Annotated in this window: 100 protein-coding genes (1 of these 100 only partly in view); 56 read left to right on the top strand and 44 right to left on the bottom strand. The window is 70.8% G+C overall.

Translation table 11 applies throughout. The annotated features are described in order from the left end of the window. Positions 1-245 precede the first annotated feature (245 nt). Genes rfaE2 through NYP07_RS16235 form a run of 3 tightly spaced genes read left to right on the top strand, consistent with a single transcriptional unit; the run spans position 246 to position 2,099 of the window. Positions 246-740 (top strand): D-glycero-beta-D-manno-heptose 1-phosphate adenylyltransferase, encoded by a 495-nt coding sequence (gene rfaE2, locus NYP07_RS16225; RefSeq protein ID WP_268152239.1) that lies wholly within the window; start codon positions 246-248, stop codon positions 738-740. Further along, the gene (gmhB, locus tag NYP07_RS16230; protein WP_268152241.1) at positions 740-1,285 is read left to right on the top strand and encodes a D-glycero-beta-D-manno-heptose 1,7-bisphosphate 7-phosphatase; all 546 of its coding nucleotides are present in this window, start codon (positions 740-742) and stop codon (positions 1,283-1,285) included. Before rfaE2 ends, gmhB begins: the two co-directional genes overlap by 1 nt. Next, positions 1,278-2,099: a DUF5672 family protein gene (locus NYP07_RS16235; protein ID WP_268152243.1), complete on the top strand. Its 822-nt coding sequence runs from the start codon at positions 1,278-1,280 to the stop codon at positions 2,097-2,099. The genes gmhB and NYP07_RS16235 overlap by 8 nt, the downstream gene beginning before the upstream one ends. On the opposite strand, the gene NYP07_RS16240 is transcribed toward NYP07_RS16235, so the two are convergent. Both NYP07_RS16240 and NYP07_RS16245 read right to left on the bottom strand, forming a co-directional pair. Continuing rightward, a complete protein-coding gene (locus tag NYP07_RS16240; protein ID WP_268152245.1) occupies positions 2,096-3,103 on the bottom strand; it encodes a glycosyltransferase family 9 protein in 1,008 nt (335 codons plus the stop codon). The genes NYP07_RS16235 and NYP07_RS16240 overlap by 4 nt on opposite strands. Before the next feature lie 2 nt (positions 3,104-3,105). Beyond that, entirely contained in the window at positions 3,106-4,128 is a 1,023-nt protein-coding gene (locus NYP07_RS16245) for a glycosyltransferase family 9 protein (RefSeq protein ID WP_268152247.1), read from the bottom strand. A 138-nt stretch (positions 4,129-4,266) separates the two neighbouring features. Here NYP07_RS16245 and NYP07_RS16250 point away from each other — a divergent pair, with 138 nt between their 5' ends. Both NYP07_RS16250 and NYP07_RS16255 read left to right on the top strand, forming a co-directional pair. Further along, positions 4,267-6,000, top strand: a complete 1,734-nt coding sequence (locus NYP07_RS16250; protein WP_268152249.1) for an ABC transporter transmembrane domain-containing protein — start codon at positions 4,267-4,269, stop codon at positions 5,998-6,000. Continuing rightward, entirely contained in the window at positions 6,000-6,275 is a 276-nt protein-coding gene (locus NYP07_RS16255; protein ID WP_268152251.1) for a ComEA family DNA-binding protein, read from the top strand. Before NYP07_RS16250 ends, NYP07_RS16255 begins: the two co-directional genes overlap by 1 nt. Here NYP07_RS16255 and NYP07_RS16260 read toward each other — a convergent pair. Beyond that, the gene (locus NYP07_RS16260; RefSeq protein ID WP_268152253.1) at positions 6,249-7,550 is read right to left on the bottom strand and encodes a patatin-like phospholipase family protein; all 1,302 of its coding nucleotides are present in this window, start codon (positions 7,548-7,550) and stop codon (positions 6,249-6,251) included. The genes NYP07_RS16255 and NYP07_RS16260 overlap by 27 nt on opposite strands. Before the next feature lie 27 nt (positions 7,551-7,577). Next, the gene (dnaE, locus tag NYP07_RS16265) at positions 7,578-11,138 is read right to left on the bottom strand and encodes a DNA polymerase III subunit alpha (protein ID WP_268152255.1); all 3,561 of its coding nucleotides are present in this window, start codon (positions 11,136-11,138) and stop codon (positions 7,578-7,580) included. A gap of 36 nt (positions 11,139-11,174) precedes the next feature. On the opposite strand from dnaE, the gene NYP07_RS16270 reads away from it, so the two are divergent. After that, a complete protein-coding gene (locus NYP07_RS16270) occupies positions 11,175-12,083 on the top strand; it encodes a peptidylprolyl isomerase (RefSeq protein WP_268152257.1) in 909 nt (302 codons plus the stop codon). Positions 12,084-12,326: 243 nt separating this feature from the next. Here NYP07_RS16270 and feoB read toward each other — a convergent pair whose 3' ends face one another. Next, positions 12,327-14,195 carry a ferrous iron transporter B gene (gene feoB, locus NYP07_RS16275; protein WP_268152259.1) on the bottom strand — a complete coding sequence of 623 codons (1,869 nt, stop codon included), beginning with the start codon at positions 14,193-14,195 and terminating at the stop codon, positions 12,327-12,329. Beyond that, the gene (locus tag NYP07_RS16280; protein WP_268152261.1) at positions 14,188-14,448 is read right to left on the bottom strand and encodes a FeoA family protein; all 261 of its coding nucleotides are present in this window, start codon (positions 14,446-14,448) and stop codon (positions 14,188-14,190) included. The genes feoB and NYP07_RS16280 overlap by 8 nt, the downstream gene beginning before the upstream one ends. 208 nt (positions 14,449-14,656) lie before the next feature. On the opposite strand from NYP07_RS16280, the gene NYP07_RS16285 reads away from it, so the two are divergent. The 5 genes from NYP07_RS16285 to NYP07_RS16305 are packed head-to-tail and all read left to right on the top strand — an operon-like array spanning position 14,657 to position 19,415. Then, positions 14,657-15,859, top strand: a complete 1,203-nt coding sequence (locus NYP07_RS16285; RefSeq protein WP_268152263.1) for a cytochrome-c peroxidase — start codon at positions 14,657-14,659, stop codon at positions 15,857-15,859. Positions 15,860-15,893: 34 nt separating this feature from the next. Then, positions 15,894-17,219 (top strand): porin family protein, encoded by a 1,326-nt coding sequence (locus NYP07_RS16290; RefSeq protein ID WP_268152265.1) that lies wholly within the window; start codon positions 15,894-15,896, stop codon positions 17,217-17,219. Next, positions 17,219-17,758 (top strand): FMN-binding protein, encoded by a 540-nt coding sequence (locus NYP07_RS16295; RefSeq protein ID WP_268152267.1) that lies wholly within the window; start codon positions 17,219-17,221, stop codon positions 17,756-17,758. The genes NYP07_RS16290 and NYP07_RS16295 overlap by 1 nt, the downstream gene beginning before the upstream one ends. Further along, complete coding sequence (locus tag NYP07_RS16300; protein ID WP_268152269.1) at positions 17,759-18,871, top strand: FAD:protein FMN transferase; 1,113 nt, start codon at positions 17,759-17,761, stop codon at positions 18,869-18,871. A 10-nt stretch (positions 18,872-18,881) separates the two neighbouring features. After that, positions 18,882-19,415: a DUF4405 domain-containing protein gene (locus NYP07_RS16305; RefSeq protein WP_268152271.1), complete on the top strand. Its 534-nt coding sequence runs from the start codon at positions 18,882-18,884 to the stop codon at positions 19,413-19,415. Here the strand turns inward: NYP07_RS16305 and NYP07_RS16310 are convergent. From NYP07_RS16310 to NYP07_RS16320, 3 genes are read right to left on the bottom strand one after another with little or no spacing between them, the layout of a single operon-like run. Continuing rightward, complete coding sequence (locus tag NYP07_RS16310) at positions 19,402-23,178, bottom strand: response regulator (protein WP_268152273.1); 3,777 nt, start codon at positions 23,176-23,178, stop codon at positions 19,402-19,404. The genes NYP07_RS16305 and NYP07_RS16310 overlap by 14 nt on opposite strands. Beyond that, a complete protein-coding gene (locus tag NYP07_RS16315; RefSeq protein WP_268152275.1) occupies positions 23,165-24,391 on the bottom strand; it encodes an urea ABC transporter substrate-binding protein in 1,227 nt (408 codons plus the stop codon). The genes NYP07_RS16310 and NYP07_RS16315 overlap by 14 nt, the downstream gene beginning before the upstream one ends. A gap of 5 nt (positions 24,392-24,396) precedes the next feature. Further along, positions 24,397-25,566, bottom strand: a complete 1,170-nt coding sequence (locus NYP07_RS16320) for an ATP-binding response regulator (RefSeq protein WP_268152276.1) — start codon at positions 25,564-25,566, stop codon at positions 24,397-24,399. A gap of 138 nt (positions 25,567-25,704) precedes the next feature. Between NYP07_RS16320 and NYP07_RS16325 the strand changes: the two genes are divergently transcribed. The 11 genes from NYP07_RS16325 to NYP07_RS16375 all read left to right on the top strand — a co-directional run bounded on the left by NYP07_RS16325 (position 25,705) and on the right by NYP07_RS16375 (position 37,779). Next, positions 25,705-27,969 carry a hybrid sensor histidine kinase/response regulator gene (locus tag NYP07_RS16325; RefSeq protein WP_268152277.1) on the top strand — a complete coding sequence of 755 codons (2,265 nt, stop codon included), beginning with the start codon at positions 25,705-25,707 and terminating at the stop codon, positions 27,967-27,969. Next, positions 27,969-29,984, top strand: coding sequence for an ATP-binding response regulator (locus NYP07_RS16330; protein WP_268152279.1), 2,016 nt, complete (start codon positions 27,969-27,971; stop codon positions 29,982-29,984). Before NYP07_RS16325 ends, NYP07_RS16330 begins: the two co-directional genes overlap by 1 nt. After that, positions 29,981-31,084, top strand: coding sequence for an HD-GYP domain-containing protein (locus NYP07_RS16335; RefSeq protein ID WP_268152281.1), 1,104 nt, complete (start codon positions 29,981-29,983; stop codon positions 31,082-31,084). Before NYP07_RS16330 ends, NYP07_RS16335 begins: the two co-directional genes overlap by 4 nt. Positions 31,085-31,108: 24 nt before the next feature. Then, positions 31,109-31,849 (top strand): sulfurtransferase, encoded by a 741-nt coding sequence (locus NYP07_RS16340; RefSeq protein ID WP_268152283.1) that lies wholly within the window; start codon positions 31,109-31,111, stop codon positions 31,847-31,849. Beyond that, positions 31,846-32,802 carry an alpha/beta fold hydrolase gene (locus tag NYP07_RS16345; protein ID WP_268152285.1) on the top strand — a complete coding sequence of 319 codons (957 nt, stop codon included), beginning with the start codon at positions 31,846-31,848 and terminating at the stop codon, positions 32,800-32,802. Before NYP07_RS16340 ends, NYP07_RS16345 begins: the two co-directional genes overlap by 4 nt. A gap of 23 nt (positions 32,803-32,825) precedes the next feature. Further along, the gene (locus tag NYP07_RS16350) at positions 32,826-33,614 is read left to right on the top strand and encodes an ABC transporter substrate-binding protein (protein ID WP_268152287.1); all 789 of its coding nucleotides are present in this window, start codon (positions 32,826-32,828) and stop codon (positions 33,612-33,614) included. Continuing rightward, a complete protein-coding gene (locus NYP07_RS16355) occupies positions 33,614-34,390 on the top strand; it encodes a transporter substrate-binding domain-containing protein (RefSeq protein ID WP_268152289.1) in 777 nt (258 codons plus the stop codon). Before NYP07_RS16350 ends, NYP07_RS16355 begins: the two co-directional genes overlap by 1 nt. A gap of 15 nt (positions 34,391-34,405) precedes the next feature. Further along, a complete protein-coding gene (locus NYP07_RS16360) occupies positions 34,406-35,098 on the top strand; it encodes an ABC transporter permease (protein WP_276597426.1) in 693 nt (230 codons plus the stop codon). Continuing rightward, positions 35,095-35,781 (top strand): ABC transporter permease, encoded by a 687-nt coding sequence (locus tag NYP07_RS16365; RefSeq protein WP_268152291.1) that lies wholly within the window; start codon positions 35,095-35,097, stop codon positions 35,779-35,781. The genes NYP07_RS16360 and NYP07_RS16365 overlap by 4 nt, the downstream gene beginning before the upstream one ends. Before the next feature lie 106 nt (positions 35,782-35,887). Next, the gene (locus NYP07_RS16370; protein WP_268152293.1) at positions 35,888-37,003 is read left to right on the top strand and encodes a succinylglutamate desuccinylase/aspartoacylase family protein; all 1,116 of its coding nucleotides are present in this window, start codon (positions 35,888-35,890) and stop codon (positions 37,001-37,003) included. Continuing rightward, positions 37,000-37,779 (top strand): ABC transporter ATP-binding protein, encoded by a 780-nt coding sequence (locus NYP07_RS16375; RefSeq protein ID WP_276597428.1) that lies wholly within the window; start codon positions 37,000-37,002, stop codon positions 37,777-37,779. The genes NYP07_RS16370 and NYP07_RS16375 overlap by 4 nt, the downstream gene beginning before the upstream one ends. Here NYP07_RS16375 and NYP07_RS16380 read toward each other — a convergent pair. From NYP07_RS16380 to NYP07_RS16390, 3 genes are all read right to left on the bottom strand, one after another. Beyond that, on the bottom strand, positions 37,772-38,170 hold the full coding sequence (locus tag NYP07_RS16380; RefSeq protein WP_268152450.1) for a VOC family protein: 399 nt from the start codon (positions 38,168-38,170) through the stop codon (positions 37,772-37,774). The two genes, NYP07_RS16375 and NYP07_RS16380, sit on opposite strands and share 8 nt — an antisense overlap. A 2-nt stretch (positions 38,171-38,172) precedes the next feature. Then, positions 38,173-40,230 (bottom strand): M3 family metallopeptidase, encoded by a 2,058-nt coding sequence (locus NYP07_RS16385; protein ID WP_268152296.1) that lies wholly within the window; start codon positions 40,228-40,230, stop codon positions 38,173-38,175. Between the two features lie 77 nt (positions 40,231-40,307). Further along, positions 40,308-40,970 (bottom strand): hypothetical protein, encoded by a 663-nt coding sequence (locus NYP07_RS16390; protein WP_268152298.1) that lies wholly within the window; start codon positions 40,968-40,970, stop codon positions 40,308-40,310. 105 nt (positions 40,971-41,075) lie between these two features. On the opposite strand from NYP07_RS16390, the gene NYP07_RS16395 reads away from it, so the two are divergent. The 3 genes from NYP07_RS16395 (at position 41,076) to argG (ending at position 43,295) form a co-directional block, all read left to right on the top strand. Next, positions 41,076-41,636, top strand: a complete 561-nt coding sequence (locus tag NYP07_RS16395; protein ID WP_268152300.1) for a YaeQ family protein — start codon at positions 41,076-41,078, stop codon at positions 41,634-41,636. A gap of 71 nt (positions 41,637-41,707) precedes the next feature. After that, the gene (locus tag NYP07_RS16400; RefSeq protein ID WP_268152302.1) at positions 41,708-41,971 is read left to right on the top strand and encodes a GNAT family N-acetyltransferase; all 264 of its coding nucleotides are present in this window, start codon (positions 41,708-41,710) and stop codon (positions 41,969-41,971) included. Positions 41,972-41,978: 7 nt separating this feature from the next. After that, entirely contained in the window at positions 41,979-43,295 is a 1,317-nt protein-coding gene (gene argG, locus NYP07_RS16405) for an argininosuccinate synthase (protein WP_268152304.1), read from the top strand. A 157-nt stretch (positions 43,296-43,452) separates the two neighbouring features. On the opposite strand, the gene murB is transcribed toward argG, so the two are convergent. Beyond that, positions 43,453-44,526, bottom strand: coding sequence for a UDP-N-acetylmuramate dehydrogenase (murB, locus tag NYP07_RS16410; RefSeq protein WP_268152306.1), 1,074 nt, complete (start codon positions 44,524-44,526; stop codon positions 43,453-43,455). A gap of 74 nt (positions 44,527-44,600) precedes the next feature. Here murB and NYP07_RS16415 point away from each other — a divergent pair, with 74 nt between their 5' ends. The 10 genes from NYP07_RS16415 to ileS all read left to right on the top strand — a co-directional run bounded on the left by NYP07_RS16415 (position 44,601) and on the right by ileS (position 57,477). Next, positions 44,601-45,089 carry a YajQ family cyclic di-GMP-binding protein gene (locus NYP07_RS16415; protein WP_268152308.1) on the top strand — a complete coding sequence of 163 codons (489 nt, stop codon included), beginning with the start codon at positions 44,601-44,603 and terminating at the stop codon, positions 45,087-45,089. A 2-nt stretch (positions 45,090-45,091) separates the two neighbouring features. Continuing rightward, entirely contained in the window at positions 45,092-45,742 is a 651-nt protein-coding gene (locus tag NYP07_RS16420; RefSeq protein ID WP_268152310.1) for a retropepsin-like aspartic protease family protein, read from the top strand. A gap of 54 nt (positions 45,743-45,796) precedes the next feature. Further along, on the top strand, positions 45,797-48,604 hold the full coding sequence (gene prsT / locus NYP07_RS16425; RefSeq protein ID WP_268152312.1) for an XrtA/PEP-CTERM system TPR-repeat protein PrsT: 2,808 nt from the start codon (positions 45,797-45,799) through the stop codon (positions 48,602-48,604). Positions 48,605-48,770: 166 nt separating this feature from the next. Continuing rightward, positions 48,771-49,730: a PEP-CTERM sorting domain-containing protein gene (locus NYP07_RS16430; RefSeq protein WP_268152314.1), complete on the top strand. Its 960-nt coding sequence runs from the start codon at positions 48,771-48,773 to the stop codon at positions 49,728-49,730. Between the two features lie 158 nt (positions 49,731-49,888). Beyond that, a complete protein-coding gene (locus NYP07_RS16435; RefSeq protein WP_268152316.1) occupies positions 49,889-51,088 on the top strand; it encodes an acyl-CoA dehydrogenase family protein in 1,200 nt (399 codons plus the stop codon). Between the two features lie 18 nt (positions 51,089-51,106). After that, positions 51,107-52,234, top strand: coding sequence for an acyl-CoA dehydrogenase family protein (locus NYP07_RS16440; protein ID WP_268152318.1), 1,128 nt, complete (start codon positions 51,107-51,109; stop codon positions 52,232-52,234). Between the two features lie 50 nt (positions 52,235-52,284). Beyond that, positions 52,285-52,827: a DUF3617 domain-containing protein gene (locus tag NYP07_RS16445; RefSeq protein WP_268152320.1), complete on the top strand. Its 543-nt coding sequence runs from the start codon at positions 52,285-52,287 to the stop codon at positions 52,825-52,827. After that, positions 52,824-53,549, top strand: coding sequence for a pseudouridine synthase (locus tag NYP07_RS16450; RefSeq protein WP_268152322.1), 726 nt, complete (start codon positions 52,824-52,826; stop codon positions 53,547-53,549). The genes NYP07_RS16445 and NYP07_RS16450 overlap by 4 nt, the downstream gene beginning before the upstream one ends. A 5-nt stretch (positions 53,550-53,554) precedes the next feature. After that, positions 53,555-54,580, top strand: a complete 1,026-nt coding sequence (locus tag NYP07_RS16455; RefSeq protein ID WP_268152324.1) for a bifunctional riboflavin kinase/FAD synthetase — start codon at positions 53,555-53,557, stop codon at positions 54,578-54,580. 74 nt (positions 54,581-54,654) lie between these two features. Then, on the top strand, positions 54,655-57,477 hold the full coding sequence (ileS, locus tag NYP07_RS16460) for an isoleucine--tRNA ligase (protein ID WP_268152326.1): 2,823 nt from the start codon (positions 54,655-54,657) through the stop codon (positions 57,475-57,477). Positions 57,478-57,634: 157 nt separating this feature from the next. Here ileS and NYP07_RS16465 read toward each other — a convergent pair whose 3' ends face one another. After that, a complete protein-coding gene (locus tag NYP07_RS16465; RefSeq protein ID WP_268152328.1) occupies positions 57,635-58,141 on the bottom strand; it encodes a DUF1269 domain-containing protein in 507 nt (168 codons plus the stop codon). Between the two features lie 113 nt (positions 58,142-58,254). Here NYP07_RS16465 and lspA point away from each other — a divergent pair, with 113 nt between their 5' ends. The 3 genes from lspA (at position 58,255) to NYP07_RS16480 (ending at position 61,069) form a co-directional block, all read left to right on the top strand. Further along, positions 58,255-58,749: a signal peptidase II gene (gene lspA, locus NYP07_RS16470; protein WP_268152330.1), complete on the top strand. Its 495-nt coding sequence runs from the start codon at positions 58,255-58,257 to the stop codon at positions 58,747-58,749. Continuing rightward, entirely contained in the window at positions 58,733-59,536 is an 804-nt protein-coding gene (locus NYP07_RS16475; protein ID WP_268152332.1) for a DUF2189 domain-containing protein, read from the top strand. The genes lspA and NYP07_RS16475 overlap by 17 nt, the downstream gene beginning before the upstream one ends. Before the next feature lie 63 nt (positions 59,537-59,599). After that, positions 59,600-61,069, top strand: coding sequence for a hybrid sensor histidine kinase/response regulator (locus NYP07_RS16480; protein WP_268152334.1), 1,470 nt, complete (start codon positions 59,600-59,602; stop codon positions 61,067-61,069). A gap of 6 nt (positions 61,070-61,075) precedes the next feature. On the opposite strand, the gene NYP07_RS16485 is transcribed toward NYP07_RS16480, so the two are convergent. Continuing rightward, positions 61,076-62,065, bottom strand: a complete 990-nt coding sequence (locus tag NYP07_RS16485) for a quinone oxidoreductase family protein (RefSeq protein ID WP_268152336.1) — start codon at positions 62,063-62,065, stop codon at positions 61,076-61,078. 62 nt (positions 62,066-62,127) lie between these two features. On the opposite strand from NYP07_RS16485, the gene NYP07_RS16490 reads away from it, so the two are divergent. From NYP07_RS16490 to NYP07_RS16510, 5 genes are all read left to right on the top strand, one after another. Next, a complete protein-coding gene (locus NYP07_RS16490) occupies positions 62,128-63,030 on the top strand; it encodes a DMT family transporter (RefSeq protein ID WP_268152338.1) in 903 nt (300 codons plus the stop codon). Next, the gene (locus tag NYP07_RS16495; RefSeq protein ID WP_268152340.1) at positions 63,027-63,620 is read left to right on the top strand and encodes an RluA family pseudouridine synthase; all 594 of its coding nucleotides are present in this window, start codon (positions 63,027-63,029) and stop codon (positions 63,618-63,620) included. The genes NYP07_RS16490 and NYP07_RS16495 overlap by 4 nt, the downstream gene beginning before the upstream one ends. Continuing rightward, positions 63,621-64,325, top strand: coding sequence for an SDR family NAD(P)-dependent oxidoreductase (locus NYP07_RS16500; RefSeq protein ID WP_268152341.1), 705 nt, complete (start codon positions 63,621-63,623; stop codon positions 64,323-64,325). 58 nt (positions 64,326-64,383) lie between these two features. Next, a complete protein-coding gene (locus tag NYP07_RS16505; RefSeq protein ID WP_268152342.1) occupies positions 64,384-65,238 on the top strand; it encodes a Tim44 domain-containing protein in 855 nt (284 codons plus the stop codon). An 84-nt stretch (positions 65,239-65,322) separates the two neighbouring features. Beyond that, a complete protein-coding gene (locus NYP07_RS16510) occupies positions 65,323-67,317 on the top strand; it encodes a S9 family peptidase (protein ID WP_268152343.1) in 1,995 nt (664 codons plus the stop codon). Here the strand turns inward: NYP07_RS16510 and NYP07_RS16515 are convergent. The 9 genes from NYP07_RS16515 to rpsP form a co-directional block, all read right to left on the bottom strand. Further along, the gene (locus tag NYP07_RS16515) at positions 67,292-67,819 is read right to left on the bottom strand and encodes a histidine phosphatase family protein (protein WP_268152344.1); all 528 of its coding nucleotides are present in this window, start codon (positions 67,817-67,819) and stop codon (positions 67,292-67,294) included. The genes NYP07_RS16510 and NYP07_RS16515 overlap by 26 nt on opposite strands. Continuing rightward, entirely contained in the window at positions 67,819-68,580 is a 762-nt protein-coding gene (gene cobS / locus NYP07_RS16520) for an adenosylcobinamide-GDP ribazoletransferase (RefSeq protein WP_268152346.1), read from the bottom strand. Before cobS ends, NYP07_RS16515 begins: the two co-directional genes overlap by 1 nt. A 5-nt stretch (positions 68,581-68,585) precedes the next feature. Beyond that, entirely contained in the window at positions 68,586-69,611 is a 1,026-nt protein-coding gene (gene cobT / locus NYP07_RS16525; protein ID WP_268152348.1) for a nicotinate-nucleotide--dimethylbenzimidazole phosphoribosyltransferase, read from the bottom strand. Positions 69,612-69,632: 21 nt separating this feature from the next. Further along, positions 69,633-70,622: a CobD/CbiB family protein gene (locus NYP07_RS16530; RefSeq protein ID WP_268152350.1), complete on the bottom strand. Its 990-nt coding sequence runs from the start codon at positions 70,620-70,622 to the stop codon at positions 69,633-69,635. Between the two features lie 23 nt (positions 70,623-70,645). Next, complete coding sequence (locus NYP07_RS16535) at positions 70,646-71,329, bottom strand: CoA pyrophosphatase (protein WP_268152352.1); 684 nt, start codon at positions 71,327-71,329, stop codon at positions 70,646-70,648. A gap of 65 nt (positions 71,330-71,394) precedes the next feature. Next, a complete protein-coding gene (rplS, locus tag NYP07_RS16540) occupies positions 71,395-71,748 on the bottom strand; it encodes a 50S ribosomal protein L19 (RefSeq protein ID WP_268152354.1) in 354 nt (117 codons plus the stop codon). Positions 71,749-71,872: 124 nt separating this feature from the next. Beyond that, positions 71,873-72,622, bottom strand: coding sequence for a tRNA (guanosine(37)-N1)-methyltransferase TrmD (trmD, locus tag NYP07_RS16545; RefSeq protein WP_268152356.1), 750 nt, complete (start codon positions 72,620-72,622; stop codon positions 71,873-71,875). Between the two features lie 4 nt (positions 72,623-72,626). Then, positions 72,627-73,142, bottom strand: coding sequence for a ribosome maturation factor RimM (gene rimM, locus NYP07_RS16550; protein ID WP_268152358.1), 516 nt, complete (start codon positions 73,140-73,142; stop codon positions 72,627-72,629). Positions 73,143-73,223: 81 nt separating this feature from the next. After that, positions 73,224-73,493, bottom strand: coding sequence for a 30S ribosomal protein S16 (rpsP, locus tag NYP07_RS16555; protein WP_268152360.1), 270 nt, complete (start codon positions 73,491-73,493; stop codon positions 73,224-73,226). A 181-nt stretch (positions 73,494-73,674) separates the two neighbouring features. Here rpsP and NYP07_RS16560 point away from each other — a divergent pair, with 181 nt between their 5' ends. Then, complete coding sequence (locus NYP07_RS16560; protein WP_268152362.1) at positions 73,675-74,223, top strand: GNAT family N-acetyltransferase; 549 nt, start codon at positions 73,675-73,677, stop codon at positions 74,221-74,223. Further along, positions 74,220-74,654 (top strand): TM2 domain-containing protein, encoded by a 435-nt coding sequence (locus NYP07_RS16565; protein ID WP_268152364.1) that lies wholly within the window; start codon positions 74,220-74,222, stop codon positions 74,652-74,654. Before NYP07_RS16560 ends, NYP07_RS16565 begins: the two co-directional genes overlap by 4 nt. 114 nt (positions 74,655-74,768) lie before the next feature. On the opposite strand, the gene NYP07_RS16570 is transcribed toward NYP07_RS16565, so the two are convergent. The 9 genes from NYP07_RS16570 to murJ all read right to left on the bottom strand — a co-directional run bounded on the left by NYP07_RS16570 (position 74,769) and on the right by murJ (position 83,414). After that, a complete protein-coding gene (locus NYP07_RS16570; protein ID WP_268152366.1) occupies positions 74,769-75,779 on the bottom strand; it encodes an inorganic phosphate transporter in 1,011 nt (336 codons plus the stop codon). Positions 75,780-75,792: 13 nt separating this feature from the next. After that, the gene (locus tag NYP07_RS16575) at positions 75,793-76,440 is read right to left on the bottom strand and encodes a DUF47 domain-containing protein (RefSeq protein WP_268152452.1); all 648 of its coding nucleotides are present in this window, start codon (positions 76,438-76,440) and stop codon (positions 75,793-75,795) included. Between the two features lie 81 nt (positions 76,441-76,521). Then, positions 76,522-76,998, bottom strand: a complete 477-nt coding sequence (folK, locus tag NYP07_RS16580; RefSeq protein ID WP_268152368.1) for a 2-amino-4-hydroxy-6-hydroxymethyldihydropteridine diphosphokinase — start codon at positions 76,996-76,998, stop codon at positions 76,522-76,524. Further along, positions 76,995-78,548 carry a polynucleotide adenylyltransferase PcnB gene (gene pcnB, locus NYP07_RS16585; protein ID WP_268152370.1) on the bottom strand — a complete coding sequence of 518 codons (1,554 nt, stop codon included), beginning with the start codon at positions 78,546-78,548 and terminating at the stop codon, positions 76,995-76,997. Before pcnB ends, folK begins: the two co-directional genes overlap by 4 nt. Then, positions 78,545-79,213 (bottom strand): histidinol-phosphatase, encoded by a 669-nt coding sequence (locus NYP07_RS16590; RefSeq protein WP_268152372.1) that lies wholly within the window; start codon positions 79,211-79,213, stop codon positions 78,545-78,547. Before NYP07_RS16590 ends, pcnB begins: the two co-directional genes overlap by 4 nt. Next, positions 79,210-79,908 carry an HdaA/DnaA family protein gene (locus NYP07_RS16595; protein ID WP_268152374.1) on the bottom strand — a complete coding sequence of 233 codons (699 nt, stop codon included), beginning with the start codon at positions 79,906-79,908 and terminating at the stop codon, positions 79,210-79,212. The genes NYP07_RS16590 and NYP07_RS16595 overlap by 4 nt, the downstream gene beginning before the upstream one ends. Further along, positions 79,908-80,969 (bottom strand): AI-2E family transporter, encoded by a 1,062-nt coding sequence (locus NYP07_RS16600; RefSeq protein ID WP_338091316.1) that lies wholly within the window; start codon positions 80,967-80,969, stop codon positions 79,908-79,910. The genes NYP07_RS16595 and NYP07_RS16600 overlap by 1 nt, the downstream gene beginning before the upstream one ends. Positions 80,970-80,994: 25 nt before the next feature. Beyond that, the gene (locus tag NYP07_RS16605) at positions 80,995-81,852 is read right to left on the bottom strand and encodes a transglutaminase-like and tetratricopeptide repeat-containing protein (protein ID WP_268152376.1); all 858 of its coding nucleotides are present in this window, start codon (positions 81,850-81,852) and stop codon (positions 80,995-80,997) included. Then, a complete protein-coding gene (gene murJ, locus NYP07_RS16610) occupies positions 81,852-83,414 on the bottom strand; it encodes a murein biosynthesis integral membrane protein MurJ (protein WP_268152378.1) in 1,563 nt (520 codons plus the stop codon). The genes NYP07_RS16605 and murJ overlap by 1 nt, the downstream gene beginning before the upstream one ends. 120 nt (positions 83,415-83,534) lie before the next feature. On the opposite strand from murJ, the gene rpsT reads away from it, so the two are divergent. Beyond that, positions 83,535-83,831 (top strand): 30S ribosomal protein S20, encoded by a 297-nt coding sequence (rpsT, locus tag NYP07_RS16615; RefSeq protein ID WP_268152380.1) that lies wholly within the window; start codon positions 83,535-83,537, stop codon positions 83,829-83,831. 69 nt (positions 83,832-83,900) lie between these two features. On the opposite strand, the gene NYP07_RS16620 is transcribed toward rpsT, so the two are convergent. Then, positions 83,901-84,806: an alpha/beta fold hydrolase gene (locus tag NYP07_RS16620; RefSeq protein ID WP_268152382.1), complete on the bottom strand. Its 906-nt coding sequence runs from the start codon at positions 84,804-84,806 to the stop codon at positions 83,901-83,903. A 42-nt stretch (positions 84,807-84,848) separates the two neighbouring features. Further along, the gene (locus NYP07_RS16625) at positions 84,849-85,178 is read right to left on the bottom strand and encodes a DUF3579 domain-containing protein (protein ID WP_268152384.1); all 330 of its coding nucleotides are present in this window, start codon (positions 85,176-85,178) and stop codon (positions 84,849-84,851) included. Positions 85,179-85,329: 151 nt separating this feature from the next. Between NYP07_RS16625 and NYP07_RS16630 the strand changes: the two genes are divergently transcribed. Both NYP07_RS16630 and argF read left to right on the top strand, forming a co-directional pair. Further along, positions 85,330-86,544, top strand: coding sequence for an aspartate aminotransferase family protein (locus tag NYP07_RS16630; RefSeq protein ID WP_268152386.1), 1,215 nt, complete (start codon positions 85,330-85,332; stop codon positions 86,542-86,544). A 17-nt stretch (positions 86,545-86,561) separates the two neighbouring features. After that, on the top strand, positions 86,562-87,503 hold the full coding sequence (gene argF / locus NYP07_RS16635; RefSeq protein ID WP_268152388.1) for an ornithine carbamoyltransferase: 942 nt from the start codon (positions 86,562-86,564) through the stop codon (positions 87,501-87,503). A 171-nt stretch (positions 87,504-87,674) separates the two neighbouring features. Here the strand turns inward: argF and NYP07_RS16640 are convergent, their stop codons facing one another. The 4 genes from NYP07_RS16640 to NYP07_RS16655 all read right to left on the bottom strand — a co-directional run bounded on the left by NYP07_RS16640 (position 87,675) and on the right by NYP07_RS16655 (position 92,393). After that, positions 87,675-88,625 (bottom strand): HupE/UreJ family protein, encoded by a 951-nt coding sequence (locus tag NYP07_RS16640; protein WP_268152390.1) that lies wholly within the window; start codon positions 88,623-88,625, stop codon positions 87,675-87,677. Continuing rightward, positions 88,613-89,479 carry a peptidylprolyl isomerase gene (locus NYP07_RS16645; protein WP_268152392.1) on the bottom strand — a complete coding sequence of 289 codons (867 nt, stop codon included), beginning with the start codon at positions 89,477-89,479 and terminating at the stop codon, positions 88,613-88,615. The genes NYP07_RS16640 and NYP07_RS16645 overlap by 13 nt, the downstream gene beginning before the upstream one ends. Positions 89,480-89,581: 102 nt before the next feature. Then, positions 89,582-90,061: a copper chaperone PCu(A)C gene (locus NYP07_RS16650; protein ID WP_268152394.1), complete on the bottom strand. Its 480-nt coding sequence runs from the start codon at positions 90,059-90,061 to the stop codon at positions 89,582-89,584. A 31-nt stretch (positions 90,062-90,092) separates the two neighbouring features. Then, complete coding sequence (locus tag NYP07_RS16655; protein WP_268152395.1) at positions 90,093-92,393, bottom strand: CehA/McbA family metallohydrolase domain-containing protein; 2,301 nt, start codon at positions 92,391-92,393, stop codon at positions 90,093-90,095. A 330-nt stretch (positions 92,394-92,723) separates the two neighbouring features. Between NYP07_RS16655 and NYP07_RS16660 the strand changes: the two genes are divergently transcribed. From NYP07_RS16660 to NYP07_RS16680, 5 genes are all read left to right on the top strand, one after another. After that, positions 92,724-93,407: a PEP-CTERM sorting domain-containing protein gene (locus NYP07_RS16660; protein ID WP_268152396.1), complete on the top strand. Its 684-nt coding sequence runs from the start codon at positions 92,724-92,726 to the stop codon at positions 93,405-93,407. 58 nt (positions 93,408-93,465) lie between these two features. Continuing rightward, positions 93,466-94,089 carry a putative 2OG-Fe(II) oxygenase gene (locus NYP07_RS16665; RefSeq protein WP_268152397.1) on the top strand — a complete coding sequence of 208 codons (624 nt, stop codon included), beginning with the start codon at positions 93,466-93,468 and terminating at the stop codon, positions 94,087-94,089. Between the two features lie 2 nt (positions 94,090-94,091). Next, entirely contained in the window at positions 94,092-96,542 is a 2,451-nt protein-coding gene (locus NYP07_RS16670; RefSeq protein WP_268152399.1) for a spermine/spermidine synthase domain-containing protein, read from the top strand. Positions 96,543-96,604: 62 nt separating this feature from the next. Beyond that, a complete protein-coding gene (locus NYP07_RS16675) occupies positions 96,605-97,381 on the top strand; it encodes a metallophosphoesterase family protein (RefSeq protein ID WP_268152401.1) in 777 nt (258 codons plus the stop codon). Between the two features lie 2 nt (positions 97,382-97,383). Further along, entirely contained in the window at positions 97,384-98,883 is a 1,500-nt protein-coding gene (locus NYP07_RS16680) for a serine/threonine protein kinase (protein WP_268152403.1), read from the top strand. On the opposite strand, the gene NYP07_RS16685 is transcribed toward NYP07_RS16680, so the two are convergent. Beyond that, complete coding sequence (locus NYP07_RS16685) at positions 98,822-99,985, bottom strand: chromate transporter (protein ID WP_268152405.1); 1,164 nt, start codon at positions 99,983-99,985, stop codon at positions 98,822-98,824. The genes NYP07_RS16680 and NYP07_RS16685 overlap by 62 nt on opposite strands. Further along, positions 99,982-100,914, bottom strand: a complete 933-nt coding sequence (locus tag NYP07_RS16690; protein WP_268152406.1) for a chromate resistance protein ChrB domain-containing protein — start codon at positions 100,912-100,914, stop codon at positions 99,982-99,984. Before NYP07_RS16690 ends, NYP07_RS16685 begins: the two co-directional genes overlap by 4 nt. 75 nt (positions 100,915-100,989) lie before the next feature. On the opposite strand from NYP07_RS16690, the gene NYP07_RS16695 reads away from it, so the two are divergent. Then, the gene (locus NYP07_RS16695; RefSeq protein WP_268152408.1) at positions 100,990-101,316 is read left to right on the top strand and encodes a YkgJ family cysteine cluster protein; all 327 of its coding nucleotides are present in this window, start codon (positions 100,990-100,992) and stop codon (positions 101,314-101,316) included. Between the two features lie 13 nt (positions 101,317-101,329). Here NYP07_RS16695 and NYP07_RS16700 read toward each other — a convergent pair whose 3' ends face one another. The 3 genes from NYP07_RS16700 to pulA all read right to left on the bottom strand — a co-directional run bounded on the left by NYP07_RS16700 (position 101,330) and on the right by pulA (position 109,071). Beyond that, positions 101,330-102,541, bottom strand: a complete 1,212-nt coding sequence (locus NYP07_RS16700) for a tetratricopeptide repeat protein (protein WP_268152410.1) — start codon at positions 102,539-102,541, stop codon at positions 101,330-101,332. A 124-nt stretch (positions 102,542-102,665) separates the two neighbouring features. Then, positions 102,666-106,196, bottom strand: a complete 3,531-nt coding sequence (locus NYP07_RS16705; protein WP_268152412.1) for an alpha-1,6-glucosidase domain-containing protein — start codon at positions 106,194-106,196, stop codon at positions 102,666-102,668. Between the two features lie 187 nt (positions 106,197-106,383). Continuing rightward, a complete protein-coding gene (gene pulA / locus NYP07_RS16710) occupies positions 106,384-109,071 on the bottom strand; it encodes a pullulanase-type alpha-1,6-glucosidase (RefSeq protein ID WP_268152414.1) in 2,688 nt (895 codons plus the stop codon). Positions 109,072-109,189: 118 nt separating this feature from the next. Here pulA and NYP07_RS16715 point away from each other — a divergent pair, with 118 nt between their 5' ends. Beyond that, on the top strand, positions 109,190-110,797 hold the full coding sequence (locus tag NYP07_RS16715; protein WP_268152416.1) for an alpha-amylase family glycosyl hydrolase: 1,608 nt from the start codon (positions 109,190-109,192) through the stop codon (positions 110,795-110,797). 35 nt (positions 110,798-110,832) lie between these two features. Further along, positions 110,833-112,176, top strand: partial view of a glycoside hydrolase family 13 protein gene (locus tag NYP07_RS16720; protein ID WP_268152418.1) — the 5' portion only. It continues 450 nt past the right edge of the window; 1,344 of the gene's 1,794 nt are visible here — the first part of the coding sequence; it begins with the start codon at positions 110,833-110,835; its stop codon lies off the right edge, out of view.

Genomic DNA, 112,176 nt, shown 5'->3' on the forward strand with positions numbered 1-112,176 from the left:
AGGCCAGCGCCGCAGGCAGTCACCATGGGGGCACGGAAGTCAGTTCCTACCCTCGGTCCACCTCCTCGTCGATGTCAACAAGCAGGAGGTTGCCCAATGAGCGCCGCGCAGGGCCGCCCCAAGCAGGCTCGCTCCCGCTCGGCGGGAGTGAGCCCGGACACGGGATGCCCAGTGGGCATCCCGTGCCTGGCGAACGCCTGGTCGCACCGTCGGCCAGGCAAGGCCGCAGGCCGAAGGGTGCATCAATGACTCCGTTGGAGAACAAGCTCGTCGGCGCGGCCGCACTGGACGATGCGGCGCTGGCTGAGCGACTGGCCACGCTGGGCCGGCCGATGGTGTTCACCAACGGCGTGTTCGACGTGCTGCACCGCGGCCATGTGGCCTATCTGCACGCCGCGCGCGAGCTGGGCGCCAGCCTCGTCGTGGCCGTCAATTCCGACGCGTCGGCCCGCGGCCTCGGCAAGGGGCCGGACCGGCCGCTGAACCGCGACGCCGACCGCGCGCTGGTGCTGGCCGGCCTGGCCTCGGTCGATGCCGTGCTGTTCTTCGACGAACCTACGCCTTGCGAGCTGCTGAAGCGGGTGAGGCCGCAGCTCTACGTGAAGGGCGGCGACTACGACATGGAAACGCTGGAAGAGACCCGCCTCGTGCGCTCCTGGGGCGGCGACGCGCTGGCCATCCCCTTCGTCGACGGCTACTCGACGACGGCCCTCGTCAACCGCATCCGCGCCCACAGCTGATGCGCCCGGCCGCCTTCCTCGACCGCGACGGCGTCATCAACATCGACCGCGGCTACGTCTGCCGCTGGGAAGACTTCGCCTTCGTGCCTGGCGCGGTGGACGCGCTGCGGCGCCTGCAGGCCGCCGGCTACGCACTGATCGTCGTGACCAACCAGTCCGGCATCGCACGCGGCTACTACGACGAAGCCGCGCTGCAGGGCCTGCATGAGGCGCTGCGCGGGCATCTGGCCGGACAGGGCGTGATGCTGGATGCCATCGAATACTGCCCTCACCTGCCCGGCGGTTCCGTGCCCCGCTACGCCATCGACTGCGACTGCCGCAAGCCGGCCCCCGGCATGATCCTGCGCACCGCCGCAGCGCTGGGCATCGACCTGGCCGCCTCGTTGATGTTCGGCGACAAGCCGTCCGACATCGAGGCCGCACGACGCGCCGGCGTGGGCCGTGCGGTGCTGGTCGCCACGGACGCGAACCCCGCCGCCGCCAAGGGCGAGCACCCCGAGTTCGCCAGCCTTGCCGACGCGGTCGACGCGCTGATCGATGCCTGAAAAAACACTCATCGCCGACCTGCGCGGCCGCGTCGCCCTCGTCTGCCTGGAGACGCGCCACCTCGGGCTGGCGCTGAACGCCATCCGCCGCTGCACCGAGCGCTTCCGCTTCGACGAGATCCTGCTGTTCACCGACCAGGACTGGGTCGTGGACGGCGTGACGGTCGTGCGCTGCGAGCCCATCCGCTCGGCGCAGGAATACTCGAAGTTCATGCTGGGCGACTTCCACCGGCACATCCGCGCGCCGCACTTCCTCGTCGCACAGTGGGACGGCTTCGTCATCCATCCCGAAAAATGGCGCGAGGACTTCCTCGCCTGGGACTACATCGGCGCGCCCTGGCCGCACCGCGACGACGCGGTCGGCAATGGCGGCTTCTCGCTGCGATCCGTGCGGCTGCACCAGGCCGTGTCGACGCTGCCGCAGCCCGAATGCCACCCCGAGGATTCGTTCATCTGCCTGTGGAACCGCCCGCAGCTGGAGGCGCTGGGCATGCGCTTCGCGCCGCTGGCGCTGGCGCGCGAGTTCTCGGCGGAGACCGACGGCTACGAATACCAGCCCTTCGGCTTTCATCGCTTCGGCAACTTCAACGAGGCCTATGACGAGGCCGGGCTGCTGGACTTCCTGCGCGCCGCGCCGGACGACATCCTGCTCTCCACCGAGGGCCGCGTGCTGTTGAAGAAGTCGCTGCTGCTGGGGCGCCGGGCCGTCACGCGGGAGCTCATGGCGCGGCGCCTGGCCGGGCCGCTGCGCATGCGCATCGACACGCTGTGGATCAGGCTGCGCTACGGCCTGCGGCGCGTCTTCTCGCGCTAACCCAGCTCGGCCAGCACACGCGACTCGACGTCCGCCGGGCCGATGTCCGCCAGCCGAGCCGCCTGCAGCATGTGCACATGCTCGGGGTCGTGCTCCAGCGGCGGCCGCGGGCCCAGCACGACGAAGGCATGCGTGCCGACGCCGGCCGCGAACTGCACGGCGCCCGTGTCGTTGCCGATGCAGGACTGCACCAGCGACAGCGCCGCCACGCTCTCGGCCACCGTGCCGTCGGTCATCGTCGTGACGAGGCCGCGCAGCGCCGGCTCGACGCGCGCCTGGATGTCCTTCGCCAGTTGGCTCTCCGCCGGCCCGCCCAGCAACAGCACGCCGTGGCCGCGCGCGGCCAGCCGGTTGGCCAGCTCGACGAAGTTGCGCTCGCCCCACTGCTTGTAGGGCTCCGACGCGCCGATGGCCAACGCATGCAGCGGCCGCTGCAGCGGCGCCAGGCGCTCGCGCATGCGGGCCAGCGCGTCGGGCCGCACGCTGATGCGCGGCACGATGGGCGCGCGGCAGAAGCCCTGGGCGATGGAAAAGGCCGTCGCGTCCTTGTAGCCGGCCACGGCCGGGCCGCGGTAGCGCTGGATCCACGGCGTCTTCGTCAGCAGCAGCCGCTGCAGCCGGGTCTCGCCGAAGCCGAGGATGGTGCGGATGCCGGCACGCCAGCAGACGAGGATGGCGCGGCCCGGATGATCCGAGAACAGCACCATGCGGTCGAAACGCCTGGGCGCCAGCTCGGCGCCAAAACGCAGCAGCCCGGCCCAGCCGCTGTGGCGGCCCTTGCGGCGCTCGCTCCGGCGCGGGCGGCGGTCGAAGTCGATGACCTCGCGTACCCAGGGTTCGTGGCCGACCAGCTCGCGCGCCATCGTCGTCGGCGCCGCGATGAGGCTGATCTGGCCGCCCTGGCTCTGCTCGGCCACGCAGCGGAAATACTGCGCATGCCAGACCAGGTCGCCCATGCCGTTGAGCTGCAGCTGCACCGCGGTGCGCGGGCGGGTGTCGTCCATGCTCATGCCGCCAACGCGATGCGGGCCACGTCGGCCGGCTTGATGTCGGCCAGGTTGCGGGCGGTCAGGTTGTGCAGCGTCCGCGGGTCGTGGTTGAGCACCGGCCGCGATCCCAGCATGACCCAGGTCGGCGTGCCGACCGCGGCGGCGATCTGCACGCCGCCGGTGTCGTTGCCCAGGCAGGTCTTCATCAGCGACATCGCCGCCACCGTCTCAGCCACGGTGCCGTCGGTGACGGCCAGGATGCGCGGGCGCAGCGCCGGCTCGACGCGCTGCAGGATGGCCTGCGCCATGTCGCGCTCCGCCGGCCCGGCGATCAGCAGCACGCCGTGGCCGGCACTGGCGATCGCGGTGGCCAGCGCCGCGAAGTTGTCGCTGCCCCACTGCTTGTACGGCTCCGACGAACCGATGCACAACGCGTGCATGGGCTGCGGCAGGCCCTGCAGGCGCTGCTTCACGCGCTGCAGCGCCTCGGGGCGCACGACCAGGCTGGGCGCGATGGGCGCGTCGCACCAGCCCTGCGCGATGGCGAACATCGTCGCGTCTTCATAGGCGCCCACGGCCGGTCCGGCGTAGCGCCGTATCCACGGCCCATGCGACAGCAGACGGCGCTGCAGCCAGGTCGTGCCATAGCCCAGCCGTTCGGGAATCCTGGCGCCCAGGGCCACCAGCGAGCGGTTCGTGTGGTTGGTGAACAGCACGATGCGGTCGAAACGCCGCTCGCGCAGCTCGACACCCATGCGCCACAGCCCCAGCACACCGCGATGCCGCCCCTGGCGGCCCTCGTGGCGGCGCGGGTGGCGGTCGAAGTCGATGATCTCCTGCACCCAGGGCTCGTGGCCCACCAGCTGCCGCGCAAACACGGTCGGCGACGCGATCAGCGCCACCCGGCCGCCGCGGCTGGTCTCGGCAACCCGCCGGAAGTAGGACACATGCCAGACCAGGTCTCCCATGCCGACCCACTGCAGCAGCACCGCGGTGCGGGGGCGATTGTCGATAGCGGCAGGCAGGGGTGTGGAAGGCATCAGGAACAGCGGCGCCAAGGAGGCCGAAGGCGCGGCATTCTAGGTGGCCGCGTCCGCGGCCCCGCCTGCTCGCGGCCGGCCCGAAAGCAATGTTTCGTGAAGCAGGCGGTGCCCCGGCAGCGACGACAATCGCGCCCCATGTCTCCCGACAACGTCTCTCCCGCCCGGCGCCTCGGCCAGTTCGTCTACCCACACCGCTGGGGCGCCGTGTGGACGGTGCTGGCCTACATCGGCCTGGCCACCACCGAACCCGCCATCCCCAAGCTCATCAAGTACGCGTTTGGCGAGGGCTTCGCGAAGAACGCCTTCGAGCTGTGGATGGTGCCGGTCGTGCTCATCGGGCTGTACGTCATCCGCGGCGCATTCGGCTTCGCGGGCCAGTACCTCTTCAACTGGACCGTCACGCGCTGCGTGATGGACTTCCGCGCCGCGCTGGTCAACGCACTGCTGCGGCTGGACGCCCAGGTCTACACGCGCATGCAGCCCGGCACCGCGGTCAGCAAGGTCGTCAACGATCCGCAGCAGATCCTGCAGCTGGTCGGCGAGGTCGGCATCAACGTGCTGCGCGACGGCCTGCCCGCCCTCGCGATGCTGATCTATCTGTTCTACGTGAACTGGCAGCTGACCCTGCTCAGCCTCGTCGTCACGCCGCTGATGGCCTTCGTGATGAAGAAGGTCAACCAGCGCGTGCGGCTGATGGCCTCGCGCTCCTACGACACCCAGCTCGCACTGGTGAACCGCGTCGACGACATCACGCGCGCCTGGCGCGTCGTGCGGCAGTTCGGCGCGGCACCGCACGAGCTGGAGCGCTTCACCGCCGTGTCGCAGGAGGTGCGCCGTACCAACCTGAAGACGGTGACGGCCGGTGCGCTGTCGCAGCCGATGTCGCAACTGGTCGCGTCGGTGGGGCTGTCGGCCATCATCTGCATTGCGCTCTGGCAGGCCCGCCACGCGGGCACCGGCGTGGGCGATTTCGCCGAGTTCGTCGCCGCGCTGCTGCTGCTGACCTCGCGGCTGCGCCATCTGTCCGACCTGGCCGCACCGGTCACGCGGGCACTGGTCATCGCGCGCGGCTGCTTCGAGCTGATGGATGCACCCAAGGAGGCCGACGCCGGCACGCGCGAGCTGCCCGGCCCGGCACGCGGCGCAATCGCGCTGCACGACGTGCGGCTGACCTACCCCGGATCGGCCCAGCCGGCCCTGGACGGGTTGAGCCTCGCCTTCCCCGCCGGCAGGACCTCGGCCCTGGTCGGCGCCTCGGGCGCCGGCAAGAGTTCCATCGTCCACCTGCTGCTGGGCTTCGACCAGCCGGACGCCGGCCGCATCACGCTGGACGGCGAGGACGTCGAGACGCTGACCCGCGCATCCCTGCGCCGCCAGTTCGCCGTCGTGTCGCAGGACATCGTGCTGTTCGACGACTCCGTCGCCAACAACATCGCCTACGCGCAACCTCGTGACGACGCGCGGCTGGAGGCTGCGCTGCGGGCCGCCCACCTGTGGGACTTCGTGCAGGGCCTGCCCGAGGGCGTCGAGACCCCCGTGGGCGCCAACGGCAGCAAGCTCTCCGGCGGCCAGCGCCAGCGCCTGGCCATCGCGCGCGCCCTCTACAAGGACGCGCCGATCTGGATCTTCGACGAGGCCACGTCGGCCCTCGACACCGAAAGCGAGCGCGCCGTGCAGCAGGCCCTGGCGCAATGGTCAGGCCGCAAGACGCTGATCGTCATCGCGCACCGCCTCTCCACCATCCGCGACGCCGACGCCATCCATGTGCTGGGCGGCGGCCGGCTGGTCGAGACCGGCACGCATGCCGAGCTGATCGCGCGCGACGGCGCCTACGCGGCCATGGTGCGGGCGCAGGCCGGCGAGCCCTGATGAAGCGCCGCAGCCTGCTGCTGTGGGCCGTGCTGCCCGCCATCGCGCAGGCCGAGGTCGAGGCCAACACGGCCAGCCGCGCCCAGCTCGAATCCCTGCCCGGCCTCGGCCCGGCGCTGGTGCAGCGCCTGCTGGCCGCGCGGCCGTTCAAGGACTGGGCCGACCTGACGCGGCGCGTGTCGGGCATCAAGGCCGCCACGGCCCGCAAGCTTTCGGCGGCGGGGCTGCGCGTGGCCGGCGAGGCCTTCTCAGGCGCCGGCCGCGAACCCGGCTGAGCGGCCGCGCCGCAGCGATGCCGGGTCGATCTGCGGCGCCCGCGCCGGCCAGCCGAAGAAGCGCTGCACCTCGGCCCGCTTGGCCAGCGTGTCGCTCATGCCCAGGTTGATGAGTTCACCGACGAAGCTGGGCTCGAACAGCAGATAGCTGACCAGGGCCGAGCCGCTCATCGCCTTGCCCTTGCCGCTGGCGCCGAAGGCTCGCAGCAGCGCGCGCACCGACGGCGGCAGGCTGGCCTGGTGCTCGCCGGCCAGGTCGTCCAGCCGCCGGCTGGGCGCGATGACGAGCAGCTCGATGGGCCGCAGCGCGGTGGCCGAGCGGTTCTCGCGCGGCAGCAGGGCCAGCGTGCGGTTGATGCGGCGCAGGCGCTCCACGTCCACGGCCAGCGCGTCCAGGAAGATGTTGGACAGCGCATGGCCGGCGATCTGGGCCATGCTGGGATGGTCGTCCGTCGTGCCGACGCGCCGGCCCTCGGGCTCCTTCATGCGGCCCGCGCCGATGACGAGCACGCGCTCGGCACCCAGGTGCACGGCCGGCGAGATCGGCGCGCTCTGGCGCATCGAGCCGTCGCCGAACCACTCGGCCATGCCGTCCAGCTCCACCGACTCGGCCGGGAAGATGAAGGGGATGGCCGACGAGGCCATCAGATGGCTCAGCGTCAGCCGCGCCTGCACGGCCATGCGCTGCTCGCGCAGCCAGGGCACGATGTGGTGGTGGGTCTGGAAGAAGGTGACGTGCTGGCCGGTGGTGTAGCTGGAGCCGGTCAGCGCCAGCGCGCGCAGGTGGCCGCCAGCCAGCATGGGCTCGATGCGGTCCATGGGCAGGTAGCGGCCCAGCAGCTCGCGCAGCGGCTGGTTGTCGAGCAGGCTGCGCGGGTGGCTGCGCGTCCAGCGCGCGATGGCCCAGCCCAGGCTCAGCATGCTGAGCCAGCGCGCGCCGCTCTTCACCGCCTCGAAGGCGTCGGCGCGGTAGATGTTCTCGACGTGCAGGCCCTGCCAGAGGTGAACGAGGCCATCGACCGCGGCGTCGAAGTCATCGGCATGGCAGGCCAGCGTGGACGCGTTGATCGCGCCGGCCGAGGTGCCGCTGATGATGGGAAAGGGATTGCCTCGCGTCGCGCCGGCATCGCGGCGCAGCTGGGCGATGGCGGCCAGCACGCCCACCTGGTAGGCCGCACGCGCGCCGCCGCCGGTCAGGATCAGGCCCGTGACCGGCTGCGGACGGGTCAGCCCCTCCGTCGACCGGTCTGCGGGCTTGGGCACGGCATGCAGCATCGGCGAAATCATCGCCGATGCCGGCGCTCATCCAAGCTCGTAAATGACCTCGGCCGCCGTGCCCAATTTGGCAAGCGCCTCGTCCGCGGGCCAGAAGCGGCTGGTCTCGCCGAGGTCCACGGCCCAGCGCGCGCCCACGCGCTCGCCCTCGGGCTCGGCCCGCAGGGCCACGCGCACGGACAGGCCCTGCTGGCGCGTCTGGCCTTCCTCGGTCTCGACCAGGCGCGGCGGGAAGCGCTCCACCAGGTCCTTGACCAGGCCGGCCGCGCCGGCATTGCCCAGCAGCAGATGGCGGCCGAACCTGGCACGCGCCGCGGCCAGGCTCCAGACCGCCTGCACATTCATGCGCAGGCCGCCGGAGAAGCGGTCGTTCTGCACCTTGCCCTGGGCGATGACGAGCTCGTCCTCGGCCAGCAATTCCTTGTTGGCGTTCAGCATCTCCTCGTTGGCGACGGCCTCGATGGCGTCGCTCTTGTCGTCGAGCTTGAAGATGCCCACGCGCCCCCGCTGGCCGTTGATGACGCGCATGCCGCTGACGATGCCAGCCACCAGCACCGGGTCGCGGCTGTCCACGAGGTCGGCGATCTGGCGCTTGACGACGCGCCTGACCTCCGCGCCGCTCTGGTCGAACAGATGGCCCGACAGGTAGAAGCCGATGGCCGTCTTCTCCAGCGACAGGCGCTCCTTGATGCTCCACGGCGGCGCGTCGACGAGGTCGGGCTCGGCGGTGGACGAGGCGTGCCAATCATGGTCATCCGGGCCGAAATCGAACAGGCCACCCTGGTCGGCGTTGGCCTCGGTCGTCTCGGCATGCGTGTAGCCGCGCGCGACGCTGGCCAGCAGCTTGGACCGCTCAGGGTTGATGCTGTCGAACGCGCCGGCCTTGATGAGGGCCTCCACCACGCGCTTGTTGACCGACTTGCGATCCACGCGCAGGCAGAAGTCGTAGAAGCTCAGGAAGGGCCCGCCGGCCTCGCGCGCCGCGATGATGGCCTCGATGGCGCCGCGGCCCGTGCCCTTGATGGCGCCGAGGCCGTAGTTCACCAGCCGGTTGGACAGCGGCTCGAAGCGATACATGCCCTTGTTGACGCAGGGCGGCTGGAACTCGACGCCGAAGATCTTGGCATCGTTGAGCAACACCTTGAGCTTGTCGGTGTCGTCCATTTCGATGGTCATGTTCGCGGCGTAGAACTCGGCCGTGTAATGCGTCTTCAGCCAGGCCGTGTGGTAGCTCAGCAGCGCATAGGCGGCGGCGTGCGACTTGTTGAAGCCGTAGCCCGCGAACTTCTCCATCAGGTCGAAGACCTCGTCGGCCTTGGCCTGGTCGATGCCCTTCTCCGCGGCTCCCTTGCGGAAGATCTCGCGGTGCATGGCCATCTCCTCGGCCTTCTTCTTGCCCATGGCTCGGCGCAGCATGTCGGCGCCGCCGAGGCTGTAGCCGCCCAGCACCTGGGCCGCCTGCATCACCTGCTCCTGGTAGACGAAGACGCCATAGGTCTCCTCCAGCACCTGGCCCAGCAGCGGATGCGGGTACTCGATGACCTCCTTGCCATGCTTGCGGGCCACGAACGACGGGATCAGGTCCATCGGCCCCGGGCGATAGAGCGACACCAGCGCGATCAGATCCTCGAAGCGCGAGGGCTTGGCGTCCTTCAAGAGGCGCTGCATGCCGGGCGATTCAAACTGGAACACGCTCTCCGAGTAACCGTCGCCGAAGAGCTTGAAGGTCTTGCGGTCGTCCAGCGCGACATTGGCCCAGTCGAAGTCCGCACGATCCGGGTGGCGGGCGACGATGAAGTTCTTGGCCAGCTCCAGGATGGTCAGCGTGGCCAGGCCCAGGAAGTCGAACTTCACGAGGCCGATGGCCTCCACGTCGTCCTTGTCGAACTGGCTGACGGCGCTGGTGGAGCCGGGCTGCTGGTACTGCGGGCAGAAGTCGGTGATCTTGCCCGGCGCGATCAGCACGCCGCCGGCGTGCATGCCGATGGAACGCACCGTCCCCTCCACGCGGGCCGCCATCTCCAGCAGGCCGGCCACTTCCTCGTCGGACTTCTCGCGCTCCTCGATCTCGGGCGATTCGTGGCGGGCGTAGACCATCTTGGCCTTGTCTGGGTCGAAGCCGGGCGGCAGCTTGGCCAGCGTGACGGTCTTGCCGGGCGGGGCCGGCACCAGCTTGGCGATGGAGTCCACATGGCCGAAACCCATGCCCAGCACGCGGCCGATGTCGCGCAGCGCGCCCTTGGCGGCCATGGTGCCGAAGGTCGCGATCTGGCTGACAGCCGGCCGGCCGTACTTGTCCTTCACGTACTCGATGACGCGGTCGCGGTTGCCCTGGCAGAAGTCGATGTCGAAGTCGGGCATCGAGACCCGCTCGGGGTTCAGGAAGCGCTCGAACAGCAGGTTGTAGCGCAGCGGATCCAGGTCCGTGATGAGCAGCGCATAGGCCACCAGCGAGCCCGCACCCGAGCCCCGGCCCGGGCCCACTGGGCAGCCGTTTTCCTTGGCCCAGCGGATGAAGTCCGACACGATGAGGAAGTAGCCCGGGAAGCCCATCTTGATGATGGTGTTCAGCTCGAACTCCAGGCGCTCCACATAGCGCGGGCGCTCCTTGTCACGCTCGGCATCAACGGGGAAGAGGTGGACGAGGCGGTCCTTCAGGCCGGCATGGCTGAGCTCGCGGAAGTAGCGCTCCATCGGCATCGGCGTGCCGTCGTCCAGCAGCGGCGTCGGGAAATTGGGCAGCTGCGGCTTGCCCAGCACCAGCGTCAGCGAGCAGCGGCGCGCGATCTCGACAGTGTTCCGAATGGCGCTGGGCACGTCCTTGAACAGCTCCCGCATCTGCGCCTGGGTCTTGAAATACTGGCTGGGCAGGAAGCGCTTGATGCGCTTGGGGTTGGCCAGCGTCTCGCCCTCGGCCACGCAGACGCGCGCCTCGTGGGCCTCGAAGTCGTCCTCGGCGAGGAACTGGATGGGGTGGGTGGCCACCACCGGCAGGCCCAGCTCGGCCGCGAAGGGCACGCTGGCCTGCACCAGCGCCTCCTGGCCGGGCAGGCCGGCGCGCTGCAGCTCGATGTAGAAGCGGCCCGGGAAGGCCTCCGCGCAGCGCAGCGCGGCCTCGCGCGCGCGGGCCTTGTCGCCCTGCATCAGCGCCATGCCCACCGCGCCGTGCTGCGCGCCGGACAGGCAGATCAGCCCCTCGCCCAGTTCGGCCAGCCAGGCCCACTTCAGGCAGGCCTGGTTGCGCTGCACGTTGTCGATCCAGGCGCGCGACAGCAACTCGCTGAGGTTGAGATAGCCCTGCTTGTTCTGCGCCAGCAGCAGCAGCCGCGTGGGCGGTTTGTCGGTGGCATCGGCCTCCAGCCAGCAGTCGGCGCCGAGGATGGGCTGCACCCCCTTCTTGCGCGCCGCCGAGTAGAACTTGATGCCGCCGAACAGGTTGGCCAGGTCGGTGATGGCCGCCGCCACCTGCCCGTCCTTGGCCGCGGCGGCGGCGGCGTCATCGGTGCGCAGCGTGCCGTCCACGACCGAGAACTCGGTGTGCATGCGCAGGTGGACGAAGGGCAGATCGGTATCGGGGGAGACAGGCATCGCGGCATTTTAGGAAGGCCGCTAAGCTGCGCCGCCATGAAAAAGACCGCCCTCGCCCTCACCGCCGCCGTCCTCGCCTGCGCGGCCCATGCCGCCAAGCCGGCCAAGTCCGCCGCCGACGTGCTCAAGGACAGCCCGGCCGCCGACTGGCGCGGCCTGGACCCCGACAACACGCTGCTGATGGATCTCGCCGCCGGCCAGGTCATCATCGAGCTGGCGCCGCGCTTTGCGCCGGCCCACGCGGCCAATATCCGCGCCCTCGCCCACGGCGGCTACTGGGACGGGCTGGCCATCGTGCGCGTGCAGGACAACTTCGTCACCCAATGGGGCGACCCGGACGGCGATGACGCGGCCAAGGCCAGGCAGCTGCCGGCCGGCGCTATGCCCAAGCTGCCGGCCGAGTTCTCCGTGCCCCTCGACCGCGTCGGCAAGGCCGCCGGCTTCACGAAGCTGGCCGACGTGGACGGCTGGGCGCCGCGTGCCGGCCATGCGGAGGGCTTCCCCGTCGCGGCCGACCCCAAGAGCGGCCGGGCCTGGCTGGCGCATTGCTATGGCATGGTCGGCGCCGGCCGCGGCGACACCGTCGATTCCAGCAACGGCACCGAGCTCTACGTCGTCATCGGCCATGCGCCGCGCGGGCTGGACCTGAACATCACCGTCGTCGGCCGCGTGCTCAAGGGCATGGAGCTGCTGTCCGCCCTGCCCCGCGGCACCGGCGCGATGGGCTTCTACGACAAGCCCGAGCAGCGCACCGGCATCCAGCGCGTGCGCCTGCTGGCCGACGTGCCCGCCGCCGAGCGCCCGGCCCTGCAAGTGCTGAAGACCGACTCGGCGACCTGGCAGCAGCTGCTCGACGCCCGGCGCTTCCGTGGCGGCTGGTATGTGCACAGCCCGGGCCACGTCGACATCTGCAGCGCCGGCGTGCCGACGCGGCCGATACCGTAAAGCCCCTTGCCCGGTCTCGCCGCGCTGAACGCGGGCGAGTCCGATCGGTCCCCCGCGGGGACGAGGCCGTTTGCGGCGTTAAGCCGCAATCAGCCTCAGCCGGGCCGGCTCGGGAACTGGAGTCGGACACAAGCAGTCCCTGCGGACTGCTTGCGCCTACGGAAGGTCATTGGCCTCTGGCCAATGGCAGGCCCAGCGCTCGGCCCGGAATACGTTGCCTTCATGCGCAGTGGACAGGAAAGGTCACGCGCCCAGCCAGGTCGCCACGCGGTAGGTGACGAAGGCGGCCAGATAGGCCAGGCCGAAGAGATAGCCCGTCATGATCAGCGGCAGCCTGAGGCCGCCGGTCTCGCGGCGCACCGCGGCCATCGTCGCAATGCACTGCGGCGCGAACACATACCAGGCCAGCAGCGACAGCGCCGTGGCCAGGCTCCAGCTCTGGGCGACCAGCGGCGCCAGGGCCTGGGCGGCCTCGTCGCCGGTGGCGGACAGCGCATAGACGGTTCCCAAGGCACCGATCACGACCTCGCGCGCGGCCAGCCCCGGCACCAGGGCCAGGCTGATCTGCCAGTTGAAGCCGATGGGCGCGAAGACCTTAGCCAGGCCGGCGCCCAGCCAGCCGGCCACGCTGTACTGGATGGGCGCGCCCGTGGCGCCCTCCGGCGGGCCGGGGAAGCTGGCCAGCAGCCACAGCGCGAGGGTCAGCACGAGGATGATGCCGCCGACGCGCTTCACGAAGATCATTGCGCGCTGCCACAGGCCGATCGCGATGCTGCGCGGATGCGGCCAGTGGTAGGCCGGCAGTTCCATCATCAGCGGCCGCACCAGGCGGCCGGCGCTGGTGAAGCGCTTCATCAGCCAGGCGATGAACAAAGCACCGAGGATGCCGGCGAGATAAAGGCCGAACAGCACCAGGCCCCGCAGCTCGAAGCCCGCCAGGTTGCGATGCGGCACGAAGGCGCCGATCAGCAGCGCATAGACGGGCAGCCGCGCCGAGCAGGTCATCAGCGGCGCGATCATGATGGTCACGAGCCGGTCGCGCGGGTTGGAGATGGAGCGCGTGGCCATGATGCCGGGGATGGCGCAGGCGAAACTCGACAGCAGCGGGATGAAGCTGCGTCCCGACAGGCCGACGCTGCCCATCAGCCGGTCCAGCAGCAGCGCGGCGCGCGGCAGATAGCCCGACTCCTCCAGCACGAGGATGAAGAAGAACAGGATCAGGATCTGCGGCAGAAAGGCCAGCACGCTGCCGGCGCCGGCGATGACGCCGTCGACGACGAGGCTGCGGAACCAGCCCTCGGGCAGCCCATGGCCCACCTGCTGGCCGAGCCAGGCCATGCCGCCCTCGATCGCGCTCTTGGGCGGCTCGGCCCAGGAGAACACGGCCTGGAACAGCAGGAAGAGCAGCACGGCCAGCACGACCGAGCCGGCCACCGGATGCAGCAGCACGCGGTCGACGCGGTCGCTGGGCAGTTGGGGCAGTTCGTGGTCGAGGTTGAGCGAGTTCAGCAGCGCCTTGACGGCGACGTGGTCGTCCACAGGGTCGGCCTGCGCGGGCGCCGCAGCAGCGGCCCAGACCTCGGGCCGGTCCAGCAGCGCACGCAGCTCGTCCAGGCCTTCGCGGTGGATGGCGACGGTGCGCACGACCGGCAGGCCGAGCTGGGCGCTCAGCGCCGCCGGGTCGACATGGATGCCGCGCCGGGCCGCGAGGTCGGCCATGTTGAGCGCGACGACGATGGGCAGGCCCATGCGCCGCACGGCCAGCACCAGGCGCAGGTTGCGGCGCAGATTGGTCGCGTCGAGCACGCAGATGACGAGGTCGGGCCGCTTCTCGCCCTTGGCGCGGCCGGCCAGCACGTCGCAGGTCACGCGTTCGTCCGGCGAGCGCGGGTGCAGGCTGTAGGTGCCGGGCAGGTCCAGCAGGCGCAGCGCCTTGCCGGCGGCCGTGACGAGGCGGCCCTCCTTGCGCTCGACGGTGACGCCGGCGTAGTTGGCCACCTTCTGGTGGCTGCCGGTCAGGCCGTTGAACAGCGCGGTCTTGCCGCAGTTGGGGTTGCCGACCAGCGCGACCAGCTTGCCGCCGCGGTGGACATGGACGATGGCCTCAGCCATGGCGCGGGGTCACGGCGATGCATTCGGCCTCGGCATGGCGCAGCGCGAACGTCGACTGGCCGACGCGCACGACCAGGTTGCCCGTGCGCTGCGCGCCGCGGCGCAGGATGCGCACCGCCTCGCCCGGCAGAAAGCCCAGGTCGGACAGCCAGGCGGCCCATTCCGGCGAATGCCCGGGCGCGCTGACCTGCTGGACGGTCAGCGCCTGGCCCGTGGGGGCGGCGGCGAGGCTGGAGGGCAGCGGCTCGGGCATGTGAGGAGCCCGCCGAAGCGAGCGATTCGAATGAGAATGATTCGCATTGTAGGCGCTTCTGGATTGCCGAGGGCCTTCATTGGCCGTCCAGGCCATGCAGGTCTCGCGGACCACACGAGCCGGCTGCAAGCCTCCCGACAGCTTGGCAATCCCGCCGCTTCGTTAACATTAATGCGAATTACTCGCATTTGCAAACGCAACCAAAATCATGCAGAAGAAGAAACTCCAGGCCATGCGCAGTTGGTGCCGGGCCCTGGCCGGGGTGGCGGTGGCCGCCGCGCTGGCGGGCTGCGGCGGAGGCGGCACATCCGCGCCGGCCGCGCCCGGCCTCTCCCCGGCCGCGGCCCTGGGCGAAAAAATCTTCAAGGACGCCTCGCTGTCGGCCTCGGGCCGGATGAGCTGCGCCACTTGCCACGCCCCGGCCGCCGCCCACGCACAGACCAGCGACCTCGCCGTGCAGCTTGGTGGCCCGGCGCTGGACGTGGCGGGCTTGCGCGCCGTGCCCTCGCTGCGCTACCTGGCCACCGCGCCGGCCTTCTTCTTCGCCAAGAACGGCACGCCCACCGGCGGCTTCAACCACGACGGCAGCGCCGACAGCCTGCTCGCCCAGGCGGTGCGGCCCTTCCTGGCCGCGCACGAAATGGCCAATGGCGACGCGAAGACGGTCGTCGCCAAGCTCGCCCGCGCCAGCTATGCGGCGGACTTCCGCAAGGCCTTCGGCGACAACGTGCTGGCCGACCCCGACGCCGCCTTCCTGGCGATGCGGCATGCGCTGCAGCGCTACCAGCTCGAAGACACGGCCGAGTTCGCGCCCTTCACGAGCAAGTACGACGCCTTCCTGGCCGGCCAGCTCAAGCTCGGCGACCAGGAACTGCGCGGTCTGGCGCTGTTCAACAACCCGACCAAGGGCAACTGCGCGGCCTGCCACCCGAGCGCGCGGGGCAGCGACGGCTCGCCGCCGCTGTTCACCGACTTCACCTTCGACAACCTCGGCGTGCCGCGCAACACGGACATCCCGGCCACGGCCGACCCGGGCTATTTCGACCTCGGCCTGTGCCAGGCCACCCGCCCCGGGCTCGAGTCGCGCGGCGACCTCTGCGGCGCGTTCAAGGTGCCGACGCTGCGCAACGTCGCGACGCGCCGGGCCTTCTTCCACAACGGCCGCTTCAAGACGCTGCGCGAGGCGCTGCGCTTCTACGTCATGCGCGACACCAACCCCGAGCTCTGGTACCCGGTCGTCAACGGCACGACCGACAAGTTCAACGACCTGCCCCCGGCCTACCGCGCCAACGTGAACACCAAGGAAGTTCCCTACAACCGCAAGCCCGGCGACGCGCCCGCGCTCAGCGACGCCGAGATCGAAGACGTGCTCGCCTTCCTCGCGACGCTCAACGACGGCTACACGCCCTGACCTCAAGACCACCCGTAATCCCCAGGAGCCCCCCATGTCCCGCCATCTCCCCGCAGCGCCACTGTCGCGCCTCGCCCTCGCCGCCGCGCTGACGCTCGGCGCCGCCACCGCCTTCGCCCAGACCCAGCCGCCCAACCAGGAGGCACTGCTGCAGCGCGTGGAGCTGCTGGCCCGCGAACTCGAGCGCGTGAAGGCCGAGCTGCAGCAGCTCAGGCAGGCCCAGCAGGCCGCACCGGCTCCGGCCCCCGCTGCCGTGCAGGCCGCCGCTCCGGTCGCCCTGGCGCCCGCTGCGCCGGCCCAGCCCGCCACCGTCGTCAGCTCCTATGGCGAGCTCACCTACAACCGCCCCAAGGACGGCAGCAAGGCCCAGGCCGACATCCGCCGCTTCGTCATCGGGCTGCAGCACCGCTTCGACGAGCAGACCAAGATGGTCTCCGAGCTTGAGGTGGAGCACAGCGTCACGTCCTCGTCCGACCAGGGCGAGGTCGCGGTCGAGCAGCTCTACATCGAACACCGCCTGAACGAGACCTACGGCCTGCGCGCCGGCCTCTTCCTGATGCCGGTCGGCCTGCTCAACGCCAACCACGAGCCCACCGCCTACTACGGCGTGGAGCGCAACTTCGTCGAGACGGCCATCATCCCGTCGACCTGGCGCGAAGGCGGCCTGCAGGTCTTCGGCGAACACGACAGCGGCATCAGCTGGAGCGCCGGCATCACGACGGGCTTCGACCTGACCAAGTGGGATGCCACGTCCGGCGAGGGCCGCGAAAAGCCGCTGGCCTCCATCCACCAGGAGATGCAGCTCGCCAAGGCGCACAGCCTGGCCTGGTTCGGCAGCGTCGACTGGCGCGGCATCCCGGGCCTGCGCCTGGGCGCCTCGGTCTTCGGCGGCAAGGCCGCCCACGGCACGGCCGGCTTCGCGTCGCCCGGCGCCAAGGTCGGCCTGTGGGACGTGCACGCCCGCTGGACTCCCGGCGCCTGGGACCTGTCGGCCCTCTACACCCGCGGCGGCATCAAGGGTGCGGGCGACCTCAACCAGTCCTTCCTGGACAAGTCCACGGACCCCGCCTTCGTGCCCAATGCCTTCGACGGCTGGTACGCGCAGGCCGCCTACCGCTGGCAGCTCAAGGGCGATCGCGTGCTCGCACCCTTCGTCCGCTACGAGCGCTACAACACCGGCCGCGGCTTCGACGGCCTGCCCGCCGGCATCAACCCGGGCAGTTACGGCACCGAGGGCGTGCGCACCGTGGGCCTGAACTTCTACCTGAACCCCAACGTCGTGCTGAAGGCCGATCTGCAGCGCTTCAGGCTCAACACCGACAACAACCGCCTCGACCTCGGCGTCGGCTACGCCTTCTGATGGGCACGCTGCGCTGGCTCCCGCTGGCCCTCGCGGCGCCTGCCCTCGTGCAGGCGGCGCAGTTCGCGACGCTCGACGAGGCCGCGAAACGCGCCTTTCCCGAGGCCACGGCCTGGCGCGACCAGCTCGTGCAGGCCACGGCCGACGACATCAAGGCCCTCGCCGCGCTGGGCGGCGCCACGCCGCGCACGTCGACCTGGCGCGCCCTCGTCGCGCTCAAGGGCGAGCAGGTGCTGGGTGTCATCGTGGCCGACGCCGTCGTCGGCAAGTTCGAATTGATCGACTATGCGGTCGCCGTCGGCAGCGACGGCCATGTCCGCAGCATCGAAGTGCTGAACTACCGCGAAAGCCACGGCTACGAGATCAAGCTGCCGGCCTGGCGCAAACAGTTCGTCGGCAAGGACGCACGGGCGCCGCTGCGCATCGGCGACGACATCGCCAACATCAGCGGCGCGACGCTGAGCTGCACCCACGTCACGGACGGCGTGCGCCACATCGTCGCGCTGCTGGAGCGGCTGCACGCCAGCGGGCGGCTCTGAGTGGGCAGCACGCGGCGGGCCCAGGCCCTGCTCGGCACCCTCGTCGACATCGAGGTGCAGGCGCCCGCGGACGTCGCCGAGCCGGCGCTGGCCCTGGCCTTCCGCCGCGTGGCCGAGGTGCACGCGGCGATGAGCTTCCATGACGCAGCCAGCGACCTGCGCCGCGTCGCGCGCGCCGCCGCCGGCACGGTGCTGCGCGTCGCGCCCGACACCCACGCCGTCCTCGCGCTCGCGCTGCGGCTGGAGGCCGGCAGCGATGGCGCCTTCAACCCCTGCTGCGCCGCGGCCCTGGTCGAGCGCGGCCTGCTGCCGCGGCCCGACGACGCCCTGCCCGGCACGGCCACGTCGCTGGCCGAAGGCATCGAGCTGCTCGACGATGCGCAGCTGCGCCTGCGCCGGCCCGTGTGGATCGACCTCGGCGGCATCGCCAAGGGCCATGCGGTCGACGCGGCCGTGCAGGCCCTGCGCGACGCAGGCGTCGCGGCCGGCGTCGTCAACGCGGGCGGCGACCTGCGCACGTTCGGCCCGCAGCCGCTGACCGTGCAGCTGCGCGACCCGCGCCGGCCCGGCCTCGCCCGGCCCGTGGCCGAGATCCGCGACATGGCCTGCGCCACCAGCGCCTGGCTGTTAGGAGCCTGCGCGGCAGAGCGTAGCGCCCGCGCCGGGGCGAGTTGCGAGGCCAGGCCAGGCGCCGGCGAGGCGTGGGTCGGGACCCACAACGAGCCGGCAACGCCGCATGGCCCCGCAAATCGCCCCGGCCCTTCGGGTTGGGCCTGGCTCGGGCGCATGCGGTGTTGCTCGTCGTTGCGGGCGCGAGCCCGCGGCCTCCTCGCGCCTAGCCTGCGCCCGAGCCAGGCCCAACGCGGGTGCCACGCTCTGCCGCGCAGGCTCCTAGCCCAGCCCGACCGCCGCGCGGCCCACCTCGTCGGGCCGGCCCGGGGCGTCGAGGACAATCCGCCCATGTCCGTGACCGTATTCGCCCCTTGCTGTGCCGTCGCCGATGCGCTGACCAAGGTGGTCTGGCTGCGCGGCGCCGAGGCCGCACCGCTGCTGCGCGCCGAGCGGGCGCAGGCCCTGCTCTGGCGCGAGCAGGACGAACCGCTGACGCTGTAGCAGGCTCCGCTTGAACCGGCCCCACAGTCCTCGGGCGGCGCATGCCCGCCACCACCTGCACCGGCCGCCGGCCACGCGGCCGCTGCCCGTGGGCCTGCGCCCGCAGCGCTGGCAGCGCTGGGCCGTGCATGCGTCCACGCTGGCGCTCACGCTGACCGGCATCGCCTGGCTGCTGGCCCACCACCTGCTGCGTTCCACCGGCACCTTCGGCGAGGAGCTGCCCAGCCCCATCGAGCCCTGGGCGCTGCGGCTGCACGGCATGCTGGCCCAGGTCTTTCTGCTCGTGCTGGGCTCGATGAGCGCCGTGCACATCGTGTTCGGCTGGCGGCTGAAGCGCAGCCTGTGGAGTGGCGGCGGCCTCGTCGCGCTCAGCGGGGTGCTGCTCACCAGCGGCCTGGCGCTCTACTACGCGCCCGAGCACTGGCATGCCGGCGCCAGCCTGCTGCACTGGGGCACGGGCCTGGGCCTGCTGCCGCTGGTCTGGGTGCATGTGCTGGCCGCGCGACGCTCGCGCCCGCAGCCGCCGCGCGTCAGCGCGGATTGAGCCGGTCCAGCAGCAGGTCGCAGGCCTTCAGCGCCTTCGCGAAATCCAGCCGCGCGACGGCCGCGCCCAGCGCCGCGAACTCCGGCCCCAGCGCGTCGCCATGGGCGGTGGCCAGTTGCTCGCAGGCGGCCACCGAGCGCATATTGCGCTCCACCAGCAGCAGGCGCAGCCGCCGCAGCGCCTCCAGCGGCGTGCCCGGCGCCTGCGCCTGCGGCGCGGCCGGGCCGGCGGCTGCGCCGGGATCCAGCAGCCTCAGCGTGGCGTCCAGCAGGGTCTGCAGTTCGCCCAGCCCCGCCTCGGCCGCCGCGATGTCGCCGCGGCTCCGCAGCGCCTCTTCCTGCCGCCCGGCCAGCGCGGCCAGCGCGTTCGCGCCGACGCCGCCGGCCAGGCCGCGCAGCGTGTGCAGCACGCGCAGCGCGTCGCCGGCGGCCTGCCCGCGCAGATGGCGGCGCAGCGCGCCCATCTCGGCCGGCATGTCCAGCACGAAGGACTTGGCGAGGCGCTCATACAGGGCCTGCCGGCCGCCCAGGCGCTGCAGCGCGGCGTCGCGGTCCAGCAGCACGGGCGCCGGTGCGGCCTCGGGCGCGCGGGCCAGCGCCGGCTCGACATGGCCGACATGGCGGCGCAGGCAGGCGACGAGCTGCTCCAGGTCCACCGGCTTGGCGATGTGGTCGCGCATGCCGGCGGCCAGGCAGGCCTCGCGGTCGGCGGCCATCGCATTCGCCGTCATCGCGATGACGAGGCTGCCGGGGCGGCGCGCCAGGATGCGCTGCGTCGCCTCGAAGCCGTCGATGTCGGGCATCTGCAGGTCCATCAGGATGGCGTCGAAGCCAGGCTCCGCGACTGCGGCCAGGTGCACGCCCTCGATGCCGCCGCCGGCCAGCGTGACGCTGGCGCCCTCGCCTTCCAGCAGTTCCTGCGCGACCTGGCGGTTGAAGCCGTTGTCCTCGACGACGAGCAGGCGCATGCCTGTCAGCCGCGGCTCGCCGCCCTCGCCCGGGCGCAGCTGCACCGGCTCGCCGCGCGTGGCCTCGGCGACCACGTCGTGCAGCATGGAGGCCGTGACCGGCTTGACCAGATAGCCGCCCAGGCTGGCGATCTCCTGCTCGCTGCGCTCGGCCAGCAGCTCGCGGCCGTGGGCCGTGACCATGATGATGACGGGCGCGTCGGACTCGTGGCTGTCGCGGATGCGGCGCGAGGTCTCCCAGCCGTCCAGCCCGGGCATGCGCCAGTCCATCAGGATGAGCTCGTAGTGCGGCTCGCCGCGCTCGGCGGCCAGATGCACCAGGGCCAGGGCCTGCTCGCCGCTGGCGGCCAGGTCGCAGTCCCAGCCCAGGCTCGAGGCGATGCCCTGCAGCACCTCGCGGGCCATCGGGTTGTCGTCGACGATCAACACCTTGAGGCCGGGGCGGACCGGCTCCGGCGGCAGGGCTTGGGCGGGTGCGACGGGCAGCGCCAGCTCGAAATGGAAGCGGCTGCCCTCGCCGACGCGGCTTTGCACGCGCAGCTCGCCGCCCATCAGCGCGACGAGGCGGCGGCTGATCGCCAGGCCCAGGCCGGTGCCGCCGTAGCGTCGCGAGGTCGACTGCTCGGCCTGGCTGAAGCCGGTGAAGATGTGCTCCAGCTTGTCGTCCGGGATGCCGATGCCGGTGTCGCCGACCTCGAAGCGGATGCGGGCCTGGCCGTCCTCCGCCTTCAGCAGCGCCAGCCCCAGCACGACCTCGCCATGCTCGGTGAACTTGAGCGCATTGCCGGCCAGGTTCAGCAGCACCTGGCGCAGCCGCGTCGCATCGCCGACCAGGGCCGCCGGCAGGCGCGGGTCGAGGCGGAACAGCATCTCGACGTCCTTGGCGCCGACCTGGGCCGACAGGATCACGGCCAGCTCGCGCATGAACTCGCTGAGCTCGAAGCGGTGCGGGTCCAGCTCCATCTTGCCGGCCTCGACCTTGGAGAAGTCCAGCACATCGTTGATGACGGCCAGCAGCGCCTGGGCCGCCGTGCGGGCCTTGCTCGCGTAGTCGTGCTGGCGCGGCGTCAGCCCGGTGCGCAGCAGCAGGTTGAGCATGCCCAGGGCACCGCTCATCGGCGTGCGGATCTCGTGGCTCATATTGGCCAGGAAGTCGCTCTTGGCCTGGCTGGCCGCCTCGGCCACGACGCGCGCGCGCACCAGCTCGACCTCGGCGCGGTGGCGCTCGGTCACGTCGATCAGCATCTGCACGACGTTGACCAGCCGGCCGCGCCGGTCGCGGATGGCGCTGGCGCTGCCGTCGACGAAGAGCTCGCCGCCGCCCGGCAGCGCGAAGCCGCGCTCGAAGCGGACATGGTCCAGCCGCGCGCTGGCCAGGCGGTTCAGCTCGCCGCCGTGCAGCCGGCCGGGGCGGAAGTCCGGCAGGTCGGCCAGCTTGGCGCCGCGCAGCGACTCGGCCGAGCGGCAGAGCATGGCCGTCAGCGCGGTGTTCACGTCGACGATGAGGCCATGCGCATCGCACAGCGCGATGCCCACCTGGGCACGCTCGAACATGCCGCGAAAGCGCCGCTCGCTGTCGTTCAGCGCCCGCGTGCGCTGCTCCACGCGCGCTTCCAGCAACTGCCTCTCGGCCGCCAACTGCTCGGTCATGCGGTTGAAGCTGAGCGCCAGCGTGCGGAACTCGCGGAAGCCGTTGACCGGCGCCCGCTCGTCCAGGCGGCCGTCGGCGATGCGCGCGGCCGAGCGGGTCAGCTGCCGCACCGGCGCCAGCAGCCGCCGCCCGGCCAGCAGGGCCAGCGCCAGCGCGGCCAGCGAGACCAGCGCGACCAGCAGCAGCAGCCGCTGGCGCAGCAGGCGGGCCGGCGCCAGGGCCTCGTCCGCATCGATCTTGCTGGCGATGCCCCAGCCCAGCGCCGGCAGGTGGGCCCAGGCGGCGATCACGTCGACGCCGGCGTAGTCGCGCGCCAGGCCGCTGCCGCTTTCGCCGCGCAGCCCGCGCAGGGCCGGCACGGGGGGGCTCATCTGCGGGTCGATCGACCGGGCCGCCGCGCCGGCCGCACGCCGCCCCACGTTGACGAAGACGGCCCGCTCGCCGTCGCGCTGCAGCAGCACGGTCTCGCCGCTCAGCGCCAGGCCCGAGCGATCGGCGGCAACGGCCGTCAGGCGCCGCATGTCCAGCTGCAGCACGACGCTGCCGAGCACGCGGCCCGCGGCGACGACGGGATGGATCACGAAGGGCGCGGCCGGCCCGGCCCCGCGCGGCGGCTGCATGCGGGCCAGTTGGGGGTTGAGCTGTTCGATGACGAGGCGGTGGGCCGCGAGCAGGTCGCTGCCTTCGAAGGGCCCCTGGTCCAGCCGCGCCGGCACCGGGCCGGCGAGCGGTTCGAGCGCATAGCTGATGCGGCCATCGGGCTGCACCAGCAGCAGGTTGAGGTATTTGCCGTTGTCGCGCAGGCGCTGGAAGAAGGCCAGGCTCGCGGCCGGCACGCGCGTCGCGGCCGCGTCCCGTTGCTGCGCCAGCAGTTCGCCGCTGTCGCTCGACTGGGCGACGAGGCGGGCGTCGACGTCGACCTCGTTGAGGAACTCGTTGATCTCGTGGACCTTCTTGCGCGTGATCGCCACCAGGCCCTCGGTCACGAGGGCGCGCAGTTGGCTCTCGGAGGCCTGCAACTGCCACCATCCCGCCAGCCCGAGCGGCAGCACGGACAGCAGCATGAAGCCGATGAGCAGGGCCGGTCCCAGCCCCGGGGCCGGCCGCGACGGGGCTGGGGCGGCGATGGCGTCAGCGCTCGGCATGGCTTTCCGGCAGGGCTTCCCAGAAGGCCTTGGGCCGGTAGGTCGGCCAGGGCGAGGGCTTGATGTAGCGCGGCGACGCGAACACCTCGTCGAGCCGCCCGTCGGCGCGGACCTGGGCGATGCGCAGCTGCCGCCACAGGTGGCGGGTCTGCGCATCGACGATCGCGACGCCATGGGGCGCAACGACCGACTGCTGGCCGATGTTGGCGTTGACCGCCTCGGTCTGCGGGTCGCCGACCTCGCGCACCGCGGCCGCCCAGAGCTGCACGCCGACATAGGCCGAGACCACCGGGTCGCTGGCCTTGGCCCTGTCGCCATCGAAGCGGCGCAGCCGGGCCAGGAAGTCGCCGTTGCCGGGGCCGGGCAGCGAGGCCAGATAGCTCCATGCGGCGAAATGCCGTTCCAGCCGCCCGCCGCCTTCGGCGTGCATCGCCGGCTCGTCGGCGCTGAAGGACAGCAGCGGCAGACTGCCCATGCCGGCGTCCGCCAGCGCGCCGAACAGCGCCGCGTTGCTGTCGCCATTGATCGTGCTGAGCACCAGGTCGGGCTTCAGCCGGCGCAGGTCGACGACGACGTCCGCCATGCCGGTCGATCCCAGCGGCAGCAGGCGCTCGCCCAGCACCTGGCCGCCTTGGAGCTGGACGAAGTCGCGCAGCAGCGCATGGGCGACGCGCGGGAACACATAGTCCGAGCCCACCAGATAGACCCGCCGCCCGAAGCCCTGCATGGCCCAGCCGGTGGCCGGCAGCAGCTGCTGGTTCGGCGACGCACCCAGGTAGACGATGTGGGGCGACTGCTCCAGGCCTTCGTAGGCCATCGGGTAGAACAGCAGATGCCGGTGCGCCTCGATGACGGGCTTGACGGCCTTGCGGCAGGCCGAGGTCCAGCAGCCGAACAGCGCCACGGCCTGCTTCTCGCCGATCAGGCGTTCGGCCGCCACGGCGGCCCGCGCGGGGTCGGAGCGGGTGTCCTCGACCAGCACCTGCACCGGCCGCCCGAGCAGGCCGCCGGCCGCGTTGATCTCGGCCGCCGCCATCTGCACGGCGGCGACGAGGGGCGCCTCGCTGACGGCCAGCGTGCCGCTGAGCGAATGCAGCACGCCGATGACGATGGGCCTGCGCTCGCCGGGCGGGTGCCACAGCAGCCACGCGACCACCGCCACGGCGACCACCAGCGCCGCCTGCAGCAGGCTCCAAGCGGCACGCCGGCGCATCGCGATCAGCCCGCAGCCGTGCGCCGCGCCTCCGGTGAAATCATCGGCAGCGTCAGCCGCACCGTGGTGCCCAGGCCGGGCGTGGACTCGACCTGGATCTGGCCGCCCAGCGCGAAGGTGACGAGGTTGCGCACGATGTAGAGCCCGGGCTCGCTGCGGTTGGGACCGAAGCGGGTCGAGAAGAAGGGGTCGAACACGCGGCCCAGCAGGCCCGGCGGGATGCCGACGCCGTGGTCCTGCACGGTGACGACGAGCTGGTCCGTGCCCAGCGGCCGCACGCGGATGCGGACCTCGCCGCCGGCCTCGCGGTAGGCGTGCTTGACGGCGTTCTGGATCAGCGTGGAAAGCACCTTGGCCAGCGCGCCGCGGAAGCTCAGCAGGTGCAGGTCGTCGCCCGCGTCCAGCTCGCAGTGCACCTGGTGGGCCTCCAGCGCCTCCGACAGGCCGGCGACGACCTCGTGGACAAGCTCCAGCAGCGAGAAGCTGCGGCGCTGGTCGCCGAAGTTGTCGGCCGTGGACTGCAGGAAGGAGTCGACGATGGACAGCGTGCGCTGCAGGTTGGACAGCACCAGGCCGACGCTCTCCTCGCTGACGCGCAGATGCTTGTCGAGGTCGCTGCGCTTGAGCTGGCCGGCCTGCACCAGCGTGTTCAGCTGGGCCAGGTCGTCCTGCATCGTGCAGGCCGAGATCAGCGCGTTGCCCAGCGGCGAGCTCAGCTCCTGCGCGATGCCGGCGATGGTGCGGCCGACCGACGCGAGCTTGTCGCGCTGGAAGAGCTCGATCTGCGAGCGCGCAAAGCTCTCCGACGCCAGCTTCAGCGCCAGCTGGGTGCGCACGCGCGCCTTCACGACGACATCGACGAAGGGCTTGGGGATGTAGTCCACCGCGCCATGCGCGAAGCCCTCGGCCTCGTCGGCGGCGCTGCCCTGTACGGTCACGAAGATGACGGGAATGCCGCGCGTGCGCGGGTCGGCCTTCAGGCGGTCGCAGACCTCGTAACCGCTCATCTCGGGCATCAGCACGTCGAGCAGGATCAGGTCGGGCAGCTGCTGGGCGCAGAAGGCCAGCGCCTCGGCGCCGCTGGTGGCCATCGACACCTCGCATTCGTCCACCAGCAGCTGGTAGAGGGCGTGGATGTTGCTGGGCTGATCGTCAACGACGAGTATGAGCGGCATGGCCGTTCAGGATAACCGCAGCGCCGGCCCGCACACCAGGAGCCGGCCGGTGGTTTTCCCCAGGGCGCAGCCGTGCAATCCGTCGCGCATCGGCGTCGCCTCGCACGCCCATAATCGACCGGCACGACGCTACCGCCCATGCCCCAGCGCACGCTCACGCTCGGTCTCCTCTGGCTTGCCATGGCGGCGCTGCTGGCGCTGCTGGCCCTGCTGCTGAGCCTGCGCGGCAGCGGCGGCGGCCTGGCCCTCGACGCCGCGCTGGCTCTCGACCTGGCCCTGCTGCCGCTGCCGCTGCTGTGCGCCGTCGCGCTGCGCCGCCACGAGGCGGCCCAGGCCCTGGCCCGGACCCGCTTCCTGGCCCGGATCAACCACCAGATCCGCACGCCGATGAACGCGATCATGGGCATGACCCAGCTCGCGCTGCAGACGCCGTTGAGCCCCGAGCAGCGCGAGCTGCTGACCCGGGCCGACGCCGCCTCGCGCGGCCTGCTCGGCATCGTCGGCGACGCGCTGGACGTGGCCCGGATCGAGGCCGGCCAGCTGGAGATCGCGGCCCTGCCGCTGCGGCTGGAGGAAGTCGTGGCCCAGGCCATCGAGCCGGTGCGGCGCATGCACGACAACCCGTCCGTCGCCCTCATCTGCGACTGGGCCGACGCCAGCCTGCTGGGCGAGCGCGGCCAGCTGCGCGGCGACGCGCAGCGCCTGCAGCAGGTGCTCGTCAAGCTGCTGTCCAACGCGCTCAGGTTCACGCCGTCGGGCCAGGTCTCGCTGCGCCTGGCCGCCGGGCCGACCGACGCCTCGGGACGCGTGCCCCTCGCCATTGCCGTCAGCGACAGCGGCGTGGGCATGAGCGCCGAGCAGGTCGCCGGGCTGCTGCAGGGCCACGGCGACGCGGGCCTCGGCCTCGCCGTCACGCGCCACCTCGTCGAGCTGATGGGCGGCAGCCTGGCCCTGCAGAGCGCGCCCGGGCGCGGCAGCGCCGTCGAGATCCGCCTGGCCCTGCCGCTGGAGGCCGGCAGCGCGCCGGCGCCGCTGCCGGCCCGGCGCGTGCTGATCGCCCAGGCCTGCGCCGGCGGCCGCGCGGCCACGCTGGCCCTGCTGCGCCATCTCGGCCTGGGCGACGAGCTGGCCGCGAGCGCCGACGTCGCCGGCACGCTGGCCGCGCTGGACGGGGCCCGCCGGGCCGGCAACGCCTTCGACTGGCTGCTGCTGGACTGGCAGCTGCCCGGCCCCGGCCCGACCGGTGCCGAGCTGCTCGCCCAGCTGCGCCGCGAACACCCGGCGCTGCGCGTCGCCGTGCTGAGCCCGCCCGGCCAGCCCGGCCAGCCCGACGGCCCGGCCCAGGCGCGCGCCTTCGGCGCCCGCGCGCTGTGCCCCGAGCCGCCGCTGCCCGGCGAACTGCGCCGCCTGTTCGGCGACGCCGCCGCCGAGCGCAGCGCCCCGGCCGACGGCCAGGCCCTGGCCGGGCTGCGCGTGCTGCTCGTCGAGGACCACCCCGTCAACCAGGAGATCGCGCTGCGCCTGCTCGGCAGCCGCGGCGCCCGGGTCGACGTGGCCGGCAACGGCCAGGAGGGGCTGGAGCGCCTGGTGGCACACGGCCCTGCGGCCTACGACCTCGTGCTGATGGACCTGCAGATGCCCGTGCTCGACGGCCTCGGCGCCACCCGGCGGCTGCGCAAGCTGGCCGGCTTCGAGGCCCTGCCCGTGCTGGCGATGACGGCCCATGCGCTGCCCGAGGAGCGCGCCGAATGCCTGGCCGCCGGCATGCAGGGCCATATCGCCAAGCCGCTGGACGTGGCCCGGCTGGTGCGCGAGCTGCAGCGCTACCTGCCGCCCCCGCCGCCGCCGCAGGCGCCCGCCCGCTTGCTGGACATGGGCGTCGGCCTGCGCCAGTTCGGCGGCCAGACGGCGCTGTACCGCCGCACGCTGCAGAGCTTTGCCGGCCAGTACGCCGACGGCCTCGCGGCCTGGTCAGGCTGGCTGGCCGGCGGCGAATGGGGCGAGCTGCGCCGCGCCGCCCACACGCTGCAGGGCCTGGCGGCCACGCTGGGTGCCCAGCCGCTGCACCGCCTGGCACTGGCCCTGGAGCGCAGCGCGCTGGAAGCCGACGCGGCGGCGGCCGGCAGCCAGTTGGGCCGCGTGGAGGCCGCGCTGGCCGCGCTGCTCGGCGACATCCGCGCGGTGCTGGCCCGCGACGACGACGGCGCCGCAGCGTCCGCCGGCGGGCCGGGCGACCTGGCTGAACTGCGCCGGCTGCTCAGCCAGAGCGACAGCCGCGCCCTCGACTGGTGGCAGGCCCACGGCGCACACAGCGGCCTGGACGCCGCCACCATGCAGCGCCTGGAGCAAGCTCTGGCCGTGCTGGACTTCGACGCCGCCGCCGCGCTGCTGGAAGCCGCCTGATGGCCGACGCCACCTTCGTCGTGCTGGGGCCGGTCGGCACCCGCTGGCTGTTCGCGCTGGTCGCCGCGTCGGTGCTGGGCCTCTGGGGCGGCGAGACGCTGCTGGGCGTCATCGATGCCAACGACCGCATCGGCTACCCCGTCCTGGCCCTGGCCTTCTCGGCGCTGGCCGCGCTGGTCTGGCGCCGGCCCCGGCAGCTGCCGCTCTGGCAGCGCTGCGGCATCACCTTGCTGGCCCTGTACTTCAGCCTCGACATGCTGGCCTTCACGCTGCGGCCCGACCCCGGCCCCAGCCTCTACACGCTGGGCAGCTTCGCGCCGTGGACGCTGGGCGGCTGCCTGCTGCTGTTCATGACCTGGCCGGCCGGCCGGGCCATGCGCGTCTGCCTGGCCCTGCTGGCGCTGATGCTGGCGCCGCCCACGCTGCTGCGCTTTGCCGGGCAGCCGCCGCAATGGCTGCTGGCCGCCTGGCCGCTGCTGGTCAACCTGGCACTGTGCCAGCTGATGTTCTGCCTGGCGCTGTGGGGCCTGTCGCGCCAGCTCGGCCGGCTGACCCGGCTGGCCCCGGTGGCGCCCGGCCCGGCCACGGCGGACGACCTCGTCAACGCCCGCCTGGCCGAGCTGGAGCGCTCGCGCGCCGCGGCCGAGGCGGCCTCGCGGGCCAAGTCCGATTTCCTCGCCAACATCGGCCACGAGATCCGCACGCCGATGAACACCGTGCTGGGCCAGACGCGGCTGATGCTGGGCGGGCGGCTGACGGCCGAGCAGCGCGGCCAGCTGCAGCAGGTGGCGCGCGCCGGCGAGGCCCTCGTCAAGCTCATCGACGGCCTGCTCGACTACGCCGACCTCGACGCCGGCCGCATGCAGCTGGCCGCCGAACCGCTGCGCCTGGAGCAGTTGCTGGGCAGCGCCTTCGATGCGGTGCGGCCGGCGGCCCAGGCCAAGCAGCTCGAACTGCTGTGCGAGATCGCCGCGCCCGAGCTGCTGGGCGCCGCGGGCTGCCGGCGCGGCGATGCGGTGCGGCTGACCCAGCTCATCACCGAACTCCTCGTCAACGCCGTCAAGTTCACGCCCGCCGGCCATGTGAAGCTGACCGCGGCGCTGGACGCCGACGGCGCCTGGCGGCTGCGCGTGCGCGACAGCGGCGTGGGCCTGGCGCCCGAGCAGCTGGCGCGGCTGTTCACGCCCTTCGCGCAGGCCGAGGCCGGCCCGACGCGGCGCTTCGGCGGCGCCGGCCTGGGCCTGGCCATCTGCCGCGCGCTGGCCGAGCGCATGGGCGGCTCGCTGACCGCGCGCAGCACCCCCGGCCGCGGCAGCGAGTTCGAGCTGCTGCTGCCGCTGCCCCCCTGCGACGAGCCGGCGCCGCCTCCCGTCGCCACGCCGCGCAGCGTGGTGCTCGTGCAGGCCGCCCAGAGCGCCGGCCACGCGGCCCTGCTGGGCCTCGTGCAGGCGCTGGCCCCGGCCGCCCGCGTCGAGGTGCTGGCCCAGGGCAGCCAGGCGCTGGCCCGGCTGGCCGCCACGCCGGCCGGCCCGCCGCACGACCTGCTGCTCGTCGACTGGGTGCTGCCCGACATGGAGGGCGGCGAACTGCTGGCCCGGCTGGCCGAGACCGGCCCGCCACGGGCGCGCCGCATCGTGCTGCTGAGCGCCTTCGACACGCCGGTGCTGCGCGAGCGCGCGCTGCGCCACGGCGCCCACGCCCTGTGCGCCAAGCCGCTGCTGCCGCACACGCTGCGCCGCCTGCTCGACCTGGAGCGCCCGCTGCCGGCCGAGGCGCCGGCCCGGCCGGCCGGGGCCGTGGCGAGCGACGCCGACCCGGCCACGCTGATCAGCGAACTCGACACCCTGCTCGGCGAGGCCGACAGCCATGCGCTGACGCTGTGGGAGCGGCACGAATCCGCCTTCATCGAGATGCTGCCGGCCCGGCGCGCCAAGGCCCTGGCCGGCGCGATGCAGCGTTTCGACTTCGACGCGGCCCAGGCCGCGCTGCGCGGCGCGCCCGAGGACAAGCCATGACGCTGCCCGAGCCCCTCGCCGCCCGCCAAGCCACCATCCTCGTCGTGGACGACACGCCGGCCAATCTGACGCTGCTGGCCCAGGTGCTCAAGCCCGACTACCGCGTGCAACTGGCCGTCAGTGGCGCCAAGGCGCTGGAGATCTGCGGCCGCCAGCCGCCCGACCTCATCGTGCTCGACGTGATGATGCCGGAGCTGGACGGCTACGAGGTCTGCCGCCGCCTGAAGGCCGACCCGGCCACGCGCCGCGTGCCGGTCATCTTCCTGACCGCGCTGCCGCGGCCCGAGGACGAAAGCGCCGGCTTCGAGGCCGGCGGCGCCGACTTCATCCACAAGCCCTTCAACCCGGCCACGGTGCGGGCGCGCGTGCGCACCCATCTGCAGCTCAAGCAGGCCGAGGACCGCCTGCTGCACCACAACGCCCAGCTCAGCGGCGAGCTGCAGGCGCGCCGGCGCGAGGTCGAGCGGCTGCGCGACACCACCCTCTTCGTCATGGTCAGCCTGGCCGAGTTCCGCGACGCCGACACCGGCAACCACATCCAGCGCACCCAGGAATACGTGCGCACGCTGGCGCGCTGGATCGCGGCCCAGCCCGGTGGCCCGGCCGAGCTGACCGAGGACGCCATCGACGAACTCGCCAAGGCCGCGCCGCTGCACGACATCGGCAAGGTCGCCATCCCCGACGGCATCCTGCTCAAGCCCGGCCGGCTCTCGCCCGAGGAATGGCAGATCATGAAGACGCATGCCGAGCACGGCGCCGACCTGCTGCAGCGTGCCATCGACCGCCTCGGCGACGACGCCGGCCCGATGCTGAGCTTCGGCAAGCAGATCGCCCGCCACCACCACGAGAAATGGGACGGCAGCGGCTACCCTGACGGCCTGGCCGGCGAGGCCATCCCGCTTGCCGCCCGGCTGATGGCCGTGGCCGATGTCTACGACGCACTGATCAGCATGCGGCCCTACAAGCAGGCCATGAGCCACGACGAGGCCCTGGCCTTCATCCGCGACGGCAGCGGCAGCCACTTCGACCCGCACGTCGTCGCGGCGCTGGAGGCCTGCCTTGACGAGGTCCGCGCGATCGCGTCGCGCTGGTCCGACTGACGGGCCGCCGATAATCGGCGCCCCATGCCCACCGCCGCCATCCTCAACATCTCCTGCTACCTCTTCGTGTCGCTGCAAGACACCGCGGCGCTGCGCGAGCGCCTGCATGCGCGCGCCGACAGCCTCGGCCTCAAGGGCACGGTGCTGATCGCCGAGGAGGGCATCAACCTCTTCCTGGCCGGCCCGGCCGACGCCGTGAACGCCTGGGTCAACGAGCTGCGCGCCGACCCGCGCTTCGCCGCGCTGACGCCCAAGCTGAGCTGGAGCGCGGCCCAGCCCTTCCGGCGCCTCAAGGTCAAGGTCAAGCCCGAGATCATCCGCATGAACCGGCCCGCCGTCCGCCCCGACCAGGCGCCCCGCGCGCCGGCGCTGGCGCCCGCGACGCTGGCGCGCTGGCTGGGCCAGGGCCACGACGACGACGGCCGCGAGGTCGTCATGCTGGACACGCGCAACAGCTTCGAAGTGGACTTCGGCGCCTTCGACGACGCCATCGACTGGCGGCTGCACAAGTTCAGCGACTTCCCCGCCGCGCTGGCCGCCCACCGCGACGAACTGGCCGGCAAGACCGTCGTCAGCTACTGCACCGGCGGCATCCGCTGCGAGAAGGCGGCCATGGTGCTGGAGGCCGAGGGGCTGACCGCCTGGCAGCTCGACGGCGGCATCCTGAAGTATTTCGAGGACACCGGCGGGCCTCACTACCACGGAGGCTGCTTCGTCTTCGACGAGCGCGAGTCGCTGGCCCCGGACCTGAGTCCCGTCGAGTGAGCAGCCGGTTTTCAGATTTCGCGCTCAAGGCCTTCGGCATCCTGCTGATGCTGGCGGCGCTGGGCTTCGCCGTCAGCAAGGCGCCGGACCGCTCGCTGGACAGCCTGGTGCCGCGCTGGGCGCCGCCGCCGTCCGACTTCCTCGACCTCGACGGCCAGCTCGTGCACTACCGCGACCAGGGCCCGGCCAGCGACCCGGTGCCGCTGGTGCTCATCCACGGCACCAGCGCCAGCCTGCACACCTGGGAGGGCTGGGCGACGGCGCTGGCGCAGACGCACCGCGTCGTCAGCTTCGACCTGCCGGGTTTCGGCCTCACCGGGCCGAACGCCGACGGCGACTACCGCGACGCCCGCTACGTCGACTTCGTGCGCAGGCTGCTGGCGCGCCTGGGCGTGGCGCGGGCCGTCGTGGCCGGCAACTCGCTGGGCGGCGAGATCGCCTGGCAACTGGCCCTGGCCGACCCGGCCCGCGTGGCCGGCCTCGTCCTCATCGATTCGGCCGGCCACGACTTCGTGCCCGAGTCCCTGCCCCTCGGTTTCCGCATCGCCCGCATCCCGGTGCTGCGCCAAGGCATGCGCTGGGTGCTGCCGCGGCGCGCCATCGAGGCCAGCGTGCTCGACGTCTACGGCGACCCCAGCCACGTCAGCGCCGCCCTGGTGGACCGCTACTACGAGCTGACGTTGCGCGAAGGCAACCGCGTCGCGCTGATGCAGCGCATGGACCAGCTCGCGCCCGGCCCGGTCGAGCGCCTGCCCGGGATCAAGGTGCCGACGCTGATCCTCTGGGGCGGCCGGGACCGCCTGATCCCGCTGCGCTGGGGCGAGGCCTTCCACCAGGCCATTGCCGGCAGCCAATTGGTGGTTTTCCCGAAGCTCGGCCATGTGCCGCAGGAGGAAGACCCGGCTGCTACCCTTGCGGCCTTGCGCGACTGGCTACCTCAGGTCGCCCGCTGAACCCTGTCCCCACGAGGCACGACATGAAAAAACGCATCCTGCTCGCCCTGTCCCTGGCGGCGGCCGCCTCCCTCGCCCAGGCCCAGGCGCCCGAGTGGAAGAAGCTGCGCATCGGCGTCGAAGGCGCCTACCCGCCCTTCTCCGAGATCGGCCCCGACGGCAAGCTCAAGGGCTTCGAGATCGAACTGGTGCAGGCCTACTGCGCCGAAATGAAGGCGCAGTGCACGCTGGTGCAGCAGGACTTCGACGGCCTGATCCCCGCGCTGCAGTCGCGCAAGGTGGACGCCATCTTCGCCAGCGTCTCCATCACCGACGAGCGCCAGAAGGTCATCGGCTTCTCCAAGCCCTACTACAACACCCCGGCCCGCCTGATCGCCAAGGCCGGCGTGAAGCTGGAGGCCACGGCCGCCGGCCTGAAGGGCAGGAAGATCGGCGTGCAGCGCGGCACGACGCACGAGACCTATGCCGCCGGCCATTTCACGCAGAGCGAGATCGTGCGCTACGGCAGCCAGGACCAGGTCTTCCTGGACCTGAAGAGCGGCCGCATCGACGCCACGCTGATGGACGCGCCGGCCGGCGACTTCGGCTTCCTGAAGAAGCCCGAAGGCAAGGGCTATGCCTTCTCCGGCGGCCCCGTGATGGACGAGAAGATCTTCGGCGTGGGCACCGGCGTGGGCATGCGCAAGGCCGACGAGGCGACGCTGGGCAGAAAGTTCAACGCCGCCATCGACGCGGTGCAGGCCAACGGCACGTTCAAGAAGCTGGCCGACAAATACTTCGACTACGACATCGCCCCCCGCACCAAGCAGTGATGCGACGCCGCACCGCACTGGCAGCAACGCTGGCGCTGCCCGGCGCCGTGCGCGCCCTGCCGCCGGCGCGTCTGCACATCGGCTTCGCCGTCGGCTACGCGCCCTTCAGCGAGGTCGGCAGCGACGGCGAACTGCAGGGCTTCGAGATCGACCTGGCCAAGGCCCTGTGCGAACGCCTGCACGCCCGTTGCCTGCCGGTCATCCTGGACTTCGACGGCCTGATCCCGGCGCTGCTGTCGCGCAAGATCGACGCCATCATGGCCTCGATGGCGGTCACGGCCGCGCGCGAGCAGGTCATCGCGTTCTCGGCGCCCTACTACTACTCGCCGGCCCGCCTGGTCGCGGCCCATGATTCGCGGCTCAACGTCAGCCCCTCGGGGCTGCGCGGCAAGCGCATCGGCGTCGAGCGCGGCACGGTGCACGAACGCTTCCTCGCCGAGGTGTTCAAGGACAGCCAGATCGTGCGCTACGGCACCCAGGACCAGGTCTTCCTGGACCTGAAATCGGGCCGCCTCGACGCCGCGCTGGCCGATGCCGTCATCGCGAATTTCGGCTTCCTGAACAAGCCCGAAGGCCGCGGCTTCGGCTTCGTCGGCCCCGACTTCCGCGAGCCGCAATACTTCGGCAAGGGCATAGGCATCGGCCTGCGCAAGGTCGACGCCCCCGGCCTGGGCCGGCAGTTCGACCAGGCGCTGGCCGCGCTGCGCGGCAGCGGCGCGCTCAAGGCCCTGAACGACCGCTATTTCAGCCTCGACCTCGTCAGCCCGCCGCGCTGACTCATCCTCATCCCCATGTTGCTGCACGGTTTTCTCCCCAGCCTGATCGAAGGCGCCTCCGTCACGCTGTCCGTGGCCCTGTCGTCGCTGGCCGTGGCCGCGGCGCTGGGCCTGGCCGGCGCGCTGGCCAAGCAGTCGCGCTCGCGTCTGCTGCAGGCCATCGCCGGCACCTACACCACGCTGATCCGCGGCGTGCCCGACCTGGTGCTGATGCTGCTGGTGTTCTACGGCGGGCAGATCGCCGTGAACGCCGTCGCGCCCCTGCTCGGGCACGAGGACTACGTCGACATCGACCCCTTCTTCGCCGGCGTGCTGACCATCGGCTTCATCTTCGGCGCCTACCTGACCGAGGCCTTCCGCGGCGCCTTCCTGGCCGTGCCGCCGGGCCAGCGCGAGGCCGGGCTGGCCTACGGCATGTCGCCGCTGCAGGTGCTGCGCCGCATCACGCTGCCGCAGATGCTCAGGCATGCGCTGCCCGGCATCTCCAACAACTGGCTGGTGCTCATCAAGAGCACCGCCATCGTGTCGCTGATCGGCCTGTCGGACCTGATGACCCGCGGCAAGCAGGCCGCCGGCACCACGCGCGAACCCTTCACCTTCTTCCTGGCCGTGGGCATGATCTATCTGGTGTTCACCAGCGTCTCCGAGCTGTTCTTCGCCTGGGCGCAGCGGCGCCTGGCCATCGGCGCGCGGGAGGGGCGACTGTGAACTTTGATGCCATTGCGGAAAACCTGCCGCTGTATCTGGGCGGGCTGCTCGTCACGCTGAAGCTGCTGCTGCTGTCGCTGGCCGCCGGCATGGCGCTGGCGCTGCCGCTGGCCGTCGTGCGCACGGTGTTCAAGGGCTGGCCGTCGCGCCTGGTCTGGGTCTACACCTATGCCTTCCGCGGCACGCCGATGCTGGTGCAGCTCTTCCTCATCTACTACGGGCTGGCGCAGTTCGACGCGGTGCGCGACAGCTGGGCCTGGCCGTGGCTGTCGTCGGCCACCTTCTGCGCCTGGCTGACCTTCACGCTGAACACGGCCGCCTACACGACCGAGATCATCGCCGGCAGCATCCGCGCTCTGCCCGCCGGCGAGATCGAGGCCGCCAAGGCGCTGGGCATGAGCCGCGGGCAGATGCTGCGCCGCATCGTGCTGCCCGCCGCGCTGCGCCGCGCGCTGCCGGCCTATGGCAACGAGGCCATCTTCATGCTGCACGGCACCTCGCTGGCCAGCACGGTCACGCTGGTCGACACGACCGGCGCGGCCCAGATGGTCTATGCCAAGTTCTACCTGCCCTTCGAGGCCTTCATCACCGCCGGTGCGTTCTACCTCGTGCTGACGCTCAGCCTGGTCGGTCTGTTCCGCTGGGCCGAAACTCGCTGGCTGAAACCCATGATGGCGCGCTGAATGAAATTCAAAGCCAACCACAGAGACACAGAGGCACTGAGCAAGCACGGAGATGACATTTCTCTGTGCCTCTGTGCCTCTGTGGTTGCATTTCCGGATTCGTGACATGCAAATCGTCCGCCACGCTCTCCTCTCCCCCGCCCCGGGCACCCAGCGCGAACTGGTCTCCCTGCACTATGGCCAGGCAGGCGGCCAGAAGGCCTATGTCCAGGCCTCGCTGCATGGCGACGAACTGCCCGGCATGCTGGTGGCCCACCATCTGCGCCAGCAGCTCGACGCACTGGAGGCCGCCGGCCGGATCAGCGGCGAGATCGTCCTCGTGCCCATGGCCAACCCCATCGGCCTGAGCCAGTTCCTGCTGCATGCCCACCTCGGCCGCTTCGAGCTGATGTCGGGCGAGAACTTCAACCGCCATTACCCGGACCACGTCGACGCCGTCGCCGCCAGCGTCGAGCCGCAGCTGGGCGCCGACGCGGCGGCCAATGTCGCCATCCTGCGCCGTGCGCTGAAGGCGGCCGTGCTGGCCACGCCGGTCGACACCGAGCTGCAGTCGCTGCGGCGCACGCTGATGGGCCTGTCCTGCGATGCCGACATCGTGCTGGACCTGCACTGCGACGCCCAGGCCGTCATGCACCTCTACGCCGAGACGCCCTGCTGGCCCGACTGCGAGCCGCTGGCGCGCTTTCTCGGCGCGCGCCTGACGCTGCTGGCCCAGGACTCCGGCGACAGCCCCTTCGACGAGGCCTGCTCCCGGGTCTGGTGGAAGTGGGGCCGGCATTTCGGCGGCCGCTTCCCAATCCCGCAGGCCTGCCTGTCGGCCACGGTCGAACTGCGCGGCGCGACCGACGTGACGCACGAGCTGGCCGCGGCCGATGCCGGCAACATCGTCGACTTCCTGCGCTGGCGCGGCCTGATCTCGGGCGACAGGCCGGCACTGCCCGGCGCCGTGGGCGATGCCCGCCCGCTGGCCGGCAGCATGCCGATCCAGGCGCCGCTGCCGGGCGCGCTGGTCTTCCTGAAGGAGATCGGCAGCGAGGTCCAGGCCGGCGACGTGCTGGCCCATGTCATCGACCCCGTCACCGCCCAGGTCACCGAACTGAAAAGCCCCGTGGACGGCCTGCTGTTCGCGCGCGATTTCCTGCGCTTCGCCAATGCCGGCATGCGCGTCGCCAAGGTCGCCGGCCGCGAAGCGCTGCGCAGCGGCAAGCTGCTCGGAGCATGAAGACGATGAACGATATCCAGCTGCAAGCCACCAACATCCACAAGCGCTTCGGCGAGCGCGAGGTGCTCAAGGGCATCTCGTTCAGCGCGCAGCGCGGCGACGTCGTCACGCTGATCGGCTCCTCGGGCTCGGGCAAGAGCACGCTGCTGCGCTGCCTGAACCTGCTGGAGCAGCCCCACGAGGGCGAGCTGAGCCTGGGCGGCGAGGCGCTCAAGCTCGTGCGCGACCGCGACGGCAGCCTGAAGGCCGCCGACGCGCATCAGCTGCAGCGCTGGCGCGCACGCCTGGCCATGGTGTTCCAGAACTTCAATCTGTGGGCCCATATGACGGTGCTGGAGAACGTCATCGAGGCGCCCATCCATGTGCTCGGCAAGCCCCGGGCCGAGGCCGTCGAGCGCGCACAGGCGCTGCTGGCCCGCGTGGGCGTCTCGCACCGCGCCAAGGTCTACCCGGCCCAGCTGTCGGGCGGCGAGCAGCAGCGCGTGGCCATCGCCCGCGCGCTGGCCGTCGACCCCGAGGTCATGCTGTTCGACGAGCCCACGTCGGCACTGGACCCGGAGCTCGTCGGCGAGGTGCTCAAGGTCATGCGCGACCTGGCCGCCGAGGGCCGCACGATGATCGTCGTGACCCACGAGATGGGCTTCGCCCGCGAGGTCTCCAACCGCTGCCTGTTCCTGCACCAGGGCAAGGTCGAGGAAGAGGGCAACCCGAAGGAGATGCTGCTGAAGCCGCAGTGCGAGCGGCTGCAGCAGTTCCTCTCCGGAGGGCTCAAGTAGCGGCCTTGCAGACGGCTTCGAGATGGTGACCGTCGGCGTCAACCACGAAGGCGGCGTAGTAGTCGGGCCCGTAATGCGGCCGAAGGTCCGGGCCACCGTTGTCTCGGCCGCCTGCTGCGACGGCCGCCGCGTGGAAGGCAGCCACTGCGGCACGCGACGGCGCAGCAAAGGCGATATGAAAACCCGGGCAGCTCAGCGATGCGGAGCGTACGACCTGCTTGAGCGCCAGCTGGTCGCCGCCACCCGACAGCCCATAGCCGACGGCCTGGCCGGTCTCGCCCGGCCGCAGGTCGCTCCAGACCCGCACATAGCCGAGCGGCGCAAGCGCCGTGTCGTAGAAGCGGGCCGCCGCCTCGATGTCGGCCACGCCCAGCGACAGATGGTGGAGCATGCTCACGCTAGCAGCCCCCGTTCCTCCAGCATCGGCTCAACGATCGGATCACGGCCACGGAAGGCGCGGAATGCCGCGCCGGGCTCGCAGCTATTGCCGCTCGAATAGATGCACTCGCGCAGCCGCGCCGCGACCGCCGGGTCGAAGACGTTGCCGGCCTCGACGAAGGCGCCGAAGGCGTCGCAGTCCAGCACCTCGGCCCACAGGTAGACGTAATAGCCCGCCGCGTAGCCGGCGCTGCTGAACAGGTGCTGGAAGTGGGTCAGCCGGTGGTTCATGCCGACCTCGGCGGGCAGGCCCCAGGCCGCGACGGTGGCGGCCTCGAAGGCCACCACGTCGGCGGGCGCGGCCGGCAGCGCATGGGCCGCCATGTCGACGATGGCGCTGGCCGTGTAGCGCAGCGTCTCGTAGCCCTGGCCGAACTGGCGCGCGGCCTGCAGCCTGGCCAGCAGCGCGTCGGGCAGGGGCTCGCCGGTCCGCCAGTGGCGGGCGAATTTCTTCAGCACCTCGGGCTCGGCCATCCAGTGCTCGAAGAGCTGGGAGGGCAGCTCGACGAAGTCGCGCAGCACCTGGGTGCCGGCCAGGCGCTCGTGCTCGACGTTGCTCAGCAGGCCGTGCAGGCCGTGGCCGAACTCGTGGAAGAGCGTGCGCACATCGTCGAAGCTCAGCAGCGTCGGCTCGCCTTCACCTGATCCACCGCCGCGCGCGAAGTTGTTGTTGTTCAGGATGACCGGCGTGGCGCCGAGGGCGCGGCTCTGGTTGCGCAGCGCGTTCATCCACGCGCCGCTGCGCTTGGCGGGCCGCGCGAAGTTGTCCTGCAGGAAGAGGCCGCTCAAGCGACCGTCGGCATCGAAGACCTCCCAGGCACGCACGTCGGCGTGGTAGCCCCGGATGTCGGGCCTGGCCTTGAACTGCAGGCCAAACAGGCGGCCGGCGCAGTCGAACATCGCAGCCACCATGCGGTGCAGCGGGAAATAGGGCTTGACCTCGGCCTCGTCCAGCTCGAAGCGGGCGCGCCTGGCCTGCTCCGCATAGAAGCGCCAGTCCCAGGGCTCCAGCGCATGGCTGGCGCCGGCCGCGGCCATCGCGCCGAGCACGGCCTCGCGCTCGCACTGCAGCGCGGCCAGCGCCGGATGCCAGACGCGCTCCAGCAGCCCCATGACGGCGGCCTGGCTGCGCGCCATCGTGTCTTCCAGCGCGTAGTCGGCATAGCAGGGGTGGCCGTGCAGGCGGGCCTGCTCGGCGCGCAATTCGAGGATCTCGCGGCAGATGGCGCGGTTGTCGGTGTCTCCCGTGTCGTCGCCCCGGCCGACCCAGGCGCGCCAGGCCTGCTCGCGCAGGTCGCGCCGCGCGCTGAAGCTCAGGAAGGGCAGGATCAGCGAGCGCGACAAGGTGATGACGTGGACGCCCTCATGCGCCAGCCCACGGTCGAGAGCGTCCTGGCGGGCCGCCGCGCGCACGAAGTCCGGCAGGCCGGCCAGTTCCTCGGTCGTCGTGAGCTTCAGCTGGTAGCCGCTCTCGGCGCCGAGCACGTTCTGCGCGAAGCGGGTGTTCAGCTCCGCGAGCCGCGCCATCACGGCGGCGCAGCGCTCGCGGGCCGCCGGCGCGAGGCGCGCGCCGGCGCGCACGAAGTCCAGGTGCAGGCGCTCCAGCAGGCGGCGCTGCTCGGGCGTCAGGCCCAGGCTCTCGCGCCGCTCGAACAGCGCGTCGATGCGGGCGAACAGGCCCTGGTGCATGTAGACGGCGCTGCCGTGCTCGGCCAGCGGCGCGGCCAGCGCGCGCTGCACGGCCTGCAGGGCCGGCGACGTGGCCGACGCGGCCAGCGTGTAGAAGAGATGCTCCAGCCGGGCCAGCAGCCGGCCGCTGGCGTCGAAGGCGGCCACGGTGTTCGCGAAGCTCGGCGCCCCGGCTTGGCGCGCGATGGCGTCGATCTCCGCGCGGTGCCCGGCCAGAGCGGCCTCGAAGGCGGGCGGGAAATGCTCGGGCGCGATGGCGCCGAAATCGGGCAGGCCGTGGGCCTGGGGCCAGGTCTGCAGCAGCGGGTTGCCGAGGGTGTTCATGGGGATCTCCCGGAAACAAAACGGGCCGCTCCCTGGTGGGGAGGCGGCCCGTCGAGGGGGTCAGCGGATCGTGGCGATCACTTGCCGGCGGCGGCCTTCTCCTTGCGGATGGCCTTCTCGTCGTTCTCGTCGTAGGCCTTGTTCTGGCACTCGGCCTTCCACTTGTCGTTGGCGTCGAAGTGCTTCTCGGTGCGGTCCTCGATGGCCTTGTACTGCGCGTCCAGCGCATCGACCTTCGCGCTGAATGCCTTGCGCTTGACGCCCTGCTCGGCATCGGCGGCCTTCACGGCGTCGACCATCGTGCCGAAGGCGGTCGTGCGGGCCGTGTAGGCCTCGTTGCGCGCCTTGAGCTCGGCCTTCTCGAGCTTGGGGGCCTCGGCCGTCAGCGCCTCGTGGGCCTTCAGGATGCCTTCCTTCTCGGCCTTCAGGGCGTCGACCTGCTTGCCCAGCGCCGCCTCGCCGGCCTCGATGGTGGCCTTCTCGGCCTTGAGCTGATCGGCATTGGCCTTGTAGGAGTTCTGCTCCGCCTTGATGGCCTCGGCCTCCTTGCCGTTGGCCTCCTGCTGGTCGATGCAGGCGCGCAGTTCGTCGCGCGTCATCAGCTTGGGCTTGGGTTTCTCCACGACCGGGTTGGCGACCTTGTTGTTCTTCGGGTCGACCTTGGCCTTGGTGTTGGTGGCGATCTGCGCCTGGGCGGACACGGCAAGGACCAGGGCCAGCGGGAGAAGGATGCGTTTCATGTCGAGGGCGCAACACGGGGTTGCGAAGGTTCAGAACGGGAGCCGGCATGATGCCACGAGGCTTCGCCGCGATAATCGCGGGCTGCCCTTCGTTACGACCTCCGCATGGCGCTCAAAGCCACCATCTACAAAGCCCAGCTCCAGATCGCAGACATGGACCGCCACGTCTATGGCGACCACAACCTCACGCTTGCCTGCCACCCCAGCGAGACCGAGGAGCGGCTGATGATCCGCGTGCTGGCCTTCGCGCTCAACGTGCCGGCCGACGAGCTGCGCGGCCGCCTGGAGTTCACCAAAGGCCTGTCCGACGTCGACGAGCCCGACCTCTGGCAGCTGGACCTGACCGGCGACGTCGTGCACTGGATCGACCTCGGCCAGCCCGACGACCGTCGCCTGATGAAGGCCCACGGCCGCAGCGAGCGCGTCAGCGTCTACAGCTTTGCGTCCAGCACCGAGGTCTGGTGGCGCAACCTGGAGAACAAGCTGACGCGGGCGCCCAGGCTCGCCGTCTGGCAGATTCCGGCCGAGCAGTCCCAGGCCCTGGCCGCGCTGGCCGAGCGCAGCATGCAGCTGCAGATCAGCATCCAGGACGGCAGCGTCTATGTGTCCACCGCCAACGCGTCGGTCGAGATCCACCCCGTCGCACTGAAGACGCCCGCCGAATGAGCCCCGCACGGCCGCCCGAAGGGGCTCAACTCCCGCTTGGCGGGACAGCGCGCAGCGCGAAGGGTGCACCATTGCTGCCCCAGCACGAACCCGAGCAGCGGCGCTTCACGCTGGCCACCACGCCGCCGAGCGTGCTCGACTACGAGCTCGCACCGGGCCGCGTCGTCTTCACCCACACCGGCGTGCCCGACGCCTACCGCGGCCGGGGCCTGGCCGCGCAGCTCGTCGAGGCCGGCCTGCGCTGGGCCCGCGAGCAGGGGCTGAAGGTCGTGCCGGCCTGCAGCTATGTCGCCGTTTTCCTCCAGCGCCATCCCGAATGGCGCGATCTTTCGTGAGTCATCCATGAGCACCATCCTGCAATCCGTCCCCGTCGGCCAGAAGGTCGGCATCGCCTTCTCCGGTGGCCTCGACACCTCCGCCGCCCTGCACTGGATGAAGCTGAAGGGCGCCCTGCCCTATGCCTACACGGCCAACCTCGGCCAGCCCGACGAGCCGGACTACGACGAGATCCCGCGCAAGGCCATGCTCTACGGCGCCGAGAAGGCCGTGCTGGTGGACTGCCGTGCGCAGCTGGTGCACGAAGGCATCGCCGCGCTGCAGGCCGGCGCCTTCCACATCAGCACGGCCGGCGTGACCTACTTCAACACGACGCCCATCGGCCGCGCCGTGACCGGCACGATGCTGGTCGCAGCGATGCAGGCCGACGGCGTCAACATCTGGGGCGACGGCAGCACCTTCAAGGGCAATGACATCGAGCGCTTCTACCGCTACGGCCTGCTCACCAACCCGGCGCTGAAGATCTACAAGCCCTGGCTGGACCAGACCTTCATCGACGAGCTGGGCGGCCGCGCCGAGATGTCGGCCTTCATGACAGAGAAGGGCTTCGCCTACAAGATGAGCGCGGAGAAGGCCTACTCGACCGACTCCAACATGCTGGGCGCCACGCATGAGGCCAAGGACCTGGAGCATCTGAACAGCGGCATCAAGATCGTCAATCCCATCATGGGCGCGGCCTTCTGGCGCGACGACGTCGCCATCCAGGCCGAGACCGTGACGGTGCGCTTCGAGGAAGGCATGCCGGTCGCGCTGAACGGCGTCGAGTACCGCGACCCGGTCGCGCTGCTGGCCGAGGCCAACAGGATCGGCGGCCGCCACGGCCTGGGCATGAGCGACCAGATCGAGAACCGCATCATCGAGGCCAAGAGCCGCGGCATCTACGAGGCCCCGGGCCTGGCGCTGCTGCACATCGCCTACGAGCGCCTCGTCACCGGCATCCACAACGAGGACACCATCGAGCAGTACCGCATCAACGGCATGAAGCTCGGCCGCCTGCTCTACCAGGGCCGCTGGTTCGACCCCCAGGCCATCATGCTGCGCGAAGCCGCCCAGCGCTGGGTGGCGCGCGCCGTGACCGGCGAAGTGGCCCTCGAACTGCGCCGCGGCAACGACTATTCGCTGCTGGACACCCAGAGCCCCAACCTGACCTATGCGCCCGAGCGCCTGTCGATGGAAAAGGTGGAAGACGCCCCCTTCAGCCCGGCCGACCGCATCGGCCAGCTGACGATGCGCAACCTCGACATCAGCGACACGCGCGGCAAGCTGGGCGTCTACACCGGCGTCGGCCTGCTGGCCGGCGGCGGCCTGCCCAGGCTGGAGTAAACGCGCGCGGCACTGGCCAGTCTCCATTGAATACTGTATAAATCAACAGTATTCAATGAATGGAGACCGGCCATGTACAGCCAATACCGCCAGAACTACGTCCCCGGCCGCCCGCTGCCCCAGTGGCTGCAGCGGCTGCTGAGATGGCTCTGAGGGCTCAGACCACCACCGGCTCCGGCTCCAGCCGGATGCCGAAGCGCCCGTAGACGCTCTCCTGGATGGCCCGCGCCAGCGTGACGACCTCGGCGCCGCGCGCGTCGGCCTTGTTCACGAGCACCAGGGCCTGCTTCTCGTAGACCGCGGCGCCGCCCACGGCCTTGCCCTTCCAGCCGCAGGCATCGATCATCCAGCCGGCCGCCAGCTTCACGCTGCCGTCCGGCATGGGGTAGTGCACGATGCCGGGGTCGCGGCCGATGATGTCCTTGCACTGCTCGGCCGTGACGACCGGGTTCTTGAAGAAGCTGCCCGCATTGCCGATGACGGCCGGGTCGGGCAGCTTGGCCCGGCGCACCGCGCAGATCCAGTCGAAGATCTGGCGTGCATCGGGCGCCGCGATGCCCGTCTCGGCCATCTTGCGCTCGATCTCGAGATAACCCAGCACCGGCCGCCAGGGCCTGGGCAGCCTCAGCCTCACCTTGGTGATGACGCTCTTGCCGGCCAGGCCGCCGAAGTCGCCGTGCTTGAAGACGCTGTCGCGGTAGCCGAAGCGGCAGACCTGCGCCGGCAGCAGCGCCGGCCTGCCGGTGACGAGGTCCATCACCTCCACCGCCTCCAGCCTGTCCTTGAGCTCGATGCCGTAGGCACCGATGTTCTGCACCGGTGCCGCCCCCACGGTGCCGGGGATCAGCGCCATGTTTTCCAGCCCCGGGTAGCCCTGGTCCAGCGTCCAGCAGACCAGGTCGTGCCAGACGACGCCGGCGCCGGCCTCGACGATCCAGGCGTCGTCGCGCGCCTCCAACAGCCGGATGCCGGCGATTTCCACCTTCAGCACGACGGCGTCGATGTCCTTCGTCAGCACGAGGTTGCTGCCGCCGCCGAGCACGAACTTGGGCGCCCGGCCCAGCTCCGGGTGGTCGACGACGCGGCGCACGTCTGCCGCCTCGCGGATGCGCACCAGGCGGCGGGCGACGGCCGGCAGCGCGAAGGTGTTGTAGGGCTTGAGATTGACGTCGGTCTCGATGGCAAGACTGGCGGGCACTCTGTTCGAGGGGGGATGGGCACTGGCAGACATGGGACACTTTTGGGCGCCTTGCGCGGCGCGCAAGCGGCAAAATTTTCGCAGACCCTCACATCCCCCGAATTCACATGCCCAGCTTCGACACCGTTCTCGAACCCGACCACGTCAAGATCCGCAATGGCGTGGACAACAGCATCAAGGAAATCGGCACCCGCTTCGACTTCAAGGGCACGGGCGCCAAGGTCGAGCTCAAGGACAAGGAAATCCACGCCACCGGCGACAGCGAGTTCCAGCTGGAACAGATCGAGGCCGTGCTGTACGCCAAGCTGACCAAGCAGGACGTCGTCATCAGCTTCCTCGACAAGCAGGACAAGGTCGAGAAGCTCGGCGGCGACAAGGTACGCCAGGTCTACAAGATCAAGGAAGGCATCGAGGCCGCGCTGGCCAAGAAGATCGTGAACTCGCTGAAGGAAAGCAAGCTCAAGGTTCAGGCCAGCATCCAGGGCGACGCCGTGCGCGTGACCGGCAAGAACCGCGACGATCTGCAGGTGGCCATCGCCCACCTGAAGAAAAGCTTCAGCGACACGCCGCTGACCTACAACAACTTCCGCGACTGAACATGCCCCGCCTCGCGCTCCGGGCCTTGCTGCTGGGCCTGACCCTGCCGGTCCTGGCCGGGGCCCAGCCCACGCAGGTGCAGCTCAACGGCATGCTCGGCGCGCGCGCGGCCCTGCTGCTCATCGACGGCGAGCCGCATACGCTGGCGGTCGGCACCTCGGCCAACGGCGTCAAGCTCGTTGCGCTGGAGGACGGCAGCGCCATCGTCGAGTTCGGCGGCCGGCGCCAGAGCCTGACCCTCGGCGCCGCGCCGGGACGCATCGGCCCGCAGAAACCGCTGCAGTCCCGCCAGATCGTGCTGTCGGCAGGCCCGGGCGGGCACTTCACGACGATGGGCGCGATCAACGGCCACGCGACGAGCTTCCTGGTCGACACCGGCGCGACCAGCGTCGCAATCGGCCAGATCGAAGCCGAGAAACTCGGGCTGCGCTACCTCGCCGGCAGACGCGTCGTCACGCAGACGGCCAACGGCCCCGCTCCGGCCTACCAGATCCTGATCGGCAGCCTGCGCGTCGGCGAGGTCGAGGTGCGCGATGTCGAGGCCATCGTCATCCCCGGGCTGCTGGGCCAGGTGCTGCTCGGCAACAGCTTCCTGAACCGTTTCCAGATGCGGCGCGAGAACGATGTCATGACGCTGGAGCTGCGCTACTGAACGTCCCGCGGGCGTCTGCAAGAATCGGCCGCCCACCTCCGCCGGCCCGCCCCGATGACCCGTCACCCCGTCTTGCTCTCCGGCCTGCTGGCCGCCCTGCTGGTCGTCACGACGCCCGCCGCCCAGGCCCAGGACACGGCCAAGGCCTCGCGCTTCTACGAGGACGCGCTGCAGCGCTACGAGAAGCGCGACATCGCCGGCGCCATCATCCAGCTGAAGAACGCGCTGCAGGCCGACAAGACCCAGTTGCCGGTGCATGTGCTGCTCGGCAAGGCCCTGCTGGCGGACAGCCAGCCCGCGGCCGCCGAATTCGAGCTCGGCGAGGCCCTGCGCCTGGGCGTCAACCGCGCCGAGGTCGCCGTTGCGCTGGCCATGGCCCTGGATGCCCAGGGCAAGCAGCCCGACATGCTGGACGACCCGCGCCTGCAGCCCGCCGGCCTGCCGCCGTTCATCCAGACGCAACTGCTGCTGGAACGCTCGCTGGCCCAGTCCGACCTGGGCGACGGCAAGGCTGCCCTCGCCTCCGTGATGGCGGCGCGCGCACTCGATCCGGGCGACGCGAACACCTGGGTCGCCGAGGTGCCGCTGCGCATTCGCAGCCGCCAGTTCGCCGAGGCCATGGCCGCGGCCGACCAGGCCCTCAAGCTCGCGCCCGACAACGGCGAAGCCCTCTACCAGAAGGCCTCGATCCACCACGCCAACGGCCAGATCGCCCAGGCCCTGGCCGGCCATGACCAGGCCCTCAAGGCCGAGCCCAGGCATGCCGAAGCCCACCTGGCGCGCGCCGGTCTGCTCGTCGACCTGAACCGCGACGCGGAGGCGCTGGCCGAGGTGAACAAGCTGCAGGCCCTCAGGCCCAACGACCCGCGCGGAGCCTACCTGCGCGCGGTGCTGGCCGAACGCGCCGGCGATGCCTCGGCCGCCAAGGCTTCGCTGAAGAAGATCACTGGCCTGCTGGACCCGGTTCCCATCGAGTACATCCGCTACCGCACCCAGTTGCTGATGCTCAACGGCCTGGCCCACTACAGCCTGGGCGAGCCGGAGAAGTCCAAGCCCTTCCTGGAGATGGCCGCGCGCCAGCGGCCCGGCAGCCCGCTGGTCAAGCTGCTGGCCCAGATCGCACTGGCCGAGCCCAACGTCAACCGCGCCATCGATCTGCTGGACGGCTATGTCAAGGCCCAGCCCGGCGACAGCCAGGCGCTGCTGATGCTGGCCTCGGCCTATATGAGCCAGGGCCGCCATGCCCGCGCCGTGCAGCTAATGCAGGACGCACTCAAGGCCAGGGATTCCGCCGACTACCGCACGGCGCTCGGCCTGTCGTTGCTGCAGTCCGGCCAGGCCCCGATGGCCGAGGAGCAGCTGGCCAAGGCCTACAAGGCCGATCCCAAGCAGACCTACGCCGGCCTGGCTCTCATCACCGTCTACCTGCGCGACAAGCAGATCGCCAAGGCGCAGGCCGTGGCCGACACGCTGGCCCGCACCAACCCCAACAACGCCACCGTGCTGATGGTGCAGGCCTACGCCAAGACCCAGGCCAGAGACTACGCCGGCGGCCGCGCCGGCTACGAGAGGGCCCTCAAGCTCGACCCCAGCCAGCTGGAGGCCAAGCTGGGCCTGGCGCGCATCGACGCCGTCAGCGGCAACTTCGAGGCCGCCGGCACGCGGCTGAAGACGGCGCTGAAGGACGACGAGCGCAACACCGCCCTGCTCTTCGAGCTGGCCCTGCTGCACGAGCTCTGGGGCAGGGACGACGAGGCGCTGAAGTGGCTGGAGAGCAGTGCGTCCGCCAGCGGGCCGCGTGAAACCCGCGCCAACTTCGCCCTCGTCGCCTGGCATCTGCGCAAGGGCAAGCCCGCCCGCGCCGTCGAAGCCGCCAAGGTGCTGCTGTCCAAGCTGCCGGACGATGTCGAGGCCCTGCAGGCCTATGCGGCGGCCCAGCTCGCCAACGGCGACACCGCCGGCGCCAGGAGCACGCTGACCAATGCCGCGCGCCGCGCCGCGTTCGACGCGCCGCGCCTCGTCGAGGTTGCTCGCCAGCAGGTCATCGCCCAGGATCTGAAGGGCGCCGCCTACACGCTGGAAAAGGCCCTCAACGGCTCGCCCAACAACCCGGCCGCCATCGGCATGATGTCCAGCGTCGAGCTGGCCCAGGGCAACATCGCCCAGGCCGAGCGGCGCGCCAGACAGGTCGTCGAGGCCAGTCCCAAGTCGGCCCTCGGCTACAACCTGCTCGCCGAGGTCGCCACGCGCCGCGGCCAGAACGCCGCCGCGCTGGACGCGCTGCGCAAGGCGCATGACATCGAGAAATCATCCTTGACGCTGGTGCGGCTGATGCGTACCCAGGCGGCGCAGGGCAGCCAGAAGGCGGCCATCGAATCGGGCGAGGCCTGGCTCCTGAAAAACCCGGCCGATGCCGCCGTGCGCGGCACGATGGCCGAGCTGCTGGTGCGCTCGCGGGACTTCGCCGCCGCCCGCAGGCAGTACGAAGCCATCCTGAAGGACAGCCCCACCGATGCCGGCGCTTTGAACAACCTGGCCAACGTCCTGATTGAGCTGAAGGATCCCGGCGCCGTCGACATCGCCGAGCGGGCCCTGAAGACCGACCCGCGCAACCCCGTTTTGCTCGATACCGCCGGCTGGGCCAGCCACCGCGCCGGCAGGGCCGACCGGGCCTTGCAGCTGATGCGCGATGCCCGCCTGCGTGCGCCGGACAACCCCGACATCCGCTACCACCTGGCCGCCGTGCTGGCCCAGGCCGGCCGCAAGGCCGAGGCGCGCGACGAACTCACTGCCGCGCTGCGCACCGGCGCGACATTTGCCACGGCGGCGGACGCCAGGCAATTGCTCTCCACCCTCAACTGAGGGGGCGCTCCGCCTTGGCGGTCTGACGGGGCTTCTTACAATTTCCCGGACAGGGGTGGTGGGGTTTAGGCAAACCGTTGACCGGCAAGGAATTTCTGGCATTGCATCGAGTTTGCTATCGATTCCCGAAGCCCCGCGCCGAAGGGCAAGAATCGAAGGAACAGAGATGACGATCCGGAATATCCGTTGGAGCTTGATGACCCTGGGTGCTACAGCGGCACTGGCGTCGACGAGCGCCCACGCCGTATGGACCTTCGATACGTCGGGCAACAACGGCACTTCGACCAATACTGGCACCTACTCCTATGTCGGCGCATCGGGTGACCCGAGTGTTTCGCTGAGCGGTGTCTACGCCGCCAACAACGCCAGTAGCGTTGTGACTGGCAACTGGTCGAACGCCTCGACCGCCAACGGTTCCGCCAACCCGGTTTCGTTTGGCAGCTATGGCATCGGCATGCAGTCCGATGGCACCAATGCGCCCAATCACGCACTGGACAATGTCGGCAACACCGAAGCCATCCTGCTTTCATTCGGTTCCAGCGTGGTGCTGAACAGCATCGGCTTGGGATACACATCCCGTGGCAAATGCTCGAATGGGACCACGCTGGCCAACAACGCCACCTGCCCGACGGGCACCACCCTGTTGGCGGATACGCCCACCACGGCCAACCCGACGATCAAGGTGGATACGTCGGTGTTCCGCTGGACTGGCACTGCCGCGCCGCCGTCGCTGGCCGGGGTCTCCGCGACGACCATGGCGGGCTGGGAACTGGTCGGCAACTACGGCGACATGGTGGTCGCCACCAGCAATCCCTACAACCTCGTGAATTCGTCCGGCAAGGCGTCCAGCTGGTGGTTGATCAGCGCCTACAACTCCGGTTTTGCGCAGACGGCCAACAGCTCGACCAGCATCGCGACCGAAAATCGCGGCATCAGCACGCCCGGCAACGACTACTTCAAGCTCTACGCCGTGGCCGGCAGCAAGTGCACGGGCACCGTCAACACCCAGGGCGTTTGCGGTGGCTCCACCACCAAGGTTCCCGAGCCCGCCACGCTGGCGCTGACCAGCGCTGCGCTGATCGGCCTGGCTGGCCTGCGTCGCCGCAAGGCCGGGCACCTCGTCTGACAGCCCAGGGGCTCGGTTCGAAAAGGCACTCCACGGAGTGCCTTTTTGCTTCCTGGCCCCTGCTCGCTGCACTGTCCCTGGGCGGACAGCCAGCATGCGAACGACCGTGCTAAAAAGCCCGGCATTCCCATCACGACAACGCAGCGACGCGGAGACAAATGGACCTCAATTTCACCGATGCGGAACTGGCCTTCCGCACCGAGGTGCGCGAATGGGTGCGCGCCCACCTGCCGGCCGACATCACCCACAAGGTGCGCCATGCGCTGCGCCTGAACAAGGACGACCTGCAGCGCTGGGCCAGGATCCTCGGCGCCAAGGGCTGGCACGGCTGGGCCTGGCCCAAGCAGTTCGGCGGCCCGGGCTGGAATGCCGTGCAGCGCCATCTGTTCGAAGAGGAATGCGCCCTGGCCTGCGCGCCGCGCATCGTGCCCTTCGGCCCGGTCATGGTGGCGCCGGTCATCATGGCCTTCGGCTCGCTGGAGCAGCAGCAGCGCTTCCTGCCCGGCATCATGAGCGGCGAGGTCTGGTGGAGCCAGGGCTACAGCGAGCCGGGATCGGGCTCGGACCTGGCCTCGCTGAAATGCCGCGCCGAACGCCGCGGCGACAAATACATCGTCAACGGCCAGAAGACCTGGACGACGCTGGGCCAGTACGGCGACTGGATTTTCTGCCTGGTGCGCACCTCCACCGAGGGCAAGCCGCAGACCGGCATCAGCTTCCTGCTGATCGACATGAAGTCCCCCGGCGTCAGCGTGAAGCCCATCATCATGCTGGACGGCGAACACGAGGTGAACGAGGTCTGGTTCGACAACGTCGAGGTGCCGGCCGAGAACCTGATCGGCGAGGAGAACAAGGGCTGGACCTATGCCAAGCACCTGCTCTCGCATGAGCGCACCAACATCGCCGACGTGAACCGCGCCAAGCGCGAGCTGGAGCGCCTGAAGCGCATCGCCAAGGCCGAGGGCCTGATGGACGACGCGCGCTTCCGCGACCAGATCGCGCTGTGCGAGGTCGACGTCGTGGCGCTGGAGATGATGGTGCTGCGCGTGCTGTCCGGCGAGCGCTCCGGCAAGCAGCCGCTGGACGTGGCCGGCCTGCTGAAGATCCGCGGCAGCGAACTGCAGCAGCGCTACACCGAACTGATGATGCTGGCCGGCGGCCCGCTGGCCCTGCCCCATGTCCACGAGGCCATGGAAGCCGGCTGGCAGGGCGACCAATGGCTGGGCGGTGCCTGGATGGGCGGCGCCGCGCACGCCATCCCGCTGACCGGCAACTACCTGAACGTGCGCAAGACGACGATCTACGGCGGCTCGAACGAAGTGCAGCGCAACATCGTCGCTCAGACGGTACTCGGCTGATTGCGGGAGGCAGACAAGATGGATTTCGATTTCACCGAAGACCAGCAGGCCCTGCGCGACGCGGTGCAGCGCTTCGTCGACAAGGACTACGCCTTCGAACGCCGCCACCAGATCGCCCGCGCCGGCGGCTTCGACCGCGGCGTCTGGGAAGGCCTGGCCGGCCTGGGCCTGACGGCGCTGGCCGTGCCCGAGGCGCATGGCGGCCTGGGCTTCGGCCCGGTCGAGGCGATGGTCGTCATGGAGGAACTCGGCCGCGGCCTCGTGCTGGAGCCCGTCGCCCAGGGCGTGCTGATCGCCCCGGCCGTGCTCCGCCACGCCCCCGACGCCTTGCAGGCCGCCTGGCTGCCGCGCATCGCCGGCGGCGAGGCCCTGGTCGTGCTGGCCCACCAGGAAGCCAGGTCGCGCTACCGCCTGAACCAGGTCGCCACGCGCGCCGTCGACGGCCGGCTGACCGGCGTGAAAAGCCTGGTGCCGGCCGGCGACGTGGCCGACGCCTTCATCGTGCCGGCCCGCGTGTCCGGCGCCGACGATGCGCGCGACGGTGTGGCCCTCTACCTCGTCGAGCGCACGGCGGCCGGCGTGCACACACGGCCCTACTCGCTGCACGACGGCTCGCGGGCCGCCGAGCTCCACCTCGACAACACGCCCGCCCAGCTCATTGCCGGCCCCGACGAGGGCCTGGCCCTGCTGGAACTGGCCGCCGACATCGGCATCGCCGCGCAGGCGGCCGAGGCCATCGGCGTCATGGAGAAATACCTCGCGCTGACCGTCGACTACCTGAACACGCGCAAGCAGTTCGGCGTCGCCATCGCCAGCTTCCAGGCGCTGCGCCATCGCACGGCCGACGTGAAGATGCAGCTGGAGCTGGCCCGCTCCATGAGCTATTACGCGACGCTGCGCCTCGGCGACGCGCCCGCCGTGCGCCGCCGCGCGCTGTCGCAGGCCAAGGTGCAGCTGGGCAACGCGATGCGCTTCGTCGGCCAGCAGTGCACGCAGATGCACGGCGGCATCGGCGTCACCGACGAGTACGCCGGCAGCCACTACTTCAAGCGCCTGACCGTCATGGAGATGCAGTGGGGGGACACGATGCATCACCTGGGTGAAGTCAGCGCCCGGATGCAGGACACTGCGGGGGTGTTTGCCTGAGCAGCGCCGGTCGTCGGCGCTGCCTTCTCTTGCCTCGCGGAGAACGCCTGATGAAATTCCCTGCCCTGCTGCTGATCGCCGGCCTCGCCGGTGCCACCCATGCCCAGACCATGAAGCCCGGGCTGTGGGAGTTCAAGCAGACGCCCCAGCTCGACCCGGCGCGCCAGGCCCAGATGGCCCAGGCGCAGAAGGCCATGGAGAGCATGCCGCCCGAACGCCGCCAGATGATGGAGCAGATGATGGCCCAGAAGGGCGTCAGCATGAGCATGGCCGGCGGCACCATCACCATCAAGACCTGCGTGACCAAGGAGCAGGCCGAGCGCAATATGGCGCCGGTCACGCACCATGGCAACTGCACCCAGGACGTGAAGCGCAGCGGCAGCACCATCCAGACCCATTTCGTCTGCACCGACCCGGCCTCCGAAGGCGATGCAACGATCACGCTGCGTGGCAACGAAGGCTTCACCAACGACGTCACGGTGCGGCATCAGCGCCAGGGCAAGACCGAGGTCAGCAAGGTCAATGGCGAAGGCCGGTGGCTGGGCACCGACTGCGGTGACGTGAAGCCGATGCAGTCTTCCCAGGCCAAGTGAAGCAGAGGCTGTCGCAAATCCTGTTCAGCCAGGGTTTTGGAACGCGCCGTCTGTGTGCGGGGTTGGTATGGAACGGCGAGGTCGCGGTCCACGGTGAAGTCGTTGAAGACCCGGATGCCGAGTTCGAGACCACCGGTCTTCGCTTCACGGTCGCCGGTCAGGAATGGCCCTGCGTCGACAGGGCGCTGATCCTGCTGAACAAGCCGGCCGGCTACGAGTGCTCGCAGAAACCCAAGCACCACCCCAGCGTGATGAGCCTGCTGCCCGCGCCGCTGCGCGAGCGCGGCGTGCAGCCCATCGGCCGGCTGGACGAGGACACCACCGGCCTGCTGCTGCTGACCGACGACGGCACGCTGATCCACAAGCTGACCTCGCCCAAGCACCACGTGCCCAAGGTCTACGAGGCGCGCTGCAAGCATGTGCTGACGGCGGCGATGGTCGAGCAGCTGCTCGCAGGCGTCGAGCTGAAGGAACCCGAGGGCAAGTTCCAGCGCCCGCCAGAGATCAGCAAGGCCGAAGCCGCCGAGATAGGCGACGAGACGCTGCTGCGCCTGACGCTGCTGGAGGGCAAATACCACCAGGTCAAGCGCATGGTGGCCGCCGTGGGCAACCGGGTCGAGGCCCTGCACCGCCCGCAATTCGGCGCACTGGTGCTGCCGGCCGACCTCAAGCCCGGCGAATGGCGCTGGGTCGGCAGCCCCGCCGAGGTCTGGGGACAATAGGGCCGATGCGAGTTTTCAGAGGCTTCCACCACCCCGGCATCGCGCCCGCCTGCGCACTGACCATCGGCAACTTCGACGGCGTGCACCGCGGCCATCAGGCCATGCTGGCGCTGCTGCAGTCCGAGGCCCGCCACCGCGGGCTGCCGACCTGCGTGCTGACCTTCGAGCCCCATCCGCGCGACTTCTTCGCCGCCAGGGCCGGCAAGCCCGAGCTGGCGCCCGCGCGCATCGCGACGCTGCGCGACAAGCTCGGCGAGCTGGAGCGCTGCGGCATCGATCAGGTCGTCATCCTGCGCTTCGACGAGACTCTGGCCTCGCTGCCGCCGCAGGACTTCATCCGCCAGGTGCTGGTGGAAGGCCTGGGCGCGCGCTATGTGCTGGTCGGCGACGACTTCCGCTTCGGTGCCAAGCGCCAGGGCGACTACGCGACGCTGGATGCCGCCGGCCAGACCAAGGGCTTCGACGTCGCGCGCATGATGAGCTACGAGGTGCACGGCCTGCGCGTCAGCAGCTCGGCCGTGCGCGAGGCGCTGGCCGCCGGCGACATGGTCAGGGCCGCCGCGCTGCTGGGCCGGCCCTACGGCATCTCGGGCCATGTCACGCACGGCCGCAAGCTGGGCCGGCAGCTGGGCGAAAGCGCGCCCGGCGCGGCCGACGGCTTCCGCACGCTGAACCTGCGCTTCCCGCACGACAAGCCGGCCGCCCACGGCATCTTCGCGGTGCTCGTCCACGGCCTGGCGCCCGAGCCGCTGCCGGGCGTCGCCAGCCTCGGCAACCGGCCCACCGTCGAGGACGCGGGCCGCGTGCTGCTGGAGGTGCACTGCCTGGAATGGCCTGAATCCGAGCTCGGCCCGGAGGGGGGCTACGGTAAACTCGCCCGCGTGGAACTGCTGCACAAACTCCGCGACGAAGCCAGGTACGACGGGCTGGACGCGCTCACGGCCGCCATCGCCGCCGACACCGAGGCAGCGCGCGCCTTCCTGGCCACCCACGCGGCCCAGCGTCGCCAGACCACGCGCGACCGAATTTGAAGCGGCTCCCAGCCGCTCTTCGCTCCGCCCTCCCCGACTTCTGAATCGCCAGGCTTTTCGTCTGGCTGCACGCCATGACCACCCCGGACTACCGCTCCACGCTCAACCTGCCCGACACGCCCTTCCCGATGCGGGGCGACCTGCCCAAGCGCGAGCCGGGCTGGGTCAAGGCCTGGGACGAGCAGGGCCTGTACAAGCGCCTGCGCGACGCGCGCTGCGGCAAGCCTAAATTCGTGCTGCACGACGGCCCGCCCTATGCCAACGGCCAGATCCACATCGGCCACGCTGCCAACAAGATCCTGAAGGACATGATCGTCAAGGCGCGCCAGCTGGCGGGCTTCGACGCGGCCTACATCCCCGGTTGGGACTGCCACGGCCTGCCCATCGAGAACCAGATCGAGAAGACCTTCGGCCGCGGCCTGCCGCGCGACGAGGTGCAGGCCAAAAGCCGCGCCTACGCCACCGAGCAGATAGCCGGCCAGCGCACGGACTTCAAGCGCCTGGGCGTGCTCGGCGAGTGGGACCACCCGTACAAGACGATGAACTTCGCCAACGAGGCCGGCGAGATCCGCGTGCTGAAGCGGATGTTCGAACGCGGCTTCGTCTACCGCGGCCTGAAGCCCGTCTACTGGTGCTTCGACTGCGGCTCCTCGCTGGCCGAGTTCGAGATCGAGTACGCGGACAAGCAGTCGCCCGCGGTCGACGTGGCCTTCCGGAGCGCCGAACCGGACAAGCTGGCCGCCGCGTTCGGCGTCGCGCCGCTGACCAAGGACGCCTTCACCGTCATCTGGACGACCACGCCCTGGACCATCCCGGCCAACCAGGCGCTGAACCTGAACCCCGAGCTGCCCTACGCGCTGGTCGACACGCCCAAGGGATTCTTCGTCGTCGCCGAGGCGCTGGTCGAGAAATGCCTGGCGCGCTGGCAGCTCGAAGGCAGCGTCGTCGCCACCGTGCCTGGCCGCAAGCTGGAACTGCTGAAGTTCAAGCACCCGCTGGCCCATGTGCACCCCAGCTACGACCGCGAAAGCCCGGTGTATCTCGCCGACTATGCGACCGCCGAAGACGGCACCGGCGTCGTGCACTCCGCGCCCGCCTACGGCCTGGACGACTTCCAGAGCTGCGTCGCCCACGGCATGGCCTTCGACGACATCCTGAACCCCGTGCAGGGCAATGGCGCCTACGCGGCCGAGCTGCCGCTGTTCGGCGGCCAGCACATCTGGAAGGCCAATGCCGTCATCGCGCAGACGCTGCTGGACAACGGCCGGCTGATGGCCCAGTCCAAGCTGACCCACAGCTACCCGCACTGCTGGCGCCACAAGACGCCGGTCATCTATCGCGCCGCGGCGCAGTGGTTCGTGCGCATGGACGAGGGCGACGGCTTGTTCACGACCGACAAGGCGCCCAAGAGCCTGCGTGAAACGGCGCTCGCCGCCATCGAAGCGACCAGCTTCTACCCCGAGAACGGCCGCGCCCGCCTGCACGACATGATCGCCGGCCGGCCCGACTGGTGCATCTCGCGCCAGCGCAGCTGGGGCGTGCCCCTGCCCATCTTCCTGCACAAGGACAGCGGCGAGGCGCATCCGAACACGCTGGAATTCATCGAGCGCGCCGCGCAGCTGGTGGAGCAGAGCGGCATCGAGGCCTGGTCCAAGCTGGACGCCGCCGAATGGCTGGGCGAGGAGGCGGCCCAGTACACCAAGGGCAACGACATCCTCGACGTCTGGTTCGACTCCGGCTCCACCTTCGAGCATGTGCTCAAGGGCAGCCACAGGGGCGCTGCGCACGCGACCGGCCCCGAGGCCGATCTCTACCTCGAAGGCCACGACCAGCACCGCGGCTGGTTCCACTCCTCGCTGCTGATCGCCTGCGCCCTCTACGGCCGCGCGCCCTACAAGGGCCTGCTGACCCACGGCTTCGTCGTCGACGGCCAGGGCCGCAAGATGAGCAAGTCCATGGGCAACGTCGTCGCGCCGCAGGCCGTGTCGGACAAGTACGGCGCCGAGATCCTGCGCCTGTGGACGGCCGCGACCGACTACTCCGGCGATCTCGGCCTGGACGACAAGATCCTGGCCCGCGTCGTCGACAGCTACCGCCGCATCCGCAACACGCTGCGCTTCCTGCTCGCCAATATCAGCGACTTCGACCCGGCGACGGATGCCGTGCCGGCCGACCAGTTGCTGGAGGTGGACCGCTATGCGCTGGCCCGCGCGGCCGAGCTGCAGACGGACATCCTGGCCCACTTCGAGCGCTACGAGTTCCACCCGGTCGTCGCCAAGCTGCAGGTCTATTGCTCCGAGGACCTCGGCGCCTTCTACCTCGACGTGCTGAAGGACCGCCTCTACACGACGGCACCCAAGAGCCTGGCCCGCCGTTCGGCACAGACCGCGCTGTGGCAGATCACGCACGCGATGCTGCGCTGGATGGCGCCCTTCCTCAGCTTCACGGCCGAGGAAGCTTGGGGCGTCTTCGCCAAGGGCGAGAGCATCTTCACCGAGACCTACTGGGACTTCGGCGCGACCGACGCCGGCCTCCTGGCCAAGTGGGACCGCATCCACCAGATCCGCGACGAGGTCAACAAGGCCATCGAGGCGGTGCGCACGACGGGCGCCGTCGGTGCCTCGCTGCAGGCCGAGCTGGTGCTGCAGGTCAACGAGCAGGATCAGGCCCTGCTCGCCAGCCTGGGCGAGGACCTGCGCTTCGTCTTCATCACGTCGGCGGTCGGGCTGGTGCCTGCGGCGCAGTTCGGCGTCGTCGTCACGCCCAGCAGCCATGCCAAGTGCGAGCGCTGCTGGCACTACCGCGCCGACGTGGGCAGCAGGCCCGAGCATCCGACGCTGTGCGGGCGCTGCGACAGCAACCTCTACGGCGCGGGCGAAACCCGCACCGTCGCCTGAAAACCTCCATCCGCATTTCGCGGCGGACCGGCGCCGGGCCGCTCCCAAGCCGGCCCGCAGGCGATGTGTTTGCGGCTCAACGCCGCAAACATCGCCGTCCCCTCGGGGGACCGACCAGACTTGCCCGCGTTCAGCGCGGCAAGTCTGGGCGAGGGGCTCAAGGGAAAGCGGGTACGTTCGGCTCCATCCCCTCGAAGTGGGCTTCGGGGTGGGTGCGTTCCAGCAACTGCTCAATCTCGGTGATGCGCGTGCGCGGCACGTCGACGATGAGCAGGTAGAGCCCTTCGGCGATCGCCCGCTCGAAGCGCTTCAGCCGCCGGCTCGGCGCCGCGCTGCCGATCATGCTGGACGACCAGGTACCCAGCATCGCGCCCAGCGCGGCCAGGCCGATGACGACCGCCGCGGGCGAGCCGGCATCGACGGCGAACGCCGCCGCGACGCCGCCCGCCGCGCCCAGGCCCGAGCCGATCAGCGCCCCGGACTGGGCCGCCTCGACCAAGTCCGAGGTCTGCAGCACATTGGCCGCGTGCAGGCCGTCCATGCTCGCGCCCTCGGCCGCGACGAAGTGGATATGGCGCTCGGTGATGCGGGCGAGCAAGAGCTCGTCCATCGTCCGCCGCGCGCTGCCCAGGTCGGGCAGCAGCCAGTAGATGCGCTTGCGCATGGTGTCCTCCAGCGTGTTGGGACAATCCAGCTTCTACGCCGCTTCCGCTGCGCCCACAAGCCCCGCATCGGCGGCGCGTTACATTGACCGCCCCTCGCCTCGCGACCCATCCCATGCCCCCTCGCTCCTCGTCTCCGTCCTCCGGCCTGACCGCCTGGCTGCTGATCGCCGCCGTCATCGTGCTGGCGGACCAGTTCACCAAGATCCTCATCATCGGCAGCTTCCAGCTCGGCGACGTCCACCCGGTCACCGGCTTCTTCAACCTGGTGCGCGCCCACAACTTCGGCGCCGCCTTCAGCTTCCTGCACGGCGCCTCGGGCTGGCAGCGCTGGTTCTTCCTCGGCCTGGGCCTGGCCGCCGCGGCCTTCATCGTCTGGATGCTGCGCCGCCACGGCCACCAGAAGCTGTTCGCCTGGGCGCTGACGCTGATCCTCGGCGGCGCTCTGGGCAACGTCATCGACCGCGCCATCCACGGCTATGTCGTCGACTTCATACAGGTCCATGCGGGCGGCTGGTATTTCCCCGCCTTCAACGTCGCAGACAGTGCGATCACCATCGGCGCCATCCTGTTGATCCTGGATGAACTGCGCCGTGTCCGACGCACCTGAGCCCCCTCCGCGCGGCTACGTCCCCTACGTCCCCGAGCCCGCCGTCGAGCTCGGCCCGCCGCTGCGGCGCCTGCCGCTGTCCGCGCCGCTGCACTGGCTCAGGCTGGGCTGGGCCGACCTGCGGCGCGCGCCCGCCATCGGCGGCTTCTTCGGCGCCTGCTTCGCGCTGATGGGCCTGGCGGTGCTGATGGTGTTCCGCCACGCACCCATCTACACGCTGGCCCTGTGCGCCGGCTTCCTGCTGCTGGGGCCGCTGCTGTGCCTGGGCCTCTACCAGGTCAGCCGGCGCCTGGAGCTGGGCCAGACGCCGCGCATCGAGGATGCCCTCGGCGCCTGGCTGCCCAACGTCCGGCAGATCGCCATCTTCGGCTTCGTGCTGCTGATCCTGGAAATGCTCTGGGGCCGCGCGGCCCTGGTCGTCTTCGCGGTCAGCTTCGACGGCATGCCGGATTTCGCCGGCTCGGTGTCCAGGCTGCTGAGCGCCGACCACCTCGGCTTCATCGTCGCCTACCTCGCCGTGGGCGCCGTCTTCGCGGGCCTGATCTTCGCGGTCAGCGTCATCGCCATGCCGCTGCTGCTGGACCGCGACACGGACGCCGTCAGCGCCGGCCTGGCCAGCCTCAAGCTCTGCCTGACCCAGCCCGCCGTCATGCTGTTCTGGGGCCTCGTCGTGACGACGCTGACCGTGCTGGCCATGCTGCCCTATTTCGCCGGCCTGCTCGTCGTCGGCCCCTGGCTGGGGCACGCGAGCTGGCATGCCTACCGGGCTGCACTGGGCGCCGATTAGCGCAGAAGTTCACGCGGGCGGCTTTGTCGAACGGTGACAATCGCGCGCCGCTCGACACCCTCCATGCTTCTCGACTTCGCCAGCCTCAGCCACTACGACTGGCTCGACGTCCCCCTGTGGGTCTTCGACCCGGACCAGCAGCGCAATCTGTGGGCCAATGCCGCGGCGCTGCGCTTCTGGCATGCCGAGAGTGCCGAGGAATTCCTGTCGCGCGACTTCGCCGAGCATGGCGACACCGTGCGCGAGCGCCTGGCCGTCACCGCCGCCGACCACGCGCAGGGCAAGATCGTGCGCGAACAGTGGACGCTCTACCCCAAGGGCGAACCGACGACGGTGATGCTGGTGTCGCGCGGCATGCGCACGCCGGACCGTCGCCAGATCATGCTGTTCGCGGCCGACTCGCTGGGCGGCGGCGCCGACGTGTCGATGCTGCGCGGCGTCGAGGCGCTGCAGCACACCTCGGTGCGCATCGCCGTGTTCGGCCTGCAGGGCGGCGAGCTGCTGATGCGCAACCCCGCCGCCGCGCTGACCTTCGGCGACACGCCGCCCGGCCCGGGCCAGACCGAGTTCACGCGCCTGTTCGCCCACCCGAGCGACGCCACCGGCGTTCTTGGCCGCGTGCAGCGCGGCGAAACCTGCCGCCAGGACGTCGAACTGCAGACCCTGGCCGGCCTGCGCTGGCATGCGCTGGACGCGCGGCCGATGCGCGACCCGGTGACCGGCGACACGACGCTGCTGCTGAACGCCCGCGACATCGCCGACCTGAAGGCCAGCCAGGCCGCCCTCGTCGCCGCCCGCGAGGCCGCCGAGGCCGCCAGCCAGGCCAAGAGCAGCTTCCTCGCGAACATGAGCCACGAGATCCGCACGCCGATGAACGGCGTGCTCGGCCTGACCGAACTCGTGCTGCAGGGCGACGACCTGAACGAGCGCCAGCGCCGCTTCATCGCGATGGCCCACGACTCCGCCAAGGGCCTGATGACCATCATCAACGACCTGCTGGACGTGGCCAAGATCGAGGCCGGCCGCACCGTCATCGACGAGCAGCCCTTCTGCCTGCACGACTGCCTGGCCGAGTCGCTGCAGCCGCTGCTGCAGCAGGCCCTCGGCAAGGGCATCCGGCTGCATGCCCGCGTGCAGCCCAGCGTGCCCCAGGAGCTCGTTGGCGACGCGCTGCGCCTGCGCCAGGTGCTGATCAACCTGATCGGCAATGCGCTGAAGTTCACCGAGCACGGCGAGGTGCGCATCGAGATCGCGCTGGCCGAAGCGCAGCGCAGCGATGCCCCCGGCCGCCTGCGCCTGCGCATCGCCGTGACCGACACCGGCATCGGCATGACGCGCGACCAGATCGGCCAGATCTTCGACCCCTTCACGCAGGCCGACGGCAGCATCACGCGGCGCTACGGCGGCACGGGCCTGGGCCTGACCATCGTGCAGCGCCTCGTGGGCCTGATGGGCGGCGACGTCAGCGTCGAGAGCGAGCCCGGCCTGGGGTCGAGCTTCAGCTTCGAGATCGCGGTCGGCGTCGCCGGCTGACCTCGCTCAGGGCAGCAGCACCGCGCTGCCCAGCAGCCTGCGCGCCTCCAGGTCGCGGTGGGCCTCGGCCACGTCGGCCAGCGCATAGCGTTTGTCGATGCGGATCCTGACCTTGCCGCCGGCGACCATGTCGAACAGCTCGTTGCCCATCGCCTGCGTGGCCTGGTGCGTGGCGATGTGGGTGAACAGCGTCGGCCGCGTGACGTAGACCGAGCCCTTGGCCGCCAGCGTGCCGATGTTGATGGGCGGCACCGCCCCCGACGCGCCGCCGAAGCTGGCCAGCAGGCCGAAGGGCGCCAGGCTGTTCAGCGAGCCCTCCCAGGTGTCGGCGCCCACCGAGTCGTAGACCACCTTCACGCCGCGGCCGCCGGTGATCTCGCGCACCCGGGCCGCGAAATCCGCATCGCGCCGGTAGTTGATCGCATGGGCCGCACCGTGGTCCAGCGCGAGCTGGCATTTCTCGTCGCTCCCAGCCGTGCCGATGAGCTGCAGGCCGAGCGCCCGCGCCCACTGGCAGGCGATCAGGCCCACGCCACCGGCCGCCGCGTGGAAGAGCACGAAGTCGCCCGCCTGCAGGCCGCCCTGCGGCAGCGTGCGGCGCAGCAGGTATTGCACCGTCAGGCCCTTGAGCATCATGGCCGCGCCGGTCTCGAAGTCGATCGCGTCGGGCAGCTTCAGCACGCATTTGGCCGGCATCACGCGCGCCGTCGCATAGGCGCCCGGCGGCTGGCTGGCGTAGGCGGCGCGGTCGCCCACGCTCAGATGCGTGACGCCCTCGCCCACCGCCTCCACGACGCCCGCGCCCTCCATGCCCAGCCGGGCCGGCAGCGGCAGCGCATAGGCGCCGTTGCGGTGGTAGACATCGATGTAGTTCAGCCCGCAGGCGTGGTGCCGGATGCGGATCTCGCCGGGGCCGGGAGCGCCCACGTCGACGTCCACCAGCTTCAATTGCTCCGGCCCGCCCGGGGCCGCGATGACGACCGCCTTTTCACCCATAGCTCTCTCCTCGTTGAGTTGTCGGCTATCGTGCCAGCCCTTTGCCTGCCGCGCCGCACCCCGTGAAGCTGACCCCACGCCTTGCCCTGCTGTTGACGCTGCCGCCGCTGTTCTGGGCCGGCAATGCCGTCGTCGGCCGCATGGTGCGCGACGCCATCCCGCCGCTGACGCTGAACGCGCTGCGCTGGGCGCTGGCCCTGCTGCTGCTCGCGCCGCTGGCCTGGCGGCTGCTGGCCGACCCGCGCCCGGCGCTGGCACGCTGGCGCGGCCTGGCCTGGCTCGGTTTTCTCGGCATGGGTTGCTACAACGCGCTGCAATACCTCGCGCTGCACACCTCGTCGCCGCTGAACGTGACGCTGATCACCGCCAGCATGCCGGTGTGGATGCTGGGCGTGGGCGCCCTCGCCTACGGCGTCAGGCCGACGCGGCGTCAGCTCGCCGGCGCCGGCCTGTCGCTGCTGGGCGTGGCCGTCGTCATCGCACGCGGCGACCCGGCGGCCCTGCTGGCCGTGCACTTCGTGCCGGGTGACCTGCTGATGCTGCTGGCCCTCTTCACCTGGGCCCTCTACTCGTGGCGGCTGGCACGGCCGGCACGGGGCCTGGGGCCCGGCGAGAAGCCCGACTGGAACTGGGCCGAGGCGCTGATGGCCCAGCTGATGTTCGGTGCCGTCTTCTCGGGCCTGTCGGCCGGCATCGAGCAGGTCGTCGCACCGGCCGCCATCCACTGGAGCCCGGCCCTCGTCGCGGCGCTGTTCTACGTCGCCATCGGCCCCTCGCTGATCGCCTACCGCTGCTGGGGCCTGGGCGTGGCCGAGGCGGGGCCGGCGCTGGCGGGCTTCTTCGTCAACCTGACGCCGGTGTTCGCCGCCGTCATCTCGGCCGCCCTGCTCGGCACGGCGCCGGCCTGGTACCACGGCCTGGCCTTCGCGCTCATCGCGGCCGGCATCCTCGTGTCATCGCGATGATGCGCATCGTCCACGCCGACGACCGCCTGGTCGTCATCGACAAGCCCGCCGGCCTGCTCAGCGTGCCGGGCCGCACCGAGTCCGACTGCGCCAGCGCCCGCGTGCAGGCCGCCTACCCCGACGCGCTGATCGTGCACCGCCTCGACCAGGCCACATCCGGCCTGCTGCTGTTCGCACGCGGCCCCGATGCGCAGCGTGAGCTCAGCGCCGACTTCGCCGGGCGCCGCGTCGGCAAGACCTATGTCGCCGTCGTCGCCGGGCACCTGGAAGGCGAAGGCCTGATCGACCTGCCGCTGGGCGCCGACTGGCCCAACCGGCCGCGCCAGCAAGTCGACCTGGAACAGGGCAAGCCCTCGCAGACGCGCTGGCGCGTGCTGGCCCACGAGGGCGGCCACACCCGCGTCGCGCTGGAGCCGCTGACCGGCCGCAGCCACCAGCTGCGCGTGCACCTCGCCCACCTCGGCCACGCCATACTCGGCGATGCCCTCTATGCCGAGCCCGACATCGCCGCCACCAGCCCGCGCCTGCTGCTGCACGCCAGCGAGCTGCACATCGGCGGCCACCACTTCGTCTGCCCACCGGAGTTCTGAATGCATCTCTACATCGTCACCGGCAGCTCGCGCGGCCTCGGCACCGCCCTCGCCAGGCAATTGGCCCAGCCCGGCAACACCGTCGTCGGCATCGCCCGCAGCGCCAACCCGGCTCTGCAGGCCGAGCAATGGGCGCTGGACCTGGCCGACCCGCTGCCCGCCGCCGAACGCCTGCAGGCTTGGCTGCGCGCCCACACCGGCTGGCAGAGCGCCACGCTGATCAACAACGCCGCGCTGCTGAGCGAGCCCGGCCCGCTGGCGGCCAGCGACCTGGCCGGCCTGTCCGCGGCGCTGCGGGTCGGGCTGGAGGCACCGGTGCTGCTCAGCCGCGTCTTCCTCGCCGAGACGGCCGGCGTGCCGCGGCGGCGCATCCTCAACATCTCCTCCGGTCTGGGCCGCCGCGCGATGGCCGGCAGCGCGAGCTACTGCGCGGTCAAGGCCGGGCTGGACCACCTCAGCCGTGCGCTGGCGCTGGAGGCGCCGGATGTCGGCATCGTGTCGCTGGCCCCCGGCGTCATCGACACCGACATGCAGGTCCAGCTGCGCGGTGCCGACCCGGCCCGCTTCCCGGAGCGGGCCCGCTTCCAGGGTCTGAAGGACGGCGGACAGCTGCAGACGGCCGAAGCCACGGCGGCCTCGATTGTTCGGTTTCTGTTGCGGCCAGACTTCGGAGAAACCGTAGTTGCCGACATCCGGGACGCTTGAAAATCCTGAGTCTCGCCGGCAGCTGTCCGGCTGCTTCCCACGCTTTCCGGAGACTCGCTTGAACCGCATCCTTGCCGTCAGCCTCGCCGCCCTGCTGGCCTTCGCCCTGCCCGTCCACGACGCCGAGGCCAAGCGCCTGGGCAGTGGCGGCATGAAACGCAGCACCCCGACGCAGACCACCCCCAACATGCCGCCCGCCCGGCAGCCGGCGGCACCGCAGCAGGCCGCCCCGGCCAAGCCCGCGCCCCAGCCCGCCGCCGCGCCCAAGCGCTCCTGGATGGGCCCGCTCGCCGGCCTGGCCGCCGGCCTCGGCATCGCCGCGCTGGCCAGCCATTTCGGTTTCGGCGAGGGCCTGGCCAACCTCATGACGATGCTGCTGCTGGGCTTCGTGGCGGTGATCGCCATCCGCTTCCTGCTGCGCCGCTTCGCCGCGCCCAAGGCCCGGCTGGCCGGCGCCAACGGCATGAACTTCGAGGCCGCCCAGCCCCAGGCCCAGCTCGTCCAGCCCGCCTTCCAGCCTCAATCCGCCGTGGGTGGCTCGTCGGCGCTGCTGGCCGGCTTCGACGCCGCAGGCTTCGAGACGCTGGCCAAGCAGGTCTTCATCCGCCTGCAGGCCGCCAACGATGCCGGCGACCAGGCCGACCTGCGCCGCTTCACGACGCCGCAGATGTACGCCAGCATCCAGCACGAACTGCTGGAACGCGGCGGCGCCATCCAGCGCACCGAGGTGCTGCAGCTCGACGCCGGCGTCATCGACATGGCGACGGAGAACGGCGAGCAGCTCGTGTCGGTGCGCTTCCGGGGCCTGGTGCGCGAGGACAGCCAGCAGGCGGCCACGGATTTCGACGAGGTCTGGCACCTCGCCAAGGCCGACGACGGCTGGCTGATCGCCGGCATCCAGCAGACGGCATGACCCAACTCACAGCGGGTTAGATCTGACCCGCAGCCCCACCAAAATGGGCGCTCCAAGCGCCCATTCCGTTTTCCAAGGCCCTCCATGATCCGTCTCTCCCTCTGTGCCCTCGGCATCACGCTGCTGGCGGCCTGCGCCGCTGCGCCAAAAGCGCCGGAAGCCACCGTGGCGCCCAACGCCAACCTCTTCGTCCAGGGCATCCCGCCCGTGCCGCAGAGCCTGGCCGACGCCGTCGGCCGCTACAACGACTTCCGCGGCCATGGCTTCGCCGACTGGCACCCGACGCGGCGCGAGATGCTGGTCAGCCACCGCAAGGCCGGCGCCAACACGGCGCAGCTGTTCCGCGTGACGGCGCCGCTGGCCGACGGCGAGCAGCTGACGGACGGCATCGACCCGGTGACGCAGGCGAGCTACGAGCCCCGCAGCGGCCGCTACGCCGTCTTCGAGCGCGCCATCGGCGGCAACGAGGTCGCGCAGCTCTACCGCCTGCCGCTGGACCAGGCCGGCGCCCAGCCCGTGCTGCTGACGTCGCCCGACGAGCGCCACGCGATGAACGCCTGGCTGCGCAGGAGCGGCCAGCTCATCTACTCCGCCGTACCCATCGACCGCACGGCCCAGGGCGGCACGCGCAGCAGGATCACGACGACGCTGTGGCTGATGGACCCCGAGAAGCCCGAGGGCCGGCGCAAGCTCGCCGAACTGGACGGCGGCGGCTGGAGCGCAAGCCAGGCCTCGCCGGACGAACGCCTCGTCGCGCTGACCCGCTATCTGTCGGCCAACGAATCGCAGGTCTGGATGCTGGACCTGGACAGCGGCGTGCCCAGGCAGGTCGCGCCGGCCGCCGGCAGCCAGGAGGCCAGGGCGGCCTATGCGCCGGTCGGCTGGGCGCCCGACGGCCGCACGCTGTGGATCGCCACCGACCGCGCCGGCGAGTTCCGCGAGCTGGCGCGGCTGGACCTGGACAGCGGCCGCATCGAGCGCGTCAGCGGCCACATCCCCTGGGACGTCAGCGGCGTCTCGCTGACGGACGACGGCCGCAAGCTGGCCGCCCGGTTCAATGTCGACGGCCGCGAGGAGCTGCATTTCTTCGACGCCGCCACGGCCAGGGAGCTGCCCGCCCCGGCGCTGCCGGCCGGCAATGTCGGCGCCGCCCACTACGACCACGCCCGCGCCGAGCTGGCCTTCTCGGTCAGCAACGCGCAGGGGCCGGGCCAGGTCTATTCCCTGGCCGCCGACGGCAGGCTGCAGCAGTGGACGCGTGCCTACGCGCCGCCCGGCATCGACACCTCCGGCTTCAGCGAACAGAAGATCGTGCGCTGGAAGAGCTTCGACGGCACCACCATCTCCGGCCTGCTGACGCCGCCGCCCGCGAAGTTCAGCGGCAGGCGCCCGGTGCTGATCGCCATCCACGGTGGCCCCGAGTCGCAGGCGCAGATGGGCTTCCTGGGCCGCAATGCCTACTACGTGCAGGAGCTGGGCATGGCGCTGATCCAGCCCAATGTGCGGGGCTCGGCCGGCTACGGCAAAAGCTTCCTGGCGATGGACAACGGCTTCAAGCGCGAGGACTCGGTGAAGGACATCGGCGCGCTGCTGGACTGGATCGCCACGCAGCCGGACCTCGACGCCTCGCGCGTGCTCGTCACCGGCGGCAGCTACGGCGGCTATATGACGCTGGCCGTGTCGACGCACTATGCCGACCGCATCGCCGGCGCCATCGACGTGGTCGGCATCTCGCACTTCGTGACCTTCCTGAACAACACCGAGAGCTACCGCCGCGACCTGCGCCGCGTCGAGTACGGCGACGAACGCGACCCGGCCATGCGCGCCCACCTGGACAAGATCTCGCCGCTGACCAATGTGGCCAGGATCAAGAAGCCGCTGTTCGTCGTGCAGGGCCGCAACGACCCGCGCGTGCCCTATACCGAGGCCGAGCAGATCGTCGCCAAGGTCCGCGAGGGCGGCACGCCGGTCTGGTATCTGCGCGCCGAGAACGAAGGCCATGGTTTCCAGAAGAAGGAGAACCAGGATTTCCAGATCTACGCGACCGTCCTGTTCATGCAGCAGACGGTATTGAAGTAGGCCGGCCATAGGCGGGCGGCGGCGGCCAGCTGGCCGGTGCCGGCACGCCGCCCCGCCACTGCCGCGCATTGATCCAGCCGCCATGCCCGACGACCAGCGCACAGCACGGCTGCCAGGCGGCGGCGCGGTCGAGGAGCCGGGCCAACGGCTCGCCGCCATCGAAATCGAAGCCGCAGAAGTCGGCCATCCAGCGCTCGAACTCGGGCGCCGGAATGCTCGCCCAGGGCCGGCCGTCCCAGGCGCCGAAATCCATCTCGGCCAGCGTCGCGTCCACCCGCCAGAGAAAGCCCCAGCGCCGCAGCCAGCGCCCCACGTCGGCCGCGCGCGCCAGCGGCGACGTGACGACCTCACGCGGCAGGCCGTGGCGCCGCGCGTGGGCGCGGATGCGATGGGCCAGGCGCTTGGCCTTGCGTGGGTCGACGGGCAGGTCGGTCCGACCGCCGATGCAGCGCCCCGCCGCACCGCGCGGCCTGGGGTGGCGCCAGATCGTGAAGGCCGGCATCAGAGCGAGGCCGTGAACGCCAGCAGCACGGCAATCTCGGTCAACTGCTCGGTCGCGCCCAGGCCGTCGCCCGTGTAGCCGCCCAGGCGGCGCTTCAGCCACTGCCGCATCGCCCAGGCGACGAGCAGCGCCGCGGCAAGGGCCAGCAGCAGGCGCGGCGGCGGAACCCCGCAGGCCGCCAGCGTCAGCGCCAGCAGGCCGCACCAGCCCAGCGCGATGCCGAGGTTGCGCGGCGCAACGGCCAGCGCCAGCGGCTTGGCCTTGGCGTGGTCCACGTCGCCGCCGTAGGGCAGGCCGACCATGACGCCGACCGCCGCCGCGCGTGCGAAGGCATGGCCGGCCAGCAGCGCCGCGACGGCACCAAGCACCGGTCGCGTCGCCAGCACGGCCAGCAGCGCCGCACGCAGCAGCAGGCTCAGTCCCAGGGCCAGCGCACCATAGCTGCCGATGCGCGAGTCCTTCATGATGGCCAGCGCCTTGTCGCGCGGCACGACGCCGCCGAGCGCGTCGAAGGTGTCGGCCAGGCCGTCCTCGTGGAAGCCGCCCGTCAGCGCCACCGTCGCGGCCAGCGCGAGCACGGCGGCAATCCAGGCGGGCCAGAGCTGGGACGCGCCAAGCAGCACGGCCGCACCGACCGCGCCGACCAGCGCGCCGACGAGCGGGAAGTGGCGCACACAGTCGTTGAGCCAGCCCGGCTCGAAGCGCGCCAGCCGCACCGGCAGCCGCGTCAGGAACTGCAGCGCGACGAGAAACAGCCGCACGCCGCCTACTCGCGGTTGCTGACCCCGGCGCTCTCGAAGCTGGCCATCTCGGTCAGCAGCGCGCAGGCCGCCGTCAGCAGCGGCCAGGCCAGCGCCGCACCGCTGCCCTCGCCGAGGCGCAGGTCCAGGTCCAGCAGCGGGCGCGCGGCCAACTGCTGCAGCCAGCGCGCATGCGGGCCTTCGGCCGAGCGGTGGGCGAACACGCAGGCCGCGAGCACGCCGGGGCGCAGCGCCTCTGCCAGCGCGACGGCAGCCGTCGTGATGAAGCCGTCGACGACGACGACGCGGCAGCTGGCGGCGGCGGCGATGACGCTGCCGGCCATCGTCAGGATCTCGAAGCCACCCAGCGCCGCGGCGATCTGCAGCGGCGTCCGCGCGGCGACATTGGCGGCCAGTGCGTCGCCGAGCACGGCCAGCTTGCGCGCCACGCCCGCATCGTCCAGGCCGGTGCCGCGGCCCACGCAATCGGCCAGCGGCAGGCCGGTCAGGCGGGCCATCAACAGGCTGGCCGACGAGGTGTTGCCGATGCCCATCTCGCCGAGCAGCAGCGCATTGCCCGGCAGGCGCTCGACCAGGGCCATGCCGTTGCGCAGCGCGCGTTCGGCCTGCTCGATCGTCATCGCCGGGCCGGCGCTGGAATCGGCCGTGCCGGCCGCGATGCGCAGGTCGACGGCGCCTTCGGCCAGCGGCGCATCGACGCCGCAGTCCGCGATCGTCAGCGCCAGGCCTTGCTGGCGCGCCAGCACCGACACGGCCGCGCCGCCGGCCAGCATATTGGCCACCATCTGCGGCGTGACCTCGCGCGGATAGGCCGACACGCCGCGCCGCGACAGGCCATGGTCGGCGGCGTAGACGACGAGCTGGGGCTGGCGCAGCGCGGGCTTGTCGACGCCCTGGATCAACGCCAGCTGCAGGGCCAGCGCCTCGACGCGGCCGAGCGCGCCGAGGGGCTTGGTCTTGTGGTCGATGGCGTGCTGCACGCGCGCGGCAAGACCGGGCTCGGCCAGGGCCGGCAGTTCGGGAAGGTTCATGGGTGGGTCGGGTGGTCGGGGTCAGCCGACGAGGTTGGCCAGGGTCAGCAGTGCGAGCAGCAGCATCCACAGCACGACGGAGCGCCAGACGAGGCCGACGACGCTCTGCAGATGGGCGAGCTGGGGCGGCGCGCCGGCCGTGGAGCCGGCGGCGCCGGTGGCGTCGGGCTCGGAGCCCGCATCGAAGGTCTTGCTGCGGTCCGGCGTGATGCCGGGCGCCGCCGCACCGCCCAGCTGCAGGCCGACGGCACCGGCCGCGGACGCGAGGATGATGCCCTCGTTGGGATGCAGCCAGAGACTGGCGTCGCGGCGCCAGCCGTTCACCGCCTCCTCGAAGTTGCCGACGATGGCAAAGCCCGTGGCGGTCAGCCGCGCGGGCAGGTGGTCGACGACGGCGAAGGCCTGGCGCGACAGCGCGAGCAGGCGCGGGTTGGTCGGCGCGTCCAGCGTGCGGCTCTTGAAGGCCCAGTAGCGGCTCGCGAACTCGGCCATGCGGTACACGATGGCGCCCGCCGGGCCCAGGCCGACCGTGGAGCAGACGATGAACCAGAAGAACACGCCGAACACATGGCGGTGGGCCGCGAGCAGCGAATGCTCGATGACGTGGCGGATCAGCTCGGTGCGCGGCAGCTCGCTGGCGTCCAGATGCCGCCACTCGGCCAGCAGCTGGCGCGCCGTGGCGTCGTCGCCGCGCTCCAGCGCATCGCGGATGTCGGTGAAGTAGTGGCTGAACTGGCGGAAGCCCAGCGTCAGGTAGAGGATGAGGACATCCAGGCCGAGCGCCAGCAGCAGGCTGAAATGGCGCAGGCCCCAATAGACCAGCGTGACGACCAGGCCCGGCACCAGCACCGTGATGGCCCAGACGACGGCGGCGTGGTGCTCGTCGCCGGCATCGAAATTGCGGCCCGTCCAGCGCACCCAGCCGATGACCGACTGGTGCACGCGGTTGCCATGCCTCAAGGGCTTGAGTTGCTCACACAACAGGGCCAGCAGCACCGCGAAGAAATTCATGGGCCGGGATGATAGTGGCGCGCTCAGCCCGCAATCAGCAAACGGTAGAGGTTGCGCAACATCGCGGCCGTTGCGCCCCAGATGAAGTGCTCGCGCTCGGGGCCCTGCCAGGGCATGGACAGGAAGCGCCGCTCGCCGCCGGCGAACTCGAAGCGGTGGTGCTGGTGGTGGGCCGGGTCCATCAGGAAGGCCAGCGGCACCTCGAAGGCCTCGGCGACCTCGAAGTCGTCGAGCTGCAGCGTGAAGCCCGGCGCGACGAGGCCGACGACCGGCGTCACCTGGAAGGCCGTCACCGTCGAGTAGACGGGCAACTGGCCGATGATGTCGATGTAGCTGCGCGGCAGGCCGATCTCCTCCTCGGTCTCGCGCAACGCGGTCGCGACGGGGCCGTCGTCCTCGGGCTCGACGCGGCCGCCAGGGAAGCTGATCTGGCCCGCGTGGTCGCGCAGGTGTTCGGTGCGGCGGGTCAGCAACAGGTTCAGGCCGGCCTCGCGCTGCACGAGGGGCATCAGCACGGCGGCACCGGCCGGCTCGCGGTCCACGAACAGCCCGCCATCGCCGGCAAATTCGGGCGTCCAGGACGGCAGCGCCCGCAGCCGGGCACGGATGGCCTGCGGCGTCAGCGCCGAGGCCGGGACGGCGGGCAGGTGGCTGTCGACGCTCGTGACCGGCACGAGTTGGGGCTGGGTGATGGCGGGGCGTTTCATGCGTGAAAAAACAAAAGCCGCCGAGAGCGTAGCTCCGGGCGGCCTCGGCGGTGGGAACCGGCTGATTAAGCCAATTTCTCTTTGATTCGAGCCGACTTGCCCGAACGCTGGCGGAGGTAGTACAGCTTGGCACGACGGACATCGCCGCGGCGCTTGACTTCGATGGAAGCGATCAGCGGGCTGTACAGCTGGAAGGTGCGCTCGACGCCTTCGCCGCTGGAGATCTTGCGGACGATGAAGCTGCTGTTCAGGCCGCGGTTGCGCTTGGCGATGACGACGCCTTCGTAGGCCTGCACGCGCTTGCGGCTGCCTTCGACGACGTTGACGCTGACGATCACGGTGTCGCCGGGGGCGAAGGCCGGAATGGTCTTGTTCAGGCGAGCAATTTCTTCTTGCTCAAGGGTTTGGATCAGGTCCATCTGTGCTCCTACGGATCTTGGCGGGCCGCTATTTATCGGGGTGTTTGCAGCTGGTTTTCACCTGCCACTCGACCTGCCAGAGGATCGGACAGCCCGTGAGTATAGCCGGGCTTGAGGGTTTCGCCTAGAGCTTGGCCAGGAAGGCCTCGTCGGCCTTGCTGAGCCGGCCCGCGGCCCGGGCGGCTTCGAGGAGCTCGGGGCGCCGCGCGGCCGTCAGCGCCAGCGAACGCTCACGGCGCCAGCGCCGGATGTCGGCATGGTGGCCGGACAGCAGCACCGGCGGCACCTCGCGGCCGTCGGGAAGGACCTCGGGCCGGCTGTAATGCGGGCAGTCCAGCAGGCCGTCGCTGGTCTCGGAAAAACTGTCCTGCTGGTGGGACTGGGCGTCGCCGAGCACGCCGTCCTGCAGGCGCGCGACCGCGTCCAGCAGCGCGAGCGCCGGCAGCTCGCCGCCGGACAGCACGAAGTCGCCGAGGCTGATCTCCAGCGTGACGTGGCGGTCCAGCACGCGCTGGTCGATGCCCTCGTAGCGGCCGCAGAGCAGCACGCCGCCCGGCCCGGTGGCGAGCGACTTCACCAGGGCCTGGTCCAGGCGCCGGCCCGTGGGCGTGAAGTGGATGACGGCGGGCTCGACCTCGCCGCGGTCGGCCTTCACGGCCGAGAGCGCGCGCTCCAGCGGCTCCGCCAGCATGACCATGCCGGGGCCGCCGCCATAGGGCCGGTCATCGACACGGCGGTAGTTGTCCTCGGCGAAGTCGCGCAGCGGCCACAGCCGCACGTCGACCTGGCGGCTCTCGAAGGCGCGCCGCGTGACGCCATGCGTCAGATGCGGCGCGAACAGCTCCGGGAAGATCGTCAGGACGTCGAAGCGCATGACTTCAGAAGTCGAGGCCCCAGTCGACCGTGATCCGCTTCGCCTCGAGACTCACGTCGTCGACGAAGGCGCCGACGAAGGGGATCAGCCGCTCCTGGTCGGGCTTGGCCGGCTCCTCGACGCCGGGCGGCAGGATGCGCAGCACCGCGTGCGGGCCCGTATCGATCAGGCCGATGACGCGGCCCAGGGGCTGGCTCTCGCGGTTGACGACGTCCAGGCCGATCAGGTCGACCCAGTAGAACTCGCCGTCGGGCGTGCGCGGGAAGTCGCTGCGGGGGATGTGGATTTCGTGGCCACGCAGCGCCTCGGCAGCGTTGCGGTCGTCCACGCCCTCGGCCATCGCGACGATGCCCTCGCCCTGCTCGCGCACCGAGCGCACGGCCAATTGCAGCTGGCCGGGCTTGGGGCCGGTGGATTTCAGATACCAGCGCTTGGCGCTGAACAGCGCATCCGCGTCGGCCGAGTAGGCCTGCACCTTCAGGCCGCCCTTGATGCCCCAGGCATCGAGGATGCGGCCCACCGGCACGAGATCTTCAGGCCATGAAGCAAAAGACGGCGCCAAGGCGCCGTCTTGCTGAGGCTTGTTGCCTGCCACGCGCACTTAGGCGGCAGCGGCGGGGGCCACGGCGGCCGTCTTGGCCTCGCCCACCAGGCGGGCGACGGTGGGCGACAGCTGGGCGCCGACGCCGATCCAGTAGCTCACGCGGTCCTGCTCGACGCGCAGCTTTTCGGCGGCGCCGGAGGCGACGGGGTTGTAGAAGCCGACGCGCTCGATGAAGCGGCCGTCACGGCGCTGGCGGCTGTTGGCGACGACGATGTTGTAGAAGGGGCGCTTCTTGGAGCCGCCGCGAGCCAGACGAATCACAACCATGATGTTTCCTAAAAATTGGGCGACCACCGCACGAGGAGACACTCAAGTAGCGATCAAGTCGATGGCAGGAACCCCTGCCGGGGGAGGCGCTGTAGATACGCCGCGGCCATCCGCGACCAGCGCCAAAACCGCGCATTATAAACTCGACGAAACCCTTTCGGGCAGCCTCCGAAACCGACAGATGTCACAGCCTTCCGCCGCCACGCCCCTGACGATCCGCCCGAGCACCGACGCCGACCTCCCCGCCATCCAGGCCATCTACGGCCGGGCCGTGCGCGAAGGCACCGGCACCTTCGAGACCGAAGTCCCCGCCGTCGAGGAGATGGGCCGGCGCCGCGCCGAGGTGCTGGGTCGCCAGCTGCCCTGGCTGGTGGCCGAGCGCGGCGGCGAGATTCTCGGCTATGCCTACGCGAACTACTTCCGCCCTCGCCTGGCCTACCGCTTCTGCGTCGAGGACTCCATCTACCTCGCGCCGGCCGCCCAGGGCCAAGGCGTCGGCCGGCTGCTGCTGGCCGAGCTGATCGCCCGCTGCGAAGCCGCCGGCGCGCGCCAGATGCTGGCCGTCATCGGCGACGCGGCCAACGCCGGCTCCATCGGCGTGCACACGGCGCTCGGCTTCCAGCACACCGGCGTGCTGAAGAGCGCCGGCTGGAAGTTCGGCCGCTGGCTGGACGTGGTGCTGATGCAGCGCACGCTCGGCCTGGGCGACAGCGCGGTTGCAGCCGAATGAGCGCGGGCATCAAGCACAAGGCCGTCGCGACCTGGCTGGCCCTGGGGGTCGGCGCCTTCGGCCTGCACCGTTTCTACCTGCACGGCCCGAAGGACCGCTGGGGCTGGCTGTTCCCGCTGCCGACGCTGCTCGGCCTCGTCGGCGTGCAGCGCATGAACCACCTCGGCCAGGACGACAGGCTGGCCTGGGTGCTGATCCCGCTGCTGGGCATCAGCCTCGTCGCGGCGCTGATCGGCGGCATCGTCTACGGCCTGACGCCGGACGAGCGCTGGAACGCGCGCTTCAACCCGCGGCGGCCCGCCGCGCCGGCCGGCTGGGGCGCCATCATCGGCGTCGTGCTCTGCCTGCTGATCGGCGGCACGGCGCTGATGGCGACCATCGCCTTCAGCGCCCAGCGCTATTTTGAATCGCAGCAGTCCGCCACGCCTTGAGTTCGTCGCGGCGCCCCGCGCCGCGTCCCCTCCAGCGGCTGCCGTGGAGCCGGCTTTGCCGGGCCACTGGCAGCGCCCCCTTGAGGGGGCGGCCGTCAGGCCGTAGGGGGTGGGTCAATACAGCGTGAAGCTGATCCAGTAGCAGGCGCCGGCCACCAGCGCCGCGGCCGGGATCGTGAAGATCCATGCCCAGACGATGCTGCCGGCCACGCCCCAGCGCACGGCCGAGGGCCGCTGCACCGAGCCGACGCCGACGATGGCGCCGGTGATGGTGTGGGTGGTCGACACCGGCACGCCCAGGGCCGTGGCCAGGAACAGTGTGATCGCGCCGCCGGTCTCGGCGCAGAAGCCGCCGACAGGCTTGAGCTTGGTGATGCGCTGACCCATGGTCTGCACGATGCGCCAGCCGCCGAACATCGTGCCCATGCCGATGGCGACGTAGCAGGCGAAGATGACCCAGGTCGGCGGCGCCTTGTCGCCGACGCCGACCATGCCGGCCGCGATCAGCAGCATCCAGATCAGGCCGATGGTCTTCTGCGCGTCGTTGCCGCCATGGCCCAGGCTATAGAGGCCCGCCGAAACGAGCTGCAGCCGGCGGAACCAGCGGTCGACGCGGATCGGCGACGTGTGCCGGCAGATCCAGGCCACGATGACCATCATCAGCGAGCCCAGCAGATAGCCCAGCAGCGGCGACACGATGATGAAGGCCACCGTCTTCCAGATGCCGCCGGCGATCAGCGCCGACGGGCCGGCCTTGGCGACGACGGCGCCGGCGATGCCGCCGATCAGCGCGTGCGACGAGCTCGACGGGATGCCCCACCACCAGGTGATGCCGTTCCAGGCGATGGCGCCGATCAGCGCGCCGAAGACGACGTGGTGGTCCACGATGCCCGGCTCGACGATGCCTTTGCCGACGGTGGCCGCCACCTTGAGCTGGAAGATGCCGATGGCGACGACGTTGAAGAAGGCCGCGAACAGCACGGCCTGCTGCGGCTTGAGCACGCCGGTCGAGACAACGGTGGCGATGGAGTTGGCGGCGTCGTGGAAGCCGTTCATGAAGTCGAACAGCAGGGCCAGCACGACGAGCAGGGCCACCACCCAGAAGGCGATTTCTGCCTGAGGCATGGTCGCTCCCGGATCAGGAGTTCTCGAGGACGATGCCCTCGATCAGATTGGCCACGTCCTCGCAGCGGTCGGAGATGGACTCCAGCTGTTCGTAGATCGCCTTGAGCTTGATGAGCTCGCGCACGTCGGCTTCCTCGCGGAACAGGCGCGACATGGCCGAGCGCATCACGCGGTCGGCGTCGGACTCCAGGCGGTCGATCTCCTCGCAGGTCTTGAGCGCGGCCTCGGTGGTGGCCGGCTTGCTCAGGTGGGGCAGCAGCGTCACCGCATGCTGCACGCGCTCGCAGCAGCGCACGCTGAGCGTGGCCAGCTGCAGCACCTGCTCGGGCACGGCACGCACGTCGTAGAGGGACAGCGTCTCGGACGAGTCCTGCAGCAGGTCGACGATGTCGTCCATCGCGTTGATCAGGCTGTGGATCTGCTCGCGGTCGATGGGGGTGATGAAGGTGCGGTGCAGCAGGCGGTTCACCTCGGCGGTGATGCGGTCCGCGGCATGCTCCTCCTTGTCCACCTCGTCGGCGTACTGCTGGCGCAGCGCCGGGTCGGCGTAGTTCTCGATCATCTTCTGGAAGGCGCGCGCGCCTTCCGCGATGTGGCTGCCGTGCTCGTTGAACAGCTCAAAAAAATTGCCCTCCCGGGGCAGCAGCTTGCCAAAAAGCATGGACATCCTTGGATTTCTAAGAAGGCGGGCATTTTACCGGGCGCCGTCACAGAACCGTCATCAACCGGCCCGGCCCGAGGCTCAAAGCGGCAAGGGTCCCAGCCGCTCGATGCGCTGGGACCGCCAGGCATCGCCGACCGCCAGCCGGGCGAGACCGGGATCGATCTCCAGCAGCGGGCACAGCACGAAGGCCCGTTCACCCAGGCGGGGATGGGGCAGCGTGAGCCGCGGCGTGTCGAGCACGAGCTCGTCGTAGAGCAGCAGGTCGAGGTCCAGCGTGCGCGGCGCGTGGCGGTAGGGGCGCTCGCGGCCGTGGGCCTGCTCGATGGCCTGCAGCGCATCCAGCAGGTCGAGCGGCGCCAACGCCGTGTCCAGCGCGACGACGGCGTTCAGGAAGTCGGGGCCGCCGGCATCCACCGGGGCGCTGCGCCAGATGCCGGACAGCGCGGCGACCCGGGTTTCCGGCAGCGCCGCGAGGCCGCGCGCCGCCTGCGTCAGCGTGGCGGACGGGTCTGCGCCGAGATTGGCGCCCAGCCCGATGTAGGCGCGCGCCTTCACTCCGCGCCGGCAGAGGGCGCGGCGCCCTCCCCGCCGCCGGGCTTGCGGCGGCGACGGCGGCGCTTGCGGGCGGGAGCATCGGAGGCCGCCTCGCCAGATTCGTCGCCCGCCGGCGCCGCGGCAGCGGCATCGGGGCGCGGCGCCCGCACGGCGCGGGGCTGCTTCTGCTGGGCCGTGCGGGCGTCGGCCAGCAGGGCCTGGCGGTCGTCGTCACTGCCGAGGGCGAAGTCTTCCCACCAGTCGGCCAGGGCCGCGTCGATCTCGCCGACGTCGGCGCGCAGGCGCAGGAAGTCGAAGCCGGCGCGGTAACGCGGCTGCTCGATGAGGCTGAACACACCCGAGCCGCTGCGGCGCTCGAAGCGGGTCTGCATCATCCAGATCTCGCGCATGTCGGCGGCCAGCTTGCCGCGGCCGGAGATGTCGCCGATGCGGGCGTCGAAGACGGCGTCGATGGCCTGGGCCAGCGCCGGCACGGGCGGTTCGCCGGCGTTGCGGATCTTGGTCCAGCGGTCCAGCACCTCGTGCCAGAGCATGCAGGCCAGCATGAAGCTGGGGCTGACGCCGCGGCCTTCCTTGACGCGGCGGTCGGTGTCCTCGAAGGCCTGGCGCACGAAGGCACCGCGCACGCCCTCGGGCAGGTCGCCGGCGGGGGTCAGCATGGCGTCCAGCACGGCGAACACGCCCTTGCCGCCCTGCCCCACCAGGCCCAGCTTCTTCAGTTGCACGAGGCTGGCCAGCGAATGGCCGGTCTGCAGCAGCTTGATCATCTCGTCGAACAGGCGCGAGGCCGGCACGTTGGACAGCAGCGGCACGCAGGCCGCCACCGGGGCCAGCGTCTTCTTCTCGAGCGAGAAGCCGAGCTTGGCCGCGAAACGCACCGCTCGGACGATGCGGACCGGGTCCTCGCGGTAGCGGGTCTCGGGGTCGCCGATCATGCGCAGCAGCCTGGCCTTCGCATCGGCCAGGCCGCCGTGGTAGTCGACGACGAGGCGGCGCTGCGGGTCGTAGTACATCGCGTTGACCGTGAAGTCGCGGCGCGCGGCATCCTCGATCTGAGGGCCCCAGACGTTGTCGCGCAGCACGCGGCCGCTGGCGTCCACGGCATGCTGCTTGCCGTCGAGCTCGGCCTTGGCCGTCTTCTCGTTGCCCTGCACGGCTTCGGACTCGGTCGGCAGCGCGCGGAAGGTCGAGACCTCGATGACCTCGTGCTCACGGCCACGGCCGTAGACGACGTGCACGATGCGAAAGCGCCGGCCGATGATGAAGGCGCGGCGGAACAGGCCCTTGACCTGCTCGGGCGTCGCATCGGTGGCGACGTCGAAGTCCTTGGGCCGCACGCCCAGCAGCAGGTCGCGCACGGCGCCGCCGACGATATAGGCCTCGAAGCCGGCGTCGGTCAGCGTCTTGACGACCTTGACGGCACGCTCGTCGAGCAGCCCGGGGTCGATGCCGTGCACGTCGGCGGCGACCTCGAGCCGCTTGCCCAGGGGACTGGTCTTCCTGGGCGCCGCGGGCTTGCCGAGCAGCTTGTCGATGAACTTCTTGATCATGCGAAGAGATGGAGCTGGGGCCAGCCGCGCTCGGTGGCGATCTGCGCCAGCGAGGGGCTGGGGTTGGTCGCCACCGGGTGGCTGACGCGTTCGAGCAGGGGCAGGTCGTTGGTCGAGTCGCTGTAGAAATTGACGCGCTCGAAATCGCGCCATTGTGCCCCCAGGCCCTGCAGCCAGTCGTTGACGCGCTGGATCTTGCCCTCGCGGAAGCTCGGCACGCCGTCGACGCCGCCGGTGTAGCGGCCGTCGGCATCGCGCACCAGCTTGACCGCGATCAGGTGCTCGATGCCGAAGGCTTCGGCGATGGGCGCGGTGACGAATTCGTTGGTGGCCGTGACGAGGGCGATCAGGTCGCCGGCGGCGCGGTGCTGCTCGACCAGCGCGACGGCCTCGGGCCGCAGCGCCGGCTTCATGACCTCGGCCATGAAACGCTCGCGCATCGCCAGCGCCTCGGCCAGCGGCCGGCTGCGCCAGGCCGATGTGGCGAAGCTGACATAGGCCGGCAGGTCCAGCGTGCCGTCGTTGTACTGGGCGAAGAACTCGTCGTTCTTCGCGCCCCAGACGGCACCGTCGACCCATCCCACGTCGACCATGAAGCCGCCGAAGGCATGGTCGGAATCCACCGGGATCAGCGTCCCGTCGAGGTCAAACAGCGTCAGATTCATAAAGTGGGGTCAGGGTCGGTTTTCTTGTCGCCGCCTGCGTCGGCCAGCATGGCCTTCAACAGCGGCAGGGTCAGCGCGCGCTTGGAGGACAGCGCGAATTCGTCCAGGCGCTCCAGCAGGGCCATCAGGCCCTTCAGGTTGCGCTCGAAGCGGGTCAGCAGATAGCTCAGCACATCGTCGCCCAGCAGCAGGCCGCGGCGGTCGGCCTCGCGGCGCAGCACGGCGCGCATCTCGGCCTCGCGCAGGGGTTCGAGCGCGAAGCTCGGCCCCCAGCCGAGGCGGGTGCGCAGGTCCTCGCGCACGGCCAGGTCGACGACGGGCGCATCGGCCGTCGCGACGACGTTGTAGCCCTGCCCCGCCGACGCGGCGAAGAGCGCGAAGGCGGCATGCTGCTGGCCGGCGTCGAAGCGGTGGCAGTCGTCCAGCAGCAGCAGGCTCTCGTGGGCGGGCAGCTCCCAGGGCAGCGGCGTGTCGGCGTCGTACCAGGCGGCGCGCAGGCCGGCGGCCTGCCAGCGCTCGGCCAGGGCCTGCAGCAGATGGGTCTTGCCCGAACCGGCAGGCCCCCACAGCAGCACCGGTGGGTCGCCCGGCATCAGGCCGAGCAGATAGGCCAGCGCCTCGGCATTGGCGCCGGGCACGAAGTTGTCGAAGCTGCCGGCCGGAGGCGCCAGCAGCGCGAGCGGGATCTGCCTCATCACCTGAACAGCGCGCTGCCGAGATAGGCCGCATGCAGGCGCCGCACAGCCACCACCGCCAGCGACGACAGCGGCAGCGCGATCAGCACGCCGACGAAGCCGAGCAGATGGCCGAAGGCCAGCAGCGCGAAGATGACCATCAGCGGGCTCAGGCCGATGCGCTCGCCGACGAAGCGCGGCGTCAGCACGAAGCTCTCCAGCAGCTGGCCGATGCCGAACACGACGGCGACCGCGGCGATGCCGTAGAAGCTGGCGAACTGCAGCAGCCCGGCCAGCAGGGCCAGCAGCAGGCCCAGGCCGAAGCCGACGTAGGGAATGAAGACCGCCAGGCCGGTGAAGACGCCGATGGGCAGGGCCAGGTCGAAGCTTGCCAGCCAGAGCGCGAGGCTGTAGTAGGCCGCCAGCGCCAGCATGACAAGCAACTGCCCGCGCAGATACTGGCCCAGCATGGTGTCGCACTCGGCCAGGAAGCCGCCGACCCGCTCGCGCGCCGACGGCGGCACCAGGGCCCAGGCCCGCGCCAGCAGATTCGGCCAGTCGTGCAGCAGATAGAACAGCACGACCGGCAGCAGCACCGCGTTGCCGACGAAGGCGAGCAAGAAGCTGCCGCCGATGCGGGCCGAACTCAGCGCCGTGGCGAGCCAGTCCTCGAGGTTGGCGTCCAGGTACTTCAGCACGAAGGCCTTGATGCTGGCCGTGTCGAGCTGCAGCTGGATGCCGTGCTGGGCCAGCCAGGGCGCGAGCCTGTCGTTGGCCGCCTTGGCCAGGGCCGGGATCTGCTCGCGCAGCGCCGGGATTTCCTGGTTCAGGATGGGCAGCACGAGCAGCAGCAGGGCCAGCAGCGACAGGCCGAACAGCAGCTCGACGACGAGCACGGCCAGGGCGCGCGGCAGGCGCCGGCCGACCAGGGCCTGCACGGCCGGCGCCAGTGCATAGGCCAGCACGGCCGCAGCGATGAAAGGGGCCAGCACGGGCGACAGCAGCCACAGCAGCAGGGCTGCGAGGGCGAGGACGCCGCCCCAGGCCAGGGCGGTGCGTTGGTGCGTGCTGAGCTTCATCATGGCGTTGGGTGGCGGGCGCGGATTGTCACTGAAGCGGAGGCCTGCCCTGCGCCATCAGCGCAGCCAGGCGGGCGCGCAACTGGGGGGCATCGGCCGCGTCGCCACGTGCGGCGAGATAGGCGGCCAGGTCCTCGGCGGCGGCGGCGGTGGCGCCCAGCGCGGCAAGCGCCAGGCCGCGGTCGCGCTTTTCCGCGGGGTCGTCGGGCAGCAGCACGACGAGGCGGCGCTGCACGGCCAGCATGCGCGGCCAATCCTGGGCGGCGCGGTGCACCTCCTTCAGGTTGCGCAGCATGCGTGCCAGGATCTGCCGCGGCGCGGCCGTGCGCAGGAAGAACTCCAGCGGCAGCTCCAGGTCGTCCGGCAGGCCGCTGCCCTGGCGGTACAGCGCCAGGCGCTCGTCCAGCCGCGCGGCCGACAGCGACTCGCCGGTAAAGGGGTCGACGATGACCTCGCCCAAGCCGATCCTGCACTTGACCAGGAAGTGGCCGGGAAAGGCCACGCCGGACATGCGCAGGCCGATCTGCTCGCCCAGCTCCAGCAGCAGCACGGCCAGCGCGATCGGCAGGCCGCGGCGGGTCTGCAGCACGCGGTGGACGAAGCTGTTCTCCGCCGCGTAGTAGTTGTTCAGGTTGCCGGCGAAGCCGAGCTCGCCGTGGAAGAAGCGCGTCAGCAGATGCAGGCGATGGGCCGGCGGCGCGTCGGCGGCGACGCGCCCGCGCAGACGCCGCGCCAGGCCGTCCACCTCCGCCAGCACGGCCTGCACGTCGAGCTGCGGATATTCGTCCTGGGCCAGGCTGACGGCCGCTTCGAGCAGGTTCAAGCCCGCATCCTCGGCCACGAGGCTGGCGAAGTAGTCCAGGGGCGTGGGCTGGGCGAATTGCATCAGGCCGGGCGGGACAGGGCCTTGAGCTTGACGCCGGCCAGCATCAGCACGACGAAATAGACCGCCGCGCTGCCGGCCAGGCTGGCGGCCATCACCAGCGCGCGGTGGAATTCATGCGCGCCGAGCTCGATCCAGTCCAGCCGCGTCGCCAACTGCCACTGCAGCAGGCCCATGGCCGCGCAGCCCAGGCCGACGCGCAGGCCGAAGGCCGTCCAGCCGGGCTCAGGCCGGTAGCTGCCCAGCTTCCTGAGCCCCCACAGCAGCCAGCTCGCATTGACGAGGGCGCCCAGGCCGATGGACAGCGCCAGGCCCGCGACGCCGAACCAGGGCACGAAGACGAGGTTGAACAACTGGGTCAGCACCAGCACGGCGACGGCGATCCTGGCCGGCGTGCCGGTGTCCTGGCGGGCGTAGAAGCCGGGCGCCAGCACCTTGACGGCGATCAGGCCGAGCAGGCCGACGCCCCAGCCCATCACCGACTGCGCCGTGTGCGCCACGTCGGCCGCGCCGAATTTGCCGCGGTGGTAGAGCACGGCCGTCAACGGCTCGGCGAAAGCCAGCAGCGCGACGGCGCAGGGCAAGGCCAGCAGCAGCACCATGCGCAGGCCCCAGTCGAGCAGATGGCTGTAGCGCTCGTTGTGGCCGCCGGCCTGCGCGGCCGACAGCTGGGGCGTCAGCACCGCGCTCAGTGCCACGCCGAGCAGGCCGATGGGGAACTCCATCAGCCGGTCGGCATAGTTCAGCCAGGAGGTCGCGCCCTCGCCCAGGCGGCTCGAGATCTGCGTGTTGATCATCAGCGACAGCTGCGACACGCCGACGCCCAGCAGCGCCGGGCCCATGTTGACCAGCATGCGCCTGACGCCCGGATGCGCCTGCGACTCGCGCAGGCCGCGCCAGCTCCAGCGCATGCGCGGCCGCATGCCGATGCGGGCGAGCGCCGGCCATTGCACGGCGAGCTGCAGCACGCCGCCCAGCATCACGCCGGCCGCCATGCCGTAGATGCCGGGATGGCCGGCGCGCTCCAGCGGCCCGACCAGCGCCCAGCCGCAGGCGATCATGCTCAGGTTGAGCAGCACCGGCGACGCCGCCGGCACGACGAAACGCCGCCAGGTGTTCAGGATGCCGGCCGACAGCGCCACCAGCGACATGCAGCCGATGTAGGGGAACATGAAGCGCGTCATGACCACCGACGCGTCGAAGGCCTTGGGCCCCAGCCCGCCGCCCAGCAGCCACACCAGCAGCGGCGCGGCGACGATGCCCAGCACCGACGTGGCGATCAGCGCCCACAGCAGCACCGTCGCCACGGCGTCGACGAGGGCGTGCGTGGCCTCGTCGCCATGCGTCGTGCGCGACGCCGCCAGCAGCGGCACGAAGGCCTGCGAGAAGGCGCCTTCGGCAAACAGCCGGCGCAGCAGATTGGGAATGCGGAAGGCGACCAGGAAGGCGTCGGTGAAGCCCGTGGCGCCGAACAGGCCGGCGACCAGTTGCTCGCGGACGAGGCCGGTGATGCGCGAAGTCAGGGTCAGCAGGGAAATGGTCGACGCAGCGCGCAGCAGATTCATGGCGGCGGATTATCTGTGTCGCCCGTGGCGCCACTTACGGAACCCGGCCCCGGCGCTTGGCTGAAACCCTGATGTCATGCTACACTTGCCGTCTTTGCACCAACTGGGTATAGACACAGCATGGCAACCAGCTCCAAAGCCAAGAAGAAGACGGTTCGCCTGGCGTCGGGCCGCAAGCGCGCCCGCCAGGACGTCAAGCTCAACGCAGCGAACACCGCACTGCGCTCCAAATTCCGCACGGTCATCAAGAACGTGCAAAAGGCCGTGACGGCCGGCGACAAGTCCAAGGCCGCCGACCTGTTCAAGACCGCCCAGGCCGTCATCGACTCCGTCGCCGACAAGGGCATCTTCCACAAGAACAAGGCTGCTCGCCACAAGAGCCGCCTGTCCGCCAAGATCAAGGCGCTCGCCGCCTGACAATCCATCCAGCTCTGGTGCAAGTGAAGGGCCCGCGAAAGCGGGCCTTTCGCATTTCTGAGCGCAGCTTCAATGCCACTCTCCGGGGCCAACGCCCTGGATGCTGCGGTCGCGCAGCCACTCGGCCACGGCGCGGGCCACCCATTGCGGGTCGTCCAGCGGCAGGTCGTGGCCGGCCCTGGTGTGCAGGCGCAACGGTGCCCCCCAGGCCCGGCTGATGGCCTGGGAGCAGCGCCAGTCGACCAGCCCGTCGGCCTTGCTGCACAGCAACAGCATCGGTGCTGCCGGCCGCGTGCGGCTGGCGCGGTAGCGCATGCTGGCGATCAGCTGGCGTGCCGTGTTGCGCACGCCCAGAGGATGTTGGCGCTGCAGTTCCAGCCAGCGGTCGATGACGGCCTGGTGCGGCGTCAGCCGCGTCGTCAGGCTGAGCACGCGCTCCTCGCGCATGCGGGCGCTGAAGCGGCTGAGCGAGAGCAGCAGCAGGCCCAGGTAGTTGAACGGGCGCGACTTGCGGAAGAGCTCGCTGAAGGGCCTCAGGCTGGGGTTGATCAGCACGCCCACCTCGACCTCGTCGGGATGGCGGTTGGCCCAGTCGGTCAGCACCGCGGCGCCCAGCGACATGCCCACCAGCGACACGCGCCCGCCGACGCCATGGCCCCGCAGTTCGCCGCGGCAGGCGTCGACGATGGCCGAGACCTGGGTGGGGCTGGCCTGGCCGCGCAGCGTGCCGGTGCCGGGCAGGTCCAGCATCAGCAGCCGTGCGGCCGGCTGCAGTTCGCGCAGTTCGCGCAACAGATGGTCGGGAAAGACGCCCCAATGCCCGCTCTCGCGCGACAGGCCGCGCAGCAGCACCCAGACCGGCGTCTGCGACCGCGGCCCCTGCAAGGGCGCGGTCTGTGGCAGATCGGCGGGCAGGAACGCGGCGCTGGTGTTCATCGGCACGTGGCTGGAGGCGGCTCCGAGGATAGCGGCCATCCAGGGCAAACAGCCACGGGAAAGTCGATAGGACCGGGCGCGTCAGGCGCCCGGCTTGCCATCCGGCAGCAGGCAGGCGTCGGCGACCTGCAGATTGTTGTCGCGCGCGAAGTTCATGACGAAGTCCCAGGCCATGGGCTCGAGGCGCCTGAGCTCCTCGTTGACGATGACGCACTTCACGCCATTGATGACGGTGGGCACGCACAGCGGCGAGTAGCCGATGTGGGCACCGATGCCGGGACGCACGCCGCCCGGGCGGAAGCAGGACATCGCGCCGGCCAGACGCTCCGCCCAGTCGCTCGGGCGGAAGCTGCGTCCATCCTGGGTGATACCTTGGATGAAGACTTCGCGCGGCGGAGGGGCAACGGTCATGGACAAAGGGTTTCGCGGTGCAGCGGAGCGCCGCTGCCAAAGACCGCTATTGTGCCTCGGCGCGCGGCGATCTGTTGCGGCGCAGCAAATCGACCGGCATCGACCCTAGAATCAAAAACCCACCATGTCTCACCCTCGATCAGGAGACCCGATGAACGCTGTCCCGCCCTCGTCCGAGCCCCATGTCATGCCGACCTACGGCCGCCTGCCCGTTGCGCTTTCGCACGGCCAGGGCTGCTGGGTCTGGGACACGACGGGCCGACGATTGCTCGACGGGCTGGGCGGCATCGCGGTCAACACGCTGGGCCACAACCATCCGCGCCTGGTGCCGGCGCTGCAGGACCAGGCGACCAAACTGATCCACTGCAGCAACTACTACCAGATGCCGCTGCAGGAGCAGCTCGCGGCCAGGCTCTGCGAGCTTTCGGGCCTCGCCAACGTCTTCTTCTGCAACAGCGGACTGGAAGCCAACGAGGCGGCGCTGAAGATCGCCCGCAAGTTCGGCCATGACCGCGGCAATGCCTCGCCCGAGGTGCTGGTGTTCGACGGCGCCTTCCACGGTCGCTCGATCGCGACGCTGTCGGCCACGGCCAACCCCAAGATCCACGCCGGCTTCGAGCCGCTGGTGCCGGGCTTCGTGCGCGTGCCGCTGAACGACATCGCCGCCGTCGAGGCCGCCGTCGCGGCGCATCCCGACATCACGGCCATCTTCCTGGAGACCATCCAGGGAGAAGGCGGCATCAACCCGGCCCGCATCGAGTTCCTGCAGGCGCTGCGCCGCCTCTGCGACGCGCACGACCTGCTGCTGATGCTGGACGAAGTGCAATGCGGCATCGGCCGCACCGGCCGGTGGTTCGCCCACCAGTGGGCCGGCATCCAGCCCGACGTGATGCCGCTGGCCAAGGGCCTGGGCTCGGGCGTGCCCATCGGCGCCGTCGTCTGCGGCCCGCGCGCGGCCGGCGTGCTGAAGGCCGGCAACCACGGCACCACCTTCGGCGGCAACCCGCTGGCCATGCGGGCCGGCATCGAGACGCTGAAGATCATGCAGGAGGACGGCCTGCTGGCCAACGCCGAGGCCGTGGGCGCGACGCTGCGCGGCGCGCTGACCGAGGGCCTGGCCGGCGTGGCCGGCGTCGTCGAGATCCGCGGCCAGGGCCTGATGCTGGGCGTCGAGCTCGACCGCGCCGCCGGCCCGCTGCTGACCCAGTGCCTCGAAGCCGGCCTGCTGATCAGCGTGACGGCCGAGCGCGTCGTGCGCCTGCTGCCGCCGCTGATCCTGACCCACGACGAGGCCCGCGAGATCGCCGCCCGCCTCGTGCCCCTCGTGAAGGCGCTGCTCGCCCAGCCCCTTCCATCCAAGCCATGAAGCCGGGGGACACACTGATGCGTCACTACCTGCAGTTCAAGGACCTGCGCGCCGAGGAATACGCCCATCTGTTCGACCGCGCCGCCATCATCAAGCGCCGCTTCAAGAACTACGAGAAATACCAGCCGCTGCAGGACCGCACGCTGGCCATGATCTTCGAGAAGGCCAGCACGCGCACCCGCGTGAGCTTCGAGGCCGGCATGTACCAGATGGGCGGCTCGGTCGTGCACCTGACGACGGGCGACAGCCAGCTCGGCCGCGCCGAGCCGGTGGAGGATTCGGCGCGCGTCATCAGCCGCATGGTCGACATCGTGATGATCCGCACCTTCGAGCAGAGCAAGATCGAGCGCTTCGCGGCGCACTCGCGCGTGCCGGTCATCAACGGCCTGACCAACGAATACCACCCCTGCCAGATCCTGGCCGACCTGTTCACCTTCATCGAGAACCGCGGCATGGACCGCCGCGGCGCCGTCGACATGGACTGCCTGAAGGGCCGCGTCGTCGCCTGGGTGGGCGACGGCAACAACATGGCCAACACCTGGCTGCAGGCGGCGGAGATCCTCGGCTTCAAGGTGCACGTCAGCACGCCCAGCGGCTACGGGATCGACCCGGCCGTGGCCGGCGTGAAGGACGCCGGCTGCTACCGCGTCTTCAAGGACCCGCACGAGGCCTGCGAGGGCGCCGACCTCGTGACGACCGACGTCTGGACCAGCATGGGCTACGAGGCCGAGAACGAGGCCCGCAAGGCCGCGTTCGCGGACTGGTGCGTGGACCCGGCCATGATGGCCCGCGCCAAACCGGACGCGCTGTTCATGCACTGCCTGCCCGCCCATCGCGGCGAGGAGGTGGCGGCCGAGGTCATCGACGGACCGCAGTCCGTCGTCTGGGACGAGGCCGAGAACCGCATGCACATGCAAAAGGCACTCATGGAGTACCTTTTGCTCGGCCGTATCGGCTGAAGGCCGAGACGGTGGCCCGCCAGGGCCAGCATGCGATTCGGGGCGCACTCACTTTGCGCAGCAAAGTGAAGCCGCGGCGCGGCGGGGGCGCACCAGAACCGCATGCATGTGCAGAAGGCACTGATGGAGTATCTGCTGCTCGGCCGCATCGGCTGAAAGACCTTCAACCTCTCAGCCGAAGATGGCGGCCGCGCGCAGCCAGGACCAGTAGGCCGCCACGGTGCCGACGCCGTAGAGCAGCGGCGTGCGCACCCGGGCCGCGGCCGGCCAGCTGCGGGCGACCCGCCAGGCCAGCCAGGCCAGGCCCACGGTCAGCAGCTGGCCCAGCTCGACGCCCACATTGAAGGTCAGCAAGGCGACGCTCATATGGGCGTCGGGCAGGCCGATCTCCTTCAGCGCACCCGCAAAGCCCAGGCCGTGCACGAGGCCGAAGCCGAAGGCCACCAGGGCCGGCCAACGGCGCGACAGCGTTTCGCGCCGATGCAGCGCCTCGCCCGCGACCAGCACGATGGACAACGCGATGGTGGCCTCGACCGGCGGCGCGCGCAGCGTCAGCCAGCCCAGTGCGCTCAGCGCGAGCGTCAGGCTGTGCGCGGCCGTGAAGGCCGTGATCGTCCACAGCAGGCGGCGCCCGAAGCCGACCAGGAAGAGCAGCGAAATCACGAACAGCAGGTGGTCGACGCCGGTGAGGATGTGCTCGATGCCGAGCACGGTGTAGGCCGCCGCGACCTCGCCCATGCCCCGCGGGTCGTCCGCGGCCCCGAACAGCCGGGCCGAGGTCTGTCCTGCCGTGATCGAGTAGACGCGCGACTGGCCATCCAGCCAGAACACCTTGATGAGCAGCGCAGAAAACCGCTCGCCGACGCCCTTGACGGCGACCGTGCCCGTCAGGCCCTGCTCGCCGCAATGCAGCGCCGTCTGCTCCACACGGCAATGCGCGGGCCACACCGGCGTCAGGCTGTCCGCCGGCACGCTCTTCTCGCCGGCCCCCCAGGACAGCAGGAACTCGCCGTGCGCCAGCTCGCGCACTTGCAGTTCGGCCATGCTCAGTTCGTGGGCGCCGGCGGGCAGGGCCAGCAGCGCCGCGGCCCACAGCAGCAGCACGCGGATCAGCGCGCCCACGGCCGACCGTCCTCGGACTTGATCCTGTACTTCTTCGCCAGTTCACGGACGGCCGCGGTGCGCTGCGCAGCCATGGTGTCGTCGACCCAGTCCTGCTGAACCGCGCCGCGAACGGCCTCGAAGACGGCGGCCTTGCCGGCCGCGATGGCGTCGAGCCGGATGGCTCGCCAGCCCTCGCTCGTCGGCAGCGCATGCCAGGTTCCGGCGCTCATTCGGTCCAGCGCCTTCGGAAACTCGGGCCCGTAGCTGTGGGCCAGATTGCTCAGTGGGCGCCCCTTGAAGATCCGCAAGGCCGCCTTCGCATCGCCCGATGCGGCGCTGTTCAGCTCCGCCACGAAGGCGGTGACGGCAGCCTCGGTGTTCTCGCCGGCCAGGATGGCCTCCTGGAAGTCGTAGCGCCCCGGCTCGTCGTACCTGTCGCGGTGAGCCTCGAACCAGGCGCGCAGCGTCTTCTCGTCGACCGCGGGCAGCCTGAGGTTGGAATCGACGATGCTGAGCGCCTTGAAGATGACGCGCTCGCGGATGGCTGTGTCGCCGAGGTCGACCCGCAGGGCCATCCCCTCGCGGTACAGCACCTCGTTGTCCAGCCAGACGCTCCTCAGCGCCGCCAGTTCCTTGGCGTCCGGCTCCCTGCCGCGCGCGGACTTGAAGGTCTCGCGGGCCTCCTTGTCCACCTCGGCGCCGACGATGATCGTGCGGGGGTCGTCCGCCCGGGCCGCGATGAAGTGGTCCGCGGCGAACAGCAGCGCGCCGAGGGCTGCGAAATGAAGCAGGGGTTCCCTGACCCAGTTCGGCCATGGCGCCGAAGGGGTCGGGGAGGTCTTCTCGGCCGTGGGCGTCGTTGACGAGGACATTTGCGAAACAGCGTCTGCCAGAAAAGGGAAAACGCCTGGCGGCTCGAAGGCAATCGCAGGCGCACCAGGCCGACGGCAGCTTAGGGACTGCAGGCGGCAGATTTATGAAGCGGAGCGCGGGAAGTCGATGCTGAGCGTGGCCTTGACGGTGCCGCCCTTCTCGAAGACCAGGTCCAGGGGGTAGGCGCGCAGCACCTGGAGCTGCCACTGCAGGTCCAGCAGCCGCAGGTAGACCCCGTTCTCGCTGAGCTCCGTGGTCCGGCCCCGGGGGATGGGCAGGTCCACCACACCGCCGGGGCTCTTGACGCCCTGCCCTGCGATTTCCGCCCCGGTCGACAGCATCGTCCGCACGCCGACCAGGCGATCGTCCTCGCGCACCTCGTCGAACTTCATGAACACCATCGCCGTCGTCTCGTCCTCCAGCGTGGCGCGCGCCCAGGGATGGAACACGCGCAGCGTGCCGGTGAAGAACTCGCACGCCCGCGCCTGGGCGCCCAGCAACGCCAGGCCGCCGGCCAGGCCGGACCGAAGCGCCCTGCGACGATTCGGCAGCGTCACCGGTGGCGGCTTGGCGGAGACCATCGTGGGGCCTTCGGGCGCATGGCGACGCGCTTCAGCGGCGCACTGCGGCGAGCTTGCGGGAAGCGGTGAGGCTGCTGGCGGCCATGGCGATGCCGCCCGACACCTGGACGTAGATCGGGTTGCTGTAGAACCAGAGGTCGGCCCAGGCGGCCACGTCGTAGGCCACCATCTTCACGCCGCCCACCACCGGCAGGTGGGTCGGGCAGCCGTTGATCGAGTTGCCCGTGTAGGGCGTGCGCGAACCCAGCGGCGGCACGTTCGTGCCGACGGTGGTGCAGGGGATCTTCAGCTTGGTGGCGTCGTTGGCGTTGGTGTACAGGTCGGACAGCGGGTTGCCGTCGCTGTCGGTCTCGTAGGGCACCGAGGCCGGCATGTTGGTGCCGCGCAGGCGCAGGTACTGCGACTTGGACGGGGCCGAGATCGTGTAGCTCATGGCCAGCCCCGGGGCGCCGGCGACGGTCACGGACGTCCAGTTCGACGCGTTGTAGGTGCGCTGCACGGCGGCCGAGGTGTTCTTCGCGCCGGCCGGCACGCCCGACAGGTCGATCTTGCCGGTGGCCGTGCGGGGGTTGCTGCCGTCCGTCCTGAGCCAGTCGGTGTTGGCGGGCCACTGGCCGGCGTAGTCGGGCGCGCCCGGCGTCCTGAGGCCCGTCACGTCGCCGACGATGAGGTCCACATGGTCCAGCACCGGCTGGTTCATGGGCTGGCTGATGCCCACTTGCGCCAGCGAGGGGTTCGGGAAGTTGTACGGCGAGTTGTTGGTGCCGGCCGGGTCGCGCACCACGATGGCCACGACCACGTCCGTGCCGGCGGTGACGCTCAGGCGCTCGCCCATGCTGGCGCAGCCGCTGGCGTCGGGGGCGACGCCGGCGCTCGCGGCGGCCAGCGCGATGGCCTGCACATCGGCGGCCGAACGGCCCGAGCAGGCCACGAAGGCCAGGCGGTCGATCAGCTGGCCGCTCACCGAGTAGGCATTGCCGCTGCGCAGGCCGTCCACGATGGTCTGCGGGCGCAGCTTGGGGTCGGTGCCGTTGCGGACCATCACATAGGTGCGCTGGTACTCGCCGGGCTGGAAGTCCTGGGTCGAGCGGCGGTCATCGGGGCCGAAGATGCCGCGGTTGTGCCAGTCGGAGCTGGCGAAGAACCAGAAGTTGCGGCCTTCGCCGAGCAGGGCATCCCAGACGCCGCCGACCTGCGAGGCGTAGACGCCGGTGCCGCCGTAGGTGGTGCCGCCCACCGAGTCCAGCGTCGACACGGCGGTGCCGTCGGCCAGCTTGAAGCCGTTGAAGCCGCTGTTGCGCAACACCTGGTACTCGCCGCGGTTGGACGAGGCGCCGTGGCCCGGCTGGCTCTCGAAGCCGAAGGCCACGTCCGGCGCCGCGTTGTTGAAGTCGCGCAGATGCTCGATGTTGAAGCCGTTGTTGGCCAGCGGGTTGAACGGGCCGGCGCGCTCCAGGTGGGCCGGGACGTAGTAGCTGCCCGTCGCATGGTTGGCGGCCATCCACTTCACGGCCTCGACGGTCTTCAGGTGGCCGCGGTCGCCCACGCCGGTGCCGGAGGTCAGCGTCGCGCCGGCATCGCTGACCGGGGCCAGCTTCCTGGCGGTGTCGTTCCACCACGAGGTGGCCGTGGACGACAGCGTGCTGCCCGGCACCTCGCAGCTCCAGGCGTTGCCGGCACCGCGGCTGGTGTCGGTGTCGCCACGGTCGAAGCAGTAGGACCACTGGGCCAGCGCGTTGGCGTTGCCCAGCACGGTGCTGGGGCCGGTGATGGTGGCGCTGTCGATGGCCGACGGCATCTGGCCCGTGATCACGGACATCGAGGTGTGCTCATGGCCCGCGACCACCGACTCCAGGCCCAGGAACAGCGGCACGTTGTTGTTGGCGGCGAGGTTCTCGAGCAGGGGGTATTGGAAGGACTGCAGCGACTGCCAGCGCCACATATTGCCGGAGGTCGCGGCGTTGTCGCCCAGCAGCGCGGCGTTGCCGATGCTGTTGGCCCAGGTCGTGGTGGGCCCCTGGTTGGTGAAGGGATAGCCGGGCGTCGCGAGGCTGGCGTCTTCGGTCAGCGTGCAGTTGCGGCTGCCGTTGCCGCCATGGCCGGCCTGCACGAACCAGTCCAGGCCCCAGGTCACGGTGGACTTCTTGACCAGCTTCTGCATCGACAGCGTGCCGTCCGAGCAGGTGGTGTGGTTGTGGAAGTCGCCCGCCACATACTTGCCCGCGACCATGGTCTGCGCCAAGGCCTGGATGGGCGACACCGAAAGGGCGACCGAGCCCATCATGGCCAGGGCGGCGATTGCCACCTGATGCTGGTTGAACGGGATACGCATGAGGCTAGCTCCTGAAGTGTGATTCGAGGTGACCCGGGGACGGGAAAACGTCGGGATGCTAGGCAGCGTCATTGACCGCTGCGTGACGCCGGAGGGAGCCGATCGGCACGGGTCGGGCAGCCCAAGGCGCAGCAGACGGGACGGCGGGCGCCGCCCGCCCCGTGAGCCCCCCCGCATCTGCGGGGTCAGGCGCCGAGACCCCGGGGCGCAACGGGGAATACGCCCCTGCCCACGCTCTTAGGACTATGCCGGCGCAAACCATGTCCCATGCGCGTCACAAAGTCCGCACACAGTCGCGGCCAGGTTTTGGCTCGACACCAAGGACATTTCATGAACCTCGCCCGCCCCTCCCTCCTTCGCGGCGTCGCCCTCGCGGCGCTGGCCTGCGCGGCCGGTGCCGCACAGGCCACCATCACGGTGAGCACCAGCCTCGCCGGCTTCACCACCGCCGCCGGCGGCACGGTCAGCACGGACAGCTTCTCCAACCTGACCATCAACCAGTCGCTGAACACGCTCACCACGTCGCGCACGGCCGGCGCCCTGGGCTATGCCCTCAGCTCGTCCAGCCTCAGCACCGACACGGTCAACTCGCCTTCAGGCCTGTACGTCGCGCCCGTCGCCGGCAACATCGCGATCACCACGCAGTGGTATGCCGACACGCTGACCCTCAACAACTTCGCCAGCCCGGTCAAGGCCGTCGGCGCCAACGTTTTCGGCACCAACATCCTGGGCGAACTGGCCACGCTGGCACTGACGATCAAGGCCACCGACGTCAACGGTCTCACGCTGACCACCACCAGCGCCGGCAGCAGCATCAGCGGATTCGTCGGCTTCGTCTCCGACGTGCCGCTCGCGTCGTTCGTCGTCAGCGCCACGGCGCCCAGCACGGACCGCTACGTGACGCTGGACAACGTCGTGCTGGCCGCCGCCCCCGTGCCCGAGCCCGCCAGCTGGCTGCTGATGCTGGCCGGCGCCGCCGCCGTGCTGAGCCTGGGCAAGCGCCGCCGCGCTTGAGCGGGCGGGGCCGCCAGGCCCTTGAACAACTGTCATCGACGGTTTCGAGAATGGCCCGATGGACGAACTCATCGGGCTTTTTCCTGTCCCCTTGCTGCGCGTGCCCGGCGCCCTGCCCGCCGGCCTCGTGAAGGCGCTGGTCGAGCACTTCAGCGCCCATGCGGTGCGCGAGAACAACTCCTCCGGCCACCTCGCCCACACGGAGATGCTGCGCCCCGACGACAGCCCGCTGTTCGTCGAGGCCGCGGCCCTCATCACGCCCAAGCTGGCCGACTTCGGCAGCGCACTGCTGGGCGAGCGCATGGGCTGGGCGCTCAAGGAGATGTGGGTCAATGTGCTCGACCACGGCGGCCACCAGGCGATGCACAACCACGCCAACAGCTTCGCCTCCGGCGTCGTCTACCTGACGCCGACGCATCCGGAGTCGCAGACCGTCTTCATGAAATCTCCCGGCGGCGTGGACTTCGCCTTCCGCAACGACCACGCCGGCATGACCCCCGGCCCCTACAACGCCGACAAATGGGTCAGCCCGGCCCCCGCGCCCGGCGACCTGGTGATCTTCCCCAGCTACCTGATGCATGCCGTGCCGCCCAACCGCGGCGAGCGCCGCATCACGCTGGCCTTCAACGCCATCCCCGCACGGCTGAACTCCTGGGGCTATGTGATCTCCTTCGGCGGCTGAGCATGCGCGCGACGCTGCCGGCCCAGCTGCTGATGGCCGCATCCGGCTTTGCCGGCCTGGGCTACCAGATCGTCTGGACGCAACAGCTCGGCTTCGTGCTGGGCCATGAGTCCGCCGCCGTGATGGCCGTGGTGGCCGCGTTCTTCGGCGGGCTGTCGCTGGGCTCGCTGTGGCTGGGCCGGCTCGTCGAGGCGAGCCGGCGGCCGTTGCGCTGGTATGCCGGCTGCGAGGCCCTCGTCGGCCTGTGGGGCGCGGCGCTGCTGGCCGCCATGCCGGCAGCCGGCCAGGCGGCGCTGGCGCTGATCGGGCCCGATGCGACGCCGGCCTGGCATTGGAGCGTCGCCTTCGGCGCAACCCTGCTGCTGCTGCTCCCCGCAACCGTCGCAATGGGCGCGACGCTGCCGGCGATGGTGAGGCTGGGCGGCGCCGGGGTCGCGTCCCTCTACGCGGCCAACACCCTCGGCGCCGTCGCCGGCGTGCTGGCCACGGCCTTCTGGCTGATCCCGGACTGGGGCCTGAGCCGCAGCGCCGGGCTGTGCGTGGCCCTCAACCTCGGCTGCGCCATGCTGGCCGGCCTGGTCCTGCGCGCCCGCCCGGCGGCGCCCGCGGCGGCGCCGGGCCCGTCGGCGCGGCCGCTGGCGCTGCTCGCCACGAGCGGCCTGCTGGGCATCGCCTACGAGGTGCTGGCCGTGCGCGTGCTCAGCCAGGTTGCCGAAGACACCGTCTACACCTTCGCGCTGCTGCTGGCCGTCTATCTTGGCGGCAGCGCGTTCGGCGCCGCCGCCTACGCGCGCTGGCCCGCCCTGCGCGACCGGCCCCGGCTGCTGCGCCTGCTGGCGGCCAGCCTGCTGCTGGGCATGGCAGTGCTCTGGGGCGCCGAGGCCCTCAAGCAGGCGCTGCAGGGCCTGCTGCCGGCCACGCTGGCCAGCGCGCTCGGCGTCGAGGCCCTGCTGGCACTGGCCGTGTTCCTGCTGCCGACGCTCGGCATGGGCGCCCTCTTCTGCCAGCTCAGCGCCGAAGCGGCCGCGGCGGGCATCCCGTTCAGTCGGGCGCTGGGCGTCAACACGCTGGGCGCGATGCTGGCCCCGCCGCTGTTCGGCGTCGTGCTCGCGCCGGCCCTCGGACCGAAGCTCGCGCTGCTCGTCGTCGTCGCCGGCTATCTGCTGCTGGCGCCCGGCTGGCGCCGCCCGGGCTGGTGGCTGCCGGCCGCGGCCGCGGCGGGGCTCGCCGCCTTCGCACCGCCGCTGGCCTTCGTCGACCTGCCCGAGGGGGGCCGCCTGCTCAGCTACCGCGACGGCACGCTGGCCGCCGTCAGCGTCATCGAGGACGAAGCCGGCGTCGCCAGGCTGCGCATCAACAACCGCCAGCAGGAGGGCAGCAGCGCGACGCTGCTCGTCGACGGCCGCCAGGCCCTGCTGCCGCTGCTGCTGCATTCCGCAGCGCAGCGGGCCCTCTTCCTCGGCCTGGGCTCGGGCGTCACGGCCGGCGTGGCGGCGCGCGTGCCGGGCGTGCAGGTCGATGCGGTGGAGCTGCTGCCCGAGGTCATCCAGGCCTCGGCGCTGTTCCGCCCGGCCCTGGGCGAAGGCCCCGGGCCGACCCTGCACGCCGCCGACGCGCGCCGCTACGTCCGCACCACGGCGCAGCGCTACGACGTCGTCGTCTCCGACAACTTCCACCCCGCACGCAGCGGCTCGGGCGCGCTCTACACGGTCGAGCATTTCCGCGCCGTGCGCGAGCGCCTCGCGCCGGACGGCCTGTTCTGCCAGTGGCTGCCGCTGCACCAGCTCGACCTGGACACGCTGCGCAGCATCACGGCCGCCTTCCTGCAGGCCTTCCCGGACGGCGCCGCGCTGCTGGCCAGCAACAGCCTGGACACGCCCACCGTCGGCCTCGTCGGCCGCGCCGACGCCACGCGCTTCGCGGCGGGCGCCCCGGTGCCCGAGCTGGCCGGCCCCTTCGGCCTGACCGACGACTTCGCGCGCCTGGGCAGCTTCATCGCCGCCCCGGCAGCGCTGCGCCGCTTTGCATCCGGCGCACCGCTGAACAGCGACGACCGGCCCCGGGTGGCCTACCGCGCGCCGCGCATCACCTACGCGCCCGACTCGCTCCCGCGCGAACGCCTGCTGAGCCTGCTCGACGAACTCGACCTGGACGCCGCCGCCCTGCTCGCCGCGCCCGACGCCGCCCTGGCCCGGCGCCTGGACGCCTACGCCCGCGCCCGGCGCAGCTATCTGGCGCTGGGCGCCCGCACCGTGCCCAGCGCCGACCCGGCCACGATGCTGGCCCGGGTCGGCGCGCCGCTGATGGACGTGCTGCGCCAGAGCCCCGATTTCCGGCCCGCCGCCGAGCCGCTGCGCCGGCTGGCACAGGCCCTGGCCCCGCGCGACCCGGCCACCGCAGGCGCGCTGCTCCAGGCCCTGGCCCGCATCCGGCCCGACCTGGCCGGGCCCTGATGCATCGAACGGGCTCCGAGCCTGTTGGCCCGGCGTCAGCCCCCCATGGCAAGCTGCGGCCGATGCGCTGGGCCCTGATCACCGACATCCACGCCAACCTGCAGGCCCTCGAGGCCGTGCTGGCCGACGCCCGCGCCCAGGGCGCGACCCGCTATGCGCTGCTGGGCGACTTCGTCGGCTACGGTGCCGACCCGGCCGGCGTGCTGCGGCAGGTCATGGCCCTGGTCGCCGACGGCGCCATCGCCGTGCAGGGCAACCACGACGAGGCCGTGGCCCAGGGCGGCAGGCCGGGCATGCACCCGGACGCCCGCGCCGTCGTCGACTGGACCCGCGCCCAGTTGGACGACGACCAGCTGCGCTTCCTCGCCCGGCTGCCGCTGCAGGCCCATGGCGAGCCCGGCCACTGCCTGTTCGTGCACGCCAACGCCTTCGAGCCCGGTGGCTGGGCCTATGTGCAGGGCCGCGCCGAGGCCGTGAAGAGCCTGCACGCCAGCCCGGCGCGCATCCAGGTCTGCGGCCATATGCACGAGCCCATGCTCTTCCACCTGTCGGGCACCGGCAAGGCCGGCGATTTCCGGCCGGTGGCCGGCGTGCCCATGCCCCTGCCCGGCCACCGCCAGTGGCTGGCCATCCCCGGTTCCTGCGGCCAGCCTCGCGACGGCAACCCGGCCGCCTGCTATGCGCTGCTGGACCCGGCCCGCTCCGACCTGGACGACGCCCGCATCAGCTTCCAGCGCGTCGCCTACGACGTGGAAGCCGCCTGCGCGGCGCTGCGCGCCAGCGAGCTGCCGCCGCTGCTCGCCGACCGCCTCGCGCGCCGCCTCACGCTGGGCGAATGACGATGGCGCCGCCGCCCGCAGCACGCCCCAAGCCGCTGGAAGCCGGCCAGGTGCTGGACGGCTTCCGGCTGGAGGAAAGGCTGCACCAGGGCGGCATGGCCAATCTGTGGCGCGTCAGCCGGGTCGACGGCGGCGACGACGACCACGGCGCCGGGCTGCTGATGAAGGTGCCTCGCATCAAGGGCGGCGAAGACCCGGCCACCATCGTCGGCTTCGAGGTCGAGCAGATGCTGATGCCGCAACTGAGCGGCCCGCATGTGCCGCGCTTCGTCGCCCGCGGCGACTGGACGCGCCAGGCCTTCATCGTCATGGAGCGCATCCCCGGCGACACGCTGCGCCCGCGGCTGGACGACGCGCCGCTGCCGCCCGAGGAGGTGGCCGACATCGGCGCGCGCGTCGCGACGGCGCTGGCGGCCCTGCACCGCCAGCACGTCGTGCACCTGGACATCAAGCCCAGCAACATCATGTTCCGGCCCGACGGCACGGCCGTGCTGGTGGACTTCGGCCTCAGCCGCCACGAGCAGCTGCCCGACCTGCTGGAGGAGGAATTCACGCTGCCCATGGGCACCGGGCCTTACATGAGCCCGGAGCAGGTGCAGTTCGTGCGCAACGACCCGCGCAGCGACCTGTTCGCGCTGGGCGTCATGCTCTACCACCTGGCGACCGGCGAGCGCCCCTTCGGCCAGCCGAACTCGGTGCGCGGCCTGCGCCGCCGCCTTTATGTGGAGCCCGTGCCGCCGCGCGCGATCCGCCCCGAGCTGCCCAAATGGCTGCAGGAAATCATCCTGCACTGCCTGGAGGTCAGGCCCGAGCGCCGCTACCAGAGCGCCGCCCAGCTGGCCCTGGACCTGCGAGAACCCGGCGGCGTGGCGCTGACCGCCCGCGCCGAAAGGCTGCAGGCCAGCGGCGCGATGCGCCGCCTCAAGCGCTGGTTCTTCGCGCTGGGCTCCGAGCCCGCGCCGGTGCCGCCGGCCGGCCAGCAGCTGGCGCGCAGCCCCATCGTGATGGCGGCCGTGGACGTGGGCAATGCGACGCCCGAGCTGCTGGCCCAGCTCTGCGAGACCGTGCGCCGCATCGTGCAGACCGAGGCCGGCGCGCGGCTGGCCTGCGTGTCCGTCATGAAGGTCAACCGCATCGGCATCGACGAGCTGACCGACAAGCAGGGCCAGAGCCTGCACGTGAAGCAGCTGATCGCGCTCAAGCACTGGGCGCGGCCCATCAGCAAGGCGCTGGACCTCGAAGACGGCCGCCTGACCTTCCATGTGCTGGAGGCGCCCGACGCGGCCGGCGCCATCATCGACTTCGCCCACCGCAACGGCGTGGACCACATCGTCATGGGCGCGCGCGGCGCGTCGGCGCTGCGGCGCTACCTGGGCAGCGTGTCGGGCCAGGTGGTGGCCGAGTCGGACTGCACCGTCACCGTCGTGCGCGAGCCGGCGATCAGCCCGCCGCCGTCAACGGGTGCACGGCCAGGCCGATCAGGGCCGCGGCCAGCACGATGAGCGGCTCGGGCAGCTTCCTGAAGCGCCACAGCGCGCCCACCGTCGCGAGCGCCAGCGCGGCCGTCACCCAGTCGGTGATCGAGCGCTGGCCGATGACGATGACGGCCCCGGTGATCGCGCCGATGGCCGCGGCCGTCACGCCGTCGACGAAGGCGGCGATGCCCGGCCGCCTGCCGTGCTTCTTGAAGTAGGGCGCCGGCAGGATCGTGAACAGCCAGCAGGGCACGAAGGTGCCCAGGGCGGCGACGACGGCGCCCCAGAAGCCGGCGACGAGATAGCCGATGAAGCCCGTCGTGATGACGACCGGACCCGGCGTGATCATCGCGACGGCGACCGCGTCGACGAACTGCCGGTCCGTCAGCCAGTGGTGCTCCTGCACGACGCCGCCGTACAGGAAGGGCACGATGGCCAGGCCGCTGCCGAAGACGAAGCTGCCGGCATAGGCGAAGAAGGCGCCGATCTCGACGAGGCGCGGCCAGTCCACCGCGGCGAGCAGGCCTCCTGCCAGCGGCGCCGACGCCGCCAGCCCGTTGAGCCGCCCGCCCAGCCGCGGCGGCGCGCGCAGCAGCCAGACGAGCAGGCCGGCGCCGAGGAAGAGCCAGACCACCTCGGACTGGGTCAGCACCGTCACGCCCGCGCTGACGACGAAGACGGCCCAAAGCAGTTTGTCGCGGCCGATGTTCTTCGCCGTCAGCTTCCAGGCGCTCATCGCGATGATGCCGATGACGGCTGCGCCGACGCCGTAGAACACCGCCTGCATCCAGCCGAGGCCGCCATAGGCCACATAGGCCGCACCTAGCGCGACGACCATCAGGAAGGACGGCAGCACGAAGGCCAGGCCCGCCAGCGTCGCGCCCAGCACGCGGTGGTGCACATAGCCGAGGTAGATCGCGAGCTGGGCCGCCAGCGGCCCCGGCATCAGCTGGGCCAGCGCCATGCCCTCCTTGTAGTCGGACTCGGCGATCCATTGCCGCCGCTCGACGAGGTCGCGGTACATGAAGCCGACCAGGGCCACCGGACCGCCGAAGCCCCAGCTGCCCAGGCCCAGCATGTAGGCGACGAGTTGCCACAAGGTGTAGCGCGGCGGGATGGCATCGTTCATGGCGCGTCCTCGGCGGTTTGGAAAGCGGTCAGCAGGCCTTCGAAGACGCCGGCGCTGGCGAGATGCAGCTGGTCGTCGTCGGCGATGGCCGCGCGCATGCCGGCCAGCACGCGCTCGACGCCGGCCGCCTCGGGCGGCAGCACGCCGCCGACGTCCAGGCCATGCACGAGCAGGCCGAGCCGCAGCAGCGCCGGGGTCTCGAGGTCGAAGCTGGCCAGCAGCGTCTCGAAGGTCACGCGCGCGCCGACATGGCTGAAGCTCGCGCCGTCGAAGTCGAAGCCCAGCGCCTTCTTCGGGCAGTCGGCCGCGGACTTCAGCCAGAGGAAGCGCGCCTCGGGGTCGATGAAGCGGCGGATCAGCCAGGCGCTGGCCAGTCGGTCCACCCAGGGCCGCTCGCGCGTGGCCCAGATGCGCCCGCGGTAGTCGCCGCGGTCCAGGCGCGCGATGGGCCGCTCGGCGGCATGCGGCTCGTCCGGCGCAAGCGCAAGCCGGGCCAGCCGCTCGAACTCGTCGAGCGCCTCGCGGGCCTGGCGCTGCGCCTCGCCGGGAAAGAAGTCGATCGCGGCCAGCTGCTCGAAGCTCCTGCGCAGCTTGCGCGCCAGCCTCTGCGCCTCCAGGGCCTGGGCTTCGTTCAGCAGCCTGCGCCCGGCGGCGATCTCGTCGAGCAGCGCCGCGAACGCGACGCCCCGCTCGAACAGCGGGGCGAAGTCCTCGGCGGCGTCGGTCCTCAGCAGATGGGCGCTGCCCCCGCTCCGGCGCAGCTCATCGGCGATGCCGGCCAGCGCCTGCTGCTGGGCCGGCATGTCCGGCAGCAGATGGACGCCGTCGCGCAGCACCGCGGCGCCGCTGGCCTTCAATGCACGCCAGCTGCGCATGCGGGCGGTGGCGTTCCGGGTCGGCAGCGACAAGATCAGTAGCAACAATTTCATGAAGTAGAGATTACTACAAAGCATGCAAACCCATGCACGGCCCGGGCGCCGTGCCGCGCTGCCTACACTGGCCGGATGAGCGACAACCCCTGTTTGAGCTGCGGCGCCTGCTGCGCGAGCTTCCGCGTCGATTTCGACCGCAGCGAGCTGGACAGCCAGGGCGGTTTCGTGCCCGACGGGCTGGCGGTGGAGCTGACCGGCCGGCTCGTGCGCATGCGCGGCACCGACCAGGCCCAGCCGCGCTGCGCCGCCTTCAGCGGCAAGGTGGGCGTGACGGCGAGCTGCGGCATCCACGAATGGCGCCCCTCGCCCTGCCGGGAGTTCGGCGAGCGCGCCCCCATGGGCATCGGCGACGAGGCCTGCGCACGCGCGCGGGCCCGCCACGGGCTGCCGCCGATCTAGCCTGCGTGGCGGGTTACGACCCTGAGCGCGGTGACAGCAGCTGCTCCCGGCGCCGCTGCTGGTCGCGCAATTCGTTCAGCCAGGCCAGCTTGGCGCCATAGAGCTCCCTGTCCTTGACGGTGGCACTGTTCTCCAGCGCCTTGGCGATTTCGCCGCGCGCACCGCTGACGTCGCCCAGCCCCCAGTTGGCCAGGCCGAGCCAGAAGTGGAACTCGGGCACATAGGCCGCCCGCGCCACCTCCTTGCGGAAGAACTGGCGCGCCGTCGCGAACTCGCCGGCCTTCATCGCGGCCACGCCCTCGTCGAAGAACTTGTAGGGCGGCACGGGCTGGATCTGGGCCAGTTGGTTGGCATAGTTCTGCGCTTCGGCACGGCGGCCCAGGTCGCTGAGCACCAGCACGAGGTTGGACATGGCCTGCACGTTCAGCGGCTCACGGTCCAGCACGAGGCGCAGCGTGGACTCGGCGCGCTCGAGCAGGCCCTTGCGGCGGTAGAGCACGGCCAGCGTGTTGTAGGCGGCCAGCCAGCGCGAGTCGGTCAGGATGGCCGCCCGGGCCCACCAGTAGGCGTCGTCCACCCTGCCGACGCTCAACGACTCGGCCGCGCGGTTGTTCAGGAACATCGCGAGGACGGTGGACTCCTCGATGACGCGGCTGCGCTGGTGGCGCACCTCCTGGGGCGGCAGGAAATCGATGGTCAGCAGCTCGGGCTCGCCGAAGACGGTCGCCCAGGTCGACGCCGCATGCGCACGTTCGAGGCTGATGTTGACGTGGCCGGCCACGAAGAAGATGTCGTGCGAGCGCGTCCAGCTCTCTTCGATGAAGACGCTGTTGAAGTGCACCGGCAGGCTGAGGTGGTGAGCGAAGGCCGCCGTCATCAGCACCAGCGACATGCAGTTGCCGCGCCGGGCCTCGAAGGCCTCGGCGGCCGTGCGGGTGATCTCGCCGTCATAGTCCAGCTGCAGCCGGCCCTTGGTGTAGAGGGCGTCGATGAGGCCGTTGCGCAGGCCCTTGCTGCGGATTTCGCTGGCCATCTCGTGCTCGGCGAAATGCTTCATCGCCGGCGTCAGCGCCATCGCCGACGCAGGATCGATGGGCGTATCGGGCGGCTGGAAGGCCGAGTCGACGAAGACATCGGTGCCGGGCCTGGCCTGCGGCTCGACGGCGCAACCGGCCAGGCCGGCGGCCGCGAGTGCGAGAACGGCGATCAGGGCAGGAATCCTCATGGCGGGCCTCCTTGCTTCACGGGCCCGTCCGCTGCGGCGGCGCGGACTTCCGTGACCGGCGCATGAAAAGGCCTTGAAAGCTTAGTCCCGCCCGCCCCCCGTGTCTTGAGTCATCCTGACAAATTCAATTCAGCACGAACACGGCGGCCGAGCGTGCCGGCAGCGTGAAGCGGCCGGTCGCGCCGTCGAAGCGGGCGCCGGTGGCCACGCGCCGGTCGGCCGCGCCGGCGGCCTGCTGCACCGGGTGCAGTTGCAGCGCCAGGCCCACCTCGCTGGGCGCCGTCAGCACCTGCTCGCTGGTGCCGACGTTGACGAGGTAGACGATGCGCCTGAAGCCGGCGCCCGCGTAGCCGTTGCCGTCCAGCGCGGCGGCGATGACGACCGGGTTCTGGCCCGAGCCGGTGTTCAGGAACTTCAGCCTTGCCTTGATGTCGTCGGCGGAGCGCATGCGGAACAGCGTGGAGCTGGCGCGGATCTTCAGCAGGTCGCGGAAGGCGTCGCGCATCCAGGCGATGTCGCCGGGGGCGGGCTTGATCGCTGCATTGCCCAGCAAGGGCTTGAGCACCGGCCAGTCGCTGCCGTTCTGGCTCTGCACCGGCAGGCCGGCGCCGAAGCCGTTGTCCTGGTAGCTCCAGTCGATGCGATTGAACCAGTCGCCGCTGTCGTAGCTGTTGTGGTCCAGGCTCTTGCTGCGCAGCACGTCGGTGCCGGCGTGGAAATAGGCCACGCCCTGGCTGAAGGCGTTCAGCGCATTGGCCAGCAGCTGCACGCGGGCTCGGTCCTCGCGGCTGGTCGTCGTCGGCAGGCGCAGGGCCAGGATGTCGAACAGGGTCTGGTTGTCGTGGTTCTCGACGTAGTTGACGACCTCGTCGGGCTGGCTGCTCCAGCCGATGAAGTTGCCCAGGCTCCCGGCCGTGACCGTCGCATCCCAATGGGTCGTGAACGGGTAGCTCTTCAGGCTGCCGGCGAGGGACGCCTTGATCTGGTCGCCCAGCCACATCAGGTCGGTCTTGGAGCGGCCGCCGCCCAGTGCGTTGGGGTCGTAGTACAGGCCGCTGACCCAGCCCTGGTTGCTGACGAGGGCGTTGCCCGTGTCGAAGGGCGAACCGCCGCGCACGGCGTCGCGGATGATGGGGTTGAAGCTGCCGATGCCCGCGCCGTTGAGGCTGTAGAGCGAGGCCTGCACGAAGCGGGCGCCGTCGGCCACCTCGCCGAAGTTCCAGCCCTCGCCGATCAGCTGGATGTCGCGGCCCAGCGTGCTCTTCAGCCGCGCCTTGATCGCCTCCATCACCGCACGCGGCTGGTGGCCCATGATGTCGAAGCGGAAGGAGTCGATCTTGTAGTCGCGCGCCCACTGCAGCACCGAGTCGCTCATGAGCTTGCCCATCATGAGGTTCTCGGTGGCGGTGTTGTCGCAGCAGGTCGAGGTCGTCACCTTGCCGGCCGCGTCCAGGCGGTGGTAGTAGCCGGGCACGATGCGGTCCAGCACGGACTTCTCGTTCTGGCCAGAGGCGGTCGTGTGGTTGTAGACCACGTCCATGCCCACGCGGAGGCCGGCGTTCTTCAGGCCCAGCACCATCTGGCGGAATTCGACGATGCGCCTGGCACCGTCGCTCGCATCGCTGGCATAGCTGCCCTCGGGAGCGCTGTAGTGCCAGGGGTCGTAGCCCCAGTTGAAGCAGTCTGTCGCGGCCGTGGCGGCCACGGCGGCCTGCTGGCTGTCGGAATCGGGCGCACCGCTGGGCGACGGCGTCGTGCAGCCGCTCTCTGGCACGGTCGCGAAGTCGAAGGCGGGCATCAGGTGCACATCGGTCAGGCCGGCATCGGCCAGGGCCTTGAGGTGCTTCATGCCGTTCGAGCCGGCCTCGGTGAAGGCCAGGTATTTGCCGCGGTTGGCGGCGCTGACGCTCGCATCGTTGGCCGAGAAATCGCGGATGTGCAGCTCGTAGATGGCCATGTCCGTCTGCGCGGCCACCTTGGCGGACACGGGCGCGCTGTCCCAGCCGGCGGGCTTGAGGCTGGCCGCGCCAAGGTTGGCGACATAGCTGCGCCTGGAGTCCGTCGTCAGGCTGACGGAATACGGGTCGGTGACGAGGTTGCGCACGATGCCGACGCCGCGCACGAAGACCTCGACGGCGAAGCGGTAGTAGGCGCCGGACAGGTCGCCGGCCTTGGCCACGCTCCACACGCCGGTCGCGGCGTCGAAGGCCAGCGTGTCGACCGTCCTGGCGGCACCCGTGCCCGTGTCGTAGGTGAAGACGCTGACCTTCTGCGCCGTCGGCGCCCAGAGCTTGAACGTGGTCTGGCCATTGGCGATCTTCACGCCCAGGTCGTCGACGCCGGCCGCCGCCGCGTAGAGCTCGTCCAGCGCGCCGGGCGTCTGGGCGCTGGTCGCGTTCTGCACATTGCCGCCGGCGTCTTCCTGCACCAGCAGCAGTTGCTGCCTGTGCAGGTCGGCCAGCTGCGCCAGGTCGGCGTCTCGGACCGTCAGCACGACGCCGTTGCCGATGAACTTGAAGCGCGTCGCCGCGGCCGCGGGCAGGCTGGCGGTGAAGCGGTCCAGCGTGAGGGCGCCGTCGGCGCCGGCCACCTTGCCGTCCTTGACCGCGGTGATCTGGGCCGTGGCCGAGTGGTAGAGCTTGAAGCTGCCGCCGGCATCCACCTGCGGCCACTGGATCAGGGCCTTGGTCAGCCAATAGGCCTTGGCATCGGTCGTCGACACGCTGCGCGTGTCCGGCGGCGCGAGATAGACCTGGGCATCGCCCTGCACCAGCCAGACTTCGGCGAACTGGCTCTTGATCGCCAGCGAGCCGTAGTCGATGTGGATGTTGGCGCTGCGGCCGTCCTTGTTGTCCTGGTTGGGCGCAACGCCGTGGATGATGAATTCAAGCGACGTGCGCGTCGCGTCGCTCTTGGGGTTGAGCACGGGCAGGTCGAAGACCACCTCGCCGGCATTGGGCGAGCCGTAGTTGGCCATCTTGCCGAAGGCCACCGCATTGGCCCAATCGCCGATGACGACGCCGGCTGGCAGCGCGGCCGTGTCCAGGCCGCTGCCGCCCCACAGGTGCAGGCCCCAGGCCGGGAAATTGCCGTCGAAGCGCTTGTAGTGCACGCGCACCGTGGCGAGGTCGGGCGCTGCACTGCCCAACGGGTTGGCGGCATAGGTGGCCGTGTCGCCCTGGATGCGCCAGATCTCGTTGGCGCCCGCCTTCAGCACATAGCTCTGATCGGCGCCGCCGTCGTCCTTCACGTCGCCGTTGTGGAAGAGGTAGCCGACGGTGCCGGTCTGCGCGGCCAGCGGCACCTTATAGAACACGCCGAAGGCATCCGTGCCGTCGGCGTTGCGGCCGGCGTTCCAATCGACGCTGGCGGCGGCGCCCCAGTGGTGCAGCTGCCAGCCGGTGTAGTCGCCCGCCGGGCGGCGGTAGTGGACGGTCAGCGTCGTCGCGGCGGAACCCGTCGGCGCGCTCGCCGCGGGGTTGGCGGGCTGGGCCGACAGTACCTTCTGGAAGGCCGTGTCGTTGCCGACGTCCAGCCCTGCGGGCGGCGTGGGCGTGGGGTCGGACGGCGCCGCACCGCCGCCTCCACCCCCTCCGCACGCCGCGAGGGCAAGGGTCAGGACCAGGGTCCAGATGCTGTGTCTCAGGGCTCGCATGTTGTCTCCTGCATGCCGCCCTCATCAGCTCGGGGCGATTGGCGCGGCAGTTTATGGAGTAAAACTACAAGACTAGCGAGTAATTTCCCTTGGAGGCATTACATGCAATTTCATGATGACCTAGGGCTGAATTCATCAACAAAGATCATCTGAAAGTTTCAAAACTACATTTTCAAACTGGGAACCACTAGTCCAGCACAAAGACCGCCGCGCTGCGCCCGGGCACCTCGAAGCGCCCCGCACGCACGCCGGCCTCGCGGCGCACGCGCATGTCGGCGCCGTGGCGCTGCACGGGATGCAGCAGCCAGTGCGCCCGCGCCTCCTCGGGCAGTTCCAGCACCTGGGCCGTGGGCGACACATTGATCAGCGTCAGCACGGCCTTGTAGCCGGGCAGCCCACGGCCATCGATGCGCGTCGCGACCAGCACCGGGTTCTGGCCCGCCCCGCTGCCCGGGAAGCTCAGCCGCTTCTCGATCTCGGCCGCGCTCGACAGCCGCAGCAGCGGCGTGCTGGCGCGGATCTTCAGCAGGTCGCGGAAGACGTCGCGCGCCCAGGCGATCTCGGCCGGGCCGGGCGCGACGGACGGGTCGGCCAGGCGCTCGCGGGCCAGCGCCCAGTCGCGGCCGTCCTGGCCGAAGTTGTCCCGCCTGGGCGGCAGGCCGCTGCCGAAGTGGTTGGTCCGGTAGGACCAGTCGATGCGGTTGAACCAATCGCCCGAGTCGTAGCTGTTGCGGTCCAGGCTCTTGCTGCGCAGGATGTCCTGGCCGGCATGGAAATAGGCCACACCCTGGCTGAAGGCCACCAGCGCCGCGCCCAACATCTGCACGCGGGCGCGGTCGGCGCGCGACGTGGCCAGCGGCAGCTTCAGCGCGTTGACATCGAACAGCGTCTGGTTGTCGTGGTTCTCGACGTAGTTGACGACCTCGCCTGGCTCCGACGCAAAGCCCGCGGGCTGGTCGCCATAGGCGATCTGGTCCAGGCGCCGCTTCTCGCCGCGCCAGGTGGTCAGCCCATAGCCGCGCAGCGCGCCGGCGAGGCCGACGCGGATCATGTCGGCCGCGGCCGGCAGCTCCTCGGGCCTGGGCCTGGCGAGTGCGTTCGGCGCATAGACCAGGCCGTTGAGCCAGCCCTGGCGGCGCACGCTGTCGTCGCCGCCCTCGCCTGCGCTGCCGCCGCGCGCGGCGTCGCGGCCGCGGTCGCTGAACGTGCCGATGCCGCTGCCGTTCAGGCTCAGCTGCGAGGCCTGCACGAAGCGCGCGCCGTTGGCCACTTCGCCGAAGTTCCAGCCCTCGCCCAGCAGTTGCACGGGCCGGCCGGCCTCGGCGTTCACGCGGGCCTGCAAGCGCTCCATCGCCTCGCGCGGCTGGTGGCCCATCAGGTCGAAGCGCATCGAGTCGATGCGGTATTCGCGCACCCACAGCGCCGCCGAATCGATCATCAGCTTGGCCATCATGCGGTTCTCGGTGGCCGTGTTGTCGCAGCAGGTCGAGCGCTCGATGCCGCCCTTGGCGTCCAGGCGGTGGTAGTAGCCGGGCACGAGGCGGTCCAGCACGGATTTCGGATCCTGGCCGGCCGCCGCCATGTGGTTGTAGACCATGTCCATGCCCACGCGCAGGCCGGCCGCGTGCAGGGCCATGACCATCTGCCGGAACTCCACGACGCGCAGGAGGGCATCGGTGGCATAGCTGCCTTCCGGAGCGTTGAAGTGCCAGGGGTCGTAGCCCCAGTTGAAGCAGTCCTCGGCCGCGACAGCCACCACGGCGGCCTGCTGGGCCTCGCCGTCCGGCGGCCCGGCGGGAACGTCGGGCGTCCTGCAGCCGCGCTCGGGCACGCTGGCAAAGTCGAAGACCGGCAGCAGGTGCACATCGGTCAGGCCGGCCCTGGCGAGCGCCTTCAGATGCTTGATGCCGTTGGACGCCGGCTCGGTGAAGGCCAGGTATTTGCCGCGCCAGGCCGGCCTCACCGTCGCATCGCTGGCGGAGAAGTCCCGCACATGCAGCTCGTAGATGACCTGGTCGGTGGCCGCCTTCACGCTCGCGGGTCGCACCGCTGCGTCCCAGCCGCGCGGCTTCAGCGCGGGCGATGCGAGGTCGGCGACGAGGCTCAGCCGCGAGTCGGCCGTCAGCGCGACCGAATAGGGGTCGGTGACGAGATTGCGCACGAGGCCGTGGGTCGGCGTCACGACGTCAACGAGGTAGCGATAGGCCTGGCCGCTCAGGTCGCCCGGCAGTTCGGCACGCCAGACGCCGGTGGCGGCGTCGAAGCGCATCGTGTCGACGGCGACGGCCGCGGACGCCGCCCCCGCATGCCGGCACAGCAGCACGCGCCGGGCCGTCGGTGCCCAGACGGCCCAGCGCGTCCGTGCCTTGCCGGGGTGGGCGCCGAAATCGCCGACCCGCTCGGCCGCCGCATAGAGGTCGTCCAGCGCACCGGCCAGCTGCACACCGGTCGCCGCGATGACGCGGCCATCCGCCGCCTCGTGGACCAGCAGCAGTTGCTCGCGCAGCAGCGCGCCCACATCGGCGCCAACGACGGCAAAACGCGGGCCGTCGCCGATGAAGCGAAAGCGCGCCGGCAGCGCCGCGCCGCTCGCCGCCAGCTCGACCGCACCGTCGCTGCCGGCCACCGATTCACCCGCCACTGCCCGCAGGTCCGCGGCCCGCGCATGATGCAGCCGCACCCGCTCGCCGGGCCGCAGCTTCAGCCCCGGCCATTGCAGCGTCCGGCCGTCCAGCCAGTAGGCCTCGGCCGGCGGTCGCGCGGCCGGTGCCGGCGCGACCACGGCGGCATTGCAGTCGTCCAGGTCGGCGGCCCGGGCCGGGGCGATCAGCAGCATCCAGGCCAGCACGGCGAACAGCGCGGGGCGCAGGGGCATCGATGTCTCCTTGTTGTTCCTTGAAATAGTAGCAAAACTACATCTATCGAAATCACCATGGCGTAAACAGCACTCTCACCGATATGCTCACGCGCCAGAGACAACGTAGTTTGAATACATGACCACCTCGAAACTGCTGACAAGCCTGGCCCTGGCGGCCGCGCTGACGGCCCAGGCCCAGATCGACACCCGCCCCGTGCCGGCCCAGCCCCGGCCGAGCACCCTGCCCGCCCATTGGCAGCAGGGCGTGTTCATGGAGATCTTCGTGCGGGGCTACCAGGACAGCGACGGCGACGGCATCGGCGACCTGCGCGGCCTGACCCGGCGGCTGGACTATCTGCAAAAGCTCGGCATCAGCGGCATCTGGCTGATGCCCATCACCGCCAGCGCCGACCACGACCATGGCTATGCGACGACCGACTTCCGCAGCATCGAGCCGCAGTACGGCACGCTGGCGGATTTCGACACGCTGATCCGCGAGGCCCACAAGCGCGGCATCGGCATCGTGATGGACTACGTCCTCAACCATGCGTCATACCAGTTCCCGCCCTTCCAGGCTGCACTGAAGGATCGCGACGGCCCGTGGCGCAACTGGTTCGTCTGGAACCCCGAGCCCGGCCCCGGCTGGGACATCTGGGGCAAGCTGCCCTGGTACGACGCAGCCGCCCAACCCTGGAACTGGGCCGGCGAGTGGAAGGACCTGCCGCCCCTCAAGCCCGGCTCGCCCGACATCTACTTCGGCACCTTCGGGCCCCACATGCCGGACTTCAACCTGCGCAACCCGGTCGTCGTGCAGTACCACGAGGACTCGCTGCGCTTCTGGCTCAACCGCGGCCTGGACGGCTACCGGCTGGACGCCGTGCCCCACATGATCGAGAACAGCGCCAAGGACTGGAACGACCAGCCCGAGAGCCGCGCGCTGACCAAGCATTTCCAGGACCTGATCAAGAGCTACCCCGGCCGCTACGTCGTCTGCGAGGCCACAGCCGAGCCCATCGCCTACGGCAAGCCGGAGGTCTGCGGCGGCGCCTTCGCCTTCAACCAGAACTACGAGCTGATGAAGGCCGCCAAGGGCGACGTCGCGGCCGTGCAGCGCGTGGCCGACTACTACCGCGCCATGTCGCCGACGATGGCGACCTTCCTGCACAACCACGACATCTTCACCGGCCAGCGCGTGTGGGACCAGCTGCACGGCGACGAGGCGCGCTACCGCCTCGCCGCGGCGAGCTACCTGCTGCTGCCCGGCACGCCCTTCGTCTACTACGGCGAGGAGATCGGCCAGGCCGGCATCGATGGCAAGGGCGCCAGTGACGATTCGCCGCTGCGCTCGCCGATGAGCTGGACACCGGCCGGCGGCTTCTCGACGAACCCGCAGCCCTTCCGCCCGCTGGCGCTGAACCGCAGCCGCCACAACGCCGAGACGCAGCAGCGCGAGCCCGGCTCGCTGTTCAACTTCTACCGCGAGCTGATCGCGCTGCGCCGCGCCTCGCCGGCGCTGACGCTGGGCCGCTACGAGGCCAACCATGTCGACGGCCCCGTCTGGAGCTTCCAGCGCGTGCAGGGCCGCGAGCGCGTGCTCGTCGCCCTCAACTATGGCGACACGCCGGCCACGCTGGCGCTGCCCGCGCAGGCCACCCCGCTCTACCCCAAGGCCGGCGGCAGGCCGGGCGCGCAGGCCACGCTGCCGCCGCTGTCCGTGCAGGTCTACCGCCTGAACACGCCATGAAGAAATCCCTACTCGGCCTTTTGGCTGCCCTCTCGATGAGCCTGAACACCCTGGCCGCCGGCCTGCAGCATGTGGAACCACCGAACTGGTGGGTCGGCATGCGCGACACCTCACTGCAGCTGATGCTGCACGGCCCCGGCATCGCCGACGCGAAGCCGACGCTGGCGCCCTACCCCGGCGTGACGCTGCAAGGCAGCCACCGCGCCGCCAGCCCCAACTACCTGTTCGTCGACCTCGACATCGGCCCCGAGGCCAAGCCAGGCGAGCTGCTGCTGGACATCGCCGGCACGACGCTGCGCTACCCGCTGCTGGCCCGCGCGCCGGGCTCGGCCGCGCGCGAGGGCTTCGGCCCCAAGGATGCGATCTACCTCGTCGTGCCCGACCGCTTCGCCCAGGGCGGCCGCTTCAGCCAGGGCGGCATGAAGGAAGGCCTTGACCGCGCCAACCCCGGCGGCCGCCATGGCGGCGACCTCGCCGGCATGCGCCAGCACCTCGACTACATCGCCGGCCTCGGCTTCACGCAGGTCTGGCCGACGCCCCTGGTCGAGAACAACGGCGCCACCTACAGCTACCACGGCTATGCGGCGACGGACTTCTACAAGGTCGACCCGCGCTTCGGCACGAACGACGACTACCGCGCCTTCGCGGCCGAAGCCCGCACGCGGGGCGTGGGCGTCATCCAGGACATCGTGCTCAACCACATCGGCATCGGCCACTGGTGGATGGCCGACCTGCCGGCGCCGGACTGGGTCAACCAATGGCCGCAGGGCTACACCGAGACCCATCACGCGCGCATGACGCTGCAGGACCCCTATGCCGCGCCCAGCGACCGCCAGCGCTTCACCGACGGCTGGTTCTCCCACGGCATGCCCGACCTGAACCAGCGCCGGCCAGAACTGGCCGCTTATCTGACGCAGATGACGCTGTGGTGGATCGAGAGCGCCGGGCTGTCGGGCATCCGCACCGACACCTGGTCCTACTCCGACCGCGAGTTCCTCACGCACTGGTCGGCCCGCGTCATGCAGGAGTACCCGCGGCTGAACATCGTCGGCGAGGAATGGAGCCCGCATCCGGCTGTCGTCGCCTACTGGCAGCGCGGCAAGCGCAACCACGACGGCTATGTGTCCAGCGCGCCCAGCATGATGGACTTCCCGATGAACGGGCAACTGCTGGCCGCGCTGAGCGAGCACGACGGCCCGCACACCGGCCTGACGCGGCTCTACGAGGGCCTGGCCCACGACTTCGTCTACCCCGACCCGGCCAAGCTCGTGCTGTTCGACGGCAACCACGACACGCCGCGCCTGTTCTCGCTGCTCGGGCGCGACGTGGGCCTGACCAAGATCGCGCTGACCTATCTCGCGACGACGCGGCGCATCCCG

Origin of the sequence: Pelomonas aquatica (genome assembly GCF_026712205.1) — a bacterium.
Taxonomy (GTDB): Bacteria; Pseudomonadota; Gammaproteobacteria; order Burkholderiales; family Burkholderiaceae_C; genus Pelomonas; species Pelomonas aquatica.

Excerpts from the sequence above, each read along its gene's own strand:
- NYP07_RS16340 (WP_268152283.1), top strand. The coding sequence starts at position 31,109 with ATGCCCACCGCCGCCATCCTCAACATCTCCTGCTACCTCTTCGTGTCG.
- NYP07_RS16660 (WP_268152396.1), top strand. The coding sequence starts at position 92,724 with ATGAACCTCGCCCGCCCCTCCCTCCTTCGCGGCGTCGCCCTCGCGGCG.
- NYP07_RS16320 (WP_268152276.1), bottom strand. The coding sequence starts at position 25,566 with ATGCCGCTCATACTCGTCGTTGACGATCAGCCCAGCAACATCCACGCC.
- NYP07_RS16600 (WP_338091316.1), bottom strand. The coding sequence starts at position 80,969 with ATGATGAAGCTCAGCACGCACCAACGCACCGCCCTGGCCTGGGGCGGC.
- NYP07_RS16570 (WP_268152366.1), bottom strand. The coding sequence starts at position 75,779 with ATGCCTCAGGCAGAAATCGCCTTCTGGGTGGTGGCCCTGCTCGTCGTG.
- NYP07_RS16535 (WP_268152352.1), bottom strand. The coding sequence starts at position 71,329 with ATGAAACGCCCCGCCATCACCCAGCCCCAACTCGTGCCGGTCACGAGC.
- NYP07_RS16595 (WP_268152374.1), bottom strand. The coding sequence starts at position 79,908 with ATGAGGCAGATCCCGCTCGCGCTGCTGGCGCCTCCGGCCGGCAGCTTC.
- NYP07_RS16670 (WP_268152399.1), top strand. The coding sequence starts at position 94,092 with ATGCGCGCGACGCTGCCGGCCCAGCTGCTGATGGCCGCATCCGGCTTT.
- NYP07_RS16575 (WP_268152452.1), bottom strand. The coding sequence starts at position 76,440 with ATGCTTTTTGGCAAGCTGCTGCCCCGGGAGGGCAATTTTTTTGAGCTG.
- NYP07_RS16375 (WP_276597428.1), top strand. The coding sequence starts at position 37,000 with ATGAAGACGATGAACGATATCCAGCTGCAAGCCACCAACATCCACAAG.
- NYP07_RS16395 (WP_268152300.1), top strand. The coding sequence starts at position 41,076 with ATGGCGCTCAAAGCCACCATCTACAAAGCCCAGCTCCAGATCGCAGAC.
- NYP07_RS16335 (WP_268152281.1), top strand. The coding sequence starts at position 29,981 with ATGACGCTGCCCGAGCCCCTCGCCGCCCGCCAAGCCACCATCCTCGTC.
- NYP07_RS16495 (WP_268152340.1), top strand. The coding sequence starts at position 63,027 with ATGATGCGCATCGTCCACGCCGACGACCGCCTGGTCGTCATCGACAAG.
- NYP07_RS16565 (WP_268152364.1), top strand. The coding sequence starts at position 74,220 with ATGAGCGCGGGCATCAAGCACAAGGCCGTCGCGACCTGGCTGGCCCTG.
- NYP07_RS16665 (WP_268152397.1), top strand. The coding sequence starts at position 93,466 with ATGGACGAACTCATCGGGCTTTTTCCTGTCCCCTTGCTGCGCGTGCCC.
- NYP07_RS16270 (WP_268152257.1), top strand. The coding sequence starts at position 11,175 with ATGAAAAAGACCGCCCTCGCCCTCACCGCCGCCGTCCTCGCCTGCGCG.
- pulA (WP_268152414.1), bottom strand. The coding sequence starts at position 109,071 with ATGCCCCTGCGCCCCGCGCTGTTCGCCGTGCTGGCCTGGATGCTGCTG.
- NYP07_RS16440 (WP_268152318.1), top strand. The coding sequence starts at position 51,107 with ATGGATTTCGATTTCACCGAAGACCAGCAGGCCCTGCGCGACGCGGTG.
- murJ (WP_268152378.1), bottom strand. The coding sequence starts at position 83,414 with ATGAATCTGCTGCGCGCTGCGTCGACCATTTCCCTGCTGACCCTGACT.
- NYP07_RS16455 (WP_268152324.1), top strand. The coding sequence starts at position 53,555 with ATGCGAGTTTTCAGAGGCTTCCACCACCCCGGCATCGCGCCCGCCTGC.
- gmhB (WP_268152241.1), top strand. The coding sequence starts at position 740 with ATGCGCCCGGCCGCCTTCCTCGACCGCGACGGCGTCATCAACATCGAC.
- NYP07_RS16485 (WP_268152336.1), bottom strand. The coding sequence starts at position 62,065 with ATGGGTGAAAAGGCGGTCGTCATCGCGGCCCCGGGCGGGCCGGAGCAA.
- NYP07_RS16330 (WP_268152279.1), top strand. The coding sequence starts at position 27,969 with ATGGCCGACGCCACCTTCGTCGTGCTGGGGCCGGTCGGCACCCGCTGG.
- NYP07_RS16385 (WP_268152296.1), bottom strand. The coding sequence starts at position 40,230 with ATGAACACCCTCGGCAACCCGCTGCTGCAGACCTGGCCCCAGGCCCAC.
- NYP07_RS16260 (WP_268152253.1), bottom strand. The coding sequence starts at position 7,550 with ATGCTGCATGCCGTGCCCAAGCCCGCAGACCGGTCGACGGAGGGGCTG.
- rpsP (WP_268152360.1), bottom strand. The coding sequence starts at position 73,493 with ATGGTTGTGATTCGTCTGGCTCGCGGCGGCTCCAAGAAGCGCCCCTTC.
- NYP07_RS16465 (WP_268152328.1), bottom strand. The coding sequence starts at position 58,141 with ATGCGCAAGCGCATCTACTGGCTGCTGCCCGACCTGGGCAGCGCGCGG.
- NYP07_RS16510 (WP_268152343.1), top strand. The coding sequence starts at position 65,323 with ATGATCCGTCTCTCCCTCTGTGCCCTCGGCATCACGCTGCTGGCGGCC.
- NYP07_RS16355 (WP_268152289.1), top strand. The coding sequence starts at position 33,614 with ATGCGACGCCGCACCGCACTGGCAGCAACGCTGGCGCTGCCCGGCGCC.
- NYP07_RS16655 (WP_268152395.1), bottom strand. The coding sequence starts at position 92,393 with ATGCGTATCCCGTTCAACCAGCATCAGGTGGCAATCGCCGCCCTGGCC.
- lspA (WP_268152330.1), top strand. The coding sequence starts at position 58,255 with ATGCCCCCTCGCTCCTCGTCTCCGTCCTCCGGCCTGACCGCCTGGCTG.
- NYP07_RS16325 (WP_268152277.1), top strand. The coding sequence starts at position 25,705 with ATGCCCCAGCGCACGCTCACGCTCGGTCTCCTCTGGCTTGCCATGGCG.
- NYP07_RS16675 (WP_268152401.1), top strand. The coding sequence starts at position 96,605 with ATGCGCTGGGCCCTGATCACCGACATCCACGCCAACCTGCAGGCCCTC.
- NYP07_RS16370 (WP_268152293.1), top strand. The coding sequence starts at position 35,888 with ATGCAAATCGTCCGCCACGCTCTCCTCTCCCCCGCCCCGGGCACCCAG.
- NYP07_RS16700 (WP_268152410.1), bottom strand. The coding sequence starts at position 102,541 with ATGAGGATTCCTGCCCTGATCGCCGTTCTCGCACTCGCGGCCGCCGGC.
- NYP07_RS16430 (WP_268152314.1), top strand. The coding sequence starts at position 48,771 with ATGACGATCCGGAATATCCGTTGGAGCTTGATGACCCTGGGTGCTACA.
- NYP07_RS16285 (WP_268152263.1), top strand. The coding sequence starts at position 14,657 with ATGCAGAAGAAGAAACTCCAGGCCATGCGCAGTTGGTGCCGGGCCCTG.
- NYP07_RS16530 (WP_268152350.1), bottom strand. The coding sequence starts at position 70,622 with ATGAATTTCTTCGCGGTGCTGCTGGCCCTGTTGTGTGAGCAACTCAAG.
- argF (WP_268152388.1), top strand. The coding sequence starts at position 86,562 with ATGCGTCACTACCTGCAGTTCAAGGACCTGCGCGCCGAGGAATACGCC.
- cobT (WP_268152348.1), bottom strand. The coding sequence starts at position 69,611 with ATGAACCTTCCCGAACTGCCGGCCCTGGCCGAGCCCGGTCTTGCCGCG.
- NYP07_RS16280 (WP_268152261.1), bottom strand. The coding sequence starts at position 14,448 with ATGCCCGAGCCGCTGCCCTCCAGCCTCGCCGCCGCCCCCACGGGCCAG.
- NYP07_RS16350 (WP_268152287.1), top strand. The coding sequence starts at position 32,826 with ATGAAAAAACGCATCCTGCTCGCCCTGTCCCTGGCGGCGGCCGCCTCC.
- NYP07_RS16235 (WP_268152243.1), top strand. The coding sequence starts at position 1,278 with ATGCCTGAAAAAACACTCATCGCCGACCTGCGCGGCCGCGTCGCCCTC.
- NYP07_RS16680 (WP_268152403.1), top strand. The coding sequence starts at position 97,384 with ATGGCGCCGCCGCCCGCAGCACGCCCCAAGCCGCTGGAAGCCGGCCAG.
- NYP07_RS16295 (WP_268152267.1), top strand. The coding sequence starts at position 17,219 with ATGGGCACGCTGCGCTGGCTCCCGCTGGCCCTCGCGGCGCCTGCCCTC.
- feoB (WP_268152259.1), bottom strand. The coding sequence starts at position 14,195 with ATGGCTGAGGCCATCGTCCATGTCCACCGCGGCGGCAAGCTGGTCGCG.
- NYP07_RS16445 (WP_268152320.1), top strand. The coding sequence starts at position 52,285 with ATGAAATTCCCTGCCCTGCTGCTGATCGCCGGCCTCGCCGGTGCCACC.
- pcnB (WP_268152370.1), bottom strand. The coding sequence starts at position 78,548 with ATGATCAAGAAGTTCATCGACAAGCTGCTCGGCAAGCCCGCGGCGCCC.
- trmD (WP_268152356.1), bottom strand. The coding sequence starts at position 72,622 with ATGCGCTTCGACGTCCTGACGATCTTCCCGGAGCTGTTCGCGCCGCAT.
- NYP07_RS16255 (WP_268152251.1), top strand. The coding sequence starts at position 6,000 with ATGAAGCGCCGCAGCCTGCTGCTGTGGGCCGTGCTGCCCGCCATCGCG.
- NYP07_RS16650 (WP_268152394.1), bottom strand. The coding sequence starts at position 90,061 with ATGGTCTCCGCCAAGCCGCCACCGGTGACGCTGCCGAATCGTCGCAGG.
- NYP07_RS16360 (WP_276597426.1), top strand. The coding sequence starts at position 34,406 with ATGTTGCTGCACGGTTTTCTCCCCAGCCTGATCGAAGGCGCCTCCGTC.
- NYP07_RS16290 (WP_268152265.1), top strand. The coding sequence starts at position 15,894 with ATGTCCCGCCATCTCCCCGCAGCGCCACTGTCGCGCCTCGCCCTCGCC.
- NYP07_RS16690 (WP_268152406.1), bottom strand. The coding sequence starts at position 100,914 with ATGAAATTGTTGCTACTGATCTTGTCGCTGCCGACCCGGAACGCCACC.
- NYP07_RS16420 (WP_268152310.1), top strand. The coding sequence starts at position 45,092 with ATGCCCCGCCTCGCGCTCCGGGCCTTGCTGCTGGGCCTGACCCTGCCG.
- argG (WP_268152304.1), top strand. The coding sequence starts at position 41,979 with ATGAGCACCATCCTGCAATCCGTCCCCGTCGGCCAGAAGGTCGGCATC.
- NYP07_RS16630 (WP_268152386.1), top strand. The coding sequence starts at position 85,330 with ATGAACGCTGTCCCGCCCTCGTCCGAGCCCCATGTCATGCCGACCTAC.
- murB (WP_268152306.1), bottom strand. The coding sequence starts at position 44,526 with ATGTCTGCCAGTGCCCATCCCCCCTCGAACAGAGTGCCCGCCAGTCTT.
- NYP07_RS16625 (WP_268152384.1), bottom strand. The coding sequence starts at position 85,178 with ATGACCGTTGCCCCTCCGCCGCGCGAAGTCTTCATCCAAGGTATCACC.
- NYP07_RS16715 (WP_268152416.1), top strand. The coding sequence starts at position 109,190 with ATGACCACCTCGAAACTGCTGACAAGCCTGGCCCTGGCGGCCGCGCTG.
- NYP07_RS16605 (WP_268152376.1), bottom strand. The coding sequence starts at position 81,852 with ATGCAATTCGCCCAGCCCACGCCCCTGGACTACTTCGCCAGCCTCGTG.
- NYP07_RS16245 (WP_268152247.1), bottom strand. The coding sequence starts at position 4,128 with ATGCCTTCCACACCCCTGCCTGCCGCTATCGACAATCGCCCCCGCACC.
- NYP07_RS16560 (WP_268152362.1), top strand. The coding sequence starts at position 73,675 with ATGTCACAGCCTTCCGCCGCCACGCCCCTGACGATCCGCCCGAGCACC.
- NYP07_RS16435 (WP_268152316.1), top strand. The coding sequence starts at position 49,889 with ATGGACCTCAATTTCACCGATGCGGAACTGGCCTTCCGCACCGAGGTG.
- NYP07_RS16310 (WP_268152273.1), bottom strand. The coding sequence starts at position 23,178 with ATGCCGAGCGCTGACGCCATCGCCGCCCCAGCCCCGTCGCGGCCGGCC.
- NYP07_RS16315 (WP_268152275.1), bottom strand. The coding sequence starts at position 24,391 with ATGCGCCGGCGTGCCGCTTGGAGCCTGCTGCAGGCGGCGCTGGTGGTC.
- NYP07_RS16620 (WP_268152382.1), bottom strand. The coding sequence starts at position 84,806 with ATGGCCGCTATCCTCGGAGCCGCCTCCAGCCACGTGCCGATGAACACC.
- NYP07_RS16685 (WP_268152405.1), bottom strand. The coding sequence starts at position 99,985 with ATGAACGATGCCATCCCGCCGCGCTACACCTTGTGGCAACTCGTCGCC.
- NYP07_RS16500 (WP_268152341.1), top strand. The coding sequence starts at position 63,621 with ATGCATCTCTACATCGTCACCGGCAGCTCGCGCGGCCTCGGCACCGCC.
- NYP07_RS16695 (WP_268152408.1), top strand. The coding sequence starts at position 100,990 with ATGAGCGACAACCCCTGTTTGAGCTGCGGCGCCTGCTGCGCGAGCTTC.
- rpsT (WP_268152380.1), top strand. The coding sequence starts at position 83,535 with ATGGCAACCAGCTCCAAAGCCAAGAAGAAGACGGTTCGCCTGGCGTCG.
- NYP07_RS16515 (WP_268152344.1), bottom strand. The coding sequence starts at position 67,819 with ATGCCGGCCTTCACGATCTGGCGCCACCCCAGGCCGCGCGGTGCGGCG.
- ileS (WP_268152326.1), top strand. The coding sequence starts at position 54,655 with ATGACCACCCCGGACTACCGCTCCACGCTCAACCTGCCCGACACGCCC.
- NYP07_RS16590 (WP_268152372.1), bottom strand. The coding sequence starts at position 79,213 with ATGAATCTGACGCTGTTTGACCTCGACGGGACGCTGATCCCGGTGGAT.
- NYP07_RS16380 (WP_268152450.1), bottom strand. The coding sequence starts at position 38,170 with ATGCTCCACCATCTGTCGCTGGGCGTGGCCGACATCGAGGCGGCGGCC.
- rplS (WP_268152354.1), bottom strand. The coding sequence starts at position 71,748 with ATGGACCTGATCCAAACCCTTGAGCAAGAAGAAATTGCTCGCCTGAAC.
- NYP07_RS16480 (WP_268152334.1), top strand. The coding sequence starts at position 59,600 with ATGCTTCTCGACTTCGCCAGCCTCAGCCACTACGACTGGCTCGACGTC.
- NYP07_RS16415 (WP_268152308.1), top strand. The coding sequence starts at position 44,601 with ATGCCCAGCTTCGACACCGTTCTCGAACCCGACCACGTCAAGATCCGC.
- NYP07_RS16645 (WP_268152392.1), bottom strand. The coding sequence starts at position 89,479 with ATGTCCTCGTCAACGACGCCCACGGCCGAGAAGACCTCCCCGACCCCT.
- dnaE (WP_268152255.1), bottom strand. The coding sequence starts at position 11,138 with ATGCCTGTCTCCCCCGATACCGATCTGCCCTTCGTCCACCTGCGCATG.
- rfaE2 (WP_268152239.1), top strand. The coding sequence starts at position 246 with ATGACTCCGTTGGAGAACAAGCTCGTCGGCGCGGCCGCACTGGACGAT.
- NYP07_RS16240 (WP_268152245.1), bottom strand. The coding sequence starts at position 3,103 with ATGGACGACACCCGCCCGCGCACCGCGGTGCAGCTGCAGCTCAACGGC.
- NYP07_RS16705 (WP_268152412.1), bottom strand. The coding sequence starts at position 106,196 with ATGCGAGCCCTGAGACACAGCATCTGGACCCTGGTCCTGACCCTTGCC.
- prsT (WP_268152312.1), top strand. The coding sequence starts at position 45,797 with ATGACCCGTCACCCCGTCTTGCTCTCCGGCCTGCTGGCCGCCCTGCTG.
- NYP07_RS16390 (WP_268152298.1), bottom strand. The coding sequence starts at position 40,970 with ATGAAACGCATCCTTCTCCCGCTGGCCCTGGTCCTTGCCGTGTCCGCC.
- NYP07_RS16250 (WP_268152249.1), top strand. The coding sequence starts at position 4,267 with ATGTCTCCCGACAACGTCTCTCCCGCCCGGCGCCTCGGCCAGTTCGTC.